Source organism: Aeribacillus sp. SP014, from assembly GCF_054055575.1.
In genome coordinates, this window is the sequence record NZ_JBSRXI010000001.1 from 3,238,224 (window position 1) to 3,353,566 (window position 115,343).

At 39.3% G+C, this 115,343-nt stretch carries 99 protein-coding genes, 4 pseudogenes and 2 riboswitches (2 of these 105 cut by a window edge); of the genes and pseudogenes, 34 read left to right on the forward strand and 69 right to left on the reverse strand.

The features are described from left to right. The 3 genes from ACVIJU_RS15880 to ACVIJU_RS15890 all read right to left on the reverse strand — a co-directional run. Window positions 1-697 carry the 5' portion of a BMP family ABC transporter substrate-binding protein gene (locus ACVIJU_RS15880; protein WP_066248363.1) on the reverse strand. Its footprint begins 254 nt before the window's first position, so only the first 697 of its 951 coding nucleotides appear in the window; its start codon is at window positions 695-697; its stop codon lies off the left edge, out of view. 274 nt (window positions 698-971) lie between these two features. Next, entirely contained in the window at window positions 972-1,709 is a 738-nt protein-coding gene (locus ACVIJU_RS15885) for a hypothetical protein (protein ID WP_456687764.1), read from the reverse strand. Between the two features lie 251 nt (window positions 1,710-1,960). Continuing rightward, window positions 1,961-2,698, reverse strand: coding sequence for a hypothetical protein (locus ACVIJU_RS15890; RefSeq protein ID WP_311067038.1), 738 nt, complete (start codon window positions 2,696-2,698; stop codon window positions 1,961-1,963). Window positions 2,699-2,844: 146 nt separating this feature from the next. On the opposite strand from ACVIJU_RS15890, the gene ACVIJU_RS15895 reads away from it, so the two are divergent. After that, a complete protein-coding gene (locus ACVIJU_RS15895; RefSeq protein ID WP_063387013.1) occupies window positions 2,845-3,027 on the forward strand; it encodes a YjzD family protein in 183 nt (60 codons plus the stop codon). 550 nt (window positions 3,028-3,577) lie between these two features. Here the strand turns inward: ACVIJU_RS15895 and clpB are convergent. From clpB to ACVIJU_RS15950, 11 genes are all read right to left on the reverse strand, one after another. Next, on the reverse strand, window positions 3,578-6,217 hold the full coding sequence (gene clpB, locus ACVIJU_RS15900; protein WP_456687765.1) for an ATP-dependent chaperone ClpB: 2,640 nt from the start codon (window positions 6,215-6,217) through the stop codon (window positions 3,578-3,580). Window positions 6,218-6,326: 109 nt separating this feature from the next. Then, a complete protein-coding gene (locus tag ACVIJU_RS15905) occupies window positions 6,327-6,506 on the reverse strand; it encodes a YjzC family protein (protein WP_063387015.1) in 180 nt (59 codons plus the stop codon). 337 nt (window positions 6,507-6,843) lie between these two features. Further along, on the reverse strand, window positions 6,844-7,764 hold the full coding sequence (gene argF, locus ACVIJU_RS15910; RefSeq protein WP_063387016.1) for an ornithine carbamoyltransferase: 921 nt from the start codon (window positions 7,762-7,764) through the stop codon (window positions 6,844-6,846). Beyond that, entirely contained in the window at window positions 7,761-10,838 is a 3,078-nt protein-coding gene (locus ACVIJU_RS15915; protein WP_456687766.1) for a carbamoyl phosphate synthase large subunit, read from the reverse strand. Before ACVIJU_RS15915 ends, argF begins: the two co-directional genes overlap by 4 nt. Next, a complete protein-coding gene (locus ACVIJU_RS15920; RefSeq protein WP_063387018.1) occupies window positions 10,831-11,895 on the reverse strand; it encodes a carbamoyl phosphate synthase small subunit in 1,065 nt (354 codons plus the stop codon). The genes ACVIJU_RS15915 and ACVIJU_RS15920 overlap by 8 nt, the downstream gene beginning before the upstream one ends. A gap of 57 nt (window positions 11,896-11,952) precedes the next feature. Continuing rightward, window positions 11,953-13,110, reverse strand: coding sequence for an acetylornithine transaminase (locus ACVIJU_RS15925; protein ID WP_066248379.1), 1,158 nt, complete (start codon window positions 13,108-13,110; stop codon window positions 11,953-11,955). Further along, window positions 13,107-13,919, reverse strand: coding sequence for an acetylglutamate kinase (gene argB, locus ACVIJU_RS15930; protein ID WP_456687767.1), 813 nt, complete (start codon window positions 13,917-13,919; stop codon window positions 13,107-13,109). The genes ACVIJU_RS15925 and argB overlap by 4 nt, the downstream gene beginning before the upstream one ends. Continuing rightward, window positions 13,882-15,102, reverse strand: a complete 1,221-nt coding sequence (gene argJ / locus ACVIJU_RS15935) for a bifunctional ornithine acetyltransferase/N-acetylglutamate synthase (protein WP_130158451.1) — start codon at window positions 15,100-15,102, stop codon at window positions 13,882-13,884. The genes argB and argJ overlap by 38 nt, the downstream gene beginning before the upstream one ends. Before the next feature lie 18 nt (window positions 15,103-15,120). Beyond that, the gene (gene argC, locus ACVIJU_RS15940; protein ID WP_063387021.1) at window positions 15,121-16,158 is read right to left on the reverse strand and encodes an N-acetyl-gamma-glutamyl-phosphate reductase; all 1,038 of its coding nucleotides are present in this window, start codon (window positions 16,156-16,158) and stop codon (window positions 15,121-15,123) included. Between the two features lie 329 nt (window positions 16,159-16,487). Continuing rightward, window positions 16,488-16,796, reverse strand: a complete 309-nt coding sequence (locus tag ACVIJU_RS15945; RefSeq protein WP_063387022.1) for a metal-sulfur cluster assembly factor — start codon at window positions 16,794-16,796, stop codon at window positions 16,488-16,490. A gap of 66 nt (window positions 16,797-16,862) precedes the next feature. Beyond that, window positions 16,863-17,612 (reverse strand): alpha/beta fold hydrolase, encoded by a 750-nt coding sequence (locus ACVIJU_RS15950; RefSeq protein WP_066248429.1) that lies wholly within the window; start codon window positions 17,610-17,612, stop codon window positions 16,863-16,865. Window positions 17,613-17,741: 129 nt separating this feature from the next. Between ACVIJU_RS15950 and ACVIJU_RS15955 the strand changes: the two genes are divergently transcribed. The 8 genes from ACVIJU_RS15955 (at window position 17,742) to metH (ending at window position 27,044) form a co-directional block, all read left to right on the forward strand. After that, window positions 17,742-18,551, forward strand: a complete 810-nt coding sequence (locus ACVIJU_RS15955; protein ID WP_130158455.1) for a Cof-type HAD-IIB family hydrolase — start codon at window positions 17,742-17,744, stop codon at window positions 18,549-18,551. A 131-nt stretch (window positions 18,552-18,682) separates the two neighbouring features. After that, window positions 18,683-18,823, forward strand: a complete 141-nt coding sequence (locus tag ACVIJU_RS15960; protein ID WP_063387024.1) for a hypothetical protein — start codon at window positions 18,683-18,685, stop codon at window positions 18,821-18,823. 316 nt (window positions 18,824-19,139) lie between these two features. Continuing rightward, on the forward strand, window positions 19,140-20,018 hold the full coding sequence (locus ACVIJU_RS15965) for a DegV family protein (protein WP_063387026.1): 879 nt from the start codon (window positions 19,140-19,142) through the stop codon (window positions 20,016-20,018). Window positions 20,019-20,049: 31 nt separating this feature from the next. Next, window positions 20,050-20,181, forward strand: a complete 132-nt coding sequence (locus ACVIJU_RS15970; RefSeq protein ID WP_082829462.1) for a DUF3941 domain-containing protein — start codon at window positions 20,050-20,052, stop codon at window positions 20,179-20,181. A 342-nt stretch (window positions 20,182-20,523) separates the two neighbouring features. Further along, window positions 20,524-20,802, forward strand: coding sequence for an HPr family phosphocarrier protein (locus ACVIJU_RS15975; RefSeq protein WP_063387027.1), 279 nt, complete (start codon window positions 20,524-20,526; stop codon window positions 20,800-20,802). Between the two features lie 144 nt (window positions 20,803-20,946). Next, a complete protein-coding gene (locus ACVIJU_RS15980; protein WP_063387028.1) occupies window positions 20,947-21,438 on the forward strand; it encodes a YajQ family cyclic di-GMP-binding protein in 492 nt (163 codons plus the stop codon). 101 nt (window positions 21,439-21,539) lie between these two features. Next, window positions 21,540-21,661, forward strand: a riboswitch (SAM riboswitch). A gap of 108 nt (window positions 21,662-21,769) precedes the next feature. Then, on the forward strand, window positions 21,770-23,629 hold the full coding sequence (locus ACVIJU_RS15985; protein ID WP_094245331.1) for a bifunctional homocysteine S-methyltransferase/methylenetetrahydrofolate reductase: 1,860 nt from the start codon (window positions 21,770-21,772) through the stop codon (window positions 23,627-23,629). Continuing rightward, window positions 23,622-27,044 (forward strand): methionine synthase, encoded by a 3,423-nt coding sequence (gene metH, locus ACVIJU_RS15990; RefSeq protein ID WP_144596634.1) that lies wholly within the window; start codon window positions 23,622-23,624, stop codon window positions 27,042-27,044. Before ACVIJU_RS15985 ends, metH begins: the two co-directional genes overlap by 8 nt. Before the next feature lie 234 nt (window positions 27,045-27,278). Here metH and ACVIJU_RS15995 read toward each other — a convergent pair whose 3' ends face one another. Beyond that, a complete protein-coding gene (locus ACVIJU_RS15995) occupies window positions 27,279-27,557 on the reverse strand; it encodes a hypothetical protein (RefSeq protein WP_242009261.1) in 279 nt (92 codons plus the stop codon). A 295-nt stretch (window positions 27,558-27,852) separates the two neighbouring features. Then, a pseudogene (locus ACVIJU_RS16000) lies at window positions 27,853-28,367 on the reverse strand (ATP-binding cassette domain-containing protein); the annotation flags it as partial. A 151-nt stretch (window positions 28,368-28,518) separates the two neighbouring features. On the opposite strand from ACVIJU_RS16000, the gene ACVIJU_RS16005 reads away from it, so the two are divergent. The 4 genes from ACVIJU_RS16005 to ACVIJU_RS16020 all read left to right on the forward strand — a co-directional run bounded on the left by ACVIJU_RS16005 (window position 28,519) and on the right by ACVIJU_RS16020 (window position 33,116). Further along, the gene (locus ACVIJU_RS16005; protein WP_158640141.1) at window positions 28,519-28,647 is read left to right on the forward strand and encodes a huazacin family RiPP peptide; all 129 of its coding nucleotides are present in this window, start codon (window positions 28,519-28,521) and stop codon (window positions 28,645-28,647) included. Between the two features lie 70 nt (window positions 28,648-28,717). Next, window positions 28,718-30,178 carry a radical SAM protein gene (locus ACVIJU_RS16010; protein WP_339229434.1) on the forward strand — a complete coding sequence of 487 codons (1,461 nt, stop codon included), beginning with the start codon at window positions 28,718-28,720 and terminating at the stop codon, window positions 30,176-30,178. Window positions 30,179-30,191: 13 nt separating this feature from the next. Next, window positions 30,192-31,430 (forward strand): radical SAM/SPASM domain-containing protein, encoded by a 1,239-nt coding sequence (locus ACVIJU_RS16015; protein ID WP_066248394.1) that lies wholly within the window; start codon window positions 30,192-30,194, stop codon window positions 31,428-31,430. Window positions 31,431-31,445: 15 nt separating this feature from the next. Continuing rightward, window positions 31,446-33,116, forward strand: a complete 1,671-nt coding sequence (locus tag ACVIJU_RS16020) for an ABC transporter transmembrane domain-containing protein (RefSeq protein WP_456687768.1) — start codon at window positions 31,446-31,448, stop codon at window positions 33,114-33,116. 196 nt (window positions 33,117-33,312) lie between these two features. Here ACVIJU_RS16020 and ACVIJU_RS16025 read toward each other — a convergent pair whose 3' ends face one another. Next, window positions 33,313-33,594 carry a GH36 C-terminal domain-containing protein gene (locus ACVIJU_RS16025; protein WP_456687769.1) on the reverse strand — a complete coding sequence of 94 codons (282 nt, stop codon included), beginning with the start codon at window positions 33,592-33,594 and terminating at the stop codon, window positions 33,313-33,315. Window positions 33,595-34,120: 526 nt separating this feature from the next. On the opposite strand from ACVIJU_RS16025, the gene ACVIJU_RS16030 reads away from it, so the two are divergent. Then, the gene (locus ACVIJU_RS16030) at window positions 34,121-34,990 is read left to right on the forward strand and encodes an SDR family oxidoreductase (protein ID WP_066248403.1); all 870 of its coding nucleotides are present in this window, start codon (window positions 34,121-34,123) and stop codon (window positions 34,988-34,990) included. A 911-nt stretch (window positions 34,991-35,901) separates the two neighbouring features. On the opposite strand, the gene ACVIJU_RS16035 is transcribed toward ACVIJU_RS16030, so the two are convergent. From ACVIJU_RS16035 to ACVIJU_RS16045, 3 genes are all read right to left on the reverse strand, one after another. Further along, a complete protein-coding gene (locus ACVIJU_RS16035) occupies window positions 35,902-37,296 on the reverse strand; it encodes a hypothetical protein (protein ID WP_456687770.1) in 1,395 nt (464 codons plus the stop codon). Further along, window positions 37,244-38,041, reverse strand: a complete 798-nt coding sequence (locus ACVIJU_RS16040; RefSeq protein WP_456687771.1) for an ATP-binding cassette domain-containing protein — start codon at window positions 38,039-38,041, stop codon at window positions 37,244-37,246. Before ACVIJU_RS16040 ends, ACVIJU_RS16035 begins: the two co-directional genes overlap by 53 nt. Window positions 38,042-38,645: 604 nt before the next feature. Next, complete coding sequence (locus tag ACVIJU_RS16045; protein WP_456687772.1) at window positions 38,646-44,114, reverse strand: lamin tail domain-containing protein; 5,469 nt, start codon at window positions 44,112-44,114, stop codon at window positions 38,646-38,648. A gap of 171 nt (window positions 44,115-44,285) precedes the next feature. On the opposite strand from ACVIJU_RS16045, the gene ACVIJU_RS16050 reads away from it, so the two are divergent. After that, window positions 44,286-45,341, forward strand: a complete 1,056-nt coding sequence (locus ACVIJU_RS16050; RefSeq protein ID WP_066251560.1) for a lactonase family protein — start codon at window positions 44,286-44,288, stop codon at window positions 45,339-45,341. A gap of 713 nt (window positions 45,342-46,054) precedes the next feature. Here the strand turns inward: ACVIJU_RS16050 and ACVIJU_RS16055 are convergent. From ACVIJU_RS16055 to asnB, 3 genes are all read right to left on the reverse strand, one after another. After that, entirely contained in the window at window positions 46,055-46,498 is a 444-nt protein-coding gene (locus ACVIJU_RS16055; protein WP_094245326.1) for a DUF1284 domain-containing protein, read from the reverse strand. A 472-nt stretch (window positions 46,499-46,970) separates the two neighbouring features. Further along, complete coding sequence (locus ACVIJU_RS16060) at window positions 46,971-48,401, reverse strand: alpha-amylase family glycosyl hydrolase (protein WP_456687773.1); 1,431 nt, start codon at window positions 48,399-48,401, stop codon at window positions 46,971-46,973. A gap of 802 nt (window positions 48,402-49,203) precedes the next feature. Then, window positions 49,204-51,048, reverse strand: a complete 1,845-nt coding sequence (gene asnB, locus ACVIJU_RS16065) for an asparagine synthase (glutamine-hydrolyzing) (protein WP_066250593.1) — start codon at window positions 51,046-51,048, stop codon at window positions 49,204-49,206. Between the two features lie 137 nt (window positions 51,049-51,185). Here asnB and ACVIJU_RS16070 point away from each other — a divergent pair, with 137 nt between their 5' ends. Further along, window positions 51,186-51,719, forward strand: coding sequence for a DUF2777 family protein (locus tag ACVIJU_RS16070; protein ID WP_063387038.1), 534 nt, complete (start codon window positions 51,186-51,188; stop codon window positions 51,717-51,719). Between the two features lie 796 nt (window positions 51,720-52,515). On the opposite strand, the gene ACVIJU_RS16075 is transcribed toward ACVIJU_RS16070, so the two are convergent. The 15 genes from ACVIJU_RS16075 to ACVIJU_RS16145 all read right to left on the reverse strand — a co-directional run bounded on the left by ACVIJU_RS16075 (window position 52,516) and on the right by ACVIJU_RS16145 (window position 65,492). Next, window positions 52,516-52,857 carry a YisL family protein gene (locus tag ACVIJU_RS16075; protein ID WP_063386645.1) on the reverse strand — a complete coding sequence of 114 codons (342 nt, stop codon included), beginning with the start codon at window positions 52,855-52,857 and terminating at the stop codon, window positions 52,516-52,518. A 163-nt stretch (window positions 52,858-53,020) separates the two neighbouring features. Next, on the reverse strand, window positions 53,021-53,929 hold the full coding sequence (locus tag ACVIJU_RS16080) for a fumarylacetoacetate hydrolase family protein (RefSeq protein WP_063386644.1): 909 nt from the start codon (window positions 53,927-53,929) through the stop codon (window positions 53,021-53,023). A gap of 3 nt (window positions 53,930-53,932) precedes the next feature. Continuing rightward, window positions 53,933-54,706, reverse strand: a complete 774-nt coding sequence (locus ACVIJU_RS16085; RefSeq protein ID WP_063386643.1) for a TatD family hydrolase — start codon at window positions 54,704-54,706, stop codon at window positions 53,933-53,935. Further along, window positions 54,703-55,536 carry an SPL family radical SAM protein gene (locus ACVIJU_RS16090; RefSeq protein WP_339194671.1) on the reverse strand — a complete coding sequence of 278 codons (834 nt, stop codon included), beginning with the start codon at window positions 55,534-55,536 and terminating at the stop codon, window positions 54,703-54,705. Before ACVIJU_RS16090 ends, ACVIJU_RS16085 begins: the two co-directional genes overlap by 4 nt. A 293-nt stretch (window positions 55,537-55,829) precedes the next feature. Further along, the gene (locus tag ACVIJU_RS16095; RefSeq protein ID WP_456687774.1) at window positions 55,830-56,828 is read right to left on the reverse strand and encodes an aliphatic sulfonate ABC transporter substrate-binding protein; all 999 of its coding nucleotides are present in this window, start codon (window positions 56,826-56,828) and stop codon (window positions 55,830-55,832) included. A gap of 39 nt (window positions 56,829-56,867) precedes the next feature. Then, window positions 56,868-57,635, reverse strand: coding sequence for an ATP-binding cassette domain-containing protein (locus ACVIJU_RS16100; RefSeq protein ID WP_242009262.1), 768 nt, complete (start codon window positions 57,633-57,635; stop codon window positions 56,868-56,870). A gap of 17 nt (window positions 57,636-57,652) precedes the next feature. Continuing rightward, entirely contained in the window at window positions 57,653-58,438 is a 786-nt protein-coding gene (gene ssuC, locus ACVIJU_RS16105; protein WP_066250605.1) for an aliphatic sulfonate ABC transporter permease SsuC, read from the reverse strand. Beyond that, entirely contained in the window at window positions 58,435-59,583 is a 1,149-nt protein-coding gene (gene ssuD, locus ACVIJU_RS16110) for an FMNH2-dependent alkanesulfonate monooxygenase (protein ID WP_066250608.1), read from the reverse strand. The genes ssuC and ssuD overlap by 4 nt, the downstream gene beginning before the upstream one ends. A 136-nt stretch (window positions 59,584-59,719) precedes the next feature. Next, window positions 59,720-60,730: a sulfonate ABC transporter substrate-binding protein gene (locus tag ACVIJU_RS16115; protein ID WP_456687775.1), complete on the reverse strand. Its 1,011-nt coding sequence runs from the start codon at window positions 60,728-60,730 to the stop codon at window positions 59,720-59,722. Window positions 60,731-60,835: 105 nt separating this feature from the next. Beyond that, on the reverse strand, window positions 60,836-61,906 hold the full coding sequence (locus tag ACVIJU_RS16120; protein ID WP_063386638.1) for a sulfate/molybdate ABC transporter ATP-binding protein: 1,071 nt from the start codon (window positions 61,904-61,906) through the stop codon (window positions 60,836-60,838). Window positions 61,907-61,918: 12 nt separating this feature from the next. Then, window positions 61,919-62,773, reverse strand: coding sequence for a sulfate ABC transporter permease subunit CysW (gene cysW / locus ACVIJU_RS16125; protein WP_456687776.1), 855 nt, complete (start codon window positions 62,771-62,773; stop codon window positions 61,919-61,921). 26 nt (window positions 62,774-62,799) lie between these two features. After that, window positions 62,800-63,642, reverse strand: a complete 843-nt coding sequence (cysT, locus tag ACVIJU_RS16130) for a sulfate ABC transporter permease subunit CysT (RefSeq protein WP_261308785.1) — start codon at window positions 63,640-63,642, stop codon at window positions 62,800-62,802. Window positions 63,643-63,672: 30 nt separating this feature from the next. Continuing rightward, complete coding sequence (locus ACVIJU_RS16135) at window positions 63,673-64,740, reverse strand: sulfate ABC transporter substrate-binding protein (protein WP_063386636.1); 1,068 nt, start codon at window positions 64,738-64,740, stop codon at window positions 63,673-63,675. 139 nt (window positions 64,741-64,879) lie between these two features. Beyond that, entirely contained in the window at window positions 64,880-65,059 is a 180-nt protein-coding gene (locus ACVIJU_RS16140; RefSeq protein ID WP_094245314.1) for a YezD family protein, read from the reverse strand. After that, complete coding sequence (locus tag ACVIJU_RS16145; protein WP_063386634.1) at window positions 65,040-65,492, reverse strand: RrF2 family transcriptional regulator; 453 nt, start codon at window positions 65,490-65,492, stop codon at window positions 65,040-65,042. The genes ACVIJU_RS16140 and ACVIJU_RS16145 overlap by 20 nt, the downstream gene beginning before the upstream one ends. Window positions 65,493-65,917: 425 nt before the next feature. On the opposite strand from ACVIJU_RS16145, the gene ACVIJU_RS16150 reads away from it, so the two are divergent. From ACVIJU_RS16150 to ACVIJU_RS16175, 6 genes are all read left to right on the forward strand, one after another. Beyond that, window positions 65,918-66,139: a spore germination protein gene (locus tag ACVIJU_RS16150; RefSeq protein ID WP_063386633.1), complete on the forward strand. Its 222-nt coding sequence runs from the start codon at window positions 65,918-65,920 to the stop codon at window positions 66,137-66,139. 11 nt (window positions 66,140-66,150) lie between these two features. Continuing rightward, window positions 66,151-66,360, forward strand: a complete 210-nt coding sequence (locus ACVIJU_RS16155) for a spore germination protein GerPB (protein ID WP_063386632.1) — start codon at window positions 66,151-66,153, stop codon at window positions 66,358-66,360. A 69-nt stretch (window positions 66,361-66,429) separates the two neighbouring features. Continuing rightward, window positions 66,430-67,053: a spore germination protein GerPC gene (gene gerPC, locus ACVIJU_RS16160; RefSeq protein WP_063386631.1), complete on the forward strand. Its 624-nt coding sequence runs from the start codon at window positions 66,430-66,432 to the stop codon at window positions 67,051-67,053. Then, window positions 67,050-67,226 carry a hypothetical protein gene (locus tag ACVIJU_RS16165; RefSeq protein WP_063386630.1) on the forward strand — a complete coding sequence of 59 codons (177 nt, stop codon included), beginning with the start codon at window positions 67,050-67,052 and terminating at the stop codon, window positions 67,224-67,226. The genes gerPC and ACVIJU_RS16165 overlap by 4 nt, the downstream gene beginning before the upstream one ends. 32 nt (window positions 67,227-67,258) lie before the next feature. After that, complete coding sequence (locus ACVIJU_RS16170; protein ID WP_157727918.1) at window positions 67,259-67,624, forward strand: spore germination protein GerPE; 366 nt, start codon at window positions 67,259-67,261, stop codon at window positions 67,622-67,624. A gap of 89 nt (window positions 67,625-67,713) precedes the next feature. Then, window positions 67,714-67,932, forward strand: coding sequence for a spore germination protein (locus ACVIJU_RS16175; RefSeq protein WP_063386628.1), 219 nt, complete (start codon window positions 67,714-67,716; stop codon window positions 67,930-67,932). 842 nt (window positions 67,933-68,774) lie between these two features. Here ACVIJU_RS16175 and ACVIJU_RS16180 read toward each other — a convergent pair. From ACVIJU_RS16180 to ACVIJU_RS16210, 7 genes and pseudogenes are all read right to left on the reverse strand, one after another. Further along, a pseudogene (locus ACVIJU_RS16180) lies at window positions 68,775-69,440 on the reverse strand (SbcC/MukB-like Walker B domain-containing protein); the annotation flags it as partial. Between the two features lie 2,359 nt (window positions 69,441-71,799). Beyond that, window positions 71,800-72,183: an AAA family ATPase gene (locus ACVIJU_RS16185; protein ID WP_456687777.1), complete on the reverse strand. Its 384-nt coding sequence runs from the start codon at window positions 72,181-72,183 to the stop codon at window positions 71,800-71,802. Then, window positions 72,180-73,361, reverse strand: coding sequence for an exonuclease SbcCD subunit D (locus ACVIJU_RS16190; RefSeq protein ID WP_066250620.1), 1,182 nt, complete (start codon window positions 73,359-73,361; stop codon window positions 72,180-72,182). The genes ACVIJU_RS16185 and ACVIJU_RS16190 overlap by 4 nt, the downstream gene beginning before the upstream one ends. 29 nt (window positions 73,362-73,390) lie before the next feature. After that, entirely contained in the window at window positions 73,391-77,122 is a 3,732-nt protein-coding gene (gene addA / locus ACVIJU_RS16195) for a helicase-exonuclease AddAB subunit AddA (RefSeq protein WP_456687778.1), read from the reverse strand. After that, window positions 77,112-80,615 (reverse strand): helicase-exonuclease AddAB subunit AddB, encoded by a 3,504-nt coding sequence (addB, locus tag ACVIJU_RS16200; protein ID WP_456687779.1) that lies wholly within the window; start codon window positions 80,613-80,615, stop codon window positions 77,112-77,114. Before addB ends, addA begins: the two co-directional genes overlap by 11 nt. A 158-nt stretch (window positions 80,616-80,773) precedes the next feature. After that, window positions 80,774-81,280 carry a signal peptidase I gene (lepB, locus tag ACVIJU_RS16205; RefSeq protein WP_339229468.1) on the reverse strand — a complete coding sequence of 169 codons (507 nt, stop codon included), beginning with the start codon at window positions 81,278-81,280 and terminating at the stop codon, window positions 80,774-80,776. Window positions 81,281-81,290: 10 nt separating this feature from the next. Next, the gene (locus tag ACVIJU_RS16210; protein ID WP_063386622.1) at window positions 81,291-81,908 is read right to left on the reverse strand and encodes a TVP38/TMEM64 family protein; all 618 of its coding nucleotides are present in this window, start codon (window positions 81,906-81,908) and stop codon (window positions 81,291-81,293) included. 152 nt (window positions 81,909-82,060) lie between these two features. Between ACVIJU_RS16210 and ACVIJU_RS16215 the strand changes: the two genes are divergently transcribed. Next, window positions 82,061-82,441: a hypothetical protein gene (locus tag ACVIJU_RS16215; RefSeq protein WP_063386621.1), complete on the forward strand. Its 381-nt coding sequence runs from the start codon at window positions 82,061-82,063 to the stop codon at window positions 82,439-82,441. Window positions 82,442-82,622: 181 nt separating this feature from the next. On the opposite strand, the gene ACVIJU_RS16220 is transcribed toward ACVIJU_RS16215, so the two are convergent. Beyond that, complete coding sequence (locus tag ACVIJU_RS16220) at window positions 82,623-83,195, reverse strand: competence protein ComK (protein ID WP_082829581.1); 573 nt, start codon at window positions 83,193-83,195, stop codon at window positions 82,623-82,625. Window positions 83,196-83,424: 229 nt separating this feature from the next. Between ACVIJU_RS16220 and ACVIJU_RS16225 the strand changes: the two genes are divergently transcribed. Then, on the forward strand, window positions 83,425-83,646 hold the full coding sequence (locus tag ACVIJU_RS16225) for an IDEAL domain-containing protein (protein ID WP_063386620.1): 222 nt from the start codon (window positions 83,425-83,427) through the stop codon (window positions 83,644-83,646). 69 nt (window positions 83,647-83,715) lie between these two features. Here the strand turns inward: ACVIJU_RS16225 and aceA are convergent, their stop codons facing one another. Together aceA and aceB are read right to left on the reverse strand one after the other, a co-directional pair. Then, window positions 83,716-84,999, reverse strand: coding sequence for an isocitrate lyase (gene aceA / locus ACVIJU_RS16230; RefSeq protein WP_063386619.1), 1,284 nt, complete (start codon window positions 84,997-84,999; stop codon window positions 83,716-83,718). Between the two features lie 29 nt (window positions 85,000-85,028). Continuing rightward, a complete protein-coding gene (gene aceB, locus ACVIJU_RS16235) occupies window positions 85,029-86,591 on the reverse strand; it encodes a malate synthase A (RefSeq protein WP_412674458.1) in 1,563 nt (520 codons plus the stop codon). A 418-nt stretch (window positions 86,592-87,009) separates the two neighbouring features. Between aceB and ACVIJU_RS16240 the strand changes: the two genes are divergently transcribed. After that, the gene (locus ACVIJU_RS16240) at window positions 87,010-88,461 is read left to right on the forward strand and encodes a YfcC family protein (protein WP_311067013.1); all 1,452 of its coding nucleotides are present in this window, start codon (window positions 87,010-87,012) and stop codon (window positions 88,459-88,461) included. 100 nt (window positions 88,462-88,561) lie between these two features. On the opposite strand, the gene ytpR is transcribed toward ACVIJU_RS16240, so the two are convergent. The 5 genes and pseudogenes from ytpR to ACVIJU_RS16265 form a co-directional block, all read right to left on the reverse strand. Further along, window positions 88,562-89,167: a YtpR family tRNA-binding protein gene (gene ytpR, locus ACVIJU_RS16245; protein WP_063386617.1), complete on the reverse strand. Its 606-nt coding sequence runs from the start codon at window positions 89,165-89,167 to the stop codon at window positions 88,562-88,564. Continuing rightward, window positions 89,164-89,982, reverse strand: a complete 819-nt coding sequence (locus ACVIJU_RS16250) for a DUF1444 domain-containing protein (protein WP_063386616.1) — start codon at window positions 89,980-89,982, stop codon at window positions 89,164-89,166. Before ACVIJU_RS16250 ends, ytpR begins: the two co-directional genes overlap by 4 nt. Window positions 89,983-90,015: 33 nt before the next feature. Beyond that, a complete protein-coding gene (locus ACVIJU_RS16255; RefSeq protein WP_063386615.1) occupies window positions 90,016-90,333 on the reverse strand; it encodes a thioredoxin family protein in 318 nt (105 codons plus the stop codon). 91 nt (window positions 90,334-90,424) lie between these two features. After that, the gene (locus ACVIJU_RS16260) at window positions 90,425-90,946 is read right to left on the reverse strand and encodes a DUF84 family protein (protein ID WP_327855821.1); all 522 of its coding nucleotides are present in this window, start codon (window positions 90,944-90,946) and stop codon (window positions 90,425-90,427) included. 24 nt (window positions 90,947-90,970) lie between these two features. After that, window positions 90,971-92,045 (reverse strand): annotated as a pseudogene (locus tag ACVIJU_RS16265) (M42 family metallopeptidase). A gap of 145 nt (window positions 92,046-92,190) precedes the next feature. Between ACVIJU_RS16265 and ACVIJU_RS16270 the strand changes: the two are divergent. Together ACVIJU_RS16270 and ACVIJU_RS16275 are read left to right on the forward strand one after the other, a co-directional pair. Beyond that, window positions 92,191-92,319 (forward strand): hypothetical protein, encoded by a 129-nt coding sequence (locus ACVIJU_RS16270; RefSeq protein ID WP_456687780.1) that lies wholly within the window; start codon window positions 92,191-92,193, stop codon window positions 92,317-92,319. A gap of 236 nt (window positions 92,320-92,555) precedes the next feature. Next, complete coding sequence (locus ACVIJU_RS16275) at window positions 92,556-93,338, forward strand: arginase family protein (protein WP_339229474.1); 783 nt, start codon at window positions 92,556-92,558, stop codon at window positions 93,336-93,338. Between the two features lie 119 nt (window positions 93,339-93,457). Here ACVIJU_RS16275 and trmB read toward each other — a convergent pair whose 3' ends face one another. Beyond that, the gene (trmB, locus tag ACVIJU_RS16280; RefSeq protein WP_063386610.1) at window positions 93,458-94,099 is read right to left on the reverse strand and encodes a tRNA (guanosine(46)-N7)-methyltransferase TrmB; all 642 of its coding nucleotides are present in this window, start codon (window positions 94,097-94,099) and stop codon (window positions 93,458-93,460) included. A gap of 118 nt (window positions 94,100-94,217) precedes the next feature. Between trmB and ACVIJU_RS16285 the strand changes: the two genes are divergently transcribed. Then, on the forward strand, window positions 94,218-94,496 hold the full coding sequence (locus ACVIJU_RS16285) for a YtzH-like family protein (RefSeq protein ID WP_456687781.1): 279 nt from the start codon (window positions 94,218-94,220) through the stop codon (window positions 94,494-94,496). On the opposite strand, the gene ACVIJU_RS16290 is transcribed toward ACVIJU_RS16285, so the two are convergent. The 5 genes from ACVIJU_RS16290 to thpR all read right to left on the reverse strand — a co-directional run bounded on the left by ACVIJU_RS16290 (window position 94,480) and on the right by thpR (window position 97,916). After that, on the reverse strand, window positions 94,480-95,274 hold the full coding sequence (locus tag ACVIJU_RS16290) for a phosphotransferase family protein (RefSeq protein WP_340734404.1): 795 nt from the start codon (window positions 95,272-95,274) through the stop codon (window positions 94,480-94,482). The genes ACVIJU_RS16285 and ACVIJU_RS16290 overlap by 17 nt on opposite strands. Window positions 95,275-95,474: 200 nt before the next feature. Continuing rightward, complete coding sequence (locus ACVIJU_RS16295) at window positions 95,475-96,239, reverse strand: NERD domain-containing protein (RefSeq protein ID WP_311067009.1); 765 nt, start codon at window positions 96,237-96,239, stop codon at window positions 95,475-95,477. A 24-nt stretch (window positions 96,240-96,263) separates the two neighbouring features. Continuing rightward, on the reverse strand, window positions 96,264-96,950 hold the full coding sequence (locus tag ACVIJU_RS16300; RefSeq protein ID WP_339229478.1) for an LrgB family protein: 687 nt from the start codon (window positions 96,948-96,950) through the stop codon (window positions 96,264-96,266). A 9-nt stretch (window positions 96,951-96,959) separates the two neighbouring features. Next, window positions 96,960-97,337: a CidA/LrgA family protein gene (locus ACVIJU_RS16305; protein WP_311067008.1), complete on the reverse strand. Its 378-nt coding sequence runs from the start codon at window positions 97,335-97,337 to the stop codon at window positions 96,960-96,962. A gap of 24 nt (window positions 97,338-97,361) precedes the next feature. Then, window positions 97,362-97,916 (reverse strand): RNA 2',3'-cyclic phosphodiesterase, encoded by a 555-nt coding sequence (gene thpR / locus ACVIJU_RS16310; protein WP_063386605.1) that lies wholly within the window; start codon window positions 97,914-97,916, stop codon window positions 97,362-97,364. 126 nt (window positions 97,917-98,042) lie between these two features. Between thpR and cysK the strand changes: the two genes are divergently transcribed. The 3 genes from cysK (at window position 98,043) to ACVIJU_RS16325 (ending at window position 99,835) form a co-directional block, all read left to right on the forward strand. Beyond that, window positions 98,043-98,975 carry a cysteine synthase A gene (gene cysK, locus ACVIJU_RS16315; RefSeq protein WP_456687782.1) on the forward strand — a complete coding sequence of 311 codons (933 nt, stop codon included), beginning with the start codon at window positions 98,043-98,045 and terminating at the stop codon, window positions 98,973-98,975. A gap of 52 nt (window positions 98,976-99,027) precedes the next feature. Further along, window positions 99,028-99,128: riboswitch (guanidine-I (ykkC/yxkD leader) on the forward strand. A gap of 57 nt (window positions 99,129-99,185) precedes the next feature. After that, a complete protein-coding gene (locus tag ACVIJU_RS16320; RefSeq protein ID WP_327873517.1) occupies window positions 99,186-99,524 on the forward strand; it encodes a DMT family transporter in 339 nt (112 codons plus the stop codon). Next, window positions 99,521-99,835: a DMT family transporter gene (locus ACVIJU_RS16325; RefSeq protein ID WP_063386602.1), complete on the forward strand. Its 315-nt coding sequence runs from the start codon at window positions 99,521-99,523 to the stop codon at window positions 99,833-99,835. Before ACVIJU_RS16320 ends, ACVIJU_RS16325 begins: the two co-directional genes overlap by 4 nt. A 7-nt stretch (window positions 99,836-99,842) precedes the next feature. On the opposite strand, the gene pepV is transcribed toward ACVIJU_RS16325, so the two are convergent. Beyond that, window positions 99,843-101,237: a dipeptidase PepV gene (gene pepV / locus ACVIJU_RS16330; protein ID WP_327855817.1), complete on the reverse strand. Its 1,395-nt coding sequence runs from the start codon at window positions 101,235-101,237 to the stop codon at window positions 99,843-99,845. 159 nt (window positions 101,238-101,396) lie between these two features. Here pepV and ACVIJU_RS16335 point away from each other — a divergent pair, with 159 nt between their 5' ends. Next, entirely contained in the window at window positions 101,397-102,698 is a 1,302-nt protein-coding gene (locus ACVIJU_RS16335) for an NCS2 family permease (protein ID WP_063386600.1), read from the forward strand. Window positions 102,699-103,234: 536 nt separating this feature from the next. Here the strand turns inward: ACVIJU_RS16335 and ACVIJU_RS16340 are convergent. Then, complete coding sequence (locus tag ACVIJU_RS16340; RefSeq protein ID WP_144596680.1) at window positions 103,235-104,005, reverse strand: trypsin-like serine peptidase; 771 nt, start codon at window positions 104,003-104,005, stop codon at window positions 103,235-103,237. Between the two features lie 508 nt (window positions 104,006-104,513). After that, window positions 104,514-104,780: a hypothetical protein gene (locus tag ACVIJU_RS16345; RefSeq protein WP_066249485.1), complete on the reverse strand. Its 267-nt coding sequence runs from the start codon at window positions 104,778-104,780 to the stop codon at window positions 104,514-104,516. A gap of 897 nt (window positions 104,781-105,677) precedes the next feature. Here ACVIJU_RS16345 and ACVIJU_RS16350 point away from each other — a divergent pair. Continuing rightward, complete coding sequence (locus tag ACVIJU_RS16350; RefSeq protein WP_063386591.1) at window positions 105,678-105,899, forward strand: DeoR family transcriptional regulator; 222 nt, start codon at window positions 105,678-105,680, stop codon at window positions 105,897-105,899. 179 nt (window positions 105,900-106,078) lie between these two features. On the opposite strand, the gene ACVIJU_RS16355 is transcribed toward ACVIJU_RS16350, so the two are convergent. Together ACVIJU_RS16355 and ACVIJU_RS16360 are read right to left on the reverse strand one after the other, a co-directional pair. Continuing rightward, complete coding sequence (locus ACVIJU_RS16355; RefSeq protein WP_456687783.1) at window positions 106,079-106,825, reverse strand: pseudouridine synthase; 747 nt, start codon at window positions 106,823-106,825, stop codon at window positions 106,079-106,081. 5 nt (window positions 106,826-106,830) lie between these two features. Then, complete coding sequence (locus tag ACVIJU_RS16360; protein ID WP_340855332.1) at window positions 106,831-108,444, reverse strand: putative polysaccharide biosynthesis protein; 1,614 nt, start codon at window positions 108,442-108,444, stop codon at window positions 106,831-106,833. Window positions 108,445-108,652: 208 nt separating this feature from the next. Here ACVIJU_RS16360 and ACVIJU_RS16365 point away from each other — a divergent pair, with 208 nt between their 5' ends. Continuing rightward, window positions 108,653-109,927, forward strand: coding sequence for an NAD(P)/FAD-dependent oxidoreductase (locus tag ACVIJU_RS16365; RefSeq protein ID WP_456687784.1), 1,275 nt, complete (start codon window positions 108,653-108,655; stop codon window positions 109,925-109,927). A 43-nt stretch (window positions 109,928-109,970) separates the two neighbouring features. Here the strand turns inward: ACVIJU_RS16365 and ACVIJU_RS16370 are convergent, their stop codons facing one another. The 5 genes and pseudogenes from ACVIJU_RS16370 to leuS all read right to left on the reverse strand — a co-directional run. Beyond that, on the reverse strand, window positions 109,971-110,132 hold the full coding sequence (locus ACVIJU_RS16370) for an IS3 family transposase (protein ID WP_157727917.1): 162 nt from the start codon (window positions 110,130-110,132) through the stop codon (window positions 109,971-109,973). A gap of 1,350 nt (window positions 110,133-111,482) precedes the next feature. Continuing rightward, window positions 111,483-112,238 (reverse strand): annotated as a pseudogene (locus tag ACVIJU_RS16375) (precorrin-2 dehydrogenase/sirohydrochlorin ferrochelatase family protein); the annotation flags it as partial. 327 nt (window positions 112,239-112,565) lie between these two features. Beyond that, window positions 112,566-112,751: a sporulation protein Cse60 gene (locus tag ACVIJU_RS16380; RefSeq protein WP_063386586.1), complete on the reverse strand. Its 186-nt coding sequence runs from the start codon at window positions 112,749-112,751 to the stop codon at window positions 112,566-112,568. Between the two features lie 213 nt (window positions 112,752-112,964). Beyond that, the gene (locus tag ACVIJU_RS16385) at window positions 112,965-113,285 is read right to left on the reverse strand and encodes a rhodanese-like domain-containing protein (RefSeq protein ID WP_063386585.1); all 321 of its coding nucleotides are present in this window, start codon (window positions 113,283-113,285) and stop codon (window positions 112,965-112,967) included. A gap of 30 nt (window positions 113,286-113,315) precedes the next feature. Continuing rightward, a protein-coding gene (gene leuS / locus ACVIJU_RS16390; RefSeq protein WP_063386584.1) for a leucine--tRNA ligase crosses the window boundary here: on the reverse strand, window positions 113,316-115,343 show its 3' portion. It continues 387 nt past the right edge of the window; 2,028 of the gene's 2,415 nt are visible here — the last part of the coding sequence; its start codon lies off the right edge, out of view; the stop codon is at window positions 113,316-113,318.

The following is a 115,343-nucleotide window of genomic DNA, read 5'->3' on the forward strand; positions in this document are numbered from 1 at the left end:
AGCCAATTGAATATATTCCTTTTTCCTTCACTTTTTCGATCACTGGCACGTTGTATCTGTCGCCTGCCGGATAAACAACATCTACATTTTCTGCGACAAGCTTATCGAGCTTCTCAAGCGCCAAGTCAACATGATCAAACCCTTGGACATATTCAATGTGAATGGTTACGTTTGGATTTTCAAATTGCGCCCCTTGATAAAACCCCTCCACTTCAGGCTGCCACTCAAAAGCGGCAATAATTCCGATTTCGTTTGTTTTTGTCATATGTGCTGCCACCATTCCTGCGAAAAAGCCCATGGCATGCGCCTCAAAATTTAAACTTGTGGCATTCGGGCCTTTTGCATCACCATTAAAAAAAACGAAATGAATATCTGGATATTGATCCAGCAAATCTCTAAAAAAACCCTCATATTCGTGACCGTGCCCGATAATTAAATTAACTCCCTTTCCGTGAAATTCTTCGACCGCCTCCCTCACCGCCGCTTCGGAATTCATTCCTTCTTTATAAAAAACATCTACATTCAGCTCAGACTGAATTTTTAACAGCCCTTTATACCCTTTTGTCCCCCAAACTTGATCATTAATCGTTTCAGGAACGAGCAAACCCACCTTTTTCAGTTTTCCTTTTTCTGATGCTTGTCCGCAGCCAACGAGAAATAATAAAATAAAAATGATCACAAACATTTTTTTATACATACCAAGCAACTCCTTTAAACCAGTGAACTGCATCATCATTGAAATGGTGAGGTTTCTCAATAATCGAAATGATTACATATCGATCTCAGCTAAGTTCAAAACGATCTTTTGAATTTACGGTCAATTTGATTGTCACGAAATATAGCTTATGAGGCGTTTCTCTAGGAAGCTTCCTCTTTAACACGATGTATATTTAGTACTAAAATTTTCACGTTTCACTTCATTCCTCTTTTATTTTGCTATACGCCGTCAATGAAGTAAAGAAATTTTATATTTAGGTATAAAGTCTGCGTGTATTTTGCAGGAAAAAATCTTTTAATTCTTGCAAACTCTTTTCAATGTTTTCGACCGTCTTTGGAACAACTAAATGATGTTCGCTTTTCGATATAGGCTTGTAAATGTAATGAAAAATGTCAAAAAAGCTCATCACCTTCTTGATGCGCTCTTTGTCGTCGGAAATCAAGTAAATTGTTTTTTTCGCAAACAAATCTTCGTCAAATTCTGTTAACACCGGAACTATTTCATCAATATGAAGAATGTCGCGAATGACAATTTTTTCATTCGCATTCGTCTTGGAACGGCTGATGCCTGTACATTCCAACAAACTGTTCGAAATCCAATGGCCTAGCGGCTGCCAAGGTCCGAAAACGGTTGGAAGATAAACAAATAAATAAGGGAAAGTCCATTTTTGTCCTATTTGCTGCATCCAGCTGTCAATTTCTTCATCCCTATATTCCAGCGGATTTTCTCCTTCAAGAGAAAATATAAAAATAATCGGAGTCTGCTTGAGGGATGCGATTTCGACCGTTTTTTCCAATCGGTGTTTTTCAGCTTCATCGTCTATCGGTTGATGATCTGTTTGACAATAATAAATCAAATCATATTGCTTTTTGGAAGCATCCTCTATCCAGCTGTCTTCTTCCAATAAATGAAAATGTGCGTTCCGCCCGAGCCACATCATTTCTTCTTCGCATATTTTTTTTTGCAACGGATTTTTAGGAACGATTACCACTCCATCGACTAGTAATCCTTCCTCTACCAGTTTTGAACATATATGAAAGCCTTCAAATTGATGAACCCCAACAATTAAAATATGTTTACACTGCTTTAAGCGCAGTTGACATTTTGAAAACCTCCTTTATGAAAAAACTATTATTGTATCGTATGCGAAAAAAGAAGAGATTAGTCCAATGCCCTTTTCAAACAAAAAGGGGGCAGCCTGCTCACTTATTGAGCATTTTCGCCCAGGCCTCAATTCCATTTCTATAAGATTCTTTCATGCTCTTTGTAAAAACTTCTTATCATATCATGGATCCGATTTATATTTTCCTGGAAATAAAATGTGAATTGAATTGGAGCTTTCAGCTGCTTTCTCCATTCCTCATATTTTTTTCCATGAATTTTATAGGAATAGCTTCCCCCGTTCATTTTCTGCCAGATGCCTACAGGTATTTTTGATACAAAGTCTTGTATACGGACAAAGGGATAATGGGTGACAGCTTTTTCATCTAATTGGTAAGCTTTTGATAGTTCTTTTATCATTTGTTTGTAAAAAAATTTATTCTTTTTCTCTTCCGCTATTTGGGCTTTTATGTCCAAACAAGGATTGATCATCACCGATGAACGGATGGAATTTGGCATCTCTTCCATCAACTGCAGCGCAACGAGTGCTCCTATACCTTCAGACAGTATATGGATTTTTTTATTTAAAATTTCTTGTTTCATGACAAGATGATAAAGCTGTTTTGCCAACAAAACGGCGTGAGAGCTGCCCCAATGGCGTCCGTAAAGATTGGAATGAAACAATGTATATCCGCAGCTTTTTAACGTATTGATCAGCTGACGCCGCCCGTAATGCTCCAACCAGTAGCTTGAACCATTTTCAACAAAATGGGTTCGATCGCCAATGATCAAGATGCCGAATCCGTTCGGCTTTTCCGGAAGATGAATGACATTCCACTCGTTTTCAATTTGAAAAAATCTTTCCGAAACACCTTCCATTTGCCCACCACCTTTCCATCGATGACCTTTTATAATGTATGTACGAAATGTCAAAAAGGCTCGCAAAAAAATCGCGAAACAACCGTTTTCATGAAAAATGTTGTATGATAATATAAGTAAAGACAGGAATAAACGAGGTGAAGATAATGAGATATTTCGCAACATTTTTTTGGACGTTTTTGCTTGTCAACATGGCCAGCTATGTTGTTTCTTCCATGACAGGCTCTGCATTCCATTTTTCAACAGCAATTATAATCTCTGTTGTTTTTACCGTACTTCTCTTTATAATTGGGGAGTTAATTCCGGCTGAACCTTCAGAAGAGCATTAAGAATTTGTCGAAATTGGCGAATTGCCAATTTCTTTTTATTTAAAACGAAAATCAGCGATTAGATGCCTGCTGCTATCGGCGAAGCCTCACTTGTTACGTCATAATATAGACAAATTCAAAAAAAAAGGGGATAGTCTAAGTAAGTCATTTTTGGGCTTAAGACATCCCCTGTGATTTTTTGTTTTCAATGGGGGTTTGTCTTTGGACAGGTCCCTACCAGTTAACATATATGTCAGTATAATTAAGATTTCAGTTCAGCCTAGCAAATTTACATGAAGCTGTTACGTATACGTCAGCACAACTAAGATTGGCGGAAAAAACTTATAAATCACTACGTTTTTCCAATTATAGTTTTCTAGTCTTTTAGGCAGAATCGGGCTTTGCTTAGTTGTGAAAAACTCCCCATGAAACTAGCCTGATAGGAATCTCGCCCTGTTTTTAGTCTCCGAATCAGATTCCCCACCGCCAGGACATAGTTTCCTATGTCGACATGGTCCGCACAAAAAAAGAACCCTCCTCGATTGAGAAGGGTTTTAATATCCATTTATAGCTATTCTAATTTTGCTGCTCCGCTCTTCTCATGAGCATGCAAATCCGTTTTTACAACAATTTCTTCATTTTCTACCCCTAACAGAACTTGGTCACGATCATGAACGGTTCCAGCAATAACCGCTTTCGCAAGTTTTGTCTCTACATGCTTTTGAATAAACCGTTTCAGCGGCCGTGCGCCAAATACAGGATCAAATCCTCTTTTTGCAATGAATTCCTTCGCTTCATCTGTAATCTTTAGTGTAAGTTGTTTATGGGATAGGCGCGCTTGAAGCTCTTTTAAAAGCTTTTCTACTATTCCTTTTACTTCGTTCATTGTTAAAGGCTTGAACAGGATCGTGTCATCAATCCGGTTTAAAAATTCTGGCCGGAAATGCATGGAAAGCTCATCAAGAACTTTCTTTTTCGCTTCGTCTGTTATTTCCCCCTCATCATTTAAACCGGAGAGCAAATGCTGAGAACCGATGTTGGATGTCATAATGATCACTGTATTTTTAAAATCAACTGTTCTTCCTTTCGAATCGGTCACCCTGCCGTCATCAAGCATTTGCAGCAATATGTTAAACACTTCTGGGTGAGCCTTTTCGATTTCGTCCAGTAATATAACCGAGTACGGATGTCTCCGAACTTTTTCCGTCAGCTGTCCTCCTTCTTCATATCCGACATAACCCGGAGGTGCGCCGATCAGCCTTGAGACAGAATGTTTTTCCATATACTCCGACATATCAATGCGGACTATTTCGTCCTCGCTGTCAAAAAGAGCTTCTGCCAATGCTTTCGCCAGCTCCGTTTTCCCGACCCCTGTCGGACCTAAAAAGAGGAAGGAGCCGATCGGCCTGTTCGGATCTTTTATGCCTGCCCGAGCACGCAAAACTGCATCCGATACTAATTCAACCGCTTCGTCTTGCCCGATGACCCTTTCTTTTAATATTTGTTCAAGCTTCAGAAGCTTTTCTCTTTCCCCTTGTACAAGCTTTGCTACCGGAATGCCAGTCCATCTTGACACAATACCGGCAATTTCCTCTTCTGTTACTTCCTCGCGAAGCATCTTGTTTTCCTCTTTCTGCTTCATTTCTTCTTCCAGCTGTTTGATTTGTTTTTCCAGCGCCGGAATTTTTCCATGGCGCAGCTCAGCCGCTTTGTTTAAATCGTATTCATTTTCAGCATCAGCTAAATCTCTGCGTGCTTTTTCCAGCTCTTCCCTCAAGCTTCTAAGCTGTTGAATACCTTCGACTTCAAGCTGCCATTTCGCCTTCATTTCATTTGCTTTCTCTTTTAAATTTGCAAGTTCCTTTTGCAACTCTTCCAATCTGATTCGGCTGATGTCATCCGTTTCTTTTTTCAATGCAGCCTCTTCAATTTCAAGCTGCATAATCCTTCTCGTCACTTCATCAAGTTCTGTCGGCATTGAATCTATTTCCGTGCGGATCATCGCGCATGCTTCATCGATTAAATCAATCGCTTTATCAGGCAGGAAGCGTTCTGTAATATAGCGGTGCGAGAGCTCACTCGCAGCTACAATCGCCGAATCATGAATTTTGACTCCATGATGGATTTCAAACCGCTCTTTTAGTCCTCGTAAAATGGAAATCGTGTCTTCCACAGACGGTTCGCTCACAAGCACCTGTTGAAAACGCCGCTCAAGCGCCGGATCTTTTTCAATATACTTGCGATGTTCATCAAGTGTCGTTGCTCCTATGCAGTGCAGCTCACCTCTCGCAAGCATCGGCTTTAACATGTTGCCGGCATCCATCGCTCCTTCTGTTTTGCCAGCCCCGACTATTGTGTGCAATTCATCAATAAATAAAATAATCCGTCCATCGCTCCTTTTAATTTCTTGCAAAACGGCTTTTAATCTTTCTTCAAATTCTCCGCGAAACTTGGCTCCCGCAATGAGCGAGCTCATATCTAAAGCAAATATTGTTTTATCTTTTAATCCCTCCGGTACATCTTTTCGTACAATCCGATGGGCTAATCCTTCCACGATCGCTGTTTTTCCAACCCCTGGTTCACCGATTAACACCGGGTTGTTTTTCGTTTTTCTTGATAAAATTCGGATCACGCGCCGAATTTCTTGATCACGGCCAATGACAGGGTCAATTTTTCCTTCTTTCACCTCTTTAACTAAATCACGGCCGTATTTCTCCAATACTTCATAAGTGCTTTCTGGATTAGGTGATGTCACCCGAGCATTCCCCCTTATTTCCTTTAACACTTTCAATATGGCAGCTTTTGTTAAGTGATATTGCTGAAAAAGCTCTCTCACTTCTTTTGAGCTCGATTCGGAAAATGCCAATATAATATGTTCAACTGATAAATAATCATCTTGAAAATCTTTCCTTATTTCGTCCGCTTTTGCAAAAGCTTCTGAAAGAGTACGGGAAATATAAATATTTACCTCACCGTTTCCGTGAACAGATACTTTCGGCTTTTTTTGTAAATACTCGTTGATCGCTGCCTCAATTTGTTGTACAGGGCATTTAAGTTTTTCTAAAATTCTTGGAAAAATCCCGTCAGACTGCCGCAGAAAAGCAAGTAAAATATGAAATTCATCCACTTCTTGATGTTCATGTTCTTTTGCGATTTTTTGAGCTTCTACCAGACCTTTTTGCAGCTTCTCCGTGAATTGATTTACATCCATACCGAAACGCCCCTATTTTGACTTTTTTTGACCTTTAATTTTATTATAACTTCTTTATAAATCAAGTAAAGCCATTCGTTTTCCGAATGGCTTAGCGTTGTTCGAAATATTACGGCTTGCGCTTATAGGTCCAAACCCGATTATGGTTGGATGTTTCGGGGAATCGATCTCCTGCTTTGAGTTCAACCTTTTTGGGATCGACCACCATCGATCCGGTCTCGCCGACTTCGATGTAAATTCCGTTGTTAGGTGCTTTTTGACCAGGCCTGAATTGACGATTTTGACCCATGAATCATCCCTCCTTGGACATTATTGTTGGCTATCAGAAGATTTTTCATGTATAGACAGAAACACCTTTGATAATTTTCATTATGTGATGTACTTCGAAACTTTACTCAACACCCAAAATCGAGCTCACTGCATATGGCATCCTTTTGAAAAAATCGTTTAAGCGTTCAAGCACCGAATGCTGGATCAAAAGCTCTTTTTACTGTTTCTGCGAGAATCATTATTTACAATTATCGTTCTTTTTTGTCTGGATATATATGCAGTAGAGTAAAACCTTTCGCCCCGGTTTCAAAAGAAAAAAGCAGGAGATCATCCTGCTTTATCAACGAAAGATCTTGTTAAGCCATAATTTCTTTTAAAATTGCTTTTTGCGCATGAAGGCGGTTTTCGGCCTGCAAAAATACCGCTGATTGGCTTCCGTCCATCACTTCATCTGTCACTTCCAAACCGCGCGCAGCCGGCAGGCAGTGAAGGAAGCTTACATCTCGTTTTGCTTTTGCCAGCAAGGATTGATTTACTTGAAACGGTTTAAATGCTTTCATTCTTGCTTCTGTTTCTTCTTCCTGTCCCATGCTGACCCAAACGTCCGTATAAATAATATCAGCATCCTGAACCGCTTCGTCTGGATTATGAATTAATTCGACTTTCCCGCCCGTTTCGCCAGCAATTTCTTTCGCCTGTTTCAAAATGCTTTCATTTGGTTCATAGCCTTCTGGGGCTGCGATCGTAAAATGAGCGCCAACTTTTGCGCAGCCAACCATAAGGGAGTGGGCTACATTGTTGCCGTCGCCAACATAAACGACTTTTACGCCTGAAAATTTGCCTTTCAGCTCATAAATTGTCAATAAATCAGCTAACGCTTGGCAAGGATGGTACAAGTCGCACAAACCATTGATGACAGGGACAGTTGCATATTCGGCAAGCTCTTTGACCCGATTGTGGTCAGTTGTGCGGAGAAGAATGGCATCCACATATCGCGACAATACTCTCGCTGTATCAGCGATTGTCTCACCGCGCCCGAGCTGAAGCTCTTTTGAAGAAAGAGCAAGCGCATGTCCCCCTAATTGCAGCATTCCTACTTCAAAGGAGACACGAGTTCGAGTGGATGATTTTTCGAAAATCATCGCCAGCGTTTTCCCATGAAGGACGTTTGATAGCGGATTTTGCTTTAATTTCAATGCTTCCTCGAGCAAATATTGAATTTCTTCTGATGTAAAATCAAGCAGCTTTAAAACGTTACGACCTTTAAGTGTGCTCATAAACTCATTTCGACTCCTTTATCTGACAGTTCATGTAAAGAAATAGGCGTGTATTTGCTAACTGTTAGTGCACTTAAAAATGCCTGAAATGATGCTTCTTCCGTCAATACCATAATTCCTCGTTCAAGCGCTTTTTGTCGTCTTGCCTTTGCCTGATCGTTTTCTTCCGGATTATAATAAAGCACCGCTTCTTTTTTCTCAAGCCAACTTTCAAAATTATCCGTTACCGGTTTTATATAATCGAGTACATCATCTTTCTTATCTCCATCCACAAAAATACCGTCCGAATGAATTGGAAATAAATGATCGAATACCTTCCGCATCGCTTCCTCCACAGATTTGCCGACACACATTCCTTCGCCCGTCGATTTCATTTCCGGACCTAGTTTCATATCGACATCTGAATGGGCGTGCGTTGAAAATACCGGATATTTAATAGCCACATATTCATGGGCTGCTATTTGAGGATGTAAGTCAGTTAACATTTTTCCGGTTAAAATGGTTGTCGCAAGATCTACTAACGGCACTCCGGTAACTTTGCTGACGATCGGCACAGTCCGGCTCGCACGCGGATTCACTTCCAGCACATAAACGTCCTGACCATCAATTAAAAATTGAATGTTCATAATGCCTTTATATTGCAAATGTTGAACCATTCTTTCCGCATAGTCGGTCATTTTTTCTTTTATTTCTTTTGACAACGACACAGCTGGAAAAATCGCATAACTATCGCCAGAATGAACACCAGCGGGCTCGATATGCTCCATAAATCCCGGAATAAACACATTTTTCCCGTCAGCTATTAAATCAACCTCCGCTTCCTGACCAAAAAGGAATTCATCTAAAAGAAGAGGAAAATGATTTTCGTCCGTCTGCTCCACTAACGAAAGCAGCTCTTCTTGATTTTTTACCTTCACCATGCCTTTTCCGCCAATAACATATGAAGGTCTTAACAGGATCGGATACCGCAGCTTTTTCGCTTCCGATATCGCCTCCTCTTTTGTATGTGCCATTGCTCCTTGAATGTGCGGGATATTCGTTTCGTCTAATAGCTGATAAAATCTTTCTCGATCCTCCAATATGTCCAGAAGCTCAGAAGTTGTACCAAGCAGCTTCACGCCTGCTTTTTCAAGCTTCTCCGCTAAGTTGATCGCCGTCTGGCCGCCAAATTGGACGAGCGTTACGTCAATGTTTTCATTTTCAACAACATTTAATATATGTTCTACTGTTAACGGCTCAAAATATAATCGATCCGCTGTTTCATAATCAGTGCTGACCGTCTCAGGATTATTGTTGATCATGATCGCGTCATATCCAAGCTTTTGCAATGTTTGAATGCAGTGAACAGCACTGTAATCAAACTCAACTCCCTGTCCGATGCGAATCGGGCCGGAACCAATGACAAGCGCCTTCTTCTTTCCTCTTGTGGAGACAGCTTCGTTTTCACCGAAAACGTACGTAGAATAGAAATAATTTGTTCTCGCTTCAAATTCTGCTGCACATGTATCAACCATTTTGAATATGGCTTTAATCCCCCACTCTTTGCGGAGCTTTCGGATTTCTTTTTCTTCTGTCTTTTGCCAATATGAAATCGAACGGTCGGAAAAGCCGAAAAATTTCAGTTCTTTTAAAAGGTTTGGAGACAGCTTTTCTTTTTTCGCTTTTCCTTCAAGTTCAATTAGATGGTTGAAAACATGCAAGAAATAATAGTCAATTTTTGTCTGGCTGTGAAGCTCATCTATGGAAACTCCTCTTCTTAACAGCTCCATTAAGATGAAAAAGCGTTCATCATCTGCATGCTGGAGGCGGTTAATAAGAGCTGACGTATCTTCTTTCACAAGCTTAGGCAAATAAATGCCGATATTATTTAATTCCAACGATTCCGCAGCTTTTTGCAGAGCGGCTTCCATCGTCCGTTCGATCGCCATCACTTCGCCGGTTGCTTTCATCTTTGTTCCAAGCTTCCGATCTGCTTTTGTAAATTTATCAAACGGCCAGCGCGGAAATTTGACAACTACATAGTCAAGTGCAGGTTCAAAGCTGGCATATGTCGACATCGTTAACGGGTTCTTCAGCTCCGCTAATGAGTAGCCAACAGCTAGCTTTGCAGCCATTCTGGCAATTGGGTAACCGGTCGCTTTCGAAGCAAGTGCGGAAGAGCGACTTACCCTAGGGTTGACCTCAATCACGTAATATTGCTTGCTTTCAGGGTCAAGTGCAAACTGAATGTTGCAGCCCCCGACCACCTTTAATGCATCGATGATTTTCAAAGCCGCCTGCCGGAGCATTTGATATTCTTCATCTGTTAATGTTTGAGATGGAGCAACAACGATCGAATCCCCAGTATGAATTCCGACTGGATCAATGTTTTCCATATTGCAGACGGTAATACAAGTACCTTTTGCATCGCGCATCACTTCATATTCGATTTCCTTAAATCCGGCAATGCTTCTTTCCACAAGCACTTGATTGATTGGGCTCATTTTAAGTCCATTTGTGACAATGGAAATAAACTCTTCTCGGTTGTAGGCGATGCCTCCGCCTTTGCCGCCAAGCGTATAAGCCGGACGAATGATAATCGGAAAACCAATTTCATCAGCAAATTGAAGGGCGGACGGAACATCCTCCACAATTTTGCTTTCCGGGATCGGCTCGTTCAAATCAATCATCAGCTTTCGAAATAGCTCCCGGTCCTCCCCTTTTTGAATCGATTCGATCGAGGTTCCGAGCAGTTTCAAACCGTATTTTTGCAAAATCCCTGCCTGATCAAGCTCCACAGCTAGATTTAAAGCCGTCTGCCCCCCCAATGTTGCCAAAAGGCCGTCTGGACGTTCTTTTGCAATTATTTTTTCAATGCTTTCCACCGTAAGCGGCTCTGAATAGACCGCATCGGCAATTTTCGTATCGGTCATAATCGTTGCAGGATTGTTGTTAACAAGTACAACTTCAAATCCTTCTTCTTTTAACGCCAAGCATCCCTGTGTCCCAGAATAGTCAAATTCCGCCGCTTGGCCGATAATGATCGGACCTGAACCGATCACTAGTATTTTGTTTAATGATGTATCTTTAGGCATAGACTTTTTCTCTCCCTGCTGCTACATATGTGTCTAAAAATTCATCAAAAATAAAACTAGCATCTTCCGGTCCTGGATGGGCTTCCGGATGAAATTGAACAGACATGACTTTCAATTTTTCATGCTCAAGCCCTTCAACTGAGCCGTCATTGACATTTGTATATCGCAATTTAAGAGGTGTTTTTTCCAAGCTTTTTTTATCCACCACATAGCTGTGGTTTTGTGATGTAATAAATACGTTTCCTGTTTTTTGATCAATTACCGGATGGTTTGCTCCGCGGTGCCCGAATCTGAGCTTTGTTGTATTCCCGCCAAACGACAGGGCAATCAGCTGATTCCCTAAACAAATCCCGAGCGTCGGATATTGCTTCATCAATTGGTTTAATGTTGAAAAATAATTTTTCATTTGCTTTGGATCGCCCGGTCCGTTCGACAGCACGATGCCATGCGGCTTGATTTCAAACACTTTTTCCATTTGATGAAACGGAACGACTGAAACTTTACAGCCTCTTTTCAGCAAAGAATTCAAAATCGATTTTTTAAATCCAAAATCAATTAGCGCAATGTGTGTCGCACCATTGCCAAACGTTTCGATTTCGCTTGCAGAAACATCGCGAATCGGAAAATCGGAGAGCTTATCCTGAGAGTCGTATTGTTTGTCTTTTGAAATGACCGCATGCAATGTCCCTTTTGATCGGATTTGTTTGACAACAGCTCTCGTGTCAACATTTGTTAAATAAGGAATATTCCATTTTTGTAAATAGTCTTTTAATGAACGGTTCGCTTTATAATGGGAATAGTGTTCAGTCAGCTGAAAAAGGATGACCCCTTTCACCTGCGGCTTTTTGCTTTCAAAATCTTGATCATTGATGCCGTAATTGCCAATAAGCGGATACGTAAAAACGACGATTTGATCTTTGTAGGAAGGATCTGTCAACACCTCTTGATATCCTGTCATTCCTGTATAAAAAACGAGTTCCCCTTTAACAGGAGACACGATTTCATCCATCTTGCCTTCAAAAACTGTTCCATCTTCTAATACAAGATAACCTTGCATATTGAACACCTCTTTGATGTATATTTATACAACAATTTGCAAGAAAATTCTCCTCTTTTAGGAAGAGAAGATTTTTTCTTTTTTCAAAACAGAAGCAATAATGCCCAGTCCTAAATCAATTTCTTCATTCGAAACAGTGAGCGGAGGAAGAAGCCGTAACACATTGGATCCAGCTGAAAGTGCTAGAAGTCCTTCTTCTCTTAAAGAAGCAAGCACTTTATTGACCTCAATATCCAGCTCAATTCCAAGCAGCAATCCTTTACCCCGCACTTTTTTTACAGTAGGCACATCTCTCAAGAGTTCTGATAGACCTTCGAACAGCCGCTGACCTTTTTCCTGAACGCTTTGCAAAAAGCTTGGCTGAAAAACAGTTTCCAAAGTTGCTTTCGCAGCTGCCATAGCCAAATAATTCCCGCCGAACGTTGAACCGTGTGTTCCCGGTGAAAAACTTTCGATCAATTCTTGTTTTCCGATCATGGCTCCGACAGGAAATCCGCTTCCCAATCCTTTGGCGACAGTGATAATATCCGGAGAAATGCCGTAATGCTGGTAGCCGAATGCTTTTCCGGTGCGTCCGATTCCAGTTTGCACCTCATCGACGATGAATAATGCGCCGATCTCGCTGCACTTTTCTTCTACCGCCTGTAAAAATTCCTTCGTTGCAGGAATAACTCCTCCCTCGCCCTGAACCACTTCCAGCATAAAAGCAGCTATATCCTCATCATGAATGTTTTTCACCGCAGCTGCATCATTGTAAGGAAGATATTCGAACGTAGGAATGAGAGGACCGAACCCTTTATGTACTTTTTCTTGAGCAGTAGCCGTCATAGTCGCAAATGTTCTGCCGTGAAAAGACTGGTAAAATGTAATGATTTTATGTTTGCCGGTATGTTTTCTAGCCAGTTTAATGGCGGCTTCATTCGCTTCGGCGCCGCTGTTCGCAAAAAATACGGCATCTCCGCTTGAATGCTCCACCAATTGCTTGGCAACCTCTTCTTGAAGGGGGATATGAAAAAGATTAGAAGTATGCCATACCTTTTGCAGCTGTTCAGTGATGGCATCCGCCACTTGCTTCGGACAATGACCCAGGTTGCATACAGCAATTCCGGAAATAAAATCTAAATATTTTTTTCCGTTTGCATCATATGCATAGCTTCCTTCTGCTTTTTCAATCGCCACATCCCACTTCGCATAGGTTGGAAATAAATAACTCATTTGACCACGACCTCTCGTTTTTTCGTAATTTTCGTCCCGATCATTTTCCCTTCCTTAAAAATACGGTCGTTGCCGCTCACAATCATCACATGCTCAAGCTGATCAGAAAGCGCATCTAAAGCCGCCTGTACTTTCGGAATCATCCCGCCGTAAATAACCTTCTGTTCAATGAGTTTTTCGATCATCGTTTCCGTTGCTTCTTCAATAAGCTTGCCGTCATGTAAAATTCCCGGAACATTCGTCACAAACAGCAGCTGTTCCGCATTTATTTTTTCAGCAATTGCACTAGCAGCCAGATCTGCGTTGATATTTAATTTTTGCCCATCCGCCGTTATGCCGATCGGGGCAATGACTGGAACATAGTCAAGAATTAGCAGCGAACGCAATAGTTCATCATTAATCTGCTCGACTTTGCCGACAAAGCCAAGATTTTCTTCATCTAAAAATGACGAGACAATTAGCTGACCATCAGTGCCTGAAAGACCGATTGCTTTCACATTTTTTTGTGTCAACAGAGCCGTAAGCTGTTTGTTAATTTTTCCTGAAAGGACCATTTCTGCAATTTCAAGCACTTCTTTTGTCGTTTTACGCATGCCGTTGTAAAACTCGCTTTTTACATTTAATTTTGTCAACATATTGTTAATGTCCGGTCCTCCACCGTGGACGATAATGACCCGTTTCGTAGTTAACAGTTCTTTTATGCTGTCTAAAAAGCTTTCTGACAGCTGTTCCAGCATGCTGCCGCCAAGCTTAATGACAACAATCGGTTTATCAAGTCCGGTAACTTGCATTGATTTTGACATACTCATATGTTAAATCACATCCCCATGCTTTTCCTTGTGCTTCACCATTATTTAACATTACCTTGATTTCTACGATTTCCTGATCCAAATATTGGATCGCTTCTTGTTCCGAAAATGAAACTGGCAATCCGTTTTTAAATAATAAGATATGGCCGAGATACACTTCCATTTGATTCGGATCGAATTCCGCTCCGCTGTAGCCGGCGGCGCACAAGATTCTTCCCCAGTTCGCATCTTTTCCATATATTGCAGTTTTGACGAGGGAGGATCCGACAATCGTCTTGGCAATGATGTTCGCTTCCTGCTTTGATTTAGCCCCATTAACAGAAACTTCAATCAATTTTGTCGCACCTTCACCGTCTCTGGCAATTTGCTTTGCTAAATCTTCGCTTACTTTTCTCAACGCCTCTTTAAAAACAGGCCAATCTGGATGCTCTTCCGTCAGCATTGAGTGTTCAGCTTTTCCGTTTGCTAAAACAAGTACCATATCATTTGTTGATGTATCGCCGTCAACGGTTATTTGATTAAACGTTTCATCGATAACTTCTCGAAAAGCTTGCTGCAGCGATTTTTCATTGATATTCGCATCTGTCGTCAAAAACCCGAGCATTGTCGCCATGTTGGGATGAATCATCCCCGATCCTTTTGCTGCTCCGCCGATGGTCACCTGTTTTCCCTCGATTTCAAATTGATAGCAGGCAGTCTTTTCACACGTATCTGTTGTCAAAATAGCCTCGGCAAAGCTTTTGGCTCCTGCTGATGAACGTTCATATTCAATATTGTTGATCCCCTCTTGGACTTTTTCCATGTTTAAATATTCGCCAATTACTCCTGTTGAAGCGACAGCCACAAGATGATCTGCAATTCCAAGCTTTTCAGCCGTCCATTTCCGCATTGCGTATGCATCGCTTAAACCTTTTTCGCCTGTACAGGCATTGGCGTTGCCGCTGTTGACAATCACCGCTTGAATTTTGTTTTCCTTTGCAATGCTCTCTTTTGTCACAAAAATTGGGGCAGCTTGCACAACGTTTTGTGTGTAAACAGCTGCAGCTGTTGCTGAAACGTCACTATAAATGATGCCGATGTCTTTTTTATGAGTGTAGCGGATGTGCGCTTCATAGCCGCCTGCATAAAAGCCTTTCGGTGTTGTAATTGAACCGTTGTCTATTTTTCTTATTTTGGTTGTCACTAGAAGTCCTCCTTGATGTTATGGATATACTGGCAAAAAGTTTAGTCCTTCATTTTCTTGGAATCCTGACATAATGTTGAAATTTTGCACTGCCTGCCCTGCAGCGCCTTTCATCAAATTGTCAATGACAGATACGACTGTCAACCGACTTGTTCTTTGATCAAATGCAAGACCGATATCGCAATAATTCGAGCCGTACACTTCCTTTGTGCTTGGGAACGTTCCGTTTGTACGCACTCTCACAAATGGTGAATGTTTATAAAACGATTCATATAAATCTACTAATTTTGAAGTATTCCATTCTTCTAATAATTCAATATACATTGTCGCCATAATCCCTCTTGTCATCGGCACTAAGTGGGTGCTGAACGAAATGAAGCCGACTTTCTCGTCCCACTTATGAAGCTCCTGTTCAATTTCCGGTATATGCTGATGCTGATGTACTTTATAAATTTTGAAATTATCTTGTATTTCAACAAAGCTTGTAGCAAGCGACGCGTTTCGACCTGCACCTGAAACACCCGATTTTGCATCAACAATGATCGAGTTCTCTTTGACGATTTTTTCCCGCACAAGCGGTGCTAGGCCAAGCAAGGTTGCAGTTGGATAGCATCCAGGATTCGCCAAAATTTTAGCGTTCTTAATATCCTCACGATACAGCTCTGTCAAGCCGTATACCGCTTCCTGCAAAAGCATTTCAGGCGCTGGTGCTTTTTTATACCATTTTTCATAATCATCACTGTTTTTTAACCTTAAATCGCCTGATAAGTCGATGATTTTCAATTGATCGTCAAGCAATTCCGGCGTCAGTGAAGCCGATATCCCCGACGGCGTCGCAAGAAAAACAACATCATTTTCTTCTTTTATTTGATCCGGCTCTAGCGGTTTTAGTTCATTTTCTTTTATATGGGATAAATGCGGATATTCGTCAATATAGCTCTTTTTTTCTGCTGAAGATGTATATAAATGAATGTTTTCGACATACCGATGATTGGCTAAAATTCGATAAAGTTCCACACCGCCATATCCTGTTGCCCCGATAATTCCTATATTCAACCTCAATCACCTTCAATTCATTCCGTTAAATTAGTTACCATTATAATACTGTATAAAAATAAAATCAATTGTATATTTATAATTTTTCTGTTCAAAAACAAGGATTCTTAATGTAGTAGAGAGCAGGGAATCCCTTGCAAATTATCCGGATATGCCATGCTGAAGAAAAAATGCAAATTATGTTTCGGGATAAAAGCTCCATTATGGTGAGAGATAAACAAAAGAAGCGATAAAGACGAAAAAAAAAACATAATGACACTTGCAGCCAAATTGATAAAACATTTGCATAATAAAAAAGACTGGCCTTTTCCGCCAGTCTGCACAAGTTTTTATTGAATACCCAAGGCAATTTTTGCGTATCTGGACATGCGGTCCTTCGTCCAAGGTGGATTCCAAACGATGTTGACATCGACATCTTTGATTTCTGGAATTCCGTCAAGCGCAGCTTTTACTTGTTGAACAATTGTTCCAGCAAGGGGGCATCCCATTGCCGTCAATGTCATAGTTACTTTGAGGACTCCTTCATCGTTCAGTTCCAAATCATATATTAATCCTAAATTGACAATGTCAATGCCGAGTTCTGGGTCAATAACTTGTTCAAGAGCACCCATTATATTTTCCTTCAGCGCTTCATCCATTTCGATCCACTCCTCTTATATTCGTTAATTACATTATATCGAAGTTAATGTCACATTAAAAATTTTCTACCTCAAATGCCGTACAAACCATTCAACCGTTTCTAGCACCCCTTTTCGAGACACCTTATGCCCTGCATCCTTTTCCGCAATAAATGCCAAATGTTCCGGATTGTCAGCATACAACGGCTTTATCTCTTCATAAAATTGATAAGTAGGAGCGAATGGTACAACTTGATCCTTCATCCCGTGCCAAAACAAAAGGGGGCGGTTGCATAACGCTTCTTTATGTACGGATAAATCATACTCATACAACGCATCGAATTGCTGCTGAATTTCTTCTTCAGACAACGGAAAGGTATAGCCTGCTTTTTGATAGGAGTCCACAAGATATTTGAAAAATTCCTGATAATTTGGGCTGCCCATTAAACTGACAGCAGCTTTGATCCACGGATATTGAGTGAGCGCTCCAAGTGTAGCAACACCGCCCATGGAAGTTCCCGCTACCCCTATATTTTTCCCGTCAATCAATTCTTTTTCAAAAAAATAATTTTTTATTTTTTCGAGCTCTTTAACAGAACTGATAACAATATTCCAAAAATTTAAATTTAAGTCAGCCTCTGAAAGATTCTCATCCCTCTCTCCGTGAAATTTCGCATCAGGCAATACTACTCGTAAACCTTTTTCCGCCAAAAGATAGGCAATGTGCAAATTATGCTCTTTTGCGCTCGTAAATCCATGGATAAACACAACAAGCGGCAGCTCATCTTTTATAAAATCTTCTTTGCATACATGCAGTACAGGGATATTGTCCGCCATCGTATGCTCAACAATGACCTTCAATTAGGATGCTCCTTTCATTATTTTTTTGCTAAAATTAGTTTAACATGTGGACAAAAAAGATGGAAAAAAGATACACTAAATAAAAACAAAAAATGAGGAGAGATTATGGCCAAAAAACATTTAATCGCATTGGATTTAGACGGCACATTGCTGAAAGATGACAAAACGATTTCTCCTTTTACAAAAAATGTTTTGCAAAAAGCACAAGAAGAAGGGCATATCATATGCATTTCAACAGGAAGGCCGTTCCGCTCGAGCAAAATGTATTACGAAGAATTAAAATTAAAAACCCCGATTGTCAATTTTAACGGAGCCTTTGTCCATCATCCGCTGGATGAATCCTGGGGATTTCATCATACAACCCTTGATGTATCTGTTGTAAAAGAGATTGTAGAAATCGCCGAACAGCATCAAGTCCATAACATTTTAGCAGAAGTGCTTGATCATGTTTATTTTCATTACCATAATGAACAATGGTTGGATATTTTCAGTATAGGAAATCCGAAAATTGAAATCGGCAACTTAAAAGCTGTTTTAAATCGCGATGTCACAAGCATGTTAATCCATTCAGACGAAGAAAATGTCAAGCGGATTCGCCATTATTTAAATGAAGTTCATGCGGAAGTTGTAGACCACAGAAGCTGGGCTCACCCGTGGCATGTTATTGAAATTATCCGAGCAGGCATTAATAAAGCAGTCGGATTGCAAAAAATCGCCGAATTTTACAATATCCCTCGAGAGCAAATTATCGCTTTTGGCGACGAAGACAATGATTTGGAAATGATCGAATATGCGGGATTAGGCGTTGCAATGGGAAACGGAATTGAGCCGCTCAAAGAGATTGCTGATGAAATTACGCTGACAAATGAAGAAGACGGAGTTGCAAAATTTTTAAAGGAATTGCTGTCCCTTTAATCTTTGCAAAAGTCCAAAAGTTCGATTATCTTTTTACACCTCACAACAATTGACAAGGATTTAGTGTTTAAAAAGGGATACCCTATAATTGACGAACTCATTTCGTCAATGATCAAAAGGGGGATTCAAACTTGGGCAAACGGAATAAATCGAAACGATTCATTGAGCAAGGAAAAGGTGCTGTCAAAAAACATGATGAAAAGTTTCCATACCGTATGACGTTTGCCGAATCAGAAGCAAGAGTCAATAACGAAGCAAGCTTCGAAGGATAATGCCCTTCCGTTCATTTTCGAATCCTTTTAAGGGCTGTTTTTATAATGAACAGATCGAATTTGAACAGAACCAATCTTTGTACAGCATCTGCATCGAGAAAAAATCGAGCAGGCATAACACCATCCAGAATACCGATTGTACGGCACATTTTGAACAAGGAATAAATATGAAATGGACGAAACGAGCTCCTCTTGTTTCGTCCATTTTTTCTTTTTTTGTCCTTCTTTTTTAAATTTTCAGTTTGCACAAATTGTATTGTTTTCTATTTGTGATCAAGATAGACTATATGTAAATGAAAAAAAGTAGGTGTGATTAATGAATATTCACATTATCGCTGATAGTGCTTGTGATCTGCCTGTTTCTTTTTTAAACGATCAAGGCGTTTCTTTCATCCCTCTTCGTGTCCACCTTGGCGAGAAGGACTATGAGGATCAATTGACAATCAAACCAAAAGAAGTTTACGACTATATGAGAGCTGGAAACGTTGCTAAAACATCACAAGCATCACCGGAAACAATCACCAATCAATTTGAAAAGCTGGCGAAAGACAATCAGCCGGCGCTGTATATTGCCTTTTCTTCCGAATTGTCCGGTACATATCAAACTGCCGTTATGGTTCAGCAGCAATTGCTTGAAAAATATCCGAATTGGAAACTGCAAATTATCGATTCGAAATGTGCTTCACTTGGGTATGGACTTGCTGTCCGCTACACCATTCAATTAGCAAAACAAGGACTTGATTTAGAACAAATGGCAAATGCAGTAAAAGAGTATTGCAGTCATATGGAGCACATTTTTACAGTTGATCGCCTGGAATATTTGGCTCGCGGCGGGAGAATCAGCAAAACATCTGCGTTTGTTGGCGGACTGCTAAATATCAAGCCGCTTTTGCATGTCGAAGAAGGAAAGCTGATCCCGCTGGAAAAAATCCGCGGGAAAAAGAAGCTTTACCGGAGAATTCTTGAGCTGATGGAAGAGCGTGGAGACGGATTGAGTGAACAGACAATCGCCATCAGCCATGGTGATGATGAAGAAGCAGCTCTCGAATTAAAACAATTAATTGAAGAAACGTTTCATCCAAAAGAAATTATCATCCATACGATCGGTGCTGTCATTGGTGCACACTCTGGCCCCGGCACCCTTGCTGTATTTTTTCTAAATAAACATATTCAAGAAGCTTCATGGAAATCATAAGTATATAACAGTATTGAAAGGAGCTTCCTGAATGTCCAAAACAAGCGATAATGATAAAAAAGCTGTAGACAACAATGCAAAACGACACGAAAAAAATCTATTGAAGGAAAAAAATCGAGAGCTTGGAAAACGGCAATACTCAAAGAAAACGGATCATTTATAATGCCCGCCTGTCGGGCTTTTTCTTTTTTTGAAATATCTCTAAAGGCGAGTCTTCCACTTCTTCTATCCAGACGTTCTGAAAGAAAAAGACGCTTTCTTATCTTACAGTATGCATCTTTTCTCTAGCTTTTGTTTTCATTTTTGTCTAATAAAACATGGGCGGGGCAATAACTTTCAATTTGATTAGACCATTCATTTCATTAAAAAACAGAGAAATCCAGAACGTTTCCATATTCGAAAGCGGAGGTCATTTTTTTATATGTAAGAGGAAATGACAAACATGTGGGAATCTATCCTTTATTAATGTAAGATATTGTAAAATAAGTATACAAGAGGTGGCACAATGAAGAAACATGAAATTTCCGTGTATCTTACAAAAGAGATGGAGCCGGAATATGTCATTTCCCTTGTCCATGAAGCGATTAAATTTAACAGCTACATTTTATTCCAAACAAAAAAGCTCCAATTAAATGCGAAAAGCGTTTTAAGCATGCTCGGTTTTTCCGCCTTTTTAGAAGGTCATGTAGTCATCAGCGCTGAAGGAGAAGATTCGCTCGAAGCAGTAAAAAACTTACAAGACTTTCTTTCCCCTAAATGTTCTAAAGCGACATCTTTAGCTTAATTGCATTTAAGCAGATATTAATTTCCTTGCCGTTGCTTTAAGTAACGGTTTTTTCATTTAATTTGCGAGGAACCCCTAAAAGAGTTGTTCAACTGAACGACATTCACTATAATGAATGTAAATAACGTTATTGGAGGTAAAAAGTTGGCTAAGGAGAATTCATTTGACATCGTCTCAAAAGTGGATATTGCCGAAGTGAACAATTCCATTCAAATGGCGAAAAAAGAAATTGTAAACAGATATGATTTCAAAGGATCTAAAAGCGATATATCCCTAGAAAAAGATGAGCTTGTGCTAATCTCTGACGATGAATATAAGCTGAATCAACTAAAAGATGTATTAGTAAGCAAAATGATTAAACGCGGTGTCGCAACCAAGAATATTCAGTACGGGAAAATCGAAAAGGCTTCAGGAGGCACTGTCAGACAAAGAGCCAAACTTGTCAACGGAATTGACAAAGAAAACGGGAAAAAGATCAATGCGCTGATCAAAAATACCGGGCTAAAAGTAAAAAGCCAAATTCAAGACGACCAAGTCCGGGTAAGCGGCAAAAGCAAGGACGATTTGCAAAAAGTGATTGCAGCTGTGAAAAGCGCCGACTTGCCGATCGACGTACAATTTATTAATTTTCGCTAGCTTTGCCCTGTTCACAAAATTGAAATTTTATATTGATTATTTTGATAAAATTCGTTAAATTAGGATTAATCCGTTGTTTTAAAATTTCATACGGTAAAGCGTTCTTATCAAGAGAAGCGGAGGGACTGGCCCGATGAACCTTCAGCAACCGGATTACCCAAAAACTTTGGGTACCAAGGTGCTAAATCCAGCGATGCGTAAATTTGCGCTCGGAAGATAAGAAGAAGGGGAAAATGTTCAAGAAAAAGTCTTCTTCTTAGAAGGCTTTTCTTTTTTATATAGGTGTTCGCCTCCTTGCAGGCGCCTATTTCATTTGATTGGAGGACTTTTTATGGGGCTTTTACAAGATTTACAGAATCATATATTAATTGCCGACGGAGCAATGGGGACTCTACTATACTCATTCGGAATAGACAGATGCTTTGATGAGCTAAACGTTTCAAAACCGGAAGAAATAGAACGGATTCATTCAGCCTATTTAGACGCAGGCGCAACTGTTATTCAAACAAATACATACGGCGCCAATCGCATAAAGCTTGCCAGATATGGGCTGGAAGATGATATAAAGATCATCAACCAAAAAGGGGTTGAACTTGCAAAGAGGGCGTTACAAAAAGCGGAAAACAAAGGGTATGTCATCGGAACAATCGGCGGCATCCGTTCGTTTCAAAAAAGCGCCTTCACGCTATCTGACATTGCCGAAAATTTTCGTGAGCAGCTTCATGTCCTTTTATCCGAAAACGTAGATGGCATTATTTTAGAAACCTATTACGACTTGGAAGAACTGAAAACCGTTTTGCAAATAGCTAGAAAAGAAACGGATTTGCCCATTATCACAAATGTTTCTTTGCACGAACAAGGCGTCTTTCAAAATGGAACAAGATTGGCAGACGGTTTGAAAATGCTTGAAGAACTTGGTGCAGATATTGTCGGCCTCAATTGCCGTTTAGGCCCTTATCATATGCTGCAATCTCTGGAAGAAGTGCCGCTGTTTGAACATGCCTTTTTATCCGCTTTTCCAAACGGCAGCCTGCCAAGGTATGAAAACGGAAGATTAGTTTATGAATCAGATGAACACTATTTTTATGAAGCGGCTCTTCAATTCCGAAAACAAGGTGTCCGGCTTCTCGGCGGATGCTGCGGAACCGCGCCGAAACATATTCGGGCAATGGCTGAAGCTGTATCAAACCTCCCTCCTGTCACAGAGAAAGAAGTAAAAGAACGAAATGTTCCAATTCATGTTTTACCTATGAAAGAAAGTCAAGAAACTCCTCTCCCAGATATTGCAAAAAACAGACGCTCAGTGATTGTAGAATTGGACCCGCCGAAAACGCTCGGCTTGGAAAAATTTTTAACAGGAGCAAAAGCGTTGAAAAAAGCGGGGATTGATGCAATTACGCTTGCGGATAATTCCCTTGCTACACCAAGAATCAGCAATGTTGCTTGCGCAAATATTGTGAAAAGCCGTTTCCAGCTTCGCCCGCTCGTTCATTTAACATGTCGTGACAGAAATTTAATCGGCATTCAATCCCATTTAATGGGGCTGCATACGCTTGGCCTGCACGATATTTTAGCGGTCACCGGCGACCCGTCCAAAATCGGTGATTTTCCGGGTGCAACCTCTGTCTATGATTTATCATCGTTTGATTTAATCAGCTTAATTAAGCAATTTAATGAAGGTTTGTCATACTCCGGAAAATCACTTGGTCAAAAAACAAACTTTACTGTAGCCGCCGCCTTCAATCCGAACGTAAGACATCTTGATCGCGCAGTTCAGAGACTTGAGAAAAAAATCAGCTGCGGAGCCGATTATTTTATTACGCAGCCGCTCTACTCGGAGAAGCTGATCGAAGAAGTATATGAAGCAACAAAACATCTGAATGTTCCGATATATCTCGGGATTATGCCGTTAATAAGCAGCCGCAATGCTGAATTTATTCATAACGAAGTGCCAGGCATTAAATTGTCCGATTCGATTCGCGAACAGATGCAAAAAGCAGGCAATGATAAAGAAAAGGGGAAACGAGAAGGACTTGCCATTGCAAAATCGCTTATTGACGCAGCATTTGACCTGTTTAACGGCATTTACTTAATCACTCCGTTTTTGCATTATGAGATGACAGTCGAGCTGACGGAATACATTCATGAAAAAGAAAAGGCAAAACGAGAAAGGAAGATTTCCCATGTATAACATAAAGGAACAGCTGGAGAAAAAAATTTTAATACTAGACGGAGCCATGGGAACAATGATTCAAGCTGCAGAATTATCTGCGAAAGATTTTGGCGGTGAAGAATATGAAGGATGCAACGAATATTTAAACATCACTTCCCCTGAAACGATTGTCCGTATTCATGAAGCGTACCTTGAAGCAGGCGCTGATATTATCGAGACAAATACGTTTGGCGGTACAAGCATCGTCCTCGAGGAATATAACTTGGGGCACCTTGCTTTTGAAATAAATAAAAAAGCAGCGGAGATTGCAAAGCGCGCTGCAGAAAAATATTCAACACCGGATTGGCCTCGTTTTGTGGCAGGATCAATGGGGCCAACGACTAAAACGCTCTCCGTTACAGGCGGCGTCACATTCCAACAATTGGCAGAAGCTTATCAAGTTCAAGCGGAAGGACTGTTAGAGGGGGGCGTTGATGTACTTCTCCTTGAGACAAGCCAAGATATGCTCAATGTAAAAGCAGGTTACTTAGGAATTCAACGAGCTTTTCAAAAGCTCAAGAAAGAAGTGCCGATCATTCTGTCCGGAACGATAGAACCGATGGGAACAACTCTTGCCGGTCAAGATATTGAAGCGTTTTACATTTCAGCTGAACATATGAATCCAATTGCCGTCGGCTTAAACTGTGCGACAGGTCCTGAATTCATGACCGATCACATCCGCACATTGTCTGAAATCGCCAATACCGCTGTCAGCTGTTATCCGAATGCCGGACTGCCTGATGAAGAAGGTCGCTACCATGAATCACCGGAATCTTTAGCAAAAAAAATCAGAGGGTTTGCAGAAAGAGGCTGGCTTAATATGGTCGGCGGCTGCTGCGGAACAACTCCCGAACATATTCGCGCAATAAGGGAGGCAATGGAAGGCTTAAAACCGCGAAAAATCGTCAAAAAGCAAAATCAACATACGGTATCAGGCATCGAGCCCCTTCGCTATGATGAATCAATGCGCCCGCTGTTTGTCGGTGAACGCACAAACGTCATCGGTTCGCGTAAATTCAAGCGTCTCATTGCGGAAGGAAAATTTGAAGAAGCAGCGGAGATCGCCCGCGCTCAAGTGAAAAACGGCGCCCACGTCATCGATGTCTGTCTCGCAGATCCGGACCGAAACGAGCTTGAAGATATGGAAAACTTCATCCGCGAGGTTGTAAAAAAAGTAAAAGCGCCGCTTGTCATTGACTCAACCGACGCCAATGTCATCAGAAAAGCGCTCGAATACTCACAAGGGAAAGCGATCATCAACTCGATCAATTTAGAGGACGGCTTAGAACGGTTTGAAGAAGTTCTCCCGCTTGTGAAACAATTCGGTGCAGCTGTTGTCGTCGGAACAATCGATGAAGACGGAATGGCTCTGACTGCGGAGCGAAAGCTGGAGATTGCCAAGCGGTCTTATGACATTTTAGTCAATCAACACGGTATAAGTCCAAGCGACATTATTTTTGACCCACTCGTCTTCCCTGTCGGCACAGGTGATGAGCAATATATCGGATCTGCCCAAGAAACGATCGAAGGGATCCGTTTAATTAAAGAACATCTTCCCGGCTGTTTAACTATTCTCGGGATCAGCAATGTTTCTTTCGGGCTTCCGCCGGTCGGCAGAGAAATATTAAACGCCGTTTTTTTATACCATTGCACACAGGCAGGGCTCGATTATGCGATCGTCAATACGGAAAAATTAGAGCGGTACGCTTCGATCCCTGAGGAAGAGCGGAAGTTGGCAGAAAACTTATTATTTGAAACAAATGATCAGACGCTCGCACAATTTACGAACTTTTACCGCGACAAAAAGAAAGAGGAAAAAAAGCCGAAAACGGAATTAACCTTGGAGGAACGGCTCGCACAATACGTTGTGGAAGGAACAAAGCAAGGATTAATCGAAGACTTACAACTGGCACTAGAAAAATATGATGATCCTCTCGATATCATCAACGGGCCGTTAATGAAAGGAATGGAAATTGTCGGCGAACTGTTTAACGACAATCAGCTGATTGTTGCTGAAGTGCTTCAAAGTGCGGAAGTGATGAAAGCATCTGTCGCCTTTTTAGAACCGTATATGGAAAAAAAAGATGACAGCGGCAAAGGAAAAGTCATTTTAGCTACAGTCAAGGGCGACGTCCATGACATCGGCAAAAATTTAGTTGACATTATTCTTTCCAACAACGGCTACCGCGTCGTTGATTTAGGCATTAAAGTTGCGCCGCAGCAGCTGATTGAAGCGGTCAATAATGAAAAGCCTGATATTATCGGTCTTTCCGGACTGCTCGTCAAATCAGCCCAGCAAATGGTGTTAACAGCACAAGACTTAAAAACAGCCAACATTTCGATTCCGATTTTAGTCGGCGGTGCTGCATTATCACGCAAATTTACCGATCAAAAAATTTCACCGGAATATGACGGTCCTGTGTTATATGCGAAAGATGCAATGGACGGGCTGTCGCTTGCCAATAAGCTGAGAGAAAACCCGGATGCTTTCCTTGAGAAAAGAACGGTCGCAGTTGAGGAAAAACAGAATAGACAGAAAAGCAGCAAACCTGTTATGATCATTGAAAAAAAATCATCTGTGTCCAAACCGACCGTATATCATCCAGCTGACTGCAATCCACACATTATTCAAAACATTGATATTGCCCAAGTCGTCCCGTATGTGAACATGCAAATGCTTTTAGGACACCATCTCGGATTAAAAGGCAATGTCAAACAGATGCTTCTGGAAAAACAGGAAAAAGCGGTAGAACTAAAAAATGAAATAGATGAATTGCTGCGTTTAGGGAAAGAATATGGCTGGTTCCGTCCATCTGCTATTTATCAATTTTTCCCGGCCTATCGCGAAGGAAACTCCATTCACATTTTAGATCCGGCTGCAAAAGATAAAATCATTGAGACGTTTACATTCCCTCGGCAGGAAAAGCCGCCGTTTTTATGCATTGCCGACTATGTAAGCGAACGGTCAGATGAAACACCGCATGATTATATCGCCCTGTTTGCCGTAACTGCTGGAAAAGACATTCGCAGCATCGCCATGCAGTTTAAAGAAAGCGGTGAATTTTTCCGGAGCCATGCGATTCAAGCATTGGCGCTGGAGCTGGCAGAAGGTCTTGCAGAGCGGACGCACCAGCTGATCCGCGACCGATGGGGCTTCCCGGATCCGCTTGACTTCACAATGCAGGAACGGTTTGCAGCAAAATACCAAGGTCAGCGCTATTCATTTGGCTATCCGGCTTGTCCAGACTTAGAAGATCAAGCGAAGCTGTTTAAGCTGTTAAAGCCTGAAAAAATCGGCATCCAGCTGACGGAAGGCTTTATGATGGAACCGGAAGCATCCGTCTCTGCCTTCGTCGTCTCACACCCTGAAGCTCGATATTTTAATGTCCTTTAATATTTCGTCTCGCCGTTAAGGGCAAGCTATTTTCGGATGCATATGGATAACGAAGTGCTCGTTTAGCAATTCGTTATCCATTTTTTATTAAATCGCCTCAAAGCTTTTCCTAACCATAAGCTTGAATAAATTGTATTAAAATAGCCTATTGCGGTTTCCTATCCGCCCGCTGAATGAAAACAACTGTTATAAACATTAGCACGATAACGGTTATCGACAAAAATAACCATTTTCTCAATAAAAATGGATCCCAAACAGGCGGATCGAATAGAAAGATGTGCGGCCATGGATAAATTCTCCTAACGTAAGCACTTCTAAAACCGTGTAAATCATGATAATCGTTAGAGAAATCTCAATGTTTATAATCAGCACGATAAGTGATGTGCCAAAAAGCATATAGAATAATACTAAAATCATAAAATGAATCACGTTAAGACCAGATAACGAAGTCATCCCGTATTTCATCACAAAAACGGTACATAAATGAAAAACCCCGATAATATTGACAATCAAGTACTGGAAGAAATCCATCCCAAACCGTTTTTAGTAATATGGAACTAACGTTTCATACGCCCCTTCTTCATACATTTCACTCAGCCGATACATAAGGCACCAGCAAGTAAACGGTATAAAAAACCCTTGAATAATAATGATATTACTGTGAATATCATCTTCCTCTCTTGGAACAAACAGAATAAGCAACATAGATAAGCTAAACATCACAGCAGGGACAAAAAAAGTGAGCCCATCGTCTTTCGGTCAAATACAAAGGTGCATAATTGCTTTCTAAATAATCTCTCATTTTAGTTCAACCCCTAACAACGGCTAAATACCGATCAATTAGTCTTGGTGCGACTTGTTTCGCCCCTTCTTCCTCTTTTTTCGCAAACACCCGTACATTCACGTCGTCTCCCTCTTCGAGAAGCTGAATCACTTCATTTTCCGCCATGATGGTATCCAATTCATTCGGCGAGACACGATATTCCCATACATATCTTTCCGCATGGGCTTTCAGCTCGGCTGGCGTTCCTTCGAATAGGACGTTCCGCTTTTTAAAACACCGATCTTTGTCCATAAAAACTCAATATCTTCGACAATATGCGACGAAATGATGACGGTATGCTCCAAACCAAGGTTTTTTAGCAAATTGCGGAAGCGAATCCGCTCTTCAATGTCCAATCCCGCTGTCGGTTCATCAAAAATTAAGATCGACGGCTTTCTCATTAACAGCTGTGCGATTCCCACCCATTTTCTCATTCCGCCGGATCATTCCATCATTTTCTTGTTTTCATGCCCTGTCAGATTTACCTTTTTAATAGCCTCCCATATAGTTGGAAAAATTCAAAAATATGTAAAATTTTTCTGTAAATTAATGGAGTTCATCATTTATAATTTTTGGTAGAGAGGCCTCTTCACTTTCTTCCCCTAAGATGGTTGCAACAGGGTTAACGTTAAAATAGAAAGGAGGATGACAATGGCAACCTTATTCTGTCAGGTGAAATGCATCGCAACATGCGGTGCTGCATGTGCAGCTGACACAGTCTCACCGATCGCAGACGTATTAGGGTTTGCAGCAGGGGAAGCACGCTTCTTTAAAGCTTAATATCTTAATAGGCCAAGAGCCATGACGCATTTTGTGGCTCTTGGTACTTTATAAGTGAGGAGGAAGTGAAATGATTAAATTTTTAACTGAACCATTATTATTTGATACCGAGAAAGGTAATTATTGTTATGACAACAGTACGAGAATAGTTATTCCAGTAAATAAATCAGAAAAAAACTTTTTGTCGGCAATTAAGATAGGTGACACCATTCATGAAGAAGACTTCAAAAAAAATAATCTAAATGAATTGCTTCATAAAATTGTAAAATATAACCTCTTTCAATCAGATTTTCAATTGCCAAAAATCACTGAACAATTTATTAAAGAAAAACTACTGACAGAGGGAATATCGCATCTATGCTTAATTGTTACCGATGCTTGCAATTTCAGATGCAAATATTGTATTTACTCTGATCATTATTTTTATTCAAAGAATTTTTCAAATAAACGTATGGATTTTCAAACCGCAAAATCCGCTATTGATTACTATATGAATGTAAATATAAAAAGTATCCAATACAACCCCAATTTAAGCATATCCATTGGATTTTATGGAGGAGAGCCTTTAATAAACTGGAAACTTATAAAACAGGTTGTTGAGTACACCAACGATAATTACAAAAAGGTATTTGACAATATTTTCTTTTCAATAACAACCAATGCATATTTATTAACTGAAGACAAAATCAATTATATGTTTGATAAAAATTTTTCTATTTCTGTAAGTTTAGACGGTGATAAGGAAAATCATGATAGAAACCGGGTTACAATCAATGAAAAGGGAACGTTTGACAGAGTTTTTAAAAATCTGGCTTTAATGGATGATATATATCGGGAAAAAGTGAGACTAAATAAACCGGTACTACCTTATGGAATATTAATAACTTATGATAATTTAACAGATTTTGGTAAATTAGATAAATACTTTATGGAGCATCCTGAACTGGATAAGCGGATTCAGCGAGTAAACAGGGTAAGTAATATAAATACTGAGTACTATAAAGGTGTCCAGTTGGAGCAATCCTATTTAGAAAGAAGAAAAGATTTTATCAAAGGACTCATTGAAAGAGCGAAAGATAAACAGTTTGAAAAGAAAGCAACTAACTTTTCCAAAACAATTCTTAAAAGCATCATCTTCGATCCTATGATGAATACTGCTTATAGCAATAATGAGTTAAGAGGTACTTGCCTGCCTGGAATCCATAAATTGGCTGTAGATAGTGATGGAAATTTTCATATGTGCGAAAAAATTAATCCTCATTATCCTGTTGGAAATATAGAAACCGGCTTGGATCCAACTAAGCAAGCTAATTACATGAATAATTTTTTCTCTGCTTTAGCAGGATGCAAAAATTGTAATTTAAATAATATTTGCAACCTTTGCTATGTAATAACTGAAACTGACGGACAAGGATTTCAATTAAAAGACACTTTTTGCAAAAACTTTAGAGAAGGAATTATAAATTCTTTCTCTACATACTACTCTATTTTAGAAAATAATCCGGGAATATTTCAAGAGATTAGAGAATAAGGAGAGGAAACGTATGAACTTTAAACTTCATCCGGAAGTCATATTTTTGAAGGGAAATGAAGGGGCGGTACTTTATCACTTAATAAGCGGAAAGAAATTTCAATTTAATAAAACTGATGCCGAAGCTATAGAATCATTAAATAATAACGAACAGGATAAAGAAAACATTCCTGATAAATTAATAGATTATTTATTGGAACATGATTTAGGTGCTTATTATCGTGATGGTGTATACTTGGAAAAAATAAAAACAAGTAGAATTGCTACATTAAAATACGATAAATTAATCCCTTTTAGACTAAATCGATTGGTAATTGAGTTAACCGGGACGTGTAATTTAAAGTGTTTATTTTGTACCGAAGAAAATGTAATCTACAGATCATGCGGATGTAAAAAATGGCCGGCCAAAGAAGAGATGAATTTCAATGAGTGGAAGGATATAATTGATCAAAGCATAAAACTAGGGATACAGGAATGCTTTATAACAGGAGGAGAACCATTTTTAAAATGGCATTTATTAAAAGAACTGCTAAATTATCTTTTTAAACACAAAATCAACGTTACCATTTTTACAAATGGCACTTTAATAAATAACGATATTGGCCTGTTCTTAAAAGATCAAAATGTTTCATTAGCTTTGCAAATTTTCAGTTCCAAAAATAAACAATATGAAAAAATCACCCAAGTTGACGGCTCTTTTGAACGTATTCAGGAAACTTTTAGAATAATTGATACACACAAAATACCTCATACTGTTTCAATAATAGTCTCTTCTTTAGATGATTCTTCTTTTGAAGAGATTCAATCAAAATTTGGAAAGAGAAATTACCAAAATATCTATATATATCCTACAAATAAATATTACTCTATTAGCAGAATAGCTGAAATGATGAACCCTGAAAATAGAGAAATTCCTATCAATTTGAATTCAGTTCCCTATTTAAAAAAATATAACAACTGTTTATACGGCCAAATCTTTATTTCCTCTGACGGCAAAATTTATCCTTGCATGATGATAAGGGATTATGAGTTGGGAGATTTAAAAAAAGAGAAACTTTGGGAAGCTTTCCACAGAAAAGAATACAAAATTTTTTGGGAGATGTCTAAAACGAAAATTCAACATTGTTCAAATTGTGAGAGAAATTTATTTTGCTTTGATTGCCGTGCGCTAGATTATTTTAAATCCAAAAGGATTGATGGAATGGTCTATTGCAATAAAATAGAAAAATCAACGGTTACCTCTACTAACTAAACCGGGGCGATATATATGAACAACAGCGTAAAATTATTGTTTAGCTATTTAAAAGAATTTAAAAAGAGCTTGTCTATAGCTTTTCTTTTATTAGTTGTTCTTTCTGCAATCACTGTACTTCCAGGATTAATCATTAAGAATATTTTTGATTTTGGAATAGCAAAAAAAGATTATCACTATGTTCTTTTATTCAGTGCAATACTTGCATTAATATATGTAATTAAGAGTATGCTCAACTATTTTTCCAATGTAGTTTTTACAAAAGTAAGCCAGAATATAGTGTTGAAGCTTCGGCAAAATATATCAACAAGACTGCTGAAACTGCCTATGGAGTTTTTCAATTTTTACCCCAGCGGATATATTACATCAAGATTAAATGAGGTAAATAATATAGGGGGATTGTTTTCTGCCAACACATTTAAAATTTTGCTGAGTTTTTTTGAACTGTTTGCTACCCTTATTATTCTGGCAGCAATCAATTTCAAATTAACATTAATTTTATGTCTGCTAATGCCGGCATATTACATCATTTCAAACAAATTCTTGTCTTCAATATTTCATATATCTACTGAAACAGCTGAAAAAAGTGCCGTTTTAAACAACAAAATACAGCAGTCAGTACAGGGTATCGAAGAAGTCAAAAATCTCTCGGTAGAGGATAAGGAAACAGAAAAAATCAATTCAGCAGCTAAAGATCTAGTGGATGCCAATATTAAACAATCAATCTTTTATTCAATTGGTATGGAATTAATTGTTTTGGTTGGTTCACTGTCCTCTGTTTTATTAATCGTTATGGGTGGAAAAGATGTCATAATAAATAGTATGACAATAGGCGGGTATATGGTATTTATGAACTACCTTCCCAGACTGTATTCGCCAATTCAAAATATATCGGCTACTGTTCTAACGATCCAGCCGGCATTAGTAAGTTTAAAAAGGCTCCATATATTTATTGAACAAATAGGAGAGGACGAGGAACAGAATAAAGTCAAAATAAATGATATTAAGAGCATTGAGTTTAAAGGTGTATCTTTTAGGTATAAAGAAGACCAGCCATATATCTTGAATAATGTAAGTTTTTCGCTAGCCCCTGCTGATAAGCTTTTAATAAAGGGGAAAAATGGAACCGGCAAAACAACAATACTTAGAATATTAATGGGATTATATAATGTGCAAAAAGGAAAAGGACAAGTTCTTATAAATGGAATACCGATTGATGACATAGATAAAAAATCGCTTCGGAAAAACATTGGCATCGTATCGCAAAAAATATATTTATTTAACGATACAATTGAAAACAATATTAAATATGGTGTAGAAAACGTTGATTCGAATACTTATATGGAAGTGCTGAGAACGACTGGTTTAGATGATATTATAGAAAAATTGCCTGATAAAGAAAATACATTAGTTGGGGAAAACGGAAAAAATTTATCAGGAGGCCAAATTCAAAGAATTGCTATTGCCAGAGCCCTTTTAAAAGGGGCAAACATCATTATGTTTGATGAAGCAATTTCTCATATGGATTTTAGCGGTAAAGAAAAGATAAAGAAATTAATTGAAAGCGGCTCATCAAATTCCATTTTTATCATTATAGACCATAGCAATGATTTTGACACAGTATGCAACAAAATCATTCACTTACATGATCATCCACAAGGCGAAGCAACAATCGCTGCCAATTAGCAAAACTCATGACTTCAACCTAAAATCCGTAAATACCGTTCGCATTTTGCAAATTGCCCGGATTTTGTGCACTTTGGGCAATTTGACTCCTCCCCGATCCATGCCCCAGCCTGCGGGAAAAATCCATTACTCCTTCTGGGTGTAAGGGGAAGTATTTGAGGCTCGAATGAAAAAACCGAGGCAGGCGCCCCGGTTTCTACCATTCTTTTGCTTTGAGCTTAAAGAGTTTTGAAGAAAAATCGCCCGATTCATTGACCCCGAAGCGGGCATCAAAGATATTGTTCGTCAGCTGAATGCCGACGTTCATCAGTTCATCGCCAAAAAATGTGTTTTCGACTCCTTTTATTTCATATTCAAAATCGCCATTTAACCCTTTTAACAGAATGCGTGAATATCCGTGATTTGGTTTTGCCAGCACTTGGTAGTAACCTACAAGCTCTTCTTTTTGATCTTTTGAAACAACCATACATGCCGTCACATTTCCGTCCCCGTCAAATGGGCTTATTAAGCGGTAAAATGTTCCTTTTTGAATCCATTTGCGATGATCTTTATTCGATATAATCTCGCGATATTAGTTGAAAAAGAATATTTAAAATGATGAGATTCATCGAAAAAATAAGTTTATCTTTTAAGATACTCAATAAAAATAATGTCTTTCCTTCTAAATATTTATCAGGAATCAGTTTTATATTCTCCGATTTTATTTCTCCATCTTATCATTAATTTCCATTTAAGCCACTTTATTATTAACATTTCATCACCCAAAAGCCATTCTGTTATTAACGGTTCGCTTTTTCCAAATGTCATATCAAATATTCTCCATTTTATTTTATAACCAAATACTGTTACTTCACCTAAATATAACCATAAAACAGATTGTAGTATCAATAGTTTTTTGAAAAATCATTTTTTTCTAAAAATATACCGTTAATCAATTTTTGTTTATTATTCCCGTCCACTTCCCATACTAACTGTATACTTACTTGTTTTAGGAGGAGGTTTTTATGGTTCAGCAGCAAAATCAGCCAAATACACTTCCGCCTCAACAGCAAAATGTGCAGCCGGGGATTGAATCGTTTATGAATCCAAGACCAATCTTTGATGATCCTTCTTATCAAGGCAGCGGAAAGCTTGCAGGAAAGACAGCGGTCATTACCGGCGGCGACAGCGGCATCGGGAGGGCGGTTGCGGTGCTGTTTGCCAAAGAAGGTGCCGATGTGGCCATCATTTACTTAAATGAGCATGAAGATGCAAAGGAAACAAAAGGGTATGTTGAACAGCTCGGGCGCAAATGTCATTTAATAGCCGGCGATCTCGGCGACGAAGCATTTTGCCAGCAAGCGGTGAAGGGAGCAAAAGATCAATTTGGAAAAGTGGATATTTTAGTAAACAACGCAGCCGAGCAGCATCCGCAGCAAGGAATTGAATTTATTACAGCAGAACAGCTTGAACGAACGTTTCGGACCAATATTTTTTCGTTCTTTTTCATGACAAAGGCTGTTCTTCCCCATATGAAGACAGGCAGCACGATCATAAATACGACATCTGTTACAGCCTATCATGGAAATGAACAGCTCATTGATTATTCGGCAACAAAAGGCGCCATTGCGTCATTTACCCGTTCTCTTGCTTTATCATTGGCCCCTAAAGGCATTCGAGTCAACGGTGTAGCGCCAGGACCCATTTGGACACCGCTCATCCCTTCTACTTTTGATCGTACAAAAGTAGCTTCTTTTGGCTCCAACACAGCGATGAAGCGGCCCGGACAGCCGATGGAAGTTGCGCCTGCTTATGTATATTTAGCAAGTGACGATTCTACTTATATGACAGGGCAAATTCTCCACGTAAACGGCGGCACGATCGTAAATGGTTAATCTGCAAAAAGGCCCCAAAATCCAATACTTTGGGGCTTTTCTATTTGTAAATAGCTCTGGCATATCTGAGAGCAATATCCACATGGCCAGATCAATATGCTAAACAAAAGTCATCGATACATGTTCACTCCTGTCAGATGCTGATAAATGAATTCCACTGGATTATTAATTTCTGGAAAATTCTACAGACTGCATCAATCGCTTTCAAATCCAAAGTAAAGAAGAAAATTTCGTGGCATTCAATATTTTGCTTGACGGTATGTCCTGAAAAATAAGCAAAATTTTTTACAAGCCCCTCTCTTCAGCGGCTCCTTCAATGAATTAACGGGATCTGTTTCTTGTAAAGAAATGAACCAAGTAATAAAAAGCCGTGCCTGCTACAAGTGAAAGAATTAAGCCTAACCAGGTCGCTTCCGCTACAAATTTACTTCCCTCTATTTTGATGACATATAAGGGAAGGTTCAGAATCTTCGGACTTGATTCAATATGGGTGATGCCGGATAACCGAATAATAAAAGGAGTTATTAGAACTATTAAAGCGTACAGAAAAACTAAACTGATTCCGCCCATAAGCGCTCTAAAGAAAGTTGTCCTAACATCTTCCTCATTTCTTCTATTGATTTTATAATTTTTTCTATCAGGCCATTTGAGGACAAAAAGAGCAAATTACATAACGATGTTAAAAATAACATCTTCACAAAAAAGCTGTCAGTCATATTTATTCACACTATCGACACTGCTATTGACGGGAAATGCACAAATTTATTTCAGAATTAAAATATATTACATAAAAATACTTCAAAAATTGATTATTTGCCGAAGTCCAATATATTTCATTCCCTCTTTATAATTCATTGCGATATATCCCGTCTCATGAAAAATTGGAGGCCAGGCTGCTAATAGCACTTTTATCATTTGAAAACAGGCCTTCTTAAAAAAATATTTTGAGAAAACAAATATAGAAAAATCCCGCCTGCAACATATATAAAATCAATATAATAACTTTGCGAAATGAAATAATGTAAAAAAGAATCAATGATTGCCACAATGACAAGGATTATAATTAACGCTACAGCCTTATTCCCGTCATGAATTCTCGCTATAAATCCGGCAAAGGTTGAGAGCATTGTGACGAAAAAAATAGAAAAAATTCCGGTTAATTGCGGAAGAAAATCTTGATTTAATATAAAGCAATTTAAAACTACAAATAAAAAATAAATCATAAAATTTACTGCTATTGCCATGAATATTCTCGGAAAAAAATAGACGGAAGCCGGTGCATTGATCATAAATATGGAAAGATTATATTGTCTAAAATGCATCCCAATACATAAAGGCAAAACAATCATAAGTTCTTTTAAACCTAAATTCATAATAAATGAATATACAATGGCAAAGGTCATTGCATCCGAGAAAATATAAACCCCTATGGTGAGAGCATAGAGAATCGAGAACATAAGAGCCATTTCCGCAAAAAGTCGATTTCGAAAATAATAGATTGCTTCCAATACAAAATGAATAACGTAATGATTAAGCTTAAATTCCTTGCTTTTTATTTTTTTAGGATAATTACCTGTCTGGCTTTGCTGAAATAAACCAAATAAATACCTTCCCGATAAATTTTTTATCCCTATCCATAATATTAAAAGAGCGGCCAAACAACCGATCCAAAACAGAAAGCCGAAATTTCCTATACGCTCCGCCATATGTTTAGAAACAAAATGCAGCCCCCATATGATGGACATAAATAATAATGATTTGAAATAAAGTCCATCTTTATGTCTGCCCAGCCATTTTCCGACAATCAAAGAGGATAAAATCCAAATAAACAGGATGAACCAAAAAATAATAAACAACAAAAGAAGAACTAGAAAAATATGAAAGATATGTATTTGAATATGTTTTATATAAAAAGAAATGAGCAAAGGCAAAAATGTGAAAAAAATGAAGATGTTAAAAAAGACATATAACAAAAAATAGCTTCCCGCAACAAATTGACCCGCATTAATAGAAGTGTTTAAAAAGAAAAAGGCATACTCCTTTCTTTTTAACTTTTCCCTGGAAAATATCATAAGGAAACATGCCAATAAGATGCTGAACACCAAAATTGAATCAAAAGCGTCTGTCTTATTCAATGGAATGAAATCCAAATATTGAAATAAAATTAAGGCATATACGACATAAAGGAGAATCGCTCCTAAAACAACTGCCAATAAATGAGTCGGGTAGTTCAAAAAGATATTTTTTGCTTTTTTAACCTGTTTCGGAATCTCGATCCTCGCTATTATCTCGAACATCGGGGGCATTTAAAATCTCCTCTGCTTTCAAGTAATAATCCTTGTTTGCCTCTTCATATATTTCTTCCAAAGACATTCTGCCAAACTGCTCAAATACTTGATCCCGCGTACAATTTAATTTTACTTTTCCGTTTCGAAGCAAAATAACCTTGTCGTACAATTCTTCCCCAAAACTAAGGTGATGGGTGGACAATAAAATCCCGATGCCTTTTGTTTTTAAAAAATGAAGAGTTTTTCGCAAGATAATGACCATATCGGGATCCAGCCCGTTCGTCGGCTCGTCAAAGATGACAAATTCACTTCCTTTAAAAAGCTGTGAAACAATTTGTGTTTTTTTCTTATTGCCATGAGATAAATTGCTTATCGGTATATGCAGATACCTTTCAAGTTCAAAAATTTTTATAAGCTTTTCTAATAACTGATGGTCTACCTGATGTTTAAATGAGTTTTCGATTAAAGAGAAGTATTCTTTCGGCGTCAAATAATCGAAAAGAGCAATCTCATCTGAAATATAGGAAACATTTTCCTTCAAATAATCCACATCTTCAGAAACATTCAAATCAATCTTTTTGTTATTTACGGATAAAGTACCGACATAATCCATTAATCCAAAGAGTGATTTAATAATGGTTGTTTTCCCCGCCCCATTATGACCTAATAATAATGTGATTTGAGAAGGCATGATGGTCACTTCTATATTTTTCAGCTCAAATTCATCACCGTGTCTCTTGTGTTGAATATATAATGACAGCATTCTATATTCCCCGCTTTGCAGTTGATTGGAAACATTCAATTATGATAGATTGAAGAAGAGAAAACGGGATCATGTTTTCTATCCTTTTTTCTTCACGTAAATGCACTGTCCAGCGATCAACAATAACTGAAAATAGTTCTTTTATTTTGTATAAAGATACTTGTGCTAAAACCACTGCTTATCCCGATGAATAATGGAAAAATCTATTTTCTTTGTAAACTCTAAACTTCACTTTCATTTTTTTGAATATTATATATAATTTTCCAACTCATTGGTAATTTTACCAATACTTTTTTCTTTTTGTCAATTTTAATTTCCGATCATTTACAAACTTTATAGAAATTGTTTTTTCATAATAGAATAGAAGAAGTTTTCAAATGGTCATTTTTTAATGGAAAAAATCATAGGACGGCTGACTATTCAGGCAAGAGACCCAAAGTTTGCCGCCCGCTTCCATCAGAATCCGTATCACCACGGACACCCTTGCGTTAAGCTAAATGCTGCTTCTGCCTTCACAGCTCGGGACTTTCATCCTAGAGATTACACCCATGTCGGGCGCACCAAGAAACCCCCAAAGCACATGTGTTTTGGGGGCTTGCATATTTTATTTGTAAATAGCTTTGCGCTGACGAATCTTCAGCATCATTCCCATTGCTATCAGCAGCATGCCTATCAGCAGCCAGCGATACACGTACGTTGCTGTATCCGGAAGTGATGCCGAATCTTGATTCTCACTCACCTGTTCAAATTTCGTTCCATCCGTAGTTCCATCCGTACCAGAAGGATTATTTGTGCCGCCTGATCCGCTACCGTTGTTTCCATTATGATTTTCGTTTTCAGGATGATCTTCGTTACCCGAATGATCTTGATCTTTTTCTTGGCCGCCGCTTTCGGAAGGTGTTTTATTGTCTTTGCTGCCACCTTCGGAAGGTGTTTTATCGTCTTGACCACCTTTATCCCTGTTGTCTTTTTCCGGATCATTTCCGCCTTCTCCCGGATCAGCCGGATTTGGAACAATTTCACCTTCTTTCGTTTGGAAAGACCAAATCGATGAGCGCGTTTTACCGCCAAATTGATCTTCGGCTTCCGTGTACCAATAATACACTTGGTTTGGCTCTAAATCATGCCACATGACAGAGGCCACTTCGCCACTCGGAACGTTTTCGACTTTGCCGATCAAGCTGTCGGTATAGACGTTGACAACAAAAGAATCTGTTGCTACTTTTTTCTCTTGCGGTTGTAAATCGGTTTCAATGATAAATTCATCTTTTCCTGGATACTGTTCCGGATCGTAAAAGTTGTAGTCGTCTAAATAAGGCGAATATGTTTTTACATAAATTTGATTCGTATCTGTATTGAAGTGCAGCAAACGGATATAGCCCTGGCCGCCCTCAGGACCGCCTTGATAATCAGCAAGTATTTGATATACTTTTCGGTCAGGCGCTCCATCTCCGTTATCATCAATCTCATCGACTAATGTCTCGCTGTCATGATAATGTCCGCATAATACCGCCATCACATTTTTATTTGGTTTAACAACTTTTTCAAAAATTTGATTTCCAATCGGGCTGCGGTTTCCGCTGACTAGTAAATATTCATGGAATGCTAAAATTGCTTTCCGATCGGGATACTTTTCAAGCACCGAATTCACCCAGTCCAAATCTTCATCCGAAACGCCCCAGCCCATATACACCATAATATAATCATTACCGTTCGCCGAAATTAAATCATAATGACCGCGGTTATTTTTATAAGAACCTCCATAATAGTCACGACCTGCAAACCGATCCTCGCCGAAATATTGATAATAATTGTCATAGCTTCCGTCTTTATGGCCAACATCATGATTGCCGGCTAGAACTCCATATCTGATTCCTGCATCATCTAGCACTTTCATGGCTTGATCGGCCACTGCCCATTGATTGTGATCATCTGCTTCATCGACTAGATCACCTGTATGAAATACATACTGAATATTGAGATTATCTTTTTGATCTCGAATCCATTCGACTTGCTTTTGATAAATGTGTGGATAGCTTTCCGAATAATATTGCGTATCGCTCATCCATACAAACGTATAATCATAATCTATAGTTTGCGCGATTTGGTCTTGAACGATCACGCTCACCTTTTGGTTTTTCACATAGTCTTTCGCAATTACGCTCCCTTTCAATTGAAATCTTTCTTCACCGGCAGTTTGTGAAGCAACTTCCTTCCATTTATTTTCTATATTGTTCCAGGCATACATCGTCACTTTTCGTCCTGGCAATGAAGAACCGTTCCAAATAAGTTCTATTTCATCATTTTCATCAACTTTTTGATCAACGGTAACGTTGAAGCGATGATACGGAAACTGCTCAGTTGATGTTGTTGCAAGCGCCTCGCCATCTACGTTTTCCAACTTCCTGCGTTCATCTTTCGAAAGAACTTTTTCGCCTTCAACTTGAAATCCAGCAGGCGGTTCTGTATCAGATGCATTTTGCAAAATATCTACATGTTCTTCATCTGATGCTTTATACTGAAAAGCTTGAAAGAAAGATACATCAAGATCGTCCATTGTCGGATCCATCACTCTCACGGACAATTTAGCACTTAAAGCATCCTCATCTGTTTCGGAAAAATCAGGTAAGAGCGGATGTTCGTCCACTGTATAGAAAGTGACTTCGCTTTTTCCTTCATTGCCTGCCTCATCAATAGCTGTAATGACAAGTTGATGTTTGCCTGATTGAAGCTGTGCTGACGAAGCTGCAAATGGAAGATCGATATATTGATCATCTAATTTGGCAGTGATCGATCTAATTTTACTCCATTTATCTTGAATTTCAGCATCAATAACAAAAGATCCTTTATATTTTTTTCCTTCCTCAATAGTTGGTTTAATGATTGGCATTGTGTTATCGACAATAACTGTCGATTTCACTTCATTCCCCTTTTGGTCAACTGCTTTCACTTCATGCTCGCCATCTTCTTCATTTTCGCTATTCCATAAGTAACCGAGGGAAGTAAATTTTTCATCCGGAATATTGAACGTAAATTCGACAACCGGGCTTAATCCGGCACTGTCGCCGACGGAAATCTCCTGTTTTTGATCTTGATGCTCGCTGCTGTATAGAGTTGTGCCGTCAGATAAAACTAATCGCACATTTTTTACATAAAAATCATCTCGATTTTCTTCAGATGTTTCATCAAATGGACTGACCTTTGTGCCTGCCCTAATCGCAATTGATAAATCTTCACCGATTTTCAGCCTTTCCGACGAAATCGGAACCGTAATTGTTGTATATTGATTAATGGTGTCATCAAATATTCTCAAAATGTCATTTCCTATCGTCACACCGTTTTGAAAATAAAGATTCGTTTTACGAACATCAAAGGCAAAATAAACGTCTGATTCAATCGTGCGGAAAGTATTTGTTTGTTTTGCTCCATCAATATATAAGGAAACCTCCTCAGGTGTAAGATCGCCTGTTGCCTTCACTACGGTTTCTTTTGAAACAATTTGTCCATTTTCTACATTTAACCGCAATCCCTGCTTCTTATTTGCATTTCCAATTTGAACGGTAAACTTAGGAGACTCCTTGATATTCACTCCATCGCCAGCGACAAAATAATACTCTACTACATTTTTCCCAATTAATTCAGGCGAATAAATCGTATATTCATATAATCTCGAATTATAGCTTTCTTCTAAATTCACTTTTTTAAATGGTTCTTGTATTTTTGTCCGGTAGTATAAAGAAACGGTTTTGACTTCGATATTATCTTTTACTTCCGCTTTGATGAAAATATTATCCGTTTCCATGGCTTTTTCAGTATTTGTTAAATTTTCAATAGTTGGCGCCATTGAATCGGCTGGAACAGTTACTTTCACTTTCGGAGTTTGTCCGTCTTTTACCGATCCGGGTGTAGCCGCTTCAACGCCGGCACTAATTTTTTGCATTATATTGCTTCCATCCGCAGGATATTTGTACAAAATCCCTTTGTCCTCTTTAGTATCATCAATATTTACCTGATCATTATAATGAGCAACGGAAATTTCTTTTCCGCTGTTTGTGGCAATTACTAATGATCTCGCACCACTGTTGGCCATCCCGTTATTATAAATTTTCACAATGTTTTTGTTCTCTTCTAACGAAACACCATAATGTTTATTAAAATCTTCAACAGCCAACGATGCATTCCCTTGATTGATGATCCAAAATACAAGCGTCCCACCTGAAGGAATTTGCAGTGATTGATCCTCATTAGGAGGTCCCCAAATAAGATCGGATTCTGCACCTTCCTGCGGATATCGATAACGGATTTTGTAGTCTTTAAAATCAATGGTCTGATTAGTATTATTATAAATTTCAATAAATTCATAACCGTCCAACCCATTTATATTGGCGCTGTCCGGAACTACTTCAGTAATGAGAAGTTTTGGGACTTTTTGATAATCAATATTGGGAGTTTTGAGTTGAACATGGTGTTCCTCTGTTTTGACCGTGTTTGTTCCATCTGATGCCTCTATGTAATATAGGAGTTCGCTTCCCCACATGTCCGCACTGGGAATCGCCGCCCTATATTCATTTTGATTTCCGTTTTCAGTCATTTGAAGGGATTTGTATGCTCCATTTTCCGTCAATTTATAAAATAATGTGACATAACGGACTTTTTTATTATCAGTGACTGTAGCTTTTACAATAAATGGCTCCTCGCTTTCCCATTCTGCTATTGGCTGATGTGTAATGACAGGAGCTTCTTTGTCATCAGGCTCTTCAATGGCGACAGGTGTCTTCGGCACTTGCCCTTCGATGAATGCACCTGGATTAGCTTTTTCACTTAAGCCAATTTTTTTCATTTTCGTCTCTTCCGTAAATTGATAAATGATTCCTTTATCTCTTTCAACATCATCAGCTCCATCATTATATGCTGCTGCAGATACTAATGAACCATCCTTTGAATAAACAGCTAATGCCCGGATGCCGCTGTTAGCCATTCCTTCAAATGGCAAGGCTTGGACTTCGCTTTCTTTCAAATCCGTTCCGTAAAATTGATTAAAATCTTCCAATCTTAAAGATTGATTAGAACTATTTTTCACCCAGAGAATGAAAGTTTTTTGCGGAGCTATTACTTGATTATCCGAAAATTGAAAAACTTGATCGGCTTTTGCTGTACCCGGATATTGATAATGAAGTTCATAATTTCGCAATTCAATCGGCTTGTTGGTATTGTTGTAAAGCTCAATAAATTCATATCCGTCAGCACTTCCGACATTTGACGTGTCTGGAGCCAGTTCGGTGATTAAGATTTTCGGAACTTTTTGATAATCCGGTTCCGCATCTTGTTGAATAGCTACTGAAAATGTTTCAGAAGAATTTATTGGAAGTCTTGTTGTTTCTGTCTCATTTTTCCCTTCAAACCAATAAGAAAAAGTATAAGACCATAAGTCGCTTTCTGGTACAGTTGCCGTAAAGGTTGTATCATTTATTTTCTCCATTTTCATGCTTTTCACAAGCATACCCGGAGCTGTACGATAAAACAATGTCAACTCTGCAAGGTCTTTTCCTTCCGCATCAATTTTAAGCGACCGGTCTTTTTGAATGACTGCCGGTGGCTGATGAACGATTTCCAGTGGCAGTGTTACAGCTTGCTGTTCAAGTTGGGGGGTAGTTTGTGAATTTGCTTCTGGTTCTTGTTTTGAAGTTTCGGGAACTGTATCAGTATCTTGCTGTTCTGGTTCTTGCTGCTTTTGTTCACTTTCATTAACCGGAAAAGATGGATGATCCCCTCCTTTTGCAGGTTCTTTCACTTCTTCATTTGCTGCATCAGGCTGTCTTTCATCACTTTTGTCCTGTTGAACTTCGTTTTGCTGAGAGTTGTTTTCTTCAACATTTGGCTCGCTGTCATTTTGATGAAGCGGTTGTTCTTGATTTGGTTTATCCGTTGATTTCGTTTGTTCCTCCATCTGCTGCTCGGCGTCTCCTGCAACTGTTGCTGTTGCATACGTATGTATCGGTGTTAACACGGAAACAAGAACAAGCAAAACAGCGGAAGCTCCAGCCAGCATAGAGCGTCTCTTTCTTTTTTTCAAATAAAACTCCTCCCTAAAATTTTCTAACCTCAATTATTGTAATATCGAAATATTTAGTTGATTTTAATTATTTGTAAATTTTTGTCTAATTTTCGTTCATTTTAAAATAGAAAAATAGGAGAATTTCCATGATATAATTCTAGAAAAGTATATTTGAAAGGAGCATGTTTCGTGGCAAATCCATTCATCGGTTATATCGGTACATATACGAAAGGTGAAAGCAAAGGCATTTACAAATTTACTTTGGACACTGAGAAAAAAGAGCTTAGTGAAGCTAAAGTAGCAGCAGAGCTTGACAATCCGACATATGTCGCGATTTCCAAAGACAATCAAAATTTATATTCGGTTGTTAAAGACGGAAATTCAGGGGGACTTGCTGTTTTTTCCATTGACGAACAAACAGGCGATCTGCAAAGCATCAACCAGCAAGTGACGGAAGGACCTTCTCCGTGCCACGTCAGCGTCAACAAAGCAAACCATTTCGTCGTCACCGCTAATTACCATCGCGGAACGATCGAGGCTTACTTGCTGAATGAAGACAAAAGCGCAAATCCAGCGGCAAGCGTTGCAGAACATACAGGTTCAGGCCCTAATCTTGAAAGGCAAGAAAAACCGCACGCTCACTATTCGGGGTTTACGCCAGATGAAAAATATGTTGTAGCTGTTGATTTAGGAATTGACCAAATTATTACCTACTCTTGTGATCAAGGTGTTTTAAAGAAGGTGAGCAGCCTTTCTGTTAAACCTGGAAGCGGCCCTCGCCATATCGTCTTTCATCCAAACGGAAAATTCGCTTACGTGATGACGGAATTAAGCAATGAAGTGATCGTTCTTTCTTATAATGCAGATGAAGGAAGCTTTCAAGAGCTGCAATACATCCCAGCAATTCCGGAAGATTTCGCAGAAAACAGCCAAGGCAGCGCCATTCACATTTCTTCCGACGGCAAGTTCGTTTATGCTGCTAACCGCGGCCATGACAGCATTGCTGTTTTCAAGGTAGAAAATGATGGGGGCAAGCTTGAATTTGTTGAATGGACAAGCACCGGTGGCCATTGGCCTAGAGACTTTGTCCTCGATCCGACAGAAAGATTTGTGATCGCCACAAACCAAGAATCAAGCAACGCCGTCTTATTTGAACGCGATCCTGAAACCGGCAAATTGACACGCTTGCCATCAGAAATTTCCGTGCCTGATCCGGTTTGCGTGAAATTTCTTCATCAAGGCTAAAAAAATGTCTTTGCAATCTATTTTCACCTTTACGAAAAGAAGGCTCGTCTGTTTGTTTTAAAACAAGACGAGCCTTTCAAATTTTTATAAAAATGGCACCTTCCATCAGACTTTTAATTTAGGAGCCTATTGGTGTTGGTCAACTTCGATCACAGTGCGAATCCTTAGTGAAAGAGTATAAAAACGGTGAAGTGCTGCTCAATCCGTTTGCCTCCAACTTATTAATTCAAATCTTATCGTCGTCCGATACAGAGCGTTTCAAACAATCTAGTTTTCCTCCAACTTATTAATCCAATTCCCGAACTCGAAAGAAAAATCGTCATGGAAGCACCCTTCTTTTAAGCTGACCGCTTATGATCCATAGGACAACAAATGTTGCAAACCTTTATGACATCTTCATTCATGATTCCTATAGAAAAGAAACGGAAACAGCTTTCTACAAAGCTTGCAGTATTATAGTGAAGAAGCATAGCCTCCGTGTTTAAAATTAGAATAGCCGAATTGTCGCTCGGCTATTTCCACGAAGAGGCTATTTCCTGCTTAACAGGGGCAAAATCTCAACATGGTTTCGCTAATACTTGGATTATGTAAAAGATGACGAAGACGAAAAAGAGTACAAAATTTCAACAAGATTGCGCCAATATGCACCAATAATTTTGAAAAGCCGCAATCAGCTACACTGACAGATTGGCAGTGACGAAAACTGTAAAAAGCTACTTAGCTTCCTTTTGCGCAATATTCCCGTTACGGACATTGGCGATGCCTTCTTTGCATACACCGTGCGGAAGCCAGGAGCAATTCGCACATAAGTAATCTAAGTCGTCAGGGACTACTTTTTGGGCCGTGAGCCCCAATAATTCCGATTTTAAGTAAATCCCATTTTCTTCAATACCTAAATGGCGGATTACTTTTTGATCCATGGAAATCACATGCTCATTTGAATTCGGATCCGCTTGGCACGTCGATTCTCCATGGTGCGGACATGCCATACACGCATCATCAAGTGCAGAGACGACTTGAATGGGAAAGTCTTTCTCTTCATCACGAATTTTTGTAACTACTTCCCACATCTTCTCTACAAACGATGGACTATATCCCATTCCGCGAAATCCGTGCACACATAATAAATGATGCCCCCGTAAGCGAAGCGGCTTCATACATTTCTCCTCCCCTTTTTCTATTACTCTCATCTTATGAGAAAAAGCACCAGCCTACAACATAAACGTGAAAAAACATTGCATCCTTTAAAATTAAAATACAAGCGTCACAACGAAAAAGCGAGCAAAAACTTGTTCCAAATTCACAAGCTATTGATAAGAAGCCCTCTTTCCTAATCTGTTATCCATTGATCAATATTGTTTTACCCACTTTAAATGGAGCCGCTCATTTTCCAGCGTCTTGATATGAGGAAGGGGCTTTTTTGCGTTCAAAAAGGAAGAATTAGGCTTCTTTTCCAACATCTCAATATGAAAAGGAAGATGTGCTAGGCGAACTTTCCGCCCCGAAGCTTTCAGTTGAAAAATTCCTGTTTAAAGCCTATGTGTACATAGAAGCAGCTTAAAAATGGCAAATCAAGACGAGTTTGTCCTTTTTTTGCACCTTTAAGGGATCAGCTTTTTATTTTGCATTTTACGACGGCTGTTTTCCCTTCCCTTTTTTATATGCGGCATATAAGAAAAGGATAAACAAAACTGGGACTCCGACCAAAATGGAAATAAAAGGGATGCTCGCGCCTTTTTGTTCGTCCAGTTTAAAAATCTCCGATGTTTCCCGTTCCAAAGTGATCGTGTATCCGTCCTTTGAACTTTTTATGCTTCCCCCTTTTAAATACCCTCTCAATTCGTGATTATCCGGCAAATATCGAAATCCGATCGTTACGCTTTTTGTTTGCGATGTGTTGTTAATGGCAATAATGGATGTTTCATCACCGCTTTTTAATTGATAAACGAGCATGCCGTCCTTTTCATACAACAAATGATATTGCCCTGTTCGGAGAGAAGGCAGGATTTTGCGAATGTCGGCTAAATTTGTTATGTACTCGACTATTTCGGTGCTCGTGCGAAAATCCATCATCCGATAATTGACTGCTCCATTTCCGCCATCCAATGCAATCTCCGTCCCGTAATAAACAAAAGGAACAGCCGGTAAAGTATATAAATACGTCAAGGCAAGTTTTAATCTTGTCACTGGAAACGCTTCATTCTCAACAGCTTTTCTTGTAAAACGAACGATATCCTCGTCATCTAAAAACGAAACGACAGGCAGATTGGATTGCGTAAACCCGTCCAATCCTGAAAGCGGTTCATCCACATTCGAAAATGATTTTTGCGCATTTTTCGCAAAATAGGTATTCATCACGGCATCGATTCCACTGTTTTGATATGTATTCGGATCACCCCCGCCAATATCTGCCACTAAAACGAAATCTTTTTTGACAGACTTAACTTCTTCAGCCAATTTTTTTAAAAATTGAGGTTCAGTTCGATTCGCGTCAATCAACCGATACCCGTCAATATCACTTTGTTTGATCCACCATTTAGCGACATCGATTATAAATGCTTGAACGTCGGGGCGAGAAACATCGAATGTCGTACTTCCTTCAACAAACCATTCTTTTTTAGCTGGATCAGACAGCCAAGGGTGGTTCGGTCCTGTTTCGAAAACAAAATCTATCATGACCTTTAGATCACGTTTATGTGCTTCCTTTGTCAGCTGTTTTAAATCCTGCATTGTTCCAAAATGCTCGTCCACTTTTTTAAAGTCTTTCACCCATTTCCCATGAAAGCCGTTTGCCTCATTTTGAAATATTGGTGATAATGAAACGATTGTAAAGCCCATTCCTTTTATGTAATCCAGCTTTTTGATCACCCCTTGCAAGTCACCCCCAAGAAAATGTTCAAGACCGCCCTTTCTTTCGCCGTCATTGGCCGTCGTTCCATTGTAAAAGCGGTCAACTGCTACGTGATAAATTGACTCATCCTGCAAGTTTACAGCGCTAGCAGTCGCTGAAAAACAAAAAAGCAATGAAACACACAAAATGAAGATCAATCCTTTTTTCACTCGTCAAAATCCTCCTTATGTCAGCAAAATCCATGCTTGTCGCTCAATTCATCTAAGTTCGCCGCTTCAACTCTTCCGCAAAATCGGCAAGCGGTGTTGCATCTGTTTTGGTTTGCTGTCAATCTTCTCATCGAATGTATGTAATGTTTGATGGGATTTATCCCCTTTTCCGATGAGTTTTTCTTTATAAGCCTCGCGAATCACTCGCTGGCTTATCCCCGTTTCATTTGAAAGAGCCTTTATTCCTTCCATGCTAACTGAAAAATAAGTTTACATGTTTGAAATCATTGCGTTACCTACATCATTTTGCCTGGATTGCGCCACGATCAAACAGTTCGTCAACGTATTCAAAAAGTTAGGTCAGTTAATTTTTCATTCATGATCTTCTTGAACTATTATCTTACAACATGAACCGTACCAGGCCAAATTCGGATCTTATTGTAAGCTTCTCTCCCTGCTTGATTCCTAGACATTAGAAAATTTTTTGAAAACGTTCATCATTTTCATAAAAATCTTTTTTCTACCGATGAATCATTCAGTTTCTACAAAATGTTTATATATCTCTCCCCTCCCGCTCCCCTTGCAGATCATTTTTGAATTTCATTATAAAAAACATTATAACATGCTGAACATGTTTGTCCTTCTTTATTATAAAAAGCAAGGGGGGTGTCTAATAAGTCGTTTTTACGGCTTATTGACGCCCCCATTAATGTGTTTGAAACGTTGATATATCGGTGTTTATGATTTTTTGTTTTCAATGGCGATTTGACTTTCTAAGACATCCTCATTTTCCCTAAATTCATCAAATGATATTAATCCGGTACTTTTCAAACCAAATGTGAATTTGCCAAAGATAGGCTAACAGCTGCGGTCCCGTCATCAGCTGTCCGTACCATGGGCGTTGAAAAGATGCACCGTCTGTCTCTACTAATTTATTTAATGCATTCCCATCGAAAAGCTCGTGCAATATGGAGTCTTTCATGGCCAATACGTTTTCAAGCTGTTCTTTTACAAGCTTCGTATATTTCGGATGATGTGTTTTCGGATACGGGCTTTTTTTCCTGTAGACAACCTCCTTCGGCAAAAGATCTTCTAAGCTTTTCCGTAATAGGCCTTTTTCCCGATCGCCATATCGTTTCCATTCCCACGGAATATTCCAGACGTATTCGACAAGCCGGTGATCTGCAAACGGAACGCGCACTTCAAGCGATGCCCCCATGCTCATGCGATCCTTTCGGTCAAGCAATGTTGTCATAAACCATATCATATTTAAGTAAAAAAGCTCCCGCCTTTTTCTTTCCGTTTCAGGTTCTCCATCTAAAACAGGTGTTTCTTCAATCGTTTTTTCATATTGCCTTAAAGCATATTCTTTTATATTCAGCTTTTTTTGCCAATCGTTCCGGAGCAGCTTGATCCGCTCATCTAATGAACGAATCCACGGAAATCCTTCTCTTGCCAATTCCTCAGGACGGTAAAACCACGGATATCCGCCGAAAATTTCGTCCGCACATTCTCCCGACAAGCTCACGACAAAGTCCTTATTAATTTGCCGGCAAAACCAAAGAAGTGAAGAATCGACGTCCGCCATCCCCGGAAGATCACGGACTTCAACCGCTTCCTGCAAATATGAGACAAGCTCTTCCTGTGTCATGATACATTCGTGATGAATGGTTTGAAAAGATTCCTTCATTAAATGAATCCAGTAGGCATCAGCATTCGGCTGAAACTCGCTTTGTTGAAAATACTCAGAATTCCCTTCGTAATCAATTGAATAAGTATGAAGATGCCCCTTTCCTTCCTTTTCAAATGTCCTAGCGGCAATCGCTGTAATGGCGCTCGAATCCAATCCTCCCGATAAAAACGTGCATAGCGGAACATCGCTGACAAGCTGTCTTGTGACGGCATCTATTAGTAATTCACGCACTTTTTCGACCGTTTCTTCAAAAGAATCCTCATGCGGATGGCTTTTAACGTTCCAATACCTCCATATTTTTAAGCCATCTCGATTAAAAACGAGGGCATGGGCGGGTCTAAGCTCTTCGATTCCTTTAAAAACGCCTGAACCGGGAGATCTCGACGGCCCCAGCGCCATAATTTCTTGCAGCCCTTCCTGATCGAGCAAAGCATCGACTTCAGGATTGGCTAAAAGGGCTTTTATTTCAGAAGCGAACAGAAAATTACCGTTGTTTTCATAAAAAAAGAGCGGTTTAACGCCAAGACGGTCGCGTGCTATAAATAATTTTTCATCTGCTGAATCCCAAACGGCAAAAGCATAAATTCCGTTTAAATGGTGCACACATTCTTCTTTCCACTCCATGTATGAAGCTAAAAGAACTTCCGTATCTGAGTGGCCGCGAAACGTATAGCCTTTTTTCAATAATTCTTTGCGAATATCTTCCGTATTGTATAGCTCGCCGTTATAACAAATCGTGTAGGAATTATCTTCTTTTTGTTTTGTCATCGGCTGTCGACCGCATTCCGGGTCAATGACAACAAGTCTTTTATGCCCGAACAATACGTGCTTCTTTCCCCAAATATTTGTATCATCAGGCCCTCTTTTGCTTAACGTGTCAATCATGTCTTCCATTATTTCAGTATTTTGGAAAAGTGATTGTTGAAAATTTACCCAGCCAGCAATTCCACACATATGCTTATCACCCCACTATCTATAACATGAAAGATGTAGCTATTGTATGCAAAAAAAGTTCAATGTTACCTGCCCATTTGTATAAAAAGAAAGCATTTTGTCTAAAACAATCAATAAAAAGTATTGAGGTGTTCATATTGTTTTCGGACGTAAAAAATGACCTTCTCCATAAACAAAAAAGGAGTTTTCGGACCGCAACCGTTGAAATGCTTCAAGCAAAACCGATTTTGATCGATGATGAAGATGATGAACAGATTTCTCTTGATGATTTAAACGATCAGCACATTGAACTTTTGAAAAACGGCCGATGGGTTGATATTGGACATAATAAGGAAGAATACTTGCGGTCAGGCGGAAAAATTCGAATCAAGAAGACATTCCCCTATGCATTTCATTCTTTTTTAAATGAATTGGATGATGAAAGCTTTATAATGTTTGTACACCATTTAAATGCTTTATCCTTTTCCGTTTATGACATCATCTACTGCCACAATCAATTGTTGTATCACCATGGAAACAAACCGATGAAAGGCGCTTCTGTTTTTATATTTGATAATACGGATTCTCTTTGTGCGGTTCAGCATTTTTTCCATCGGGGAGACAAACAAAAAGACCTGTTTGAATTCACTGTAAGCACAGGGGAACGAAGCTTTGTCAGCTCTATTTCATAACTGCAATTCAAGGAAAAAAGGATTTAGTTAAAAAGTACTTTTAAGACAGTCGGAGTAATGAAAGCTTTGCAATTGATAGGGAGAGTGCAGAAATAGTCATTTAAATTTTTTAAGGAGACACATAAAAAACAGCTGCAGCCTGATAATGCTGGATATTCAAAAAGATGCTATTCGTTCGAATTGTCATCCTGTGGCTAAGTATTTATTCAATGATGGGCGAAACAGACCGGCTGCCCAACATCAATGTAGACTGCGCTACAGAAAAATGTTTATAAAAACAAAAATATGAACCTAAAACATTAGGATATTTACAAAAAGAAAGTAAACGTAAGCATCGCCTGCATTGAAACTTTTTTCCAATCATGGAATTTCGTCCAACTTTTTGGCGATTAGCAAGGTTTCAATGAACTCATATCGAATTATTATTCAAGCCTTAATAAAAAACGAGATAAGGGGAGTTTCATAATTTGGGGTGGTTATTAGCTATTCCATTTATTTTGCTTGGAGCTTTTTTATTTTCATTAACCATTGATGATATAAAATATAGGCCATATAATTCTAATAATTATAGGATTTGGATGTTTTTTTAAGGCTGGTTTTTATTGTCAAAGACAAGAAAGAAAAATAATAGGGGGGTGTCTAATAAGTCGTTTTTACGGCTTATTGACGCCCCCATTAATGTTTTAGAAACGTTGATATATATCGGTGTTTATGATTTTTTGTTTTCAATGGCGATTTGACTTTCTAAGACAGCCCCTGCGAAATACGCTCCTATATTTTTGCATCAACATATTTTTTAAAAAGTAAGAGGCAGTCTAAATCCAAGCAAAATGACGAGAATCAGCACAATCCAAAAGCCGATCCAAATGCCTTTGGACGATTCGTTTCTCTTCTTTTTGCCCAAAACCATTTCCATAAGCCCGATCAAAACAATGGCAAGGAAAATTTTAGCGACATATTCCCCTACATAGTTGGCCATGCTGAACACATTATAGCGGAAAATTAATTCAAGTCCAGTTGCCAACACGATTAAATAAAAGATTCGCACAGCCATATGCAAACCTTTTGAAGGTTTGGCAAACGCAATGAAAAACAAAATCAGCAAAATGACCCATGATGTAATATGCAAATGTGTCATAAATGCCCTCCCCCATCTATACTTGCAAGTCCACATTCATCATATCAAATGATCATCCAAAAACATAGCAATTACTATGATAAATAAAATGATTTCACTAAATTGACAAAGACGCACTAAAACGAAAGATTAAAGGGGCTCACTCTTGCCCGTCCTTTCGCTATTAAATTTCCTTGACTTTATTTCTCAACGTGCCAATTCCTTCTACCGTAATTTCGACAGTGTCGCCAGGCTTTAATAATTTCGGCGGATTGAAGCCTTTTCCGACTCCCGCAGGTGTACCTGTTGCAATGATATCTCCCGGTTCAAGAGTCATGCCTTGAGAAATGATGGAAATGATCCGTTTAATCGGGAAAATCATTTGATTTGTATTGGCTTGCTGCCGAATTTCGCCATTAACTTTCGTCTCGATAGACAGATGCTGTGGATTCGAAACAGCCGATTTATGTACAATATACGGTCCCATCGGGCATGATGTATCCAAGCTTTTTCCTAAAAAATATTGTTTGTGGCGAGCTTGCAAATCTCTTGCTGTGACATCATTGATGATCGTATATCCAAAAACGTAGTCATAGGCTTCTTCTTCGCGAATTTGTTTTCCTTTTTTCCCAATGACAACTGCAAGTTCCCCTTCATAATCAAGTTCGTCGGTTAAATAAAGATGAGGATCAATTTCTCCTTCATGAGCAATAACGGAAGTTGAAGGTTTGGAAAACAGAATCAAATCGGAAGGAATATCACTTTCGCTTCCCATTTCCGCAACATGGTCACGGTAGTTTTTACCGACGCACATAATGTTTTTCTTCGGTCGTGGAATCGGTGCTTGGAGTTTAACAGCTGACAGCGGATAGACATATGTCTCCCTTTCTTTTTCCTTCGCAACCCATTCCTGTAATGCTTCAATATGGCGGACAAATTTTTCACCCATTTCAATGCACGCTTGCAGCGATGCAGGCGATATTTCCGATTCATAAAGCTTCAGTTCCGCTTTTTGAATATCAATAACCGAATCTTCGTTAAAAATTAGTCCGATAAACGTTCTGTCGTGAATATTTGCAGTGACAAGCTTCATGTTCTACCCCCAATTAAGATAAAGTTTTTTCGCATTATTTGCAGTTGTGCGCACAATATCTTCACGCGGCCTCTTTTTAATATTCGCCAATTTGCAGCAAATTTCCTTTAAAAATAACGGGGTTGTGTCAACATTTTTAAACGCTCCCCCATACCGCCAAGGGCCGTCCGTCTCAATAAGCAGCTGATCCATCGGAACTTGTTCAGCAAGCTGCTGATCGCGCAGGCGGTAGCAAACTTCCGGAGTCACAGAAATATAATAGTGTTGTTTACAAATTTCCTTCACTACAGATGATGCCGCTTTAAGCCAATGAAAATGCGCTTTTTTCACTTGATGTTTTTGCAAAAGATGTAAAACTTTTTCCGCATCTTCATGAACTGCATGCAAGGCAACTGGCAGTGAATGTTCAACGCTGATTTTCAAAAATTCCTTCAAGACATCTATATAAGTTTGTTCCGAATACTTTGCAAATAATCGCTCTTTTTCATAATACGGCAAACCAATTTCCCCGACAGCTGAAATCGCCCTCTCTGTTCGAATCAGCGATAGAAGCTCTTCAAGCTCCCGTTCTTCAAGAATCTCCTGTTCAGGGTGAAAGCCAGCAGCTGCTATAATAAAATCTTCATGTTTTTGCTTCAATTCAAGCGTTTTATAGGCGGATGTTAAATCGGTTGAAACGGCCACAACATGAGTAATGCCCGCTTCCTGCCACTTTTTGATTTGCTCATCAATAGTTTTTGGATCGTATTGATCCAAATGAATATGAGAATCGATCATTCTTCATGACTCCCATCGGGCGGAATGAAGCCTTGCCTAGAAATGAACAGCTGATCTTTCGCAAACACATGTAAAAATAAGTCTTTCACATATTCGAGGTTTTCAGGGGAAAACCATTCTTCTTCTCCAATTTGCGAAAAAAGCTTTGACAAACCGAGCGCCTGTGATCGTCTTCCGCCGCTTCCATCTCCTAAAAAGAAATCATCTAAACAGACTCGTTTCGTCGCATTCCGTAATAGATTCGTAAAATTCGGAGAAAAAGGCAGTACAGGAGAAACTGCCGCCTGTGACGGAATGTTCTCTTCATTTAGTTTTTTAAGCGCATTGATCCTAGCTTGAATCGGCGGCGCCTTTGGAGAAAAAATTTTGCGCACATCATCTCTGTCCGTTTCAATGGTAATGCTGACAAGCACCCGATCCCCCAATTTTTGAAAGATATCAATATCTCTAGTGACAAGCGGGCTTCTCGTCTGGACAAATAAAAAGTCCGGAGGCATTTCTGCTATCACTTCAAGGAGCCTTCTTGTTCGTAATTCCTTCGCTTCCAGCGGCTGGTAAGGGTCTGTTGAGGATGACATGAAAATCGTCACTTTCCCTTTCTTCTTGGCCCGCTTCAATTCGCCTAAAAATTGGTTTGGCTTTTCATCCTTTATTTCAACCCATGTTCCCCACTCTTTTTTCTTAAACAATGCGACTGGAAGCTTTTGTACATAACAATAATGGCAGCCGTATGAACAGCCGACATACGGATTTAAACTGTACGAATACCCTTGCAAATAGCCGTTTGTTTTCGTTAAAAACGAGTTTGGATTTTTACGGGTAATTTCCATTCATTACATCCTTTCCCGCAGCGAAAAGATTATCTCATTCAATGAAAAAAATTTTGAAAAGAAAAACGGCCTCAAGGTTCACAGACAGCCCGCTTGCAAACCGGCCATTACCGCTTCCGTGAAGATAAGGACAGCTGTTCTCCACAAAAACAAATGGAGGGATAAACACCTCCATTTGTAAAAGGACAACTATTTGCGCTTGTCAATCGTTATCGCATGGATCTTTCTTTTGAACATTCCGTTTCAGGGTCATTATAACTTATAAAGCATGAAATGACCACTTTCTTGCTTCGTTAATCTGAAAGAACAGCATCTTGCACATTTATTTTCTCGTTTATCAATCCTGCCTCTAAAAAAGTATCTGCAAGCTTCTGTTGGGCATCCACCACTTCAGGTGTGATGTCAAATACTCCATATTCTCTTCTTTCCAAAGTTTGCTTCCATACATCTTTCGAAATGCCAGTTTTCTGTGAAAAGTTTTCGGCAGCCCCTTGTTTGTCTGCTTGAATCTCTTTGTGAACCTTCTCTAGTTCACTGATCACTAAATTTCGAAGTTCACGATTTTCTTGAAAATAATCGCGTCTTCCTACAATAAATCCATATTGACGCGGGAGACCTTTTGCATCGGCAATGATTCTAGCACCTCCACTTTCTTCTGCGTCCGCAAGATATGGATCCCAAATCACCCATGCATCCACATTGCCGCATTCAAAAGCTCCTCTAGCATCTGAAGGCTGTAAATAGACAGGAGTAATATCATTCAAAGTCAGCCCTACACTCTCTAAAGCAGTAAGGAGCAAATAATGTGCGCTTGATCCTTTACCAAAAGCAACCTTCTTCCCTTTTAAATCTTCTATCTTTTGAATAGGTGAATCTTTTGGAACAACAATCGCCCGATATACTTCCGGTTCATAGGCAAGATAGGCTAATTCAGAATCTGAAACGGCTCCTGCAAGTACAGCAGGTGCTCCGCCTACATATCCTACATCAATTTTTCCTGCATTCAACGCCTCTAATAATGGCGGTCCTGATTGAAATTCATGCCATGTGACTTTAACTCCTTTTTCAGCCAAAATTTTTTCTAAGCTGCCTTTTTCCTTTAAGAAAAGCAAAATAGATGATTTTTGATAGCCAATTCTAAGTTCGTCTGGTAATGTCTCCTCTTCCGCTTTGGCATTTGATTTTTCCGCATTGGAAGTCTCATTTGCCTCCTCCTTGCTGCCGCAGCCTGAAATCCAAAGCACTAAAAGGAAAATTAAACTTAAAAACATACTTTTTCTGATAATTTTCATTAGTAAATCCCCCTTTAATGAATATATTTATTAAGCTTATTACGTTGATTGCCTTGCATAGACAGCTGGTGTGTTTTCTTCCTCACCCATTACGCGGCGCAAAATCTTTTCGACGAGGGCTGCAAATGCTGCATTACCGCGCTGCCTAGGACGAGGAAATTTAATCGGTGTATCCATCGCAATTTTTCCATCCTCTATCAACACCACTCGATCCGCCATTGCTACCGCTTCTTCCACATCATGTGTAATCAGCAAAGCTGTAAATCCTTGCTCCTTCCATAATCGTTCGATCAAACGCTGCATTTCAATGCGTGTTAAAGCATCTAACGCACCTAATGGTTCATCCAATAACAACAGCCTTGGCTTGCTGGCTAATGCTCTTGCAAGTGCCACCCGTTGTTTTTGTCCTCCTGATAAAACATGAGGCCATTCTTTTGCCCTGTCGATCAGTCCAACCTGCTTTAGAGCTAACTCCGCTTTAGGTAAATCTTCTTTTTTCATGCCAATCGCTACATTTTGAATTACGCGTTTCCAAGGCAAAAGTCTGGCATCTTGGAACATAATGCGAACCTCCGGATTTAATCCCTTCATCAATTCACTGTTAGCCTTGATCTCACCAGCTGTCGGCTCATCTAATCCGGCAATTAAACGAAGCAGCGTGCTTTTTCCGCAGCCGCTTCGGCCGATGATCGCTACAAACTCGCCAGGCTGCACCTCAAGATCAATTCCGCGCAGAACGTGCTGATTTCCGAAGTGTTTCTCTACACCATTGATTTGCAGATAAGTTCCAAAAGTTGGAGATTCCACATTTATCCCCCCATTCTCTACAAGTTTTGATAATTTGGATTCCAATTTAAGCATTTTCTTTCAAGCCATTTTGCCATTGAATCCGCGATTTTTCCAAATAATGCATATAGAAGAATGCTGAGCAGCACTACATCTGTTTGCATAAATTCTCTCGCATTCATGGCCATATATCCGATACCAGAATCTGCGGAAATTGTTTCAGCAACAATTAACGTCAGCCACATGATCCCCAGTGCATATCGAACTCCGACTAAAATAGACGGGAGGGCGCCGGGCAACACCACTTGCCAAAAGAGAAGCCAGGAACGAAGTCCATATACCCGTCCCATTTCAATCAACCCTTGATCTACTGACCGAATGCCATGAAGTGTATTCACATAAATCGGGAACAACACTCCAGCTGCTACTAAAAATACTTTGGCTTCCTCCCCAATTCCAAACCAAAGGATGACAAGAGGAATCATGGCCAGGTGAGGAATATTCCGCACCATTTGAATCGTTGTATCGAAAATTCTATCTGCGATCGGAAACAGCCCGTTAATAAGGCCGAGAAACAAGCCAATGCTTCCTCCAATCAAAAAACCGATTATGGCTCGTTTAAAGCTGATCAGCAAATGCTGAAACAATTCACCAGAACGAATGAGCTCCACTCCTGCCATCACAACGTCTGACGGCACTGGAAGAATTTTTGTTGAAAGAATCCCTTTAGAGGATAACAATTGCCAAATGATTAAAATCAATATAGGCAAAAGCCATGGGATTAATTGTTTTTTTACTTGATCGGAAAACAACGACTTTTTCATTTTCTGATTCTCTCCATTTCTGCTGGTAAACTGTTGTTGGCAATAATTTCTCCAAATGGTCCAAACGGTTGTGGTTCACTGTTTCTTTGAACATGGCTTATCGGCAAGTGAGGAAACAACAGTTCAGCTGTTCTATATGCTTCCTCTAAATGAGGATAGCCGGATAAAATAAATGTCTCGATGCCGAGATCAGCATATTCCTTCATCCTTTCTGCAATTGTTTCCGGACTGCCGACTAGCGCCGTACCTGCTCCGCCGCGCACAAGACCGATTCCTGACCATAAATTCGGGCTGATTTCAAGCGACTTGCGGTCTCTTTTCACAAGATCTGACATCCTGCGCTGCCCTACTGAATCAAAACGGTCAAAAACCTTTTGTGCCTGAGCGACCGTTTCATCATCCACATATTTGATTAACCGTTCGGCTGCTTGCCATGCTTCTTCATCCGTTTCACGGACGATGATATGCAAGCGAATGCCGAAGCGCACTGTTCTTCCTTGTTCCTCTGCCAGCTTTTTCACCTGATTCAGTTTTTCAGCAACCTGTTTCGGCGGCTCTCCCCATGTTAAATATACATCTGCATGCTTTGCCGCTACTTGCTGGCCAGCCAATGATGAACCGCCGAAAAAGACAGGCGGATATGGTTTTTGCACTGGCGGGAACAAAAGGTCTCCTCCTTCCACCTGCAAGTAACGACCTGTGAAATCGACTTTTTCATTTGCAAGCAGCTTTCGCCAAATTGTCAAAAATTCGTCAGTCACTTCATATCTTTCATCATGTGAATAAAAAATTCCATCACCCTTCAGCTCCACCGGATCACCGCCGGTTACAACGTTTACTAGCAATCGTCCATTTGAAATTCTGTCAAATGTCGAGGCCATCCTTGCAGCAGCGGAAGGAGCCATCAACCCCGGCCGAACTGCCACAAGAAACCGTAAGTTTTCCGTAACGGGAATTAAGGCAGAGGCAATAATCCAAGCATCTTCGCAAGATCTTCCAGTTGGAATCAGCACCCCGCTGTAACCAAGGCGATCCGCTGCTTGGGCAATTTGTTTGAAATAAGACAAATCGGTTGTACGTCCTCCAATGGTAGTACCTAAATAATGCCCGTCACCATGTGTTGGAATAAACCAAAAAATGTTCATTTTTCACTCCACCCATTTCGTTTTTAGATTTTCATCTGTCATTCAAGGTTTTAAATGCGCAAAAAGGCCCCTTTCTTAGCATGCTTCTGCTAAGTAGGAGCCTCCAGTTGTCTGGTCGGTTCGCTATCGTTTTCATTTAGTTGTTTGTTTCCTCCAAAGCTGCTTCTTTTACATTGATTTTTTCAGGAATTAATTTTAATTGATGAAAAGTATCTGCTATTACCTGCTGATCATTTAGAACTTGTTCGCTTATTTTCTGAACACCATATGTTCTTCTTTTAGCTGCTTTTTCAAGCGAAGCAGCATCAATTCCCAATTCAGGTGACAATAGTTCTGCAACTTCTTTTGGAGCACTTTTAGCCCATTGATCTGTTTTATTGATTTCTTCCAATAACAGATCGATAACCTCTTTATGATTTTCGGCAAACTTTCTGCTCGCTAAATAAAACTCTCTATTTTTCACTAAATCCTTTCCGTCTGCCAAAACTCTGGCGCCTGTCTCCGTTTCAGCAACAGCAAAGAAAGGATCCCAAATGACCCATGCATCCACACTTCCTTGTTCAAAGGCTGCTCTTGCATCTCCCGGTACGAGATATTTAGGTTCAATATCATTTATGGTCAGCCCCGCTTTTTCCAAAGCTTTTACGAGCAAGTAATGGACGTTTGAGCCTTTGTTGAGCGCAACCTTTTTACCTTTTAAATCCTGAACAGTGCGGATGGGTGAATCTTTTGGAACAAGAATAGCTTCTGAAAGAGGGCTTTCTGGCTCATGACCAACATAAACTAAATCAGTGCCTGCCGCTTGTGCAAAGATCGGCGGCGCTTCGCCAGTATGCCCGATATCAATGCTGCCGACATTTAATCCTTCCAAAAGCTGCGGACCTGCCGGAAATTGAATCCATTCGACAGAATATCCGTGACTTTTTAACGCTTTATCCAGCGTTCCTTGTTTCTTTAAGATGTTTAATGTCCCGTATTTTTGATATCCGATTCTAACTACCTTTTCCTCTTTATCTTTTGTTTCTTGAGATTCACCGGCGCTTTTCACATTCTTTTCTTCTCCTGAGCAGCCGGATATAACAGCAAATAAACTAGCAATCATGATTAAAAGCAAGGCAAGCAAAGATTTTTGATTTTTTCTCCTCATTTTGCTACCCCCTTTGTCCTTATAAAAACTATTAGTCAAATTTATTTACATTCTTTTTGAAATGCAGGCTTTTCGAGTGATAATGATCTTGGCGACATTATTTATTCATTCTACGGATGGAGAATCTGAAAAAAACTTTATTTTTTCCAAGTCAGCATAAAGAATCTCATCATTTTTCACGTTCAGTTGATTCGCCTGTTCAACACTCAAGTCCACTTCGATCAGATCATTCGTTTTCAATCTTTCCAATTCCAAACGGACAATCGGGCCATAAGATTGGATGCGGCGAACCTTTACTTGAATTGATTTTTGATTATCATTATGTCGAGTTATTCGCACTTCATGAGGACGAATATACCCGATCATTTTTTTCGTTTGAATGTTTTCATCAGGTGCAGCAAATAATGCTTCTCCGATATGTAGGCGACCATCGTTCACTTCAGCATGAAAAACGTTAACACGCCCTAGAAACTGATACACGAATTTCGTTTTGGGATGTTGATATACTTCATCCGGTGTTCCGACTTGCTCAATTTGTCCATTATTTAAGATTACCACTTGATCAGCAACCTCTAAGGCCTCTTCTTGGTCATGCGTGACAAAAACAGTTGTTACATGTAATTGTTCATGCAACTGCCGCAACCATCTCCGCAATTCTTGACGCACTTTTGCATCAAGAGCTCCAAACGGTTCATCAAGCAGAAGCACGTTCGGCTCCACTGCTAACGCTCTAGCTAATGCAACTCTCTGCCTCTGTCCGCCTGATAATTGAGCCGGGTAACGGCGATCAAGACCATTTAATTGGACTAAATGAAGCAATTCATTTACTTTTCGTTGGACGTCTTGTTTGGACGGTCTGTCTTTTCGCGGACGCACTTTAAGTCCGAATGCAATATTCTCAAAAACGTTCATATGATGAAATAAAGCGTAATGTTGAAAAACAAAACCGACATTTCTTTCACGGACCGTTTTTGTCGTATAATCATGGTCGCCAAAATAGATGCTTCCGCTATCAGGCATTTCCAATCCGGCAATCATCCGCAGCAACGTAGTTTTCCCTGAACCGGATGGACCTAACAAAGCGGTAATCTTCCCTGACGGTATTGTTAAATTTACTTCTTTTAATGCTTGAAATGAGCCATAATTTTTAGAAATTTGCTTCACATTGATATCCATGATGCACACTCCTTACCCTTTTCCATCAACTACACCCTTCCATTCAAGCACCCCTTTAACAATTAATGTAACGATCGCCAACATAGCTAAAAGGGAAGCGACTGCGAATGCAGCAGTAAATTGGTACTCATTATATAAAATTTCTACATGGAGCGGGATCGTATTTGTCATTCCTCGTATATGCCCTGACACAACAGAAACGGCTCCAAATTCACCCATTGCTCTCGCATTGCACAGGATGACGCCGTATAAAATTCCCCATTTGACGTTTGGAAGCGTCACGAATAAAAATGTTTTCCATCCGCTGGCACCTAAAGATAAAGCGGCTTCCTCCTGTTCACTCCCCTTTGCCTGCATGACCGGTATTAACTCGCGGGCTACAAACGGAAAAGTTACAAATAAAGTAGCCAAAATTATGCCTGGGACAGCAAAGATTATTTTCAATCCGAGCGAATCTAAAACCGGCGCTAACAAACCTTGTGCACCAAACAATAAAACAAAGCTTAAACCAGCGATAACGGGCGATACAGAAAACGGCAAATCAATAAGCGTGATGAGCCAGGTTTTCCCGGGAAACTGAAACTTTGTGATACACCATGCAGCAGCAATACCAAAAATAAAATTAAATGGCACTACTATTGCTGCGGTCAAAAGTGTAAGACGGATCGCTGATTGAGCATCCGGTTCTGTAACCGAAGCAAAATAAACTTCTAAACCGTTTTTCAAAGCTTCTGTAAAAACAGTAATTAGCGGGATAATGAGAAAAAAACCAACAAATAATAGAGCCGTTCCCGTCAATATAAAACGAATCCACGCAGATTCTGTATGAACACCGACAAGAGGCTGTTTCTTCGTTTTAGTACCCATTTGAGGCATAACATCTCCTTAGTGACTTAATGAATAAAATATTTTCGACTCGTTCTCCATTGCAAATAATTTATAAGAAAAAGCAGGAAAAAAGAGATAATCAATACAATAGCGGCAATCGCTGTTGCCCCCTCATAATCGTACTGTTCCAATTTGGTGACGATCAAAAGAGGGGCGATCTCCGTTTTCATTGGCATATTGCCGGAAATGAAAACGACTGATCCGTATTCGCCTAACGCCCGCGCAAATGCGAGCGAAAACCCGGTGAACATCGCAGGAACAAGTGATGGCAAAATCACTTTCCAAAACGTTTGCCAACGGTTTGCACCTAAAACAGCTGCCGCTTCTTCGTACTGCTGATCTAAATCATGCAAAATGGGCTGGATAGACCGCACAACAAACGGCAATCCGATAAACGTTAAAGCAATTACGACACCGAGCGGGGTATAAACAGCCTCAATACCGAAGCGGTCCAAATACTGTCCAATAACGCCTGTCGGGGCATAAACAGCTGTTAAAGAAATTCCCGCTACTGCAGTTGGGAGAGCAAACGGCAAATCGATTAATCCGTCGATAATTCTTTTCCCTGGGAAATCATATTTCACTAACACCCAAGTAAGCAAAAGACCAAAAACTAAATTGATGGCAGCGGCAATAAATGAAGAAACAAAAGATAAACGAAGCGAGGCTGCCACCCTGTCAGTTGTGACGATTTGCCAAAATTGCTCCCAGCTGAGTGTTGAGGCTTTTAAAAAGATAACGGACAAGGGGATCAACACTATTAAACTAAGATAAGTTAGCGTAAAGCCCATCGTGAGTCCCCAACCTGGAATAACCCCTTTTCTGTGCTGTTGTTTTGTTTTGGCCACTTCCAATCCTCCATTCATCGGAACAAATCATTATTTCGGCTGATAAATTTGATCGAAAATACCGCCGTCGTCAAAATGTTTTTTCTGAGCCTCTCTCCAGCCCCCAAACAGTTCGTCAACTGTAAAGAGTTCCAATTGCGGGAATGTATCTTTATATTTTTCAGCGACTTTTGGCAATGTTGGACGATAATAATGCTTCGCTGCCAATTCCTGTCCTTCTTCCGTGTACAAATATTTCAAATACTCTTCAGCTACTTCGCGCGTTCCTTTCTTATCAACCACCTTGTCTACAACAGCAACAGGAGGTTCTGCTAAAATGCTTACAGAAGGTACAACAATCTCAAATTGATCCTTTCCTAATTCATTGATGGCTAGAAAAGCTTCATTTTCCCAAGCAAGAAGAACATCACCGATTTTTCTTTCGACAAATGTTGTTGTAGCACCCCTTGCCCCGGAATCTAATACTGGAACATTTTTATATATTTTCGCAACAAATTCTTTTGCCTTCTCTTCATCGCCGCCATATTTTTTCAATGCGTATCCCCATGCAGCTAAATAATTCCAGCGTGCTCCACCCGATGTTTTTGGATTGGGGGTTATAATCGAAACATCAGATCTGACAAGATCGTCCCAATCTTTAATACCTTTCGGATTTCCTTTGCGTACTAGAAACACAATAGTGGACGTGTAAGGAGAACTGTTTTTATCCAATCTTTGTTGCCAATTTTTTTCGATCAATCCAGTATCTGCAATGGCGTCAATATCATAAGCCAGCGCTAACGTTACAACATCTGCCTCCAAACCATCGATAACAGACCGCGCCTGCTTGCCAGAACCGCCATGTGATTGCTTTATCGTAACCTCTTGACCAGTTTTTTCTTTCCAATAGCTTGCGAAAGCTTTATTAAAGTCTTGGTAAAACTCACGTGTAGGGTCATAAGAAACGTTTAATAACTCGACTGCCTTTTTATCTCCCTCTGAGCTGGAGCTGGCACTTTCATTTTTTGAACCACAAGCACTTAAAACAAGAGCTACACTTGTAATAACAGATAATAGAAAAAATAGTCCTTTTGACTTGCGTTTATTTGTAATATTCATAAAATTCATCTCCCTTTCCGCTATGTTTCGATGGCGGTGTTATAAATAAAAAAACTTCCTCGATCCGGGAATATTGAAAAGACATAGGGAGTCTTCGGTGGACCGATCGACGACCTCTTTATGATATTGTTTTATATGTTCACTTAGCCCCTTTGTTATGGCTATCCTTTCGTTCTAAAGGATAACGGAATTTTTCCAATTTTTCGATTTGTGTAATTCTTGAGTCATGTACAATAATTTGCACAGATCCGTATTCCAAATCTTCTAGTGAACGTATAATTCTTTCAATCCACTCCTGATCAATTTTCGTTTTTAACAAAGCTCTCCCCTCCAATTCCCGTTGTAATTCTTTTATTCAATAAATCATCTAAAGTTGTTTGTTCAAGAACGCGGGCAATTGTGTCACGTACAACCGTCCAAAGCGGCTTTAATAAACACTTATCTTCCAATGGACACGGCACATAAGCCGTCGTACTGGCACACCCCATTGGAGATAAAGGACCTTCAATTTGCCGGATAACCTCCCCTATGTTAATGTCAGTCGGCGATAAACGGAGCATATAGCCTCCTTGTATACCCCTTTTACTGTGCACATACCCCAATTTTCTTAATTGGAGCAAGATTTGTTCCAAGTATTTGACCGTAACTAGCGTTTGTTTGGCGATTTCATTGATCGGACAGACTTTTCCCTGTTGCTGACCAAGTACAAGCAAAGCACGCAATGCATATTCACCTCTGCTTGAAACCTTCACCAAATGCCCCCTTCCCCTGAAAGTTTACTAGATTAATCTCGACTAAAACGGTAGGGATTTTCACGACAAAAACTTTTTGATAGTTTAAGAAAATAATATTGAGTTACATTTTAATCGTATTAATCCTATATGTCAAGTAAGAATAATAATTTTTTTGTACTTTTTTCCATTATTTTTCCTTGACAAATGAAAAACATTGTAAAACAAGAAGAGTCATCATGCTATTCGGGCAAAAAAATTTTTTTGTGCAATCATTTGATGGAGTTTTTCATGTAAACGGGCTAAAAGCACCACGAATTTTGCATAGTTATTTTGTGAAATATTGAGGATACAAAAATGCGACTCTAAACGTTTATCACAGTTTTCAAGACATAACATACACTAAAAATAGCTAAATAACTTTTAAGGTAAAGGAATGGAAAACGATGCCTGCAATTGTTGGTGCTATGAAGGTAAATAGCGTCGGGACGGCCAGTGTCGTTCATGTCGGAGACGTCGTAAACATTTCACCATACAGTGAAGTGAAAACATTCGCAGGGGCCGGTTCCTTCAATACAGGCGACGGTCTTTACGTATTTAATCAAAACAGCATTACGAATACGTTTGACAGTGATCTCGTTGATCAGCCGCAAGTGTTAAACGCTTAGAGGGTGGTTTTATGAATTTTTATATTCAACAATCGATTCACATACAATTTATACGTATCGGAACGATCGCCAATTCATCCGTATTTCAAATCGGCAGCGCCGGAATCATAAAACCGCTGTCGAATTTATACAACACAGGACAATTTACTGAACCGGCTCCCGCTCCATCCGGCCAGGGAAACGGAGTCATTGTGCCTCTCCGTCCACCAAGCATTTCATAGCGATTCACCTTTCATTTGGAAAAGAATATAAATATGGTAACGAATGCTGATAAAGGTGGGGAGAACATCATGAATTACACTGTGCAATCATTATTGCAATATATCCTAAAATTGGAACAATATCTCCATTCCCAAAGCAAAAGAATCGACCATCTGGAAAAAGGGTTTCTTTACCTTGAAGAACAAATGGAAGAGATCAAAAACAAACCTTATACAAATATTGAAAAAGTTGAGTACAAATTTGACCAATTGAAAATCGAAACGCTCGAAGGAGTCTTGAATATCGGCTTAAATCCTGCTGATCAGGAAGCAATTGAACAATTTTCCGTAAAAAATGAAGAACTAAACGTCGATGATGTTCATAGCGAATTAAAACAGCAAATATTCGAACAATGCGTTGAAAGCATTCATAGTTATTTACAAGAAGAATGTCCGAAAAAGATTGAAGACTTTGCTAAAAACTATGAATATGAATTAGATGAAACATATAAAGCTATCATCATAGAAGACATTAGAAAACAACTTGAAGGAAGGATTACTTATTATCTACAAAGACTCCGTCTCCATGAGCAAACAGATATAAAAGAAAAAATACAATGGATTGAAGAAAAGGTAAAAAAAGATATTGATCAATCGATCGATCATTTTTTTAAACATTTCCCCAATAAAAAGAAAGGCGACGAATTGTCATGAATTTTACCGTCATCAATAACGGCTTGCATGTGGGCATGGTGAGAATCATAGGGGTTTCAAGTTCATCAGTTTTTTTAATAGGGGATGCGGATAAAATCTCTCTTTCTTCCATTTTTGATACGCCACCTGAATCATTAATCATCGGTCCATTTGTTCCTTTGTCATTAGACTAATGTATTTGTTAAAAAGATTTGCGAACATAAGAGTGGCGTATATACACTCAGTAGACATCTGTTCCGTATTCCAAATCGGTGACGCGAAAAAAATTACCCCTAAAACGAATGTTCTGGCAGTTCAGCGGGACTATGAAAAATTTAATACAAAGGAAGGGTCGTTTCGCTCCTATCAGCTTTTCCGCGAATCCATTCCTCAGCCTTCCTTTGACGAACAATTTTCCAGCGCATATTCAAACAATTCTCCGAACATATATGTCGATCACGTAAAAATTTTGGGCATCTCATCTTCAAGCATCGTGAACTTTGGATCAGCCGAAGAAATATGCGCGGAAGCACGAATAAAACATATTCGACAATTGTCTAAAAACGTTGATGGCGACGAAAAACAACGGTAATTTCAACAGGACAAAACATATTGATCCCTGAACAATAGATTTTCTCTACGCATGTGATTTATGAGACAACAAGGAAAAGGATGTTCCTCATGCCAGCGATTGTCGGACCGATAAAAATTAATTCCGTTTCAGGAGGAGTTGTGAATTTCGGAGATTCCTTTTATTTATCTCCAAAATCAGCATCAAAATCCATCAGCGGCTCTGGTAGCAGCTGCACAGGCGATTTTCATATTAATAACAACGGTCTCAGCATAACAAACGGAATCGATCCGGACGTAAATGATCAAAACCAGACGGCAAATGCATAGCCACCTGGTTCGTTAAAAAGACTTAGTGAAAAATAACGATTGGATTTATATTATGATCCAGAAACACTATTTGCGAGCAGGACATTCAATTTGTTGTCCTGCTCAATAAAAAAAGCGCATTGTCTTGCATTTCAGATCAAAAGACTCTTTTTAGGAATGTGGATGTCCTCATGATGCACAAATAGAGTGAAACTATGAATCGGTTCAAAGAAGCTGAAAACCTGCATTAGTTTTTTCATGGACTGTTATACAGTTAGAAAGCATTCGCACTCACAACATTAACATACAATACAGTTAATTTCGTAAAGTGATTTTCATCCCGTTGTAAAAGAGGAATTTGATATTTTATAAGACTCGCCTTTTCATAGTCTTATTTGTTTTGACGGAAAACTTTTACTCAACCTATTTCAAAACGGGCTAAATTGCAGATGGTACCGTTCTCCTGTTTTTAAGCTTATTTGGAAATGCTGAAACGATTTGTGCATGATGCAGCAGGCGTCACCATCGAACCTGCTTTTTTCGCTTATTTGGAGAATGCTGAAGCAGCATACATCTTGTCAAAACGATGAAAAACGGTTAAAAAAGTACGGATGAGCACAGCAATCAAAACATGCTAAGATTAGTAGGGGCTGTCTTAGAAAGTCAAAATCCATTGAAAACGAAACATCATAAACATTTGATATATCAACATTTCTAAAACATTAACGGGGCGTCTATAAGCCGGAAAATCGACTTATTAGACAGCCCCGTCACGTTGAGCGGTTAAGATCCTTTAGAGAATGTAATACTTGCTGTTAACTGGTAACGGCATACTAGGTAAGAAATATCCTTGCTTCATGTAATTAAATCGTTTCGATTCGCACGGTCGTTCCATTTCCGGAAGGTTCAGCTGGCTCAATGATCAGCCGCTTAGGCAATCGTTCCCTTAGCTCCTGCACGTGACTGATTACGCCAACGGATAAATTTTGCGATTGCAGTTTTTCCAAAGCCGATACAACCGTATCGAGAAGCTCTGCATCAAGCGTTCCAAACCCTTCATCAAGGAAAAAAAACTGAAGCGGATATTTTCCGCGAAGCTGAATTTGGGTGGACAACGACAAAGCTAAGGCTAAAGAAGTTAAAAATGTTTCTCCGCCAGATAATGTCGAAACAGGTCGTTTTACTCCGCCATTTGCATCGTCACGCATGATAAAACCGCCTTCTGAATCGACTTCAATCGCATATCTTTGTCTTGTCAATTCCCCAAGCCGCTGTGAAGCATCAAAGCTTATTTGTTGAAGCTGTTCCTCAGCCATGTATTCGACAAAACTATTCCCTTTCAGGACGGCTTGAAGTTTTTCTAACCGATTAAGAAGAAGCTGCAACTCTTCTTTCTCTTTTTCTATTTCCACATATCGTTCATGTTTTTCCTTTAACAGCTGCAAATGCTTTGCCGCCGCGCCTCTTTGTTCCATTGCTTCGTTTACTTGCTTTCTAGCTTCTTCTAAGCATTTTTTCGTTTCTTCCCATGTTTCCTGCTTAAGAACAGTTCCGCCTAATTTTTCTTCCAGACGTTCAATTGCAGATGCTACATGCTCCATTTCTTTTTTATATTGATCTAGACTCGTTTGCATAGCCAGTTTTTCTTCTTCCTGCAAAACGGAATTTCTCACTTCATGCACATTTGCAAAAGGAGTCTGCTGTTTTCGGTCGTTCCAATTTTTTTCCGCTTTTTCAAGCTTGCTTATACAGCTTGCCAATTGCTGTTTGGCGGTATGGAGCTGACTTTCAGCTTTTTGATATTCATTTGCCGTTTTTTGAAAAATATCATAAGCTGCTTGTTCATCCCTTTTTAGCTGTTCAAGGGCAAGATCGATCCTCTTAAGTTCTGTTAAAAGGTTTTCCTTTGCAGCTCTTTGCGCTGTGAGCCTTTTCTGTTTATCGGCTATCAGTTCTGCCTGCCTGTCCATTTCTCCTTTTTTGGCAGCTAATTGAGTGGAAAGATTGAGTATTTCTTCCCTTAACCGCTCGATTTCCTGTTCTTTTTCTTGAATAAAGCTGACGCTTTTTTCAATTCGTTCGTGCAGCTGTTCAACGAGCGAGTCTTTTTTACTAATTTCCTTTACATACATCTCGATTTGATCCATATCGAGATCAGCAAACTCTAAATCCCACTTTCTTTTTTCTTCTTCCAGCTGCTCTATTACATTTTGCAATTGTAGCATGATTTCGGATAAGTCTTTTTCCCCAGCATCCAGCAACGGTTCTATTTGTGCTGTAATATGGTTGACTTCACGAATGTCTGCTATTGTTTTTCTTATTGCGTCTTTTATTTCTAAGTAATCTTGGTTCAAAGCTTTCCATTCGATTTTAAATTTGTCATATGCCAAAAGATCATGAGGCTTATCGTCCATCGTAATGATCGGCTCTTCGTTAGCCGACGCTATTTCTTTCACTCCGGCAAGGAATGACTGTTCCGCTTGTAAATCTTCAGACAGCTCCTGCAGCTTTTGCTTCAGCGAGGAATACAGCTGTTCGGTTTGATCACATTCTTTGAAAATTCGTTCTAGCTGCTGCGTTGTTTCTTCTAATTTTTTTAAACGTTCAATCGAAAAATGTCTGTTCGGGGCCGGATGATGTGTGGAGCCGCAGACAGGGCAAGGTTCCCCCTCCGTCAACTGCTCGGAAATCAAAGCTGCCGCCTGATTTGTTCTTTCTTCTTCAAGCTGACTTTTTGCAGCCTGTAAATCATCCTTTACTTTTTCTTTAAAAAATTCATGCTCCCGCATTTGGCTGCATAAACGATCATAAACTTTTTGTAATTGATTGAAATTACCTGCCAGGCGTTCGTTTAATTCACTCTTTTTGCGGGCGGACTCGTCAGCCTTTTCCCGCCATTCGTTAAGCTGGTCTTCTTTCTTTTGCTTTTTGCTTTTTAATTCATATTCGTCTTTCATAAGCTGCATGATTTTCAGCTTCTGTTGATATGCTTTTTGGATTTTTTCCCGGAATTCTCTTGAAACTGTTTCTTCTTTCGCCTGCTGTTTTAAAGCCTGCTGCTTCTCTAACGCCCTATTTAATAATTCGCTCGTCTTTCTCTCTGTATGCTGTTTTTCATGCAGCCTCGTTTTCAATGCTTCATAGTCTTCTTTCAGCTTTGCAAACGATGCTTCATCCTCTTTGATTTCTGCATCCAATGAGATAAGCTGTTTCAATAGTTCACGTTTTGTTAAAAGCTCCGGCTCTTCAACAGCTTTTTTGGCACGAATCGCTTCAAAAGCTTCCTTTTTTTCTTTATAAAGGCTTGCTAGCTTTTTCTCTTCCTGCTGCCAATGCTCTGTTTCTTTTTCAAAACGGTCCTTTTCCGCTAAATGCTCGAGCACTGCTTCCGCATATGGTTTCAGCATCTCCGCTTGCTCCGCTTTTTTCAGCTTTTCTTCGATTTCTTGAAACCGCTCCTTTTCTTGCTCAAGCTCCTGTCGTTTTTTCTCATAAGTCGTTTTTTCCGTCTGCAAATTCCAGATTGTCTGAATCCGCTCAAATTTCTTTGCTGCCTCATCCAGCTGCTTTTCCCGTTCTTTCAGCACTGTATCACAGCGTATAAACGTTTTTTCAGCCTCTAAAACGGCTCCTTTCGAGGCATCGCCAAGACCTGCTTGTTCCGCTGACAATTCAGCGAATTGCTGTCTTGATTCCAAAAGACGTTTTTTCAGCTTTTTATTTAATTGGTCGCCGAATCGTTCCAAATTGAACAATCGTTCAAACATTTTCCTTCTTTCCGAGCCTTTTAAAGAAAGAAATTCAGCAAACTTCCCTTGCGGAAGGACAACAGCGCGGGTAAAATCCTCTATCGTCAGCCCTAAAAGCTCGTAAATCTTGTCATTTACATCATTTGTTTGTATCTGCCAAAACGACCGTTTCTTCTCCTATTTCGAGAAGCCGGCACAGCCTTGTGTTGATCCTGACATTATCCACCCGCTTAAATGTTCGTTCAACAGTGTATCTTTTTTTTGATCGGCCATCTTCAAGCTCAAATGTAAAACTGACATATAATTGATCTTCCGCATGATTCATTATCCCTTGCGTATTATTGGCCGCTCGCTCTACTTTTCCATAAAGCGCTAACGTAATGGCATCCAATATCGTTGATTTTCCACTGCCAGTCGGACCAAATATTCCGAAGACACCGCCGTCGCATAGTGTTTCAAAATCGACCGTCTGCATCTTTCGATAGCTATTCAGTCCAGCTAAAGAAAGTTTTATCGGCTTCATGACTGTGCTCCTTCCTCTTTTAAGTCTTCAGAGAGCAATGTCATAAACAGTTCAATGAGCTCTGTCTCCGGCTCGGCGCCGCCAGTTTGTTTTTTGTAAAAACGTTTAAACATTTCATCAATCGGGAGATTTTCTCTTCTTTCTTGTTGGATCTTTTCGGCTTCTTTTTCAAAAATCGGCCGGATGTGAATAAAGCCGTCGTGCCATTTTCTCAACCGATGAATTTCTTCTAATGAAAGGCTGTCGGTCAAAAAAATTTCAAGATCAATCCATGCGTTTTTGTCTCTTCCTTCTTCAAGCCACTGGTGAACTTGAAGAAGACCGCCAGTTGCTTTCCATTTCACAAGCGGTTTTCCGCTCGACAAATAAATTTCGGAAACAACCGCGTTCTCGCCGGGTTTTGCATCGATCACTGTGACAGACTTCGTATAACCTGCCTCAGAAAAGCTATAGGCAAGCGGCGATCCGGAATATCTTGCCGGCACATTGGACTTTTTAACATTTTGCGGCCGGTGAAGATGCCCCAATGCGACATATTGCGCTTTTTCCGGGAGGCTTGTGGCTCGAACTGTATACGCTCCGCCGACTTCAATCGGTCTCTCCGAATCTGTCGTGCTGCCTCCGGCTACATAAAGATGGCTCATGGCAATATTCACCGTATGAGGTTCAAACTCTCTGCTCATCATTGCAAACAAGCCGCGAATTTTTTCATCGTAATGCTCTCTCAATAAGAGTTCATCATATTCGTTTGAAAGCAGTTCATTCAGCCTTGCTTCCGACGGATAAGCAAGCGCCGCCAGCTTCATTGTTTCATTTGTCCGCGGAACTTCAACCGTTAAAACATCGCCTCTCGGGTAGCCGATCAGCTCGATCGCCTGCTCCTTTGCCAGCGGAGCTGCTGCTTGCAATCGTTCCGGACTGTCATGATTTCCGGAAATGATGATAACACGTCTTTTTCCTCTATCAGAAAGTCTTGAAATACTTTCATAAAACAGCTTTTCTGCTCCTGCCGGAGGATTCACCGTATCAAAAACGTCTCCTGCCATCAAAATGACATCAATTTTCTCCTTTACAACAATTTCATACAGTTCATCAAGAAACTGTGCCTGCTCTTTTAGCCTGCTCCGACCTTCAAGCGTTTTTCCGAGATGCCAATCCGCCGTATGCAAGATTCTCAATTGCCTCACCTCTAAAATAGTCTGCAAATCTATAATTTTATGATGAGCCCTGCATCAAAAAAGAATAAATACCGATCATCGACTCGTCTTTTTAAGATTGACTCTACCGCCTTTGCATACAAGTCAATTTGAATTTCATATCGAGAAGCAAGCACCTGTTTTGCCTTTTCAATGGATGGAAAACGATCCTTTACCGCATCCGTTTTGTAATCTAACAGAACGAGCCCATCGTCATCTTCAAAAAGGCAGTCGATCACACCTTGAACGATGACCGTTTCAGTATTGAGAGAACTTCCTTTTTCGTAAATTTCGTTCGCCGGCACTGCCAAATTGAAAGGGATCTCGCGAAAAATTTTTTTTGCGCCTTTTAGGCGTCTACCCAGCGGTGATTCAAAAAATTGCACAATTCCTACTACATTGACCGCTTCCACCTGCTCCTCCGTTAATATTTCTTTTTTCACGAGAGAATGCACGGTTTGTCGAATCGTTTGTTCCGTCAAGTCTTCACCCAATGGCAAATGCTGCATCACTGTGTGCATGGCCGTTCCTTTTTCTGCTGCTGTAAGAGATTTTGCCTGCATAAATTTCGGACGCTTGTACGAGGAATTCCCTTGTATTTTCTTCTTTATGGAAATGTCGCTGTATTCATCTGAAAATTGAAGTCTTCTTTTGATTTCCGTCACCGATTGCTTCGACCGGAGAGAGGCTGCATCTGAAAAAGGATAGCTCCAGGACAACTGATTTTGCACTTGGTTGGCAAAGCTACTTGTTGACTGAACAGGAACAAAATTTCTCAAAGCGTCCATTTTTTCATCCATCATAACCGCTGCCTGCTCATTTTGCTCTTTTAATTTTTCTTCAGGAATCACATCAATTTGCAATTTCACCGGATAAGAGAAGATTTCATCCGCTGCTTCTCTTTCTTCTTCTCGTAAAATTGCCGCATCTTTATGACGGATGACAGCCGGACCGATCCAATCTAAATAACATACTGCCTTTAAACGATCGTAATCTGGAAGCAGCCATTCGCGGTGAGTGAATGATTGCTCCCATTCTTTAAACTTTTTTTCTCCGTCTTTTACTGTGCCGATTAAAAACAGCTTTTCCTTTGCTCTAGTCAAAGCCACATACAATACCCTAAGCTCTTCCGAAAGCATTTCCATTCTCAATTTCTTTTTTACAGCTATATAATGAAGAGTAGGATACACAATCCGCTTTTTTTCATCGATAAACAGCGAGGCAAACCCTAATTCTTTATCGAGCAAATATTTTTTGGTCAAATCTTTCATATTAAATCGTTTAGATAAACCTGCACAGAAAACAATCGGAAATTCAAGCCCCTTGCTTGAATGAATCGTCATAATTCGGACAACATCTTCCTGTTCTCCTAAAGCTCTTGCTGCTCCTAAATCATCGCCCCGTTCCTGCATTCTTTCAATAAACCTCAAGAATCGGAACAATCCCCGAAAGGACGTTTCCTCATATTGCCTTGCTCTGTCATATAATGCCCTTAAATTGGCCTGCCGCTGCTTTCCGCCGGGCATTCCGCCTGCAAAATCAAAAAAGCGGGTATCACGGTACAATTGCCAAATTAAATTCGAAACGGAGCTTTTTCTCGCCAAGTTCCGCCATTGATTGAGCCGGCTGACAAATTCGCTTACTTTCTGATAAAGCTCGCTATGATGGGCTTTTTCTTGCTGCAAAAATGATTCAAGTGCATCGAAATACGCACCGTTTTTCTTATAAAGACGGATGATGGCAAGTTCATTTCCGCTTAAGCCGACAATCGGCGAACGCAGCACAGAAGCGAGCGGAATATCTTGATAAGGATTGTCGATAATTTTTAAAAGCGAAAGCATAATGGCCACTTCTGTTGCTTCAAAATATCCTGTTGATAAATTCGCATACACCGGAATACCTTGCTGCTTAAACTCTTCCATGATTTGCGGCGCCCAAGGCATCGAACGAAGCAGGATCACAATATCTCTGTATGTGACAGGTCTCGTACGATCAAGCTTTCGGTCGTAAACAGGAAAGCCTTCCTGAATAAGCTCTTTTATTTTTTTCGCCATAAGGCGGGCTTCAAGCTGCACCGTTTCCAATTCTTCTTCATCAAATTCAATCATTATTTCTTCTTTTTCTGCTAATTCCTCCTTCCGGCGGTCTATTAGGAGGAGCTCTGTATTCATTCTACTGTTCTCTGGATAACGTGCGCCAAGCTTCAATTCTGCTGCCTCATCATAAACGACTTCGCCTACAGTCTCTCCCATCAATTGTTTGAAAAGAAAATTTGTGGCGTCCAAAACTTCTTTTCGGCTGCGGAAATTTTTAGCTAAATCGATGCGCAAGCCGGAATTCGTTCCGCTGGAGGTAAACCGTTTATATTTCGCCAAAAACAATAACGGTTCAGCCAGCCGGAAACGATAAATGGATTGTTTTACATCGCCGACCATAAATAGATTTCCTTCCGCTTCATGATCTTTTGACACCAGCTTTAAAATCGCTTCCTGCACCAAGTTGGTATCTTGGTATTCATCCACTAATACTTCTTGAAATTGTCGTTTGAAAAACAAAGCAGCATCACTCGGAACAACATTTCCTTTCTCATCTTTTTCTGTTAATATTTGTAAACAATAATGCTCAAGATCCGAAAAATCGACAATTCCTTTTTCTTTTTTCATTGCTTCCAGCCGGACAGCAAATTTTTTCACCAAGTCGGCTAAACAAATCATTGTGCGCTTCATTTTTTTCAAATCGAGCAGTTGGTTTTGAATATCCCTGGAGAAAAGCTCATTTTTTAATTTCTCTATTTCCTTTGTCGCTTTCTTTCTCATTTCCGTCACTTCATCAATGAGCTCTTTTCGATATTCTTCTCCCCTGCATGCCTTGGCGCGTGTCGGTTGAAAAGCTCTCATTTGCTCGGCAAGCTCCTGCCACGATGAAGCGTTTATAATGTTTTCCACCTGTTTCATGTCATCGAGTAAATTTTCAGCCCTTGGAGAGGGGCCGCCCGGCAATTTCGTAATGTCGAGAGCTCTCGCTAACAAATCCTTTATTCCGGAAAGCTGTATCGCTATATCCTTCCGTAAATATTGAAAAAACGGCAAGTCCTCGTATGATTCAGCTTGTTCTATGTCATACATTTGCACCATTTCATCAAGCCATTTTTCCGGGAATGGATTAGATCTAGCAAATTCATAAATGGATCTAATAATTTTTTTGATTTCATCATCTGAGCGATCGCCTGTATATTTGTCAACTAATTCGAAAAATAGTTCATTATGCTCCATTCCGTATTCTTCTTCTAACAATTCATCCATGCAATCTTCCATTAACAGTTCCATTTCTGTTTCGTCCGCTATTCGAAACCCGGGATCAATATCAATTTTGTAATAAAATTTGCGAACAACTTGCAGGCAAAAAGAATGCAATGTTGATATTTGCGCTTTGTTTAAAAGGGTTAATTGGCGGCGCAGATGGAGGGAAGAAGGCTGTTTTCGCAAAGCCTTTGCCAGCGCTTCGCCAATTCTGCTGCGCATTTCTGCAGCCGCAGCGTTTGTAAACGTTACGATTAACAGCCGGTCCACATCTACAGGATGCTGATTGTCGGTCAGCTTGCGAATAATCCGCTCAACTAGAACGGCCGTTTTCCCTGATCCGGCAGCGGCCGCCACTAATATATCTTGTCCGTCGGCAACAATCGCTTTCCATTGTTCATCGGTCCATTGGCCTTTTTCTAACTTTTTCAGCTCATTCTTCATCTGAATCCACCTTCTCTCTTACCTTTTGCAGCACTTCTTCCCCTTTTAAGCTTTTCAATATGCGAAAACGGTTCGTTTCAATCGATTCATCAAATTGACAGACCGATTTAAAGGAACAAAAGGTGCAAGGCGTTTTCTCTTTCATTTTATATGGCGCAATGGAAATATTTCCGTCTGTTATTTCCGTACCGATCCGCTTAAATTCGCGCCGGATATACGAGCGTAATGCATGAAATTCATCCTCGCTGGCGATTTGAGAATTTGCATAAAATTCCCCGGTTTTCTTTATGCCGGCTTGAACGATTTTGGAATAGCCGCTTTCCAATTTTTGATCCATTAACCGCACCGTTTCTTCGTCTCCAAGCAGCAAGCCTTTCATTTTAAATTTCTTCAAAATTTCTTCTTCTATTTCATCATCCGTTAATAAATCTGGGGACTGTATGAACGGATCATGAATATGGAAATACAGCACCCCTGCTGGAGTCGCTTCTACGCCAAGCCAAGATTGAGAATTGGAAATAACAACATCCAAGTAAGTGAGCATCTGCAGCGCAATGCCGTAATACACTTCTGCCAAATTTAATGTTTTGTCGCTCGATTTAAAATCGACGATGCGAAGCAAAAGACCTTTCGAACTTTCCGCTTTATCCACTCGGTCTATCCTTCCGACGACCTCCAACGTACATCCGTTTTCAAGCTTAAATCGGAACGGGGGGAGCTTGCTTTTTTCATCAAATGATATTTCTAAACCAATTGGGACAAAACCGCTTGCTTTTGCATGTTCGCTTAAAACCTTTGATGCGCGGGCAACAATATTTTGAAGCTTGCGTTTAATATAATAGTGGCGGTTTGTGCTCATTAAAATTTCTTTTTGCAGCTTCGGCGCCAGCTGTTCGACTGCATCATGAGCAAGTCTTTCGCAATTCTCCTTTGTTAATTCGCGCCATTCTACTTTCATGCTTTGAAGCCGGTCTGCCATCAGCTTTAATGCCGCATGGAACAATTGGCCGATATCCGGCGCTTCCAATCTGTAATACTCCCGTTCTTTTAACTTTAAGCCGTGAGAAGCAAAGTGGGCAAAAGGACATGCCCGAAACCGCTCCATCCTTGAAACGCTTCCTTGTATTTTCCGTCCATATAATTTTCTGCTTACCTCTTCGGATAAAGGTCTTTCTGTATTTGAATAAAACAGGCTGGCAATCGCCTTTTTCGCTTTGCTGCTCCATTCTTGATCATATACAAAGTAATTGTAAACATCCCACCACAGCTCATGGAGAGGATACTGCTTTTTCCAATTTTGCAATTTTGAAGTTAAAACAGACAAAGAAACATTCGGACTGACAATAAAAGAAAGCTGTTCTTCCGCCTCCTCACTTTCCGGTTCATTAAGAGAGATCATTTCCTTAGCATCTGGAAATATTTCTTTTAACCGTTTGACAATAATAGACGGCATGAGCGCTTTTCCTTCTTCATCCGCCAAAGAATACGATACATACAGCTTTTGCTTAGCAGACGCGAGCGCTAAATAAATCAAAAAATTTTCATCCAGCAATTTTCTTCGAGCTGTCGGCGCAAGCTTCACTCCATTATGATATAGAAGCTCTCTTTCATCATCTGTTAAAACTCCGTCTTCCACCGGTTTTGCCGGAAGCACTCCGTCATTTGCTCCTGCAATAAATGCCATCTTAATGCCATATAAACGTGACCGGTCAAGTGTTGCGACAATCACTTGGTCAATGGCCGGCGGAACGAGAGAAAATTTCATCGATTCCATTCCGGTTTCGACCATTTCCCTAAACAAATGAATGGAAATTTCCTGATCGCCCATAATTTCTACAAATTCATCCAATAGCTCTATCACAGCATTCCAAACTTGATCATGCTCCCTTGCTTCAATCAAGTTCCCTCCATTTTCCGCATCTAGACGAAGAAGCTCCAGCTTATCAGGCACTTTTGTTTGTTCTAAATACATATATAGCGCTTCGGCCATATCCCTGCCGGTTTTGGCGCGTTTCATCTTATTTTCCAATGCCTGCAGAGGCTCCACAATCAGCTTCCGTAATTGATTGATCCGTTTTTCTATTTCCTCTTCTTCATCTGTCTTTTTGTCGTTGCCATAGAATGAATGGTACTTCCTGTACGTCCAGCCGGCTTGATCCGTCCATTTTTTCCCTTGAATACCGTAGGCAAGCACATAATTTTCCAATTGATCCATTTCTTTTCTCATTTCGGCTTTATCGGCATCTAGCGGGTAAAGAAATTCTGTTTTAATCGTTCTGAAAACAGCTTCATACCGCCAGTTTCCGGTTATGACTTCCAAGCTCGAGCGGATAAATTCGATCAGCGGATGATATGTCATTGAGCTTTTTTCATCTATAAAAAAAGGAATCTCGTAATCTTGAAACAATTGCTCCAGCAAATCTCTGTAATCGGACATGTTTCTAATAAGCAGTGCAATCTCCCGAAATCGCACTCCCTCATCCCGAACGAGGCGGATAATTTCTCTAGCAATCCCTTCAATTTCGGCGCGTCTATTCACCGCTTGCATAAATACAATCGCGCTGTCTCCGTGAAAAGGTTCGGGAGTATGGGAAGAGTACATTTTTTCTAGATGAACAAGTGACGGCTCTTCAATAAAACGTTTCCGGTCAGTCATATATGCTACTTCATCAATGGAAATATTATTTCGTTCAGCCATTTTTTTCAGCAAAGAAAAGGTTTCAGCCGTCATGTAAAATAAATGAAGCTCGTCGGCAACGGCCTCTTCAGGCGGTTTATCCAATGTGAGAGCAATTGTTATAGAAGAAGCTGTTTTCATCATCGATTCGACTACTTGCAATTCTTGAGGCGTAAAATTGTGAAAGCCGTCGATATAAATTTCCGCTCCGTCCATGTAGCTTGATTCATAAATCTTCTCTGAAAGAAGCTGCAAATAATCCTCTGAATCTATGTATTTATCAGCAAATAATTTTTCCACGGAACGATAGATGCCCGCCAAATCTTTCAATTTATCGGAAAGAATCCGCTCTCTATGATCATGGCTTTCCGCTAATTTTTTTACTTGATCATCCAGCATATCTGGACTGATGATATATCTTTTCATTTCTGTAATCATCTGTTCGATATGCTCAATAAAGCCTTTTTTTTCACTTGCTTTGGAAAACACTTTAAATTCGTGCTTTTTTTCTTCGATGATTTTTCGAAGAAACATGTTCATGCCTGTTTGGGAAATAAAGGTACGGCTGATGCCTCCTTCCTCCTGCAGCACCCTCCACGCCAAACGGTTGAAGCTCAATACTTGCGCTCTAATGATTCCTCCTAATTCCGGAGTTTTCATCAGTTCATATTCCATTTGAAAAGTCATTTGATCTGGAACAAGAAACAAAATAGGTTTTCCATTATACGGATCTTCTTTTAATTTTTCCCTAATTTCGTTTAAGATTGCCGTCGTTTTTCCTGTGCCGGATGAACCGACCAAAAACTTAATACCCATGAAATCTCCCCCCTTCAGAAGGCATCCAAACGGAAAATGGGACAATTTTCTTGTCCCATTCTGATTTCGTGTTTATGAATACATTTATTTTACTGTAAATGGTTTTGAAAATCCATTGATTCGGACAATCCGAATTTCCAACTAATAGGAATCATCGTTTACGGTTTTACCTCTCCGATCACATTTTTTGCATGAACAAAGCCAAAATGCCGGCTGTCCCTGCTGTTTAACCGATTGTCGCCAATGACAAAAATACATTTTTCCGGCACCGCTTCTTTTCCAGTTATTTCTTTTAATGTAAAATTCCCTGTGATCGGATTTCCATATACTTTTTCTTTATTTTTCTTTAAAAATGGTTCCGGTACATATTTCCCATTCACATATAATTTGTCGTTTCGATATTCAATTTTTTCTCCTGGAAGGCCGATGACCCTTTTAACCAAAACTTGCTTTTCGCCAGGCATCTGAAACACGACAATGTCAAACCGTTCAATTTTATTAAACCGATTCGTCAATTTATTTATATAAAAATGATGGCCTTCTTTTAAGGTGGGCTGCATCGATACGCCATCAACAGTGTACGCGGCAAACGCAATATTTTTAATTAAAACGGTTGATAAAAGAGCTGAAGTGACGATTCCCGCAATAACTCGTTTTTTCCTCACGGCTCTTCACCTACTTTTTATCTTTTCGTTTAATTAACGAAACATTTAAACGCTGCTCAATCCTTTTTCCGATAAACCACATGAGCGCCATCACAACAAACACAATGATCAACCGGACGGGCTCTTCAATCAGCTCCCGTAAATCATACCCTGATAAGCTAAGCATAAAAATCATCACGAGCTTCCCTGATAAAACAGCGAGCGCAAACTGCCACACATTGATTTTGGAAAGACCGGCTACTACATTTACAAGCGCAGAAGGCGTAAAAGGGAAACAGAGCATTAAAAATAAAGGAGCAAAGCCGTGCCGTTCGACCCAGTTCATCATTCGTCTTACTTTTTCATGTCTGCTTAAAAAATTTAAAAAACGCTTCCGGCCAAACTTTCGCACTAAAAAAAACACGAGCAATGCGCCTGCCGATGAACCGATCCACGAGTACAAAAAGCCGAACCAAAGTCCAAATGAATTAGCGTTCGCAATTACAAACAGAATAAGAGGCAAGAACGGAAAAAAAGCCTCAAGCATCGGAAGCAGAATCCCTGGAAGAGGTCCGAGCGCTCGGTATTCTTTAAAGAATCGTTCAACATCTTCTAATGTAATGGAATCGAAAAATGCAATGACATCCATATCTTAACTCCTTACTTCAACATCTCCTTTTATTTTACACCTTTTGAGCATAAGTTGAAAAATTTTGCCGAAAAAAATTAATTGAAATGATTTATTTTCCTGTTTTATAATAAAAATAGAACATATGTTCCATTTGAAGCGAGGTATTCCCTATGTCGAAAATACCAACCGACATTCGCCATTTGATTGAACAGTCGATCTACTTACCGATGACTGCTACGGTGCTGAACAAAGACATGAATGTCGTAAAAAAAAGTCCATTCAAGCTGAAAGATCCTTATTTGCATCTAATTGAAGAGGCGTTAAAGCTTGTACAAAAAGATTTGGCAGAGGTTCGCAAAGAATTGCGCAGACAAAAGGTGAAAGTTTTAAAAGCCAAACAGGATGAAGCATTCACAACGTACACTTTCTACTATAACGGCTACGAAGAACACCACAGCTACTTCAACCCAAGAATCCGAAATAAAGTAAATGAACTGATTGAACATTATTTGTTTAAAACTGAAAAAAAATCTGGCATTCCAACCTCTTAGACTTTTTATCTTAAAAGAAAGACAACGGCCAAACCGTTCGCTACAGAAGATGAGGGAACAGGACTATTTGTTTCGCCCGTTGAATGCCTGTCCCCTTATAACAGAAAAAATGAAATCTCCCCCATTTTCTAACACGGAAAAAAGCACGCAAATTGACAGCTTGCGTGCCGGAAGATAAAGCTTATCCATCTTCTTTTCTGAATTCGCGAACGAGCTGTTCATAAATATATGCATGCTGCTCCTTCGGAAAAAGGATTGTGTTCATGCGGCGCTGCTCCTGCTCAATTCTTGAAGAGATAATCGTTCGAAGATGTGCCGTTTTATAAAATTGATGGGAAAAAGAAGATGGAGATATGTCAGCAACTATTTTCTGACCGTTACGGAATATGACTTCCGTACAATTCGAATCTGTTTTCATAAAGCGGGAAATGTGGGAATGGGAAAACCAGGCGCACTGATGCCTTGCGGGTGAATGAGTAGGAAAAAAATAAAGGGAATTGGCAGGATCAATGACAATCGGAAGCTTTTTTGTTATGCCAAGCAGCCCTTTTGATCCTTCAACTCTTCCTTTAAAGCTTGAACCATAATAACGGCAGCTTTGATCAATAACATAAACAGGTCGAATAGGTACTATGCGCTCTCCGCTAGTTTCCAAAATTTTAGCGTACAAGTGATGTTCTTTTCTAAAAGGCAAAATTGCCATTGTTTCCCCATTTACAATACATTTTTCTGCCTCAAACTGCTTCGTACTCACTAGAATTCTTACCTCCTAATTTTTTCTATATAATAGTTCTTTTTTACTGATTCAAATCTATCATAAAAATTCCAAAATTTCTATATTTTTTTAAAATTTTTAAATACAAAGCATTAGATCAAGGCAAGATGTTATTGTTAATATAATTTTTCTAAAAATTACAAATTATAAGTTGATTTTTCCTTCCGAAATCCATATAATATAAAAAAGGCATCAGAGGTGATGGGTTATGGAAAACCGGAAATCTTATTCCGAACTGATGAAGACCCGTTCTGTGAAGGAAAATCCAGAAAACTTCATGATGGATGTATACATCCAAATGATTCTGGACGAAGCATGGTTCAATCATCGAAAAAAAATGCTGGAAGACAAAATTAATGATGCTCTGGACCGAAAAGATAGAGAAAAATTTATGGAGCTATCCAAAGAATATGCGAAATGGGTGCGTTAAATGATAAAAAAAAGCCAATCCCAGAGGATTGGCTCAATCTATGTGAAGGTAATGATTATGGCCAGTCAATTAAGTTGTGGTAAATTGTTCAGCTTCCGTAGACCCTTTTAAAGCGGTTGTAGAAGAAGTACCTCCAGTAATCACTTGGGCAACCTCATCAAAATAACCAGTTCCAACCTCCCTCTGATGCCGTGTTGCTGTATAACCATACTGTTCGCTTCTAAATTCGGCTTGCTGAAGTTCAGAGTAGGCAGCCATTCCATGATCTTTATACTTGCGTGCAAGTTCAAACATGCTGTAATTCAATGCATGGAATCCAGCTAAAGTAACGAATTGGAACTTGTAGCCGTAAGAAGCAATTTCCTTTTGGAAGCGTGCGATAGTATCGTCATCAAGCTTTTTCTTCCAGTTAAAGGAAGGTGAGCAGTTATATGCCAATAACTTGCCTGGGAATTCTTTATGAATAGCCTCAGCAAACTTCCGTGCTTCTTCCAAATTAGGTTCAGATGTTTCACACCAAATCATGTCTGCGTATGGCGCATATGCCAAACCTCTAGCAATTGCTTGATCAAGACCAGCGCGAGTGCGGAAAAATCCTTCCTGTGTCCGTTCCCCAGTAATAAACTCTTTATCCCTGTCATCGATGTCGCTTGTGATCAAATCAGCCGCATTGGCGTCAGTGCGAGCAATGATAACAGTCGGAACATTCATCACATCAGCAGCCAGTCTTGCAGCAATCAAATTGCGAATAGCTGTTTGTGTCGGGAGCAAAACTTTTCCGCCTAAATGGCCGCATTTTTTCTCAGAAGACAATTGATCCTCGAAGTGAACAGCAGCTGCTCCTGCTTCAATCATCGCCTTCATCAATTCAAAAACGTTCAACTGACCGCCAAATCCAGCTTCAGCATCCGCAACAATTGGAACGAACCAATCAATTGAATGATCCCCTTCCATATGATGGATCTGATCTGCCCGCTGCAAAGCTTGATTAATCCGCTTTACGACATGCGGCACACTGTTAGCAGGATACAAGCTTTGATCCGGATACATTTGCCCCGCAAGATTAGCATCTGCTGCCACTTGCCAGCCGCTTAAGTAAATTGCTTTTAATCCGGCTTTTACTTGTTGGACAGCTTGATTTCCTGTCAAAGCTCCGAGGGCATTTACGTATTCCTCAGTTTTCATTAAATTCCAAAATTTTTCTGCTCCTCTTCTGGCAAGAGTATATTCGATTTCAATGGAACCTCTAAGCTTCAACACATCTTCAGCCGAATAAGGGCGTGTAATCCCTTTCCAGCGTTCATCTTTCTCCCAGCTTTCTTGCAATTGTCTCGCTTTTTCTTGTAATGTCATCTTTTCTCTCCCCTTTTTTGAAATATTTTTTAATTTAATCTTTCATAGCCTGGAAGCGTCAGAAAATCTACGAATTCATCATTTCTCACAAGCTCATCAAACAATTTCGCCGCTTCATCAAAACGCCCTTTTTGATAGGCTTCTTCACCAAACTCTTGTTTTATTTTTTCCAGCTCTTCCTGCTTAATTTTTTCATAAAGCTCTATTGTAACCTTCCGTCCGTCTTCCAACACCCCCTTTGGATGACGAATCCATTGCCATACCTGTGCCCTTGAAATTTCTGCCGTTGCAGCATCCTCCATCAAATTGTGGATAGGTGCAGCTCCTCTTCCAGAAAGCCATGATGCAAGATAACGAATGCCGACATCAATGTTCGTTCTTAATCCTTGCTCTGTAATTGTTCCTTCCGGGACTTCAAGAAGCTGTTCTGCTGAAATCTCAACATCTAGCTGTTTATCAATCTGGTTAGGTTGTTTCATATATTGGTCAAAAATTTCTTTGGCAACCGGTACAAGCGCAGGATGTGCCACCCATGTGCCATCGTGTCCATCTTTCGCTTCCCGCTCTTTATCAGCGCGCACTTTTTGGAACGCCTCTTCATTTTTCACCGGATCATCTTTAACCGGAATTTGCGCTGCCATTCCTCCAATGGCATGAACGTTCCGGCGATGGCACGTTTTAATCGCGAGCAGAGAATACGCCCTCATAAACGGAACCGTCATCGTTACTTGCGCCCGATCAGGTAAAATGACGTTTTGATCGTTTCGGAATTTTTTCAGATAGCTAAAAATGTAATCCCATCTGCCGCAATTCAATCCAGCTGAATGCTCTTTCAGCTCGTATAATATTTCGTCCATTTCAAACGCGGCCAATATCGTTTCAATCAGAACGGTTGCTTTAATCGTCCCCCGCTTTACCCCCAATTCATCTTGCGCGAAACAGAAAACATCGTTCCACCATCTGGCTTCTAAGTGGCTTTCCAGCTTCGGCAAATAAAAGTAAGGTCCGCTTCCTCTTTTGATCAGTTCTTTTGCATTGTGGAAGAAATATAGGCCAAAATCAAACAGACTGCCTGAAATCCGTTTTCCGTCCAATAGGACATGTTTTTCTTCTAGATGGAGTCCTCTCGGCCGCACGATCAGCGTTGCCGTTTCTTCATTCAGCTTATATACCTTTCCGTTTTCATTCACATATTCAATCGTTTTGTTGACCGCATCCCTTAAGTGAATTTGTCCTTCCACAATATTTTCCCAAGTCGGTGATGTTGCATCTTCAAAGTCCGCCATAAAAACTTTTGCGCCTGAATTTAAGGCATTGATAATCATTTTCCGGTCGACAGGTCCAGTAATTTCAACTCTGCGATCCTGCAAATCTTTTGGAACAGGCGGTATCGTCCAGTCCCCTTTTCGAATATGTTCCGTCTCCTTTAAAAACGACGGCTTCTCCCCTTCATTAATTCGCCTTTCCCGTTCTTTCCTCAGTTCAAGCAGCTCGATTCTTCTTGAACCAAATGTTTGTTCAAGCTTTTCGACGAACTGAAGGGCTTCGTTCGTTAAAATCTCCCTGTAAGAAGGCAGAAGAGTTCCCTTCACTTCCAGCCTAGATGCTGCACTAGCCTTCACGTTTCCTCACCTACCTTGTTATAAAACAGTTTTTAAATTACACTTTTAATATATAACAGATTAATACAGATTGGAAGACTTTTTTGAAAATTCGTTGTTTTCGTTTTCTTATCACATTCAATAAGTTTTTATTAACTTCCCTTTTTCGCTCGTACATCCGATACATACCTCTATATCAATCAGCACTTTTTGAAAACTTAAATAATTTTATGTTATTTTTTATAACATGATTTCGTTTTTTAAATTAAAATAATTGTAAAATTTAATAGATTTTACAAAAAAATAGTTCATTTTCAGTGAAAATAACCAATGACAGAATAGCTACCACAAATTATTATGTTATAAAAACGAACATAAAGTGTCACAAACAGAGGAGGAGGGATAAAAAATGGAAGCTGAAAAAGGTGTAAAAAATGCAGCTTTTATTAATCAAAAACCACAATTGGAGAAAAAGAAATTAAGAATGCCTCATATTTATGTCATATTGTTTGTTTTAATAATTCTTGCTACAGCCGCTACTTATTTTGTACCTGCTGGCGTTTATGAACGTATTCCAGGACCTGAAGGAAGAACAACGATTGATCCAAACTCATTTGATTTTGTTGAAGCAGCACCTGTAAGTCCTGTTGAATTTATGATGGCAGTCCCAAAAGGATTAGTTGCAGCAAGTGATATCGTTTTTTTCACTTTGATCATCGGCGGTATATTTGCCGTTATTCGAAAAACAGGACTTATAGAAATAGGAGTAGAGAAACTAGCAAGAACATTTGCTTCCAATGGTATTGTATTAATTCCAGTTTTAATGACTGTATTCGCAATTATATGCAGTTTAATTGGAACGCAAGAACTGAGTTTAGTTTATATACCTGTAATTCTCCCCCTATTTATTGCTTTAGGATTTGATTCAATGGTGGCGGCGGCGGTTGCTTTAGTTGCAACTACTGCTGGTTTTATGACAGGCTTTCTTAACCCTATTAATACTGGTTTAGGTCAAAAAATTGCAGGACTTCCAATATACTCAGGTATAGAATTTCGCATAGCGGCTTTCGTTGTCTTTGTTTTAGCAGGAATGATTTACATTATGCAATATGCTAAAAAAGTTAAAAAGAATCCTGAAGCAAGCTTAGTATATAAAGACGATCATGCTAAAAGGAATATGTACTTCAATCAATCTGTATCCAAAAGGAATGAAATGAATAAAAAACAAAAAGCTGCTTCTTTTGCATTGTTATCCTTTTTTGTCTTATTAGTGTACGGTGTTTTAACTCAAGGCTGGTTTATGTTAGAAATGGCTGGACTGTTCATTATAATGGGTGTGGTTGTAGGTCTGATCGCTGGATTAACATTAAACGATATTTGCGAAGCATTTAATGACGGTTTTCGTGAAGTTTTAGTTGGGGCAATCATTGTTGGTATTGCCAGAGCAGTATCAGTAGTTATGGAAGACGGGCAAATAATGGACACCATTGTCCATACACTAGGAACGATAGTAGGCGAAATACCAGGAACATTTAGTGTCATTGGGATGTTTATTGTCCAAATGCTATTTAGCTTTTTAATTCCGTCAGGCAGCGGACAAGCATTAGTTACTATGCCGATTTTAGCTCCGCTTTCTGATTTGATCGGAGTTACGAGACAAACAGCTGTTTTGGCCTACCAATTTGGAGACGGGCTAGGCAACATATTATTTCCAACTTCAGGATATTTTATGGCTGCACTAGCACTAGCTGGAGTTTCATGGCAAAAATGGGTTCGCTTTTATGTACCATTATTTTTAATTTGGTTTGGATTATCTGCTATTTTCCTGATCACCGCTCATTTCATTCAGTGGAACGGTTGAATCATGATTTAAAATGAGTCAAAAATTAATAAATCATCATATAAAAAACACGCGGCAAACAAAATGTTTTCCGCGTGTTTTTTGAAATTTTATCGCATTTTTACTTAAAAAACGGCTCCCCTGGCTTTCGACTATCTTCCAATACAAGAATCCCTTTTTCTTTTGGTGCATTGGGCAGGTTTAATTCTTTTGCCGAACAGATCATGCCGCTCGAGGAAATGCCTCTTAGTTCAGCTTCTTTTATCACCATTCCGCTTGGCATAACCGCTCCTACCTTTGCAACAACAACTTTTTGTCCAGCCGCAACATTCGGTGCCCCGCAAACAATTTGAAGCACTTCATCCCCCACATCGACTTTGCATACACTTAATTTGTCAGCGTTCGGATGCTTTTCTTTTTCCAATACATGGCCAACGACAAATTTCGGTGATAAATCCGCCTCCAGCTTATCTGAAAAACCATTTTGCGCAATTGTTTGATTGATCTTTTCCACCATTTCTGCCGTTACATCTAATTGGCCGTTTCCGTCAAGCGAAAAATAAGAAGTTGCCTGAAAAATGTTGAAGCCTGCTGTTTCATTAGTTTCAGCATCAAATATTTTTACAACATCTCCTTTTCTTTCAAACCGCTTCTGTTCATACGGTATATCTTTTAAAGAGATGATGAGTACATCGCCGATTCCTTCTTTATTGTAAAATACATTCATTGCTTGTCATCGTCTCCTTTCGTCAGTTTTCTGCGGTTTTTTGCCAAAATAAAGATCGGTTCGAGCTTTTTGTTTTCATAAATAAAGGATAAAGCCGTAATCGGCACCCTCCCATTTGTAAAAAAGCTCATCGTCAGCTGTGCCAGCACGTCATAACCCGTTTCATTTCGAATGTCGCCTATGATCAGCACGTCTTGATGAGGGACGCTGACAGTCATATCCCCTTGAACTTTTGATTCATATTCTTTTAAAATTGACTCATTTAAAATCCTGCTGGCATCGTAGCCGTCATTTGAATTAAAAAAATAAAAAACATTGCCTGCGACCTTATCTTCTTTTACTTTTGTCGGCAATGAACGCAAATTAAAGGCAGCCATTTCCTTCAATTGCTGGCGCGTCCAATTCTCCTTCTTCATCATCTGTTCATCAATTAGGCGATACGAATTTCCGAGATCAAGGGCATAATAAATGCGGGTCTCAGCAGTATGATCCTCAAAAATAAGAGGAACGCCATTCGACTCAACCGGAAAGGAAGTTGAGCGAATGACAGGATAAATCTGTTTTTCCTTGCCGCTTAATGCACCTTCATTTTTCATAGCTGAGAGAGACTCGGTTATGTAATAAACGAATTCATCAATCGCTTTTTCTTTTTTTTCGTTCCATTTTGAAATAATACCTGGCAAGGAGAGTGTCAGCCCTTTTTTCAATTCTGGATCTTCGATTCTTAACGTATCCTTTTTTCGATTAAATGAAAAGTGAAATGAGTAATCATTTAACTTCTCTTTTAACAATTCGACCATTTGTTCAGAATTCATAAGGCTGATCATCTCCTTTTTATTTTCTTTATATTAAAGATTTAAGCCATCTAAAAATTGCTGAACTTCCTCTTTTGTTTTCCGATCTTTGCTGACGAAGCGTCCGATCTCTTTTCCCTCGTTAAATGCGATAAAGCTTGGGATGCCAAAAACATTTAATTCTGCGCATAAATCGATATATTCATCCCGATCGACATAATAAAATGCGAACTGCGGATTCTCCTTTTCCAATTCAGGAAGATGCGGCTTAATAAACCCGCAATCTGGACACCAATCAGCCGAAAATACAAATAAAGCATTTTTTCCTTTCGTAAGCTCCCAAAAATGATCAACAGATTGAATGTTTTCCATCTCTGCAAGTCTCCTTTTATCTTTTTTCATTGGCATCGTAACAAATCTCAGCAAAAAAAGCTACTAACTCGCATGCCTGAGCCGATCAAAGTTAATTTTTTTTGGAAAATTGATATTGTCCTATTAACAGCTTCATGATATGTGCAAACATTTCTTTCCGGTCGATAAAGCCGTTTGTAAAGATTCCGATTGCTCCTTCTCGATGTCTCACATTTCTTTTTTTCGCATATGCATCCATTACATCTCCAAGCTCCAAGCCTTTTTTCAACGGCTCAAGAAATTCATTCGGGAGCGGGATTCTCGCCCCTCCAGCAATATATTCATTTCCATCTTTATCAATTAATGCACCCCAATTGCATAAAAACAATCCGCGAGGTGTAACATCCACACCCCCCTCAAGACCAACCGAAAGATCCGGTTTAACTTTTTCAAAGACATTTTTTGCCCGATTTAATGCCCCCTGCAATGTTTCCTCATCGGAAAATGGCTGTGTTGAAACCCCGGATGGAACATCAACTGAGATGAATTCCATGTTCTTCTCTTCCAAAAGAGAAAAGGTCTCCTTCACCGCATTGATTTTCGCCAGGTTTTTCGATCCGATTGCGACATTCATTTTTTCCCTCCGGAATGTTTTATGTTAAACGTTTTGCTTAATCTTTTCAACAGTGGATCGATCGCAAGCTTTTATGAGCTTCACAAGCAATTCTTTTGCTGCTAAATAATCATCGACATGGATCATCGAAGCATGAGTATGAATATATCGGGCGCATATTCCGATTACCGCTGAAGGCACACCGCTGCCAGAAATATGTACTCGGCCTGCATCTGTTCCGCCTTGGGATGTAAAATATTGATATGGAATATTGTTTGTTTCAGCTGTGTCAAGAATAAATTCCCGCATTCCCCGATGAGTGACCATTGTCCGATCATAAATTCTCAGCAGAACTCCTTTTCCAAGCTGACCAAATTCGTTTGTTGTCCCCGCTCATGTCGTTGGCAGGACTCGCATCCAATGCAAAAAAGATGTCCGGCTTAATCAAATTGGCGGCCGTTTGCGCTCCCCTTAACCCTACTTCTTCCTGGACAGTCGCTCCAGAATACAAAACGTTTGGCAATGTTTCATCTTTCACTTCTTTCAACAGCTCAATGGCCAGCCCGCATCCATACCTGTTGTCCCAAGCTTTTGCCAAAATTTTTTTCGAATTAGCCATCGGCGTAAACGGGCAGACCGGAACAATTTGCTGTCCTGGCTTGATTCCTATGGCTTCCGCATCTGAGCGATTATCAGCGCCGATATCAATCAGCATATTTTTAATCTCCATCGGCTTTTTCCGAACTTCCTCATTGAGCAAATGCGGAGGGATGGATGCGATCACGCCGATCACCGGACCGCGTTCAGTTATAATTTGCACGCGCTGCGCCAGCAAAACCTGACTCCACCATCCTCCCAGCGGCTGAAAGCGGATCATTCCATTTTCTGTAATAGATGTGACCATAAAGCCTACCTCGTCCATATGGCCTGCAACCATTATAGTTGGTCCATCCTCACTGCCTTTTTTCACTCCAAAAATGCTGCCGAGTTTGTCTTGAACGATCTCATCTGCATATTTTTCTAGCTCTTTGCGCATAAATGAGCGAACAGCGTGTTCATTGCCTGATGCACCCGGCAGCTCTGTTAATGTTTTAAATAAATCCAACGTTTCGTTGTTCATGTTTATATCCCCTTCTTTAGCTTAATTTAGACCATCACGTACACAAAATATGTATAAACTTATTTTAGCGAATGATGAATGTATATTCCACAAATGTAACAAAACTGCGTTATACTAATAGTAAATTGTTTAAGGAGGGAAGATTGTGAAATGGAAAAATTTCCTGATCGGCTTCGCAGCAGGGATTGCCGTCGGATATGTATTAAAAAACGAATATAAAAAGCCGTTTCTTTCGCCGGAAAAAGCACTTGAATCGGTGAAAACAAGCTTTTAAACAAAAAGGCCCGATCAACGGATCCTGGATTTACACCATCCCGCAAGATTATGAAAAAAATGATATATCTTATAAAGTGTATGAGGCAGGAATCAGCCGTTTTTATAAAGGGAAAACTGAACAGTTTGAAGTAATTGTCGATGCATCGAGCGGAACCATTTTACATGTAAATCAGCTTTCCTCTTAACAAGAAACAGAGAAAACAAATTTCTTTGTCTCTTTGGGGAGTGAAAAAAATGGGGATTGTTAAAAAAGGTGTGACGATTTTACATTTTGATGAAACATACCATTATCAAAGAAAATTACAATCGTATTCTCACGAATGCATTGATTTCACTGATTTAGAAGGAACCCGGCTGTTTTGTGACGGACAATCGTTAAAAGTAATAAAAAGAAAGCTGTTTAGCCGCAAGCAAAAAGGAATTACGTTCATCGGCAGCGGCGATTATCACTATGTTACATATCTCCTGTTGAATGAAATAAAACTTCCGTTTACCCTTCTTCTATTTGACCATCATACAGACTTAGACGATTCTGCAATCGGGAGGAACATGCCAATTTCTTGCGGCTCATGGTTATCTTTTGCGCTAAAAGACAATCCTTTTTTAACAAAAGCCATTATCATCGGTCCAAAATGGACAGAAAAACAAGAAATAGAAAAAGTCAAGGTCATCCCGTATACACCTGAAAATCATCCGTATATTTTACAACAAATTCAACAAATACAAAATGATTTTGTTTATATTAGCATCGACAAAGATGTTTTAAAAAAAGGGGAGGCGGTGACAAACTGGGACCAAGGTACAATGAGTGCTGCGACATTGCTTTTTTATTTGCGGACAATATTAAATGAAAAAAAAGTGATCGGCCTCGATGTTTGCGGCGAGGCGCCGCGTAAAAGACTGGCTTTCTCTTTTCTCGAAGATCGAATGACGAATAAAAATGAAACGATAAATCTGAACATTTTAAAAATGTGCTTACGGAATCCTCACGTGTACGAAACAAATCAATTCGCCTAAAGTTTTTGCTTAAGCAAAAGACTGAAGAGTGCAGAAGATTCATCCCTCGAAGATTCCATTTTTTATCAAAAAAACATCCCGCACACTATCGTGCAGGGATGTTTGTCTTTACCGAATTTTCACTTTCGCAATTTCACTTCCGCCCTATAAATCTTTTGTCCTTTTTTGGAAAATTTCTCTTCGTATTCCGTCATTACATTGTCTGTAAAATCACTTTGGTGAAGATCTAAACTTACCCATTTCAATAAAAATCCGTATTCGGAAAAACTGACAAGCGAATATTCAAACAGCCTTTGGTTATCCGTTTTAAAATGAATTTCACCTTCATCAGCTAAAATGCTCTCAAAAATGGAAAGAAAGGAATGATGTGTCAAGCGCCGCTTCGCATGGCGTTTTTTTGGCCAAGGATCTGAAAAATTTAAATAGATTCGCTCAACCTCGCCTTTCGCAAAAATTTCAGCTAACTGGCTCGCATTTACGTTCATAAGCTTTACATTCGGAAGTTCCTCTTCTTTTAATTTTTTTAAAGCCGAGACGAGGACGCTTTCCTGAAGCTCAATGCCGATATAATTAATATGCGGATTTTGCTTCCCCATACCGACAATAAACTGTCCTTTGCCGGTGCCGACTTCTATATGAACGGGATGCTCATTCCCGAACAAATCGTTCCATTTCCCTTTCCATTCAAAAGGCTGCTGTATAACAAATTGGGGATGATTTCTTAAAAAATCTCCGGCCCAAGGCTTATTTCTTAAACGCATATTCCACCTCTGTTTATTTTTTTACTATGTCAAAAGAGCCGTATACTGAACGGCTCTTTATTGTATAGAAATCGAAATGATGTATATTCTAATCAATAAAGAAATGGGGTGAGAATGAATGCAATTGAATTATCGTGATCAACTGATGCTTCTGAAAGATATTTTATCTGAACATGAAAGTGAATGCTGCGGATCAGTAGCGGAATATGAGCAATTAGAGCGCCTCATTCGGTCATTAATGGCCAATGCTGAAGTTAATGAACAGTTAAAGCAATCGCTTGAAACAATATATACTTATTGCCAAAACGGGAAAAATTCCAGCGATATAACCGATTTTATCGCCTCACATCAAGGGCAGTTGACTCAATGGCTTGAGGATATCAATGCCCTTTCCTAAGCAAAGCATTTAAAAATTCCAGCTGCTCCGCCATTTCTTTTTCATTGTTTTTCTTTCTCAAAAAAGAGATGGACAAAATGACTTGAGCTAACATATACCAATGCATGCGAACTTTTAAATCGTCCGTTAAATCAGCTCCGTATTTTTTCAGCCATTCATCCCATTCACTTTCATGAATGTAAGTATATAACAGCATTCCTAAATCAATCGCCGGATCGGCAATCATTGCTCCATCCCAATCGATTAAATACAATTGGTTGTCCTCAGATAAAAGCCAGTTGTTATGATGAATATCACAATGGCAAACAACAGCTTCTTTATGCTGCACCTCTGTCACGTTTTGTTCCAAATAACATAGTGCTTGTCGAATAACCGGAAGCTCCAAAAGCTCCAAATCCGCTGCTTTTTTTACATTTTCGAGCAGCGTTTCAGGCGAGAGCGGCTCTTTTCCTAAACGTTTTAACATATCAAGTAGTTCGTACGACCGATGGATTTTCTTTAGGAGCTCCGCAACGTGCTCGTTTTTCATATCTTTCGGTTTTAAACCGCGCCCGTTTAGCCAATGCTGCGCCGTAATCACATCACCGTTTTCCATTCTTTTCGTCCAAACGAGCTTAGGAACAATTCCTTCCGCTGACAAAACAGCTAAAAACGGCGAAGAATTGCGTTTTAGGAACAGTTTTTTTCCATTTTTTTCAGCATAAAAGGCTTCTCCTGTCGCTCCTCCTGCCGGAGATATTTCCCAATCGCTACCTAATACGTCTTCCAACCAATTCACCTTCAATTTCAAGCCCACATTTCGTTAGTAGATTCACACCCTGCGCAATAAAAAAGACAGCTATTGAATTGAATGAGATGTTTCCAATAGCTATCCATAATAAATTTTATCTTCTAACAGTCTTTTTCGTCAAGAAAAAGTAAAAACATACCCTCATACTTCCATAAAGAACAACATGTAATCGAACATTTTCAAAAAATTCATTCATTAAATCGTTTTACCGCATTTGTTGCACATGATGCTAAAAGAGCCTTTACAGCTTTTAGTTGCATATTTTTAAAAGGAGAAGGCTGGCGCCGCATATTTTGAAACCAGTCGTCGTAGCTTCTCACATCAATTATTTCAATATCTGCCGGCAGCTCTGAAGCATGTATATATCCCGTTCTGTTTAATAATATTTTTCGAATTGGAAAGTCAACCTCCGCATTTGATAAAATCTGTTTTACTATATTTGCTGTCCGCTCCAATCCGATAATGGGAGATAATATTTTTTTCTCGCCTTGATCGTCCCGTTTCAGCCAAAATTTCTGTTTTGTACCGATTAATACGTTGTTTTCTTTATATTCTAATGCGGTAAGGCATACGACATCTGTTGGCCGAATGATGATAATTTCTCCTTGGACAGAGGCTTTTTTAATAAGAAAAACCGGATAATACATGACAAAATAAGTGTCAGGAAACCGCTGCAAAAAATATTTGAGCAGCGAATCCTTTTCAAAAGCTTCATCCATCGGGGAAATTTCCCGAATGGTAGAGCTTGCCCATACAAGCTGGGAGTTGAAAATCCGATCTAAAAACAATTGTTTTTCACTATCTAAGGTTGAATGAGCAAATTGGATACTCTCAAACCTTTTTTTAATTTCTTCCCACTGTTGTTTTTTCAAGCGGATAAATTGATTGGCATAACGATTTAGATCTATTTCATACCTTGATATATAATCCTCCATTTTAATCAACTGAGCCAAGATCGCGTCATCTCCTCTTTATCTCTACAAAAATAGCTGAACAACGTACGGGCAGATAATGGAAGCAAATATAGCGCTTAACGTCATCGAAATCGAACCGATTGCTCCTTCCAGACTGCCGTATTCTGCTGCCCTCGCTGTGCCAATTCCGTGGGAAGCTGTACCATATCCGATCCCAATAGCAATTGGATGATTTATGCGAAGTAATTTCAATAAATAAGGTCCAAACATCGCACCAAATATTCCTGCTATCATGACATAAACTGCAGCAAGGGTAGGATTACCTCCAATTATGTCTGTGATATCCATAGCTACCGGCGAAGTGACCGATTTGGGTGCAAGCGAAAGAATCAGTTCCTTATCTATTCCGAATAAAACAGCCATCATAATTCCTGAACACAGCCCGATAATCGTGCCGACGACAACGCTCAAAACAATTGATACAGCGTACTTTTTCAATGTTGATCGATGCTTGTACAGCGGGAATGCCAGCGCGACTACGGCAGGGCCTAGAAGCTCATCAATCCATTTTCCTCCATACATGTACGTATGATACGAAATATGAAATGTAATCAATAAACTAATGATGACAAATGTTGAAGTGGCAATCGGAACTAATAATGGAATATGGATTTTATTGTACAATTTAACCATTAGCCAATAAATCAGCACTGTAGCAAGTATCATTAAGATGGAGACTATTATTTTCATAAGCTTTGATCACTCCCATTCTGCCCAGCAGCCTGCTTTTTTTTTGGCAGCGGTCATCTGGCTGACGAAAGATGAAATGGACATCACCAGCACCGTGCTAATAATGACAATGAATACTGTCAAGATACCTTTTGATTGGAACAGCGAAAAATATTCCATCACCCCAACTGTCGCAGGAATAAATAAAAGGGCAAGATGCTTGACTAAAAAAGAGCACCCGTCTTTCACTAAATTTTGAAAAGGCTCGTAATGCAAAAGAGCGAAAAGAATCAACATGCCTATAATGCTTCCTGGAATCATTAAATGAAACAATTTTTGAAGGAACGTGCCAATAACATAAATGACATACAACAAACCTATTTGCCATATCAAATTAAATATTTTCAATTTTTTTACCCCTTACTCCTCTCATTATCCTCCAAGTGGAATTTGTTTGATCGCTTCATATTTAGGCGTTTGGTCAATATTCGTTTGGAATAAAGTAACAGAACCCACATGAAAATGTTCGTTTAACAAATATGGGGCGCTTTTCTCCTCCAAGGAAAATGAAAGCTGTCCTTCCCATTTTCTGGCGACAGTAATATGAGGTCTAAACGGACGTTCATCTAAAGAGAAATCGAAAGCTTTGCACGTATTATAAACTTCATTTCGCAACTGGTATAATAACTCGTTTTCTTTCACGCCTACCCATAAAATTCGCGGATGTTCCCGTTTCCCAAAAATTCCTGCCTCTGAAAGTTCAAGTGAAAAAGACGGAATTTTCCGGCAGGGCTCAAGCAAGCTTTCTGACAGCAAAGCAAGCCTCTTTGCATCAACATTCCCTAAAAACACTAATGTTACATGATAGTCAAAAGGATGGACGTAACGCGAAAAGTGCCACCGATCTTGATTCGCTGATATCCATTTTGTAATACTTTTTGCCGTTTCAATCGGAACATCCAATGCAAGAAAATAATGTTTTTGCATTTTTTTCTATCCTCACTTTCGAACATATTGTAGCAAAAACTGCGCATTCTTTGTATATCCGAGTTTTTCTGTCCGTATAAATTATGATATGATATGGATGGACTATATCAAAAGGAAGTGTTTTGAATGCGCGTAGTTCATAATATCGCTGATTTAATAGGAGAAACTCCATTAGTCAAATTAAACAGAATTAGCCCGAAAAACGGCGCAGATATTTATGTAAAGCTTGAGTATTTTAATCCTACCCGCAGCGTTAAGGACAGAGCTGCTTATAATATGATCGTAGAAGCTGAAAAACAAGGTTTGTTAAAACTGGGAGCTACAATTATTGAACCGACAAGCGGCAACACTGGCATTGGGCTCGCCATGAATGCGGCCGCCAAAGGATATCGGGCAATTATTGTCATGCCGGACACCATGACAGAAGAACGGATCAATTTGCTGAAAGCATACGGAGCTGAAGTTGTATTAACGCCTGGGGACGAGAAAATGCCCGGTGCGATTAAAAAGGCGCAAGAACTGGTAAAGGAAATACCGAACAGCTTCATACCGATGCAGTTTGAAAACCCTGCCAACCCAGATGCCCACCGGAAAACAACAGCTTTAGAAATTGTCGAAGCAATGAAAGAAATAGGAAAACCGCTTTCCGCTTTTGTTGCAACGTCTGGAACAGGAGGAACAATCACCGGCACGGGAGAAACGTTAAAAAAATATTTTCCTGAGATGACCATTCACGTTGTCGAGCCTGCTGGGTCACCTGTTTTATCCGGGGGCAGTCCTGGCAAGCATAAACTTGTCGGAACAAGTCCTGGCTTTATCCCTAAAACATTAAACACGAACATTTATGATGAAATACACAAAGTGAAGGACGATGAAGCGTACGAAATCACCCGCAGACTCGCCAAGGAAGAAGCTATATTAGTGGGACCTTCATCAGGTGCTGCATGTTTTGCCGCAATTCAAGTTGCAAAAAGATTATCTCCTGATGATGTTGTCGTGTGCATGACGGCTGATACAGGCGAACGCTATTTATCAAGCGATTTGTTCTTATTTGAATAACCGTTTATAAATTGCCTTCTTGCTGTTTCTGTGAGATAATTGAATCTAATTATGTAAAGTTTTCTAGGGTTCCGCAAGTGCCGTTCGCTTGGACTGGTCCGAGAGAAAACGCACAAATTGCTGTGTACACGGAAGGATAAAAGCCTGGGAGAATGACCTTATGGTTTCTCGCAGGCTTTTTTGATTATGATGGAAAGGGGGAATTTGTTTATGAATTGGTTTTTAATCGTTGTTTCGGCGATTTTTGAAGTGGCGTGGGTCATCGGCTTAAAGCACTCAGACAATGTTTTGGAATGGACGCTAACCGTGATCTCTATTTGCATAAGTTTTTTGCTGCTTCTTTATTTAACTAAAAAATTGCCGACAGGAACGGTATATACAATATTTGTCGGACTCGGCACTTTAGGAACAATTTTATGTGAGATTATTTTATTCGACGCCCATTTCAGCCCGATGAAAATGGTATTTATTTTGTCGCTAATTTGCGGAATCATCGGGCTGAAATATCAAACAAGCAAATTGGAAGCAAAAGAAGGTGACAAATCTTGAGCTGGATATTTTTAATTATTGCAGGATGCTGCGAAGTCATCGGCGTAACAGGATTAACAAAAGTGAACACGTCGCCAAGCTTCTCATCCTTCTTTATGCTAATTGGCGGATTTATTTTAAGCTTATATTTTTTATCGCTTTCGATGAATGAAATTCCGATGAGCATTGCCTATGCAGTCTGGACAGGTATCGGCACTGTCGGCAGCACGCTCGTCGGCATGTATGTATTCGATGAACCGAAAGACAAATGGAGAATAACATTTATCGCCTTAATTATCGTTTCTGTTATTGGTCTAAAGTTAGTAGACTAAAGGACACTTATTTGGCTAATTCATAAATCGCTTGAGCGTAGATGGCTGTCGCTTTTAACAGGTCTTCGATATAAATGTATTCGTCTTTTTGATGAGCGATATCTTCCCTTCCCGGAAACAACGGACCAAAGGCGATTCCTGCCTTGAGAGATCTGGCATAAGTGCCGCCGCCGATGGAGATGAGCTCCGCTTTTTGCCCTGTTTGCTCTTCATACACTTTTTTCAATGTTTGAATAAGCGGATGATTTTGTTCTACGTAATGGGGAGCTGAATCGGAAAAGTGAATAAGCTGGCAACCAGCTATTTTTTCTAGTTTTTCTTTAATCTCGCTCCCTTTTTTTGTTACAGGATAGCGGATATTAATGCTAACGGTTTTCTCTTTCCCCTTTTCGTAATGAATAATTCCGACATTCACCGTTAACTCACCGCTTACTTCATCTTGTGTTGAGATATCCAGCTTTTTCCCTCTTGTATCTTGATAAAAATAACGATTAATCCAATCAACAAAGCCTTTTCCTTCGCCATCCAGCGGTAATGCTGACAAAAAATTCGCCAAATAAATCCCGGCATTTTTTCCGTTATCAGGCTCCATCGCATGAGCGGATATCCCTTCAAGCTCGGCGACTGCACCTTCTTCATTTTGATACATTCGACCTTTTAATTGTGATGCTGATAAAAATTGCTTAAAGCTTTTTTCAACCTCTGAGAAATTTTGGACATTTCCAAGCACAGCTTTCGCAAAATCAGGAACCATGTTAAACCGTCTGCCGGAAGAAAAGCTTTTTAACACATATTTTCCTGCTGCATGTTTATTCACGCTATTCACCGAAAACACTGCATCGATTATCCCTTTTTCTGCATGAATAATTGGAAAATCAGCATCTGGCGCAAATCCGATGTCAGGCATTTCTTCATGCTTAAAGTAATGATCGACACAGCGCCAGTCACTTTCTTCATCAGTGCCAATGATCATTCTCACCCGCTTAGATAACGGAAGACCTAATTCTTTTACAATTTTCATGGCGTAGTATACTGCCATCGTCGGCCCTTTATCATCCAACGCACCGCGGGCATATATTTTCCCATCATGAATCGTTGCGCCGTAAGGATCAAATGACCAGCCGTCCCCTTCTGGCACGACATCAACATGGCAGAGGACGCCGACGATTTCCTTTCCTTTTCCCATTTCAATATGACCGGCATATCCGTCTAAATTTTTGACTTGAAACCCGTCTTTTTCCCCTTTTTGCAAAAGATGTTCTAACGCTTGCTTAATTCCTTTGCCAAACGGTGCTCCAATTTGTTTTGTTTTTTCATCGAGCACACTTTTGATTTGAAGAAATTTTTGTGTTTCTAAAATAATTTCTTCTTTTCTTTTTAACACTTCATCCATCCAGTTCATGATACGTTCGATCCTTTCTTTCTCTTATTATTTAAGTGTAACATAAAGATTCTCTTTTTTTTCAGCAAAAAAATGTGGTTGTCTTCTTGCAAAATAACCAAAAAACGAATATTATATATATGTTTTTATAAAATGTTCGTATTTAATTGGAGGTATCATATGTTTAAACTAAAAGAACACGGAACAAATGTTAAAACTGAAATTATTGCCGGTTTAACCACCTTTTTAACAATGGTATATATCGTTGTTGTCAACCCAATTATCTTATCGGAAGCAGGCGTTCCGTTTGATCAAGTGTTTACAGCGACAGTTGTTGCCACGATCATCGGTACTTTATGGATGGCGCTTTCGGCAAATTATCCGATAGCGATCGCTCCAGGTATGGGAATGAACGCATATTTTGCCTATACTGTTGTTGGGGCGGAAAAAGTTAATTATGAAATTGCCTTTTCAGCAGTATTTCTTGCAGGCATCCTGTTTATTATTCTTTCGCTAACTCCGTTTCGTAAACAAATAATCGAAGCCATTCCAAGCAATTTAAAAAATGGAATTACCGCCGGCATCGGTTTATTTATTGCGTTTATCGGACTAAGATTGACCGGGCTGATCACCGATCATCCGCAAAATTTAGTGACTCTTGGGGATCTGCATTCTCCTTCCGTCGTTCTCGCTCTGGTCGGCCTTGCTATAACTCTTATCTTAATGAGCTTGAATGTTCATGGTGCACTTTTTATCGGAATGATTTGTACCGGCATCATCGCATTTTTTACCGGACAATTATCGTTTGACCAAGGAATTGTTTCAATTCCAAAACTGCCGGAAGGCATTATAATCGCCAACCCGATTGATGCAATTGGGGATGTGATTCAACATGGTTTATTTGCAGTCGTCTTTTCCTTTTTATTAGTGACCATTTTTGACACAACTGGAACAATGATCGGCGTTGCCAAACAAGCAGGTTTAATGAAAGGGGATGAAATGCCGAACGCACGTAAAGCCCTTCTAGCTGACTCAATAGCAGCAACAGCAGGGGCTATGCTCGGAACAACTCCGACGAGTGCTTACATTGAGTCTTCTTCAGGAGTAGCTGCTGGCGGTAGAACTGGTTTGACAACTTTAACCGTTGCCGTATTGTTTGGTGTTGCTGCATTTTTCAGTCCGATCGTTGCAGCTGTGTCCGGCATTTCAGCGATTACAGCACCTGCGTTAATTATAGTTGGAAGCTTAATGATGGGCTCAATTGCCGAAATTAATTGGAAAGAAATTGATGAAGCATTTCCGGCCTTTTTAGTCATTTTAAGCATGCCGCTTACATCAAGTATTGCAACTGGAATTGCGCTCGGATTTATCTCTTATCCTCTCATGAAAGTCATGAAAGGAAAATGGAAAGAGGTTCATCCATTTTTGTACATTTTCGCCGTACTATTTTTCATCCAGCTCTTTTTCCTGGGAGGTCATTAATTAAGAGGCTTTCCCAAAAGGAAAATCTATTAAAAATAAAAAATGGATATCGGGCTTTTGAAATTGGAGATGCCTCTCTAAGCTGATATGCACCCCTTAAGGTAGAGCAATCTGTTTTGCCTTAAGGGGAGTTTTTCTATGTATGTCATCCATTCTAAAGTGTCTTTCCATGTATTAAGATTGGACGCAGGCTGCACCTCTATATAGTTGGAACGAACTATTAAATTTGTGGAGCATTAATCATCATAAGGGTTTATCTAGAAATTCAAGTCCTATTAAGTCATAAACGTCGATAGGATTGTCAATAATCCTTACAAACGACTTTTTAGGCAGCCACAGTTAAAATATCATCATGATCGTAACGGTATGAGGTGTAGGTGAACAAGAAAAGGAACGTCCATAAATTTGTAAGTGTGTAAGGGGATCAGAAGAGATAAATGACTTTATTACCGAATAAAGCATAATCTGAGATATTCTATTGAACGTTACACAAAATTCTTGACAGTACCTTTATTTGCAATTTTTTTATTCCCTTCCTATTTTTCTTCTAAATTTTTATTTATAAAATTTTTCATTACCTTATTTACCTTAATTCCTCCATTTAAGCCATTCGTTCTGTAACTTCCTATATGTATTCCTATAACTTCATTTTTACTATTTAAAATCGGAGATCCCGATTGACCTGATGTCGTATCTATATCATAATAAAGATTAAAGATATCTTCGCTCAATACCCTTCCATTCATTTCATATTGTGAGACTGTACCAGTTTCCTCCAGTTTATCAACTGGATAGCCAATAACTTTAATAGGCTTTCCTTTGGTATACTTAATATTTTTAATATCCAACTTTTCTATGTTTTGCCCAATGGGTTTATCTAATTTGATAATGGCATAATCAAATTTAGAATTCCCTGAATGAATATATGGTTCTGGAACAATATATTCTATAGAATCTGCAGATTCAAAAGGAAATTCATCCTTATTTACTCCTGGATATATTGTACTATTTCTATAAAACTGTTTTGTGTCTGGATTATATACACAATGGGCTGCGGTCAAAACCTTATCATCGTCAATAATCGTTCCTGTACAGATTGAGTCAAGAGAGTATATGAAAGAAATAGATGAGTAGGGTTTTTTTTCTGAATTTTCTACTTCAGATCGTTCATCTTTCCCAATAATTGAAAAAGGAGTAATGATTGTATTAATGTTTCCTTCTTTAGCACCCGCATTAATATTGTTATTAAAGAGAAAAATAAATAGAATAGTAAATTTTAAAATAAAAAAACATCGACTATTTTTCATTTTATAAATTCCTTTCACTTATTTGTATTTTGGGATTGCTTATCTTCTCTTTCTATCATTTTCCCAATTGTTCCAATTCCCAAAAAACCAAAATACATAATTGTATAAAAAATTATCTCTGTATCAGAATAGAATTTAACAATATTCATACGTGGTACTGTAATTTTCATATAAAAAATAAATAATGATAACTCGATTATGTGAACGATGAAAATTCCTCCAATTTTATTAAACCCCGTATAATTAACAATAGTTTCCAATAAGATACTTAAAGGAATAAGTAAGATAAATCCAGCAAGTACATTCAAAGATAAAAATATTGGTCCATAAAAACTTAAAAACTCGAAACTAACAATTATACTCGCTACATACTGTAAACCCATTATGAAACATATAATGATAATTAAAACAATTACTATAAATATAGGAACTAAAAAAAAATCTTTTTTCATGTCAACAATTAAAAGCAGAACAGTTGACTGTTCTGCTCCCTCCTTATTTCTTAAGTTTATAATAGAAATGAAACGATAATTTTAGCAATATCATCTGCAACATCTTCTGGTATACCAGCTTTTTGAAGACCTTTAGATATTCCGCTTTCTGTTGTTTTTTCTGCTTTTTCCAGTCCATCGGCTATTTTTAATCGATATTTTTTTATTTTATTAGCTGCTGATTTGCTTAAAGGTGCGAGAGCTTTCTCAAGTACCCATCCACCTGCTCTTAATATTGATGCAAGAACTTTTAATTTAGCTTCTTCATCGACTGAATCTTTCACTACTTTAGATGTTGCTATTTTAGTTGTCTTACTATGAGTAGCTGCCGATGCTCCTATTGGTCCAATTCCTAAGATTAATATACTAAGACTTATTACTGCAGTAACACTTTCGATTTCATAATTTTCATTTTCTTCCCCCTTTCTTTTTAAAATTTTAAAAATTCTATATTATTTTTACCTGAAATTATAACATATAATACCAATAATGTAAATATTTTTCTAATAGCACAACATTAATACTGCCAATTCATCTCTTTATCCATATCCTCCTATCTCAATAAAAATCTATACTTATATCGTAACACGTATCGAGATTGTTCGAGAAAGTTTCACCATCTTAATAGGGCTTATCGTGTTCGTTCTTCTATGCCAAACGCACATTTTTCCTAGACAACAATGTTACATTTTATTTGTACTCTTACTGTAAATGTTATCTAAGTAGTAAAAAGAAATATATCATCATTGAAGTATTTTTATGCATAAGATTTCCAACATTTGTAAGATAAGTTCCTTTCATCTTTTTTATGATCATCAATTTTGACAGCAAAAATTTGCCTTTGTTCATACAACGTTTTTTATTTGCATCTGTATTGCTTAGACAAAGATAATTTGTGAATTTTTGAAAATCTAATCACCAATGGAACCTTTTTTACCGATTGAAGGAATCATCACTTCACTATTTGTCTATTCGACTGGGGTCAGTTCAAGCTGTTAAATCGGCCTATGAGAGGTAAGTATTGTAAATATTATGTGAATTTTATGAACACACTGGAAAGTTTACATGTAAATTGTGTATAATGGAATTGTACCACTTTAGGAGTTTGACATCTAATGCATGGACATTGAAGAGTATGTAGGTTTGTGATTTCGATGCATTAAATGATAGGGAGTGGTTTTTTGAAACCTTCAACAAACCGTATGCTAACCCGAATCAAATCCGTCTACATGTTCATTCATGAAAGGGGTACAGTAACAACTCAAGAGCTTGTCGATGAATTTGGTATTACCCCCAGAACGATTCAGAGGGATTTAAACGTGTTAGCATATAACGATTTAGTGCACAGTCCTGCAAGAGGAAAATGGGCAACAACTAACAAGAAGGTCAAGATGTCATCCTAGCTACTAAAAAAAGAAAATTTGGTTATTCGTTCACATACATATATGGGGCTGATCCAAAAGTTACATAACTTTTGGTCTCAGCCCCTTTTTGTCTGCTGTTGCAAGCAATTTCCACCTTTTTCGGCGCCAGTTTGTCCGCCTTTTTAAAAAACGGAAGTTCAATTTGAACGTTTTTCAAACTACAAAGGAAAATCGGCTGAATCGCCCGGCTGCCCTTGAATCGATCGCAGTTGTTCTAATTCTTCTTTTGTCAGTTCTCGATATTCCCCTGTTTGCAATGTTTGATCTAGTTCAAGCGTTCCCATTTGGATTCGTTTTAAATATTTCACTTTTTTTCCGACAGCAGAAAACATCCGCTTAATTTGATGGTATTTCCCCTCCGTTATGGTGACAAAAACTTCAGAAATGTCGTCTGCCTTAATAATTTCAAGCCAGGCAGGCTTTGTAACATAACCGTCATCAAGTTTTACACCTGCTTTGAACAGCTCGACATCTTCCTCTGTCACTAGACCAATAACTTCCGCAAAATATTTTTTAGGAACATTTTTCTTGGGCGATGTTAATTGATGGGCAAGCTGTCCGTCCGATGTTAACAGCAATAGCCCTTCGGTATCTTTGTCAAGCCTGCCGACAGGAAAGGGATTATAGCGAAGATCTTCCGGATCAAGCAAATCGACCACAGTCTTTTGGACGTTGTCTTCTGTAGCAGATAAAAAACCAGCTGGCTTGTTCATCATGAAATAAACATGTTCTTTGTACAACACCTGTTCACCGTTAATGATGATTTCTTGTTTATTCGGGTCGACATTTGTTTTCGGATCCGTCACCACTTCTCCATTAACATGAACGGCCCGTTCCTTTAGCAGCTTTTTTACTTCTTTTCTGCTGCCGTAGCCAGCATGTGCTAATAGTTTATCAATACGCATATTATCTACCCCCTTTCCTTCCTCTTACTTAAAAATCTAGTTCCAAAAATAACTTTTAGGAATCCTGATTGCTTAGCCAGCCAAAAATACGAGCCTGCTCCTAATAATGCAGCAATTCCAACCATGATGGCGGCATTTGTTTTACTTGCATGGTAATCAAAAAAGACAGTGAAGAGAGAGGAAAACGCTACAACGACAATTGACATACAGATGACCAAAATTCCCGTAAATATTGTTCTTTTCCAAAATCTTTTATACGAGTAGCCTGTATGACGGCGAATCATCATTAATCCGTATATGAGCGAGCCAAGAAACCCGATCGCAGTTGCCATAATCGAACCGTATGCACCAAACTGCGTGATAAGCCAGCTGTTTAAACAAATTTTTAGCAGAAGACCGAATGCAAGGCTGATGACAGCCAATTTTTGTTTATTAATCCCCTGCAAAATGGCGGCTGAAACAGTGAAATAAGAAAAAAGCAAAGCGATCGGTGCATAGGCAGCTAAAATGCTCGCACCTGTTTCATTGTCATTATAAAAAAACATGTAGATTGGTCCGGAAAGAATAATGATCCCAATGGATGCAGGGAGAACGAGAAACATTAATGTTTGAAACGCTTGGTCAATTTGTCTTCTAACAAACGGAAAGTTTTGATTCGTGAACGCATTTGTAATGGCCGGCACGAGCGTTAAGCCAAAAGCGGTTGCTAAAGAAACAGGAATCATGACAATTTTATTCACTAAAAAATTGACCATAGCATATAATTCTTGCGCTCTTTCGCCTTCTCCCGCCTGAATCATAGCTTTATTAAACGTAAAAGAATCGACAAATTGATATAAAGGAATAGCTAGTCCGACAAATACAAACGGACCGGCATACCTGAACACCTCGAGAAACATTTGCTTCGTAGAAATGCCGGAAGGTTCAATTTTGTTCTCCTGCATCGCCAATAAGGAATTTTTTCTTTTCATCCAATACAAAAAAAGGACGAACAGCCCGCCGATGGCGCCAACAAAGGCGGCAAATGTCGCATAACCCACCGCTGTAATGATATCGCCATGTAATACTTTTAAAATGATATAGCTGGAAACAAGTAAAAAAATGATGCGCACTAGCTGTTCTATTACTTGGGAAACGGACGTCGGGCCCATTGACTGATGCCCTTGAAAAAAACCTCGTATTAAACTCATGATCGGAACAACTATAAGCGCAAGGCTGACCATTCGTATAACATATGTGACATCCTCAACTGTCACACCTTGCAGCTCCTGTTGGCCAAGCTGGTGTTCCGCAAAGAAAGGCGCAGTCACAAATAAAATAAAACAAGTGAAAATTCCTCCAAGAAGCATAAACAGCATCCCAGATCGAAACATTCTGCGGCTTGTCTCGTAATCACCAATGGAATTATATTTTGCGACAAATTTTGAAATGGCCATAGGAAATCCCATTGTCGCAATGCTTAAAAAAATCGTATACGGAACATATCCATATTGATACAAAGCACTTCCCGTTTCTCCAACCAACGCGAAAAACGGAATGACATAAATCATTCCTAAAATCCTTGAAATATATGTACCTAATGTTAAAATAAACGTCCCTCTTAATAATTTATCCGACATCTTTTGCTCACCATTGTTTCTAACAAAAATTTTCAACTATAACATTTTACCACATTCACTAGGAACTAAGATATAGTCATCACTCATTGAATTCAAAAATTCATCTTTTTATAATGATATAAGACTAGGATGTAGACGAAACTAGGATCAATCTAAAAGTACGAATAAATTGGACAAGCAACATCAACTTCTTAAAGGTTGTGAGAATATGAATTATGATGTAGCAGTAATTGGAGGGGGACCATCTGGATTGATGGCCGCCATCGCCGCCGCTGAAAACGGAGCGAACGTGCTGTTAGTCGATAAAGGAGAAAAATTAGGAAGAAAGCTGGCGATCTCCGGTGGCGGACGGTGCAATGTAACAAATCGCCGGTCAATTGAAGAAATTATCAAAAATATTCCCGGCAACGGACGATTTTTGTATGGCGCTTTTTCGCAATTTAATAATGAAGACATTATACGCTTTTTCGAAAACCTTGGAGTTCGTTTAAAAGAGGAAGACCATGGCCGGATGTTTCCAGTATCAAACAGAGCTCAAGACGTAGTCAATGCGCTACTTTCCGAACTGAAAAGGCTGAACGTTACAATTAAAACAAATCATCCGGTTGAAAACATCGAATACAGTGAAAGCAAAGTAAAAGGAATCTGGTTGAAAAATAAAACCTTTATTCCTGCCAAAGCTGTTATCGTAGCTGTAGGAGGAAAATCTGTCCCTCATACCGGAAGTACTGGAGACGGATACGTGTGGGCAAAAAAAGCCGGTCATACTGTGACGGAATTATTTCCAACTGAAGTGCCGATTACTTCGAATGAACCGTTTATCCGAACAAAACAATTGCAAGGCCTGTCGTTAAGAGATGCGGCTTTAAGTGTGTTGAATCAAAAGGGCAGACCAATTATTACGCACAAAATGGATTTTATTTTTACCCATTTTGGCGTATCAGGTCCAGCTGCACTAAGATGCAGCCAATTTGTTGTAAAACAATTGAAAAAAGAAAAAACGGTGACGTTGTCAATTGACGCTTTTCCTACTGAAAATGAAGAAAATCTTTTTCAGCATATTTTGCTTAAATTGAAAGGCGAACCGAAAAAAGCTGTTAAAAATGTATTAAAAGGTCTCTTGCCTGAACGATATTTGCTATTTTTGCTGGAGGAATCCGAAATCGATCATTCGATGACATATTCCCAACTTTCAAAAGATAAGCTGCGCCAATTTGTCCACTTAGTGAAAGATTTCCGCTTCGAAGCAAACGGCACGCTTCCAATCGAAAAAGCGTTTGTGACCGGCGGAGGCGTTTCTATAAAGGAAATCGATCCAAAGACGATGGCCTCTAAACTAATGAACGGGCTTTATTTTTGCGGCGAAATATTGGATATTCACGGCTACACGGGCGGCTACAACATCACGGCTGCGCTCGTAACCGGACGGCTGGCAGGCTTGTACGCAAGCCGTTACGTAGAAAAGGGCGAACCGATAAGTTGAACTGCCTCCTATCAAGTAGTTAGTGGAAATAATAAAAGTTGATCTAAGCGGTCTTGGCTCTATATTCCAAAGGACTGAGACCGTTTAATTTTTCTTGATAAAGATGGTAATTGTAAAATTGGATGTATTCGTCAATCGCATTCTTTAGCTCTTCAAATGTATCGTACTTATGTAAATAATATTTTTCACATTTACTGTTCCCCAAAAGGATGCCATTGGACCATTATTCTATACATCGTCCAACACGAGACATATTATGTGTTAACCCTACTTGATCAATCCTTCCTTTAAATCCATGTGAAGTAAATTGAAATCCTCGATCACTATATAGTAAATAATGTTTACCACAAATAGAAGGAATTTCTTTGACTAACGTGTAAAACACTAGCTAGCTTATTATTATTAGATTGCTAAATACATAGCTAACAATAGAACCATCAAAGGTCTAAAATAACACTTAAATAAGCTTTCTTTGAAGAACCATATTTTAGTTCTATCACATTCGTTATCCATTTTTCATTCGGTTTACTGGCTGTAAATTCACGATTTAAAATGTTATCTGCGCATGTTGGGGTTAGATGGATACAATCTGTCATTCGTAAAGAGAAAAAGGTTATTATAAAAACGTTGATGAGAGTTCTGTTCATGTTTACCCTGATTTTGAGTAGAAGTAGAAGCAGAGGCAAAGTGAGGTAATACAGTTCCGAGAAGTAAAAAAGTAAATGGTCAGTAAAGAGATTACTTTGAACTTCATTTCATCTTCCTCCTCTTATATTTTTAAATACAATAGTATAATATCAAAAAAATACATATTTAACATTTTTTGCCTCAAAATAGTATAATAATGGTATATTTTAATATGAAAAGAGGATAATTCTAATGAATAGTAACAAATCCGTATTATTAGCAGTGTTTAGTATTCCGATTTTTATGTTAATCACATCTTTTGATTTATCTATACAGACTGATAGAATAAATGCCCTAATTTTCCTTGGATACACATATCCGATATTTTTCCTTTTGTATTATTTAGTTAAGATTAAAAATTTTAAACCAATGTTAGTTCTATCAATAGGAATATTATTATGGACAGCATTCACTAGTTTTTTATTCAAAGATACCTTTATTACAATTGGTTTATTTATAATTTCCATCTTAGTTTTAGTGACAATAACAGTTATAACTAAAGAACCTAATTAATCCGCATTTAATGTCATGGTATTAAATGGAATGTTTTGGATGGCATAGTATCAAATTGCATTTTTAAACCTTACCTTTTTCATTCAAAGCACATAAATTGATGGGTTTGTCTAAAAAGTCAGGATAACTTACTCTTTTTTTTAAAAAACACACAAAAAAACGTCCTATCTAGTAAAATGTGAGGTGACAAGCCCAATTTTACAGAAAGAACGTTTTTTATGAACTGGGCAGCTGACTTTTGGGGGCGCTTCTTTTTTTGCACAAATCGCTATCCCGTTGAACGGCCATGTGCGATCCGGTTTAGCTATTCGCTAGACCTGTTCGCATTCAAAAGCATTTCCAGCTGCTTATGCCGTTCTTCATTTGAAGCTTCTAAAAAGCTCTTGTCTAATAATTGATGTAAAACCATCCTTTTTTGCTCTGGGTCGTTGATTTCTTCTAAGACACGTTTTCGACCTTCCTTTAAAAATTCAACATAGTCAGCAAAATGTTCATCAAACTGCTCTGCCAAACTATTTTTTAATTTTCTGGCGAGCCCCGGAACTTTCCCGCTCGTTGATACACTGATGATTAAATCGCCCCTTTTAAATGTTGCCGGCATAATGATATTGCTTTTTTCAGGTGCATCCACTACATTGATCAGCTGATGTGCTTCACATGACTGGTAGACCTGCTCATTAACTTCCCTTTCATTCGTTGCCGCAATGACTAGAAACGCACCGTTTACATCGTCTTTTTCAAACGTTTTTTGTTTCCACGATATTTTTTTTTCTTGATGCATTCGAAGAAGATGATCTGATAGATCGGGACTGACAACCGTTATATCAGCACATGCATCGAGCAAAGCTTTTATTTTTCTTTCCGCTACCTTCCCTCCGCCGACAACGACTGTCTTTTTTCCTTTCATATTCAATATTGCGCTGTAATACATATGATCACCCTTTTTTGTCTTAGCGCTTACAATTTCTGGTTGATGCGAAGCGTTTTTTCCTTTCAAATCAAAAGGTTCTAGGATAACTTCAAAAAAATTGGCCATCCTTTTTTTCGTGCAGTCGCTTCGGAACGGCATTGAAATCTTTTTTCCAATAAAAAAAAGACCTAGATTCCCCATAAACAAGGATTTTCAAGCGGGTCCAAAGCTTGTTTTAAAAAGCTTTTTCATGAGTTAGTCCGTCTTCCATCCTGCAAAACGATGGCGATCATTTCAGTTTTATTTGACTTTCTCACATCAGGTACAATTTATAAAGTGTTTCCTATCTGGATCAGTGCTTATAAGCTTTCAAGATCCACTGGGCATAGCAACTGCTTGGAGCGCATGCGAACATTGATGCATTGACGAAGATTCTCTAAAATTACAATCAACCTGCGCTTCACGTCTAATTCTGTTTACATTCTTACTAAATATAATAGACTTTTCATTATTAATGTGAAAGTCTTCTTATTCTTTGTAAATAATCATCGCTGAAAAACAGTAAATTTGTTCACCTTTTTGATCGCATGTTACCGCTACATGATATTTTATGTCGATATATTTTTGACTTGGAAGCGCAGTTAAAAAAGCGTTCACTTCCTCTTCTAAATCTTTTTCATGCTCTTCGTCAAAAATGGCGACTTTATAGCTCAATTTCTTCACACTCCCTTTATTTATCTCGTTGCTTCCAATATACTTTTATGCTTGTACAAATATGACACTTTTAATAAAGGGAAAAGATTTGCTCATGTCGGCAGTTTTTATGGGGATTTTGAGGGTATTACATGCGGTATGGTTTACTGTTTTGCCACGCTAATCTTCCTTTATAAGGAAAAAACCGCGCCTACATAAGCGCGGTTTTTCCACTTATTTTTTTATCTCGCTCTTCGGTTTGGTTTCCCCTGTCCATTCGAGCATTCCGCCAACCATATTGATGACATTAAAACCAAGATCCTGTAAATATAAACAAACATTTTCACTTCTTCTTCCTGAGCGGCAGACGAAAATATATTCCTTTTCTTTATCAAATTCTTCAATGCGGTCCGGGATTTCTCCCATCGGAATATGTTTTGCTTGTGGAATCATGCCTTCTTCTACTTCTTCTTCCTCGCGGACATCAATAATGTCTAATGTTTCGCCGTTTTCAAGCTTCGTTTTGAGATCATTTGGTGTGATTTCTTTTACCATGAATGGCCATCCTTTCATTGATATTCAAGCTTAATTGGCTACGATGTTGACAAGCTTGCCAGGAACAGCAATCACTTTACGAACGGTTTTGCCTTCAAGCTGTTCTTTTATTTTTTCATCATCCATCGCGATTTTTTCCATTTCCTCTTTAGAAGCATCGTTTGGTACAAGCAGCTTTGCCCGCACTTTTCCGTTGATTTGAATGACAATTTCCACTTCATCTTCGACAAGCTTTGATTCATCCCATGCCGGCCACGATTCATAAGCAATCGTTTCAGAATGGCCGAGTTTTTCCCAAAGCTCTTCGCAAATATGCGGAGCAACCGGCGATAAAAGCTTTACAAAGCCTTCCATATATTCTTTCGGAAGAATTGTCGCTTTATAAGCTTCATTAATAAATACCATCAGTTGCGAAATAGCTGTGTTAAAATGCAGATTTTCATAATCCTCCGTTACCTTTTTCACTGTTTGGTGATAAATGCGTTCAAGCTCTTGAGAAGGTTCATCGACGATTTTCGGATTCAACTCGCCATTTTCCATTACAAACAGCCGCCATACACGATCTAAAAATCTTCTTGCGCCGTCGAGTCCTTTTGTTGACCATGCAATGGATGCATCAAGCGGACCCATGAACATTTCATATAAACGGAGAGTATCCGCTCCGTGGCTTTCAACGATTTCATCAGGATTGACGACATTTCCTTTTGATTTGCTCATCTTTTCATTGTTTTCGCCGAGGATCATTCCTTGGTTAAACAATTTTTGGAACGGTTCTTTCGTCGGAACTACTCCGATATCGTATAAAAATTTATGCCAGAAACGTGCATACAGCAAGTGTAAAACAGCATGCTCAGCCCCGCCGATATAAATGTCCACAGGCAGCCATTTTTTCAATTTTTCAGGATCAGCTAATTGTTCTGAATTGTGCGGGTCAATATAGCGCAAATAGTACCAGCAGCTTCCCGCCCATTGAGGCATTGTGTTTGTTTCGCGCCGCCCTTTTTTGCCTGTTTTCGGGTCAACGACATTCACCCAATCCTCAATATTCGCTAAAGGTGACTCACCGGTTCCCGAAGGTCTAATTTCATCTGTTTCCGGAAGCACTAACGGCAGCTCCTCTTCAGGAACAGCTGTGATCGTGCCGTCTTCCCAATGGATGATCGGAATCGGTTCACCCCAATAACGTTGACGGCTGAACAACCAGTCTCGAAGACGGTATGTCACTTTTCTTTGTCCTTTTTTGTTTTCCTCCAGCCATTTGATCATCGCTTCAATTGCTTCTTCTTTATTCAATCCGTTCAAAAAGTCGGAATTTACATGCTCGCCGTCTCCTGTATAAGCTTCTTGTTCGATGTTTCCTCCAGCGACAACCTCTTTAATCGGCAGGTCAAATTTTTTCGCAAATTCATAGTCCCGTTCATCGTGGGCAGGCACGGCCATGATCGCACCTGTACCATAGCTCATTAAAACATAATCGGCAATCCAAATCGGCAATCTTTCTCCATTGGCAGGATTTACAGCATAGGCTCCGGTAAACACGCCTGTTTTTTCCTTCGCCAAGTCCGTTCTTTCGAGATCGCTTTTACTTTTAATTTGATCTAAATAGGCTTCCACCGCTTCTTTTTGTTCCTCGGTTGTAATTTCTTTCACAAGCGGATGTTCAGGCGCAAGCACTGTATACGTAGCACCGAAAAGCGTATCTGGACGAGTAGTAAAAACAGTAAAGGTTTTATCAGTTCCATCGACTGTAAAATGAACTTCCGCACCTTCCGACCGGCCGATCCAATTTCGCTGCATTTCCTTTATGCTTTCCGGCCAATCAAGCTCTTCTAAATCTTCCAGCAGCCTGTCAGCATATGCGGTAATTTTTAACACCCATTGTTTCATCGGACGGCGTTCAACAGGATGTCCTCCCCGTTCGCTTTTTCCGTCGATGACCTCTTCATTTGCAAGAACAGTTCCGAGTGCTGGGCACCAGTTGACGGGCACTTCATCAATGTAAGCAAGTCCTTTTTCATAAAGCTTTAAGAAGATCCATTGCGTCCATTTGTAATATTC

Coding starts and splice junctions, on each gene's coding strand:
- ACVIJU_RS15890 (WP_311067038.1), bottom strand. CDS start 2,698: ATGGAAGGTGTTTCGGAAAGATTTTTTCAAATTGAAAACGAGTGGAAT.
- ACVIJU_RS15895 (WP_063387013.1), top strand. CDS start 2,845: ATGAGATATTTCGCAACATTTTTTTGGACGTTTTTGCTTGTCAACATG.
- clpB (WP_456687765.1), bottom strand. CDS start 6,217: ATGGATGTAAATCAATTCACGGAGAAGCTGCAAAAAGGTCTGGTAGAA.
- ACVIJU_RS15905 (WP_063387015.1), bottom strand. CDS start 6,506: ATGGGTCAAAATCGTCAATTCAGGCCTGGTCAAAAAGCACCTAACAAC.
- argF (WP_063387016.1), bottom strand. CDS start 7,764: ATGAGCACACTTAAAGGTCGTAACGTTTTAAAGCTGCTTGATTTTACA.
- ACVIJU_RS15915 (WP_456687766.1), bottom strand. CDS start 10,838: ATGCCTAAAGATACATCATTAAACAAAATACTAGTGATCGGTTCAGGT.
- ACVIJU_RS15920 (WP_063387018.1), bottom strand. CDS start 11,895: ATGCAAGGTTATCTTGTATTAGAAGATGGAACAGTTTTTGAAGGCAAG.
- ACVIJU_RS15925 (WP_066248379.1), bottom strand. CDS start 13,110: ATGAGTTATTTATTTCCAACCTATGCGAAGTGGGATGTGGCGATTGAA.
- argB (WP_456687767.1), bottom strand. CDS start 13,919: ATGAGTATGTCAAAATCAATGCAAGTTACCGGACTTGATAAACCGATT.
- ACVIJU_RS15945 (WP_063387022.1), bottom strand. CDS start 16,796: ATGGATGAAGCGCTGAAGGAAAATATAATGGGTGCTCTTGAACAAGTT.
- ACVIJU_RS15950 (WP_066248429.1), bottom strand. CDS start 17,612: ATGGCGGACAATATCCCTGTACTGCATGTATGCAAAGAAGATTTTATA.
- ACVIJU_RS15955 (WP_130158455.1), top strand. CDS start 17,742: ATGGCCAAAAAACATTTAATCGCATTGGATTTAGACGGCACATTGCTG.
- ACVIJU_RS15965 (WP_063387026.1), top strand. CDS start 19,140: ATGAATATTCACATTATCGCTGATAGTGCTTGTGATCTGCCTGTTTCT.
- ACVIJU_RS15970 (WP_082829462.1), top strand. CDS start 20,050: ATGTCCAAAACAAGCGATAATGATAAAAAAGCTGTAGACAACAATGCA.
- ACVIJU_RS15975 (WP_063387027.1), top strand. CDS start 20,524: ATGAAGAAACATGAAATTTCCGTGTATCTTACAAAAGAGATGGAGCCG.
- ACVIJU_RS15985 (WP_094245331.1), top strand. CDS start 21,770: ATGGGGCTTTTACAAGATTTACAGAATCATATATTAATTGCCGACGGA.
- metH (WP_144596634.1), top strand. CDS start 23,622: ATGTATAACATAAAGGAACAGCTGGAGAAAAAAATTTTAATACTAGAC.
- ACVIJU_RS16005 (WP_158640141.1), top strand. CDS start 28,519: ATGGCAACCTTATTCTGTCAGGTGAAATGCATCGCAACATGCGGTGCT.
- ACVIJU_RS16010 (WP_339229434.1), top strand. CDS start 28,718: ATGATTAAATTTTTAACTGAACCATTATTATTTGATACCGAGAAAGGT.
- ACVIJU_RS16015 (WP_066248394.1), top strand. CDS start 30,192: ATGAACTTTAAACTTCATCCGGAAGTCATATTTTTGAAGGGAAATGAA.
- ACVIJU_RS16020 (WP_456687768.1), top strand. CDS start 31,446: ATGAACAACAGCGTAAAATTATTGTTTAGCTATTTAAAAGAATTTAAA.
- ACVIJU_RS16030 (WP_066248403.1), top strand. CDS start 34,121: ATGGTTCAGCAGCAAAATCAGCCAAATACACTTCCGCCTCAACAGCAA.
- ACVIJU_RS16035 (WP_456687770.1), bottom strand. CDS start 37,296: ATGCCCCCGATGTTCGAGATAATAGCGAGGATCGAGATTCCGAAACAG.
- ACVIJU_RS16040 (WP_456687771.1), bottom strand. CDS start 38,041: ATGCTGTCATTATATATTCAACACAAGAGACACGGTGATGAATTTGAG.
- ACVIJU_RS16055 (WP_094245326.1), bottom strand. CDS start 46,498: ATGAAGCCGCTTCGCTTACGGGGGCATCATTTATTATGTGTGCACGGA.
- asnB (WP_066250593.1), bottom strand. CDS start 51,048: ATGTGTGGAATTGCTGGCTGGGTAAATTTTCAACAATCACTTTTCCAA.
- ACVIJU_RS16075 (WP_063386645.1), bottom strand. CDS start 52,857: ATGACACATTTGCATATTACATCATGGGTCATTTTGCTGATTTTGTTT.
- ACVIJU_RS16080 (WP_063386644.1), bottom strand. CDS start 53,929: ATGAAGCTTGTCACTGCAAATATTCACGACAGAACGTTTATCGGACTA.
- ACVIJU_RS16085 (WP_063386643.1), bottom strand. CDS start 54,706: ATGATCGATTCTCATATTCATTTGGATCAATACGATCCAAAAACTATT.
- ACVIJU_RS16090 (WP_339194671.1), bottom strand. CDS start 55,536: ATGGAAATTACCCGTAAAAATCCAAACTCGTTTTTAACGAAAACAAAC.
- ACVIJU_RS16095 (WP_456687774.1), bottom strand. CDS start 56,828: ATGAAAATTATCAGAAAAAGTATGTTTTTAAGTTTAATTTTCCTTTTA.
- ssuC (WP_066250605.1), bottom strand. CDS start 58,438: ATGAAAAAGTCGTTGTTTTCCGATCAAGTAAAAAAACAATTAATCCCA.
- ssuD (WP_066250608.1), bottom strand. CDS start 59,583: ATGAACATTTTTTGGTTTATTCCAACACATGGTGACGGGCATTATTTA.
- ACVIJU_RS16115 (WP_456687775.1), bottom strand. CDS start 60,730: ATGAGGAGAAAAAATCAAAAATCTTTGCTTGCCTTGCTTTTAATCATG.
- ACVIJU_RS16120 (WP_063386638.1), bottom strand. CDS start 61,906: ATGGATATCAATGTGAAGCAAATTTCTAAAAATTATGGCTCATTTCAA.
- cysW (WP_456687776.1), bottom strand. CDS start 62,773: ATGGGTACTAAAACGAAGAAACAGCCTCTTGTCGGTGTTCATACAGAA.
- ACVIJU_RS16135 (WP_063386636.1), bottom strand. CDS start 64,740: ATGAATATTACAAATAAACGCAAGTCAAAAGGACTATTTTTTCTATTA.
- ACVIJU_RS16150 (WP_063386633.1), top strand. CDS start 65,918: ATGCCTGCAATTGTTGGTGCTATGAAGGTAAATAGCGTCGGGACGGCC.
- ACVIJU_RS16155 (WP_063386632.1), top strand. CDS start 66,151: ATGAATTTTTATATTCAACAATCGATTCACATACAATTTATACGTATC.
- gerPC (WP_063386631.1), top strand. CDS start 66,430: ATGAATTACACTGTGCAATCATTATTGCAATATATCCTAAAATTGGAA.
- ACVIJU_RS16165 (WP_063386630.1), top strand. CDS start 67,050: ATGAATTTTACCGTCATCAATAACGGCTTGCATGTGGGCATGGTGAGA.
- ACVIJU_RS16175 (WP_063386628.1), top strand. CDS start 67,714: ATGCCAGCGATTGTCGGACCGATAAAAATTAATTCCGTTTCAGGAGGA.
- ACVIJU_RS16185 (WP_456687777.1), bottom strand. CDS start 72,183: ATGAAGCCGATAAAACTTTCTTTAGCTGGACTGAATAGCTATCGAAAG.
- addA (WP_456687778.1), bottom strand. CDS start 77,122: ATGAAGAATGAGCTGAAAAAGTTAGAAAAAGGCCAATGGACCGATGAA.
- addB (WP_456687779.1), bottom strand. CDS start 80,615: ATGGGTATTAAGTTTTTGGTCGGTTCATCCGGCACAGGAAAAACGACG.
- ACVIJU_RS16210 (WP_063386622.1), bottom strand. CDS start 81,908: ATGGATGTCATTGCATTTTTCGATTCCATTACATTAGAAGATGTTGAA.
- ACVIJU_RS16215 (WP_063386621.1), top strand. CDS start 82,061: ATGTCGAAAATACCAACCGACATTCGCCATTTGATTGAACAGTCGATC.
- ACVIJU_RS16225 (WP_063386620.1), top strand. CDS start 83,425: ATGGAAAACCGGAAATCTTATTCCGAACTGATGAAGACCCGTTCTGTG.
- aceA (WP_063386619.1), bottom strand. CDS start 84,999: ATGACATTACAAGAAAAAGCGAGACAATTGCAAGAAAGCTGGGAGAAA.
- ACVIJU_RS16240 (WP_311067013.1), top strand. CDS start 87,010: ATGGAAGCTGAAAAAGGTGTAAAAAATGCAGCTTTTATTAATCAAAAA.
- ytpR (WP_063386617.1), bottom strand. CDS start 89,167: ATGAATGTATTTTACAATAAAGAAGGAATCGGCGATGTACTCATCATC.
- ACVIJU_RS16250 (WP_063386616.1), bottom strand. CDS start 89,982: ATGAATTCTGAACAAATGGTCGAATTGTTAAAAGAGAAGTTAAATGAT.
- ACVIJU_RS16255 (WP_063386615.1), bottom strand. CDS start 90,333: ATGGAAAACATTCAATCTGTTGATCATTTTTGGGAGCTTACGAAAGGA.
- ACVIJU_RS16260 (WP_327855821.1), bottom strand. CDS start 90,946: ATGAATGTCGCAATCGGATCGAAAAACCTGGCGAAAATCAATGCGGTG.
- ACVIJU_RS16275 (WP_339229474.1), top strand. CDS start 92,556: ATGGGGATTGTTAAAAAAGGTGTGACGATTTTACATTTTGATGAAACA.
- trmB (WP_063386610.1), bottom strand. CDS start 94,099: ATGCGTTTAAGAAATAAGCCTTGGGCCGGAGATTTTTTAAGAAATCAT.
- ACVIJU_RS16285 (WP_456687781.1), top strand. CDS start 94,218: ATGCAATTGAATTATCGTGATCAACTGATGCTTCTGAAAGATATTTTA.
- ACVIJU_RS16300 (WP_339229478.1), bottom strand. CDS start 96,950: ATGAAAATAATAGTCTCCATCTTAATGATACTTGCTACAGTGCTGATT.
- thpR (WP_063386605.1), bottom strand. CDS start 97,916: ATGCAAAAACATTATTTTCTTGCATTGGATGTTCCGATTGAAACGGCA.
- cysK (WP_456687782.1), top strand. CDS start 98,043: ATGCGCGTAGTTCATAATATCGCTGATTTAATAGGAGAAACTCCATTA.
- ACVIJU_RS16320 (WP_327873517.1), top strand. CDS start 99,186: ATGAATTGGTTTTTAATCGTTGTTTCGGCGATTTTTGAAGTGGCGTGG.
- pepV (WP_327855817.1), bottom strand. CDS start 101,237: ATGAACTGGATGGATGAAGTGTTAAAAAGAAAAGAAGAAATTATTTTA.
- ACVIJU_RS16335 (WP_063386600.1), top strand. CDS start 101,397: ATGTTTAAACTAAAAGAACACGGAACAAATGTTAAAACTGAAATTATT.
- ACVIJU_RS16340 (WP_144596680.1), bottom strand. CDS start 104,005: ATGAAAAATAGTCGATGTTTTTTTATTTTAAAATTTACTATTCTATTT.
- ACVIJU_RS16355 (WP_456687783.1), bottom strand. CDS start 106,825: ATGCGTATTGATAAACTATTAGCACATGCTGGCTACGGCAGCAGAAAA.
- ACVIJU_RS16360 (WP_340855332.1), bottom strand. CDS start 108,444: ATGTCGGATAAATTATTAAGAGGGACGTTTATTTTAACATTAGGTACA.
- ACVIJU_RS16365 (WP_456687784.1), top strand. CDS start 108,653: ATGAATTATGATGTAGCAGTAATTGGAGGGGGACCATCTGGATTGATG.
- ACVIJU_RS16385 (WP_063386585.1), bottom strand. CDS start 113,285: ATGGTAAAAGAAATCACACCAAATGATCTCAAAACGAAGCTTGAAAAC.